Here is a 107,485-nt window from a genome sequence, read left to right on the forward strand (position 1 = left end):
GCACCGGCTGTCCACGGTGCGCGATGCCGATCTGGTGGTGGCGCTGGCGGCAGGGCGGGCGGAGGAATCCGGCACTCATGCGGGATTGCTGGAGCGGGGCGGGCTGTATGCCCGGCTGGTGCGGAGCCAGAGTTTGCTGAATGCGTGAGCGGGGCGTGGAGGGCGAGCTGCTCCCCGGGGCGGGCTGCTTGCGGGGGATACGCTGCGTTCGGGACAAGCTGCGTTCGGAACAAGCTGCGTTCGGTACAAGCTGCGTTCGGGGCATGCTGCTTTCGGCGGCGGGACTGGTGGTTGCGGCCGGGCACTGGCAGTGGCGAAAGGTTTTGTGGCGGGTCAGTTGAACGACAGGCCGCCGGACAGTGCGACGGTCTGGCCGGTCATGTAGGCGTTGCCGATCAGCATCAGCACGACCTGGGCGACTTCGTCAGGCGTGCCGAAACGACCGAGCGGGATGCGGGATGGGGAGGTAGCGAGGCCGGATCTGAGCATGTCGGTTTCGATCAGTGAGGGGGCGACGGCGTTGACGGTGATGCCGTGCTGGACGAGGCGGGCGGCGTAGCCTCGGGTTAGGCCCTCGAGGCCGGCCTTGGAGGCGTTGTAGTGCAGGCCGACGCCGCCGGCGCCGCGCGCCGCGCCGGAGGAGATGTTGACGATGCGGCCCCAGGCTTGCGCGCGCATGTGTGGCAGGGCGGCCTGGGTGCAGAGGAAGGCGGATTTCAGGTTGACCGCGATGGTTTGATCGAAGTCCCGCTCGGTCAGGTCGTCGAGGCCGCGGATCAGGGCGATGCCGGCATTGTTGACCAGGATGTCGATCGGGCCGACTTGTTCGGTGACGGTGGCGAGCATTTTGGCGACGGCGGCGACATCGGATACGTCGGCGGCCACGGCGATTGACTTTAGGCCGATGGCGGTGATTGCGGCGGCGACGCTGAGGGCTTCCTCGGCGCGCTGGCGGTAGTTGACCGCGACGGCCGCGCCGGCTGCACCGAGGGCCAGGGCGATGGCGGCGCCGATGCCCCTGGACCCGCCGGTGACCAGGGCGACGCGACCGCTGAGGTTCGGCGACATGGGTGGACTCCGTTCGGCTGGAAGCGCGGTGGTCAGGGCACGGCTTGATCGGGCTGCCGGTCCGACCGTTTCGGGTCGGGCTGGCGCGGGCCGTAGGTCTTGAAGCGCTCTTGAGCATCCAGCATCTGCTGTTCGGTCAACAGCCTGGGGGTTCCCGCCGACAGCGCCAAAAGATACTGCCGGCATAACGTTTCCAGCAGCACGGCCTGGGAGAGTGCGTGTTGCGGTGTTCGGCCGCAGACGATCATGCCGTGATTGGCCAGCAGGCAGGCGCTGCGTCCGGCGATCGCCCGGGCGGCATGGTCGGCCAGCGCCTGCGTGCCGAATGTTACGTAGGGGGCGCACCTCACCTGGTCGCCGCCGAACTGCACGACCAAGTAATGAAAAGCCGGCAGTGCAGACCCCAGGCAGGCCAGCGCGGTGCAGGCATCGGCGTGGCTATGCAGGATGAACGCGGCCTCGGGGCAGGCCGCGTAGACCGAAGCGTGCATCGCCCATTCGCTGGATGGCACGGCCTGGTCCTGTGCCACACCCTGCATCGTGACCGCCACCAGATCGGTGGCAGCCAGCGATTCGGGGTCTCCGCCGGACGGAGTGATCAGCATCCCCGGTTCGGTTCGCGCGCTGATATTGCCGGCGCTGCCGACGATCAGGCCGCGCGCCGCGGCCGCCTTGTAAAGCCAGGCGACCTGGTCGCGCATCAGATCAGGAACACGCCCTTGCCGTCGGATTGCTGGTCGAACAGCTTGTAGGCTTCCTCGGCCTGATCCAGCTTCCAGCGGTGGGTGAACAGGCGGTCCGGGTCGACCTTGCGCTCGACGCAGAAATCGGCGCACTCGGCCTGGATGATGTTGGAGAAGGTCCACGACGCCAGCAAGGTCAACTGGCGGCGCAGCAGATGCGGGCTGACATCGATATGGACGTCGCCGCCTTCGCCGACGAAGCACATGGTGCCCCACACCTTGGTGGCGCGGATGGCATTCAAGCGGGCCTCGGCGTTGGAGGAGGTATCCAGGGTGAGGTCGGCGTAGCGGCCGCCGGTGAGGTCCTTGATCGCCTCGACCGGGTCGTTGGAGCCGGGATCGACCACGTCGTCGGCGCCGAATTGTTTGGCGCGTTCCAGGCGCTGGGGGTTGATGTCGAGCGCGATCACCCGAGCGCCCATGGCCTTGGCGAATTGGGTGCCGGCGAGACCGACCGGGCCCTGGCCGAAGATCGCGATGGTATCGCGTCCCGAGATGTTCATCCGGCGTAAGGCGCCGTAGGCGGTGCCGGAGCCGCAGGCGATGGCGGCGCCGGCGGAGAAGCTGAGTTCCTCGCGCAGTGGCACCAGGGTGTTGGCCGGCACCAGCAGGTATTTGGCGTGGCCGCCATGGGCGTTGTTGCCGTAGACCTTGACCGGAACGTTTTGGCAGAGTTGCTGCCAGCCGGAGCGGCAATGGCCGCACTGGGTGCAGCCCTGGTAGTGGTGCACCATCACGCGTTGACCGACCTTTGCCTCCGTCGGCAGCACGTCCGGGCCGATCGCGGCGACCACGCCGCACGGTTCGTGGCCGGCGATGGTGGGGTTCGGGTTGGGGGGCAGACCGGTGGCGTTGCGCGGCTGGGTCTTCGGCCGGCGGTATTGGTGCAGGTCGGAGCCGCACATGCCGGAGGCTTTCATCTCCACCACCACCTCGCCCGGGCCGGGCGTGGGGTCGGGGAATGTCATCAGGTCCAGTCCGCGTTCGCCGGTGAACACAACGCCTTGCATAGATTCCTCCCGTCGATTGCGTTGCGGCAGTCTAGGGCGTTTCGGGCTGGCGCGAAACCGGTGGGGAGCGGATGCGGCTGGCTGCTTGTGTCGATTCGGAGGGGCTCGGGTCATTTCGCCGCGACCGCGATTGGGGCATCGGCGTCGCGGCGCGGTTTGACGCCGGATGAGGTTCGGAGGCGGAATGTCGCACCGTGCGGATCGATCAGTGGCTGCGCGGATGACGCGACGGCGGGGACGTCCCTCGGTTCGGGCAGCGGGCAATTCGGGGGGCGGGCAATTCGGGCAGCGGGCAATTCGGGCAGCGGGCAATTCGGGAGGAAACAAAGTGGATTCACGCAGGCATTTCATGACGCAGGCGGCCGTGGCCGGCATCGTCTTTTGCGGCTGCGGCTTGTCCGTTGCGGCGCATGGGCAGCAGGCCGAACCGGGCCAGGCCGAACCGGGCCAGGGTGGGACGGGCCAGGGTGGGACGGGCCAGGGTGGGACGCGGCGGGGTCGGCCGGCTCGGCTTCCGGTCACGGTGGACGGCAGACGGGTCAAGACGATCGACGTGCATTCGCATTGCCTGTTCCGCGAGGCCGCCGACCTGCTGGGCGAGCAGGGCGCCAAGGCGCTGGTGCCGCCGATCGATAATGCCACCGAGGCGTATCTGGTGATCGAGCAGCGGCTGAAGGCGATGGATGGCCAAGCGATCGACATGGAGGTGCTGTCGATCAATCCGTTCTGGTACGAAAAGGATCGCGATCTGGGCGAGAAGATCGTCACGATCCAGAACGAGAAGCTGGCGCAACTGGTGGCATCGAAGCCGGACCGCTTCGCCGCGTTCGCGTCGCTGACGCTGCAGGACCCGGCGCTGGCGGTTAGCCAGCTCGAAACGGCGATGACCAAGCAGGGGTTGAAGGGCGCGGCGATCGGCGACCAGGTGGCCGGCGATGAGTTCTCCAACCCGAAATTCGACCCGGTCTGGCGCAAGGCGGAGGAGCTTGGCGCCGTGCTGTTCATCCACCCGGAGGGCGTGCCGGAGTTGAACAAGCGGTGGAAGGGCAACGGCTGGCTGGCGAACACGATCGGCAATCCGCTGGCGACCACGATCGCGCTGCAGCACCTGATCTTCGACGGATCGCTGGACAAGTTTCCCGGCCTGAAGGTGTTGGCGGCCCATGGCGGCGGGTATCTTGGGTCCTATGCGCCGCGATCGGACCATGCCTGCACGGTGGCGCCGCAATTCTGTGATCCGAACATCAAGCTTAAGAAGCAGCCGACGGCGTATCTGGAGCAGATCTATTTCGATTCGCTGGTGTTCACGCCGGAAGCGCTGCGCCATCTCGCCGCGCAGGTCGGGACCAGCCAGATCATGTTGGGCAGCGACTATCCGTATATCTGGGAATTGCATCCGGTGGATCCGATCTTCGAGACCGCCTCGTTCAGCGACCAGGAGAGAGCGGCGATCCTGGGCGGCAACGCGGCGAAGCTGTTGGCGATGAAGCGGGCGACGTAGCGCGAGAGCCGGTATTGGCGCCGGCGATCCGGTCATTGGCCCGTGGCATCGACGCCACGTTTGGCCGATGCCAGAGTCCGGGGCGCGGATCGCTGGAGGGATCGAAAGTTGATGGCTACGCCTGGGCTTGTTTGCGCGGTCCTGCCTTGAGCACTGAATCGACGGGCGCGCTGCTGCGTTCGATGCCGCTGTGGCCGCTGACCTCGACGCTGGCGGTGCAGACTTTGGCGACAATGGCGCTGTATTCGGTGCCGACGGTGGCGCCGGAGGTGGCTCGCGACCTTGGGGTGAACGGCACGCTGGTCGGCAGCTTCGTGGCGCTGGCGTATGGCGTTGGGATCGTATCGGCGCTGGTCTCGCCTGGCATGGTGCTGAAGTATGGCGGGGTCAGGGCGACCCAGGGGGTGTTGCTGGCGGCGGCGGGGATGCTGGCGCTGGCGGCCTTTGGGTCCGGCGTGACCGGTCTGGCGCTGGCCGGGATCATCCTGGGGCTGGGCTATGGGGCGGCGGCGCCGGCCAGCACTCATTTGCTGGTGCCGCAGACGCCGATGCCGGTGTTCAACCTGGTGATGTCGCTGCGCCAGATCGGGGTGCCGTTCGGCGGGGTGCTGGCGGCGCTGATCCTGCCGAAGCTGGCGCTGGCGATCGGCTGGCGCGGCGCGCTGCTGAGCGAGATGGGACCGATCCTGCTGCTGATGGTACTGATGGAGTTGCCGCGCCGGCGCTGGGATGTGGACCGCGACCCGGCGCGGCGGGTGTTCGGGCGTGCGCTGTGGCAGCCGTTTTCCTTGCTGGCGGAACCGCGGTTCCGGCGGCTGTCGGTTGCGGCTTTCGTATATGCCGGCCTGGCGCTTTGCCTGGTGGCGTTCATGACGGTGCAGTTGACCACCGTTGTCGGGCTGGATCTGGTGCAGGCTGGGGAGATTCTGGCGGCCTATCAGATCGCCGGGTCGGTGAGCCGGCCGATCTGGGGCTGGATCGCCGACCGGTTGCTGACCCCGGCGCAGACCTTGGCGATGCTTGGGGCTGGGATGGCGATCGCCTCGGTGGTGACCGGGCTGTATGGCCCGGGCTGGCCGTTCTGGGTGGTGACGGCAAATGCGGTGCTGGCGGGGGCCACGGCGGGCGGCTACACCGGGGTGGGCTACGCTGAGTATGCGGCGCTGGGAGGGTCGCGCCGAACCGAGGCCACCGGGCTGGGGACGGCGATTTTCTTTGCCGGCGGCATGGCGGCGCCGCCGGTGTTCGGGGCCGCGGTCACCGCGTTTGGCGGCTACCACGGCGCCTATGTGATCGGCGCGGTCTTTGCGCTGGCCGGAGGAGTGTTGCTGGCGTTGCCGACGACGGCGCGGCGGGCGGGTTGAGGCGGCAGAGGCGGGCGGGATTGGCGCGGTCTCAGGGTGTGGCTTCCTGGGAGATTTGACCGCTTGGCTCCCAGTGCTCGTCTCCTCATCGGCCATTCAATGGACTGCTGGGCGGATTCAACACGAAGACACAATGACACGGAAACGTGCAGGACATCTGTCGCATTAGGGGGAAACTGGCAACGGTTGGTGGCTTCCGATTGCCTGGTTGGCGACCGCTCTCAGCCGGCTTGTGCGCCGCCGCGACAATGCCGGCGTTGCAAGCCGATCGAAGGCGCGGCCCTTCACCACACGCCGACGGATCGGCCGTGGGATGAGACGGCACCGAGGTTATGTAACCACGGGCCTCTGGTCAGGCCCGCAGCGGTTCGGGAGGGGGCTCTTGCGGGATCGGGATCGGCGCGGGCGGTTCCTCGATCGGAGAGGGGTCGTCGGGATCGGGGACGGCTGGCGGATCGCCTGGGGGAACCGGCGGATCCGACAGCAGGGCGAACGGAGAACGAAGGGTCAATGGGCGTTCTACTGCAACGGCCGGACGGCATCCTGGGCGGTGCGACCGGCGATCTGCAGCAGGCGGCTGGTCGATTCGAAGGCGTGGTTGATCGCGTCGATGTAGAGATCGCGTTGCACCTCGGCCAGTTCGATAATGTTGTTGCATCGCAATAGATCCTGCGGTTTGTGCGCCGCGTTCTCGAACGAGGTGTCGAGCATTTCCAGCCAGGCGTGCTGCATGTTCTGCAGACCGCGGCCGAAGGTTATGCAGCTTGAGAATAGCGCCTGCACCCGTTCGGCCGAGCGTTCGGAGGCGTCGCGATAGACGTCCATCGCGTTCGCCGCGGAGGCGAGCAGGTGATGGCCGCGGCCGAAGCTGATGTCGGCGGCGCGGCTGCCCAGGCCGGCGGCGGTGCGAACGCCCATCATCATGGCCGCACGGCCCTGCTCGGCTGCCTTGGACGACATGTTGGCGGCGGCGTTGGCGGTCTCGGCGGCGGTTTCGGTCGTGCTGTGACCGGCGGCCATGGCGCGGTCGGCGGCGTGCTGGCCGACTTCGTGGGTTTCATGCATTGCCGCCTTAGTCGAGCGGGCCGCCGTATCGACGGATGTCTGGGTGGACCGGGAGGCGTGGTCGGTAGCCTTCTTCGCGGCCTCGGCGGCCTTCGACGTTTCTGACATGACATATCCTAACGCGGATAGATTGCGGATAGATTCAGGATGGCGCCCGAACAGTCGGTCATGACCGGCCGATCCGCTGCAGGCGACGGGTTATGACGTCGCCCCGCGGACTTGACTAGCGGCGGTCTTGCCGCTTGCCGGACTTGACTTGTACCGGCTTTGTTTGTGGCGCAGGGGCATCATAGCGCGGAAAACCCGTTCGGCGAGAATCACGGAGGCGTTATCTCGGCTCCGTCCGAGAGGGCTCGTTCCGCCTCCGGCCCGGCTTCCGGCGTCGCCATCGGGATCGGGCGCTCGGCCATCTGGCGGAAACCCTCGATTGCGCGGCGCAAGGCGACCGATCGCTGGCTTTCCGGTTCCAGAACGAACAGGACGAGAGAGCGACCGGTTATCTCGTAGGTTTCACCTGTCTGAAAGGATTCGTCGCTGCCGGTGTCGGGATTGTTGGTGTCGAGCAGGCAGCGCCAGAGCTTGCCGCCGACGACCTCGGGCAGGGCGAAGTTGACCACGTCATGATGGGCGTTGAGCACCAGCAGAGCGGTCGCGTCCATCGCCGGGCGCTTGATGCCGCTGGCCTGGGCACGGCCGTCGAGCAACATGCCGAAGCAGCGGGCGTTGCTGTCGCCCCATTGCGCATCCTCGATGTCCTGGCCGGACGGCGATAGCCAGCGCACATCGCGAACGTCGAGGTCCTGATTATATTCGCCGGTGAGGAAGCGGGAGCGGCGCAGGATCGGGAAGGACTGCCGCAGGACGATCACCCGGCGTGCGAACTCGGCCAGTTCGACCTCCTTTTCGCCGAAATTCCAGTTCACCCAACTGATTTCGTTATCCTGGCAGTAGGCGTTGTTGTTGCCGTCCTGGGTGCGGCCAAATTCATCGCCGGCCAGCAGCATCGGGGTGCCCTGGGCCAGCAGCAGGGTGGCCAGCATGTTGCGCTTCTGGCGTTCGCGCAGGGCGACGATCTCGGCGTCGTCGGTCGGGCCCTCGGTGCCGCAGTTCCAGGATTGGTTGTCGGAATGGCCGTCACGGCCGTCCTCGCCGTTGGCGTCGTTGTGTTTTTCGTTGTAGGAGACCAGGTCGTTGAGAGTGAAACCATCGTGGGCGGTGATGAAGTTGACGCTGGCCCAGGACTTGCGGCCGCGATGGGCGAATTCGTCGGCCGAGGCTGACAGCCGGGTCGCCATCGCGGCCTGTTTGCCTGAATCGCCTTTCCAGTAGGATCGCACGGTGTCGCGGAACTTGTCGTTCCATTCCGCCCAGCCGGGTGGGAAGCGGCCGACCTGATAGCCGCCGGGGCCGATGTCCCAGGGTTCGGCGATCAGCTTGGTGGAGGACAGCACGGGGTCCTGCAGGCAGCTTTGCAGGAAGCCGTGCGCTTCGTTGAAGCCATCGTGTTCGCGCGCCAGGATGGTTCCGAGGTCGAAGCGGAAGCCGTCCACGCGCATTTCGGTGGCCCAATAGCGCAGGCTGTCGGTGACCATCTGCACCACCCGAGCATGGCTCATGTTGAGGGTGTTTCCGGTGCCGGTGTCGTTGATGTAGTAGCGCGGCTGGTCGGCGATCAGCCGGTAGTAGGACAGGTTGTCGATGCCGCGGAATGACAAAGTGGGGCCGTTTTCATTGCCCTCGGCGGTATGGTTGTAGACCACGTCGAGGATGACCTCGAGGCCGGCGTCGTGCAGGCGGGCGACCATTTCCTTGAATTCGGAAAACACGAAGTCGGGGACGGCGGAATAGCGCGGATCGGGGGCGAAGAAGCCGATCGAGTTGTAGCCCCAGTAGTTGGTCAGGCCCTTGTCCAGCAGGTAGCTGTCATTGGCGAAGGTGTGGATCGGCAGCAGTTCGACCGAGGTGACGCCGAGCGACTTGATGTAGTCCACGACTTCCTTGCGGCCGAGGCCGGCGTAGGTGCCGCGCAGGTGCTCCGGCACCGCGGGGTGCATCTTGGTGTAGCCGCGGACATGGGTTTCATAGACGATGGTGCGGTCCCAGGGCACCGAGGGGGCGCGCTCGCGGCCCCAAGTGAAGGCCGGATCGATGACCCGGGATTTCGGCATGAAGCGGGCGCTGTCGCGGTCGTCGAAGGTGGTATCCTCCTTGCCCATGGTGTAGCCGAACACTGCGGGGTTCCATTCCAGGCTACCGACATGGGCCTTGGCATAGGGGTCGAGGACCAGCTTGTTGGGGTTGAAGCGATGGCCGGCGTCGGGTTCGTAGGGGCCATGCACGCGGTAGCCATAGGTGGTGCCGGGACGGGCGTCGGGCAGGTAGCCGTGCCAGACCTCGTTGGTGTATTCCGGCAGTTCGATCCGCTCGAGTTCATTGGCGCCGGTGTTGTCGAACAGGCAGAGTTCGACTTTCGTGGCGTTGGCAGAGAACAGCGAGAAATTGACCCCCAGTCCATCCCAGTTGGCGCCGAGCGGATAGGGTGAGCCTTCGCTGACGCGCGACTTCAGGATGGTAGGTGGCATCGGGACCTCTTGCTTCGTTGGGCAAAAAAAGGGGGGCTCGTGCCCCCCTTCAGATCGTGCGGTTCGGCGTTACGCTGTCAAGCGGCCGAGCACATAGCCGATCGCCAATGCGACCAGCGATGCGACGATCGGCTGCGCCTTGACCGCGTCGCTGAGTTGCGAGGCGGCCTGCTGCGCCTGGCCGGACGCCTGGTTGTAGACGCCCTGCGCCTGGGTCTTGCCATCGCCGGTCAAGTTGCCGGCGGCTTGCTGCACACGGCCACCAAATTCACGTGCCGTGCCTTCTATGCGATCGTCCATTCCAGCCTCCTACTTCACCGGGAAAGGGGGTAACGCGCCGGGTGAGTTCGGGTTGCAGAGCACAAAGCGGAAGGTGGTGCGGCGGAAAGCTGATATGGAGGGCGGATGCAAGATTTTGATCCGCGATCAGCGACGTTCGAGGCCGGGAGCCTGGCCGGCGATCTGGCGGCCCAGGGCTACGCGACGCGACCGCTGCTGGCAGCCGATACGTGCCGGGCGCTGGCGGCGCTGTATGATGACGACGCTCGGTTCCGCAAGCGCGTGGTGATGGAGCAGCACGCTTACGGTGCCGGGGAGTACAAGTATTTCGGTTACGCCTTGCCGGACACCGTGGCGGCGCTGCGCGCGGCGCTGTATCCGCCGTTGGCGGCGGTGGCGAACGAGTGGCGCGGGCTGTTGGGGCAGGCCGAACGGTTTCCCGACTCGCTGGACGAGTTCCTGGCGGTCTGCCATGCGGCCGGGCAGACCCGTCCGACGCCGCTGTTGCTGCGCTATGGCGTGGGCGGGTTCAATTGCCTGCACCAGGACATTTACGGCGAGCGGGTGTTTCCGTTGCAGGTGACAGTGCTGTTGAGCGAGCCAGGGGCCGATTTCAGCGGCGGCGAGTTCATCATGGTGGAACAGCGTCCTCGGGCGCAGTCGCGGCCGATGGTGGTGCCGCTGCGGCAGGGTGAGGCGGTGATTTTCCCGGTGCATCACCGGCCGGGCGTTGGCGTTCGGGGGCCGTATCGGTTGACCATGCGGCACGGTGTCAGCCGGGTTCACTCCGGGCGGCGGCACACGCTGGGGCTGATTTTTCATGACGCGGCGTGAACGGGGGGCGTGAGCGGGACGGCGAGCGCCGGAACGGCGCGGTGGCCAATCGTTGTGCCCACCGCGGTGTTGCGTCACGGGCGCATCACCCGCACCAAGCCAAAGCCGAAGCCGAGCTGACCGGGGCTGAATGCGTAACCGGCTCCATTACTAGCCATTCCACATCTCATAGGACCGCTTGATTAAACACCTTAAAGGTGTATTTTGATGCATGGCGGAGAAGCGAAAACCGACCTATGACCTCGAAGCCTTCAAAACGGCAGCGCCGCGAATGCGCGTTACAGTCGTAGCTACGCGGACTGCCGCGGCTCTTGGTTTTGCGCGGGCCGATATCGTGGCGGCGGTTCAGACCATGCGGCGAACGCACTTCTACAAATCCATGACTTCCTACGGGGACCATCGGATTTGGCAGGACACGTATCACGTCCCTTCGCCGGTCGGGACACTCTATGTCAAATTCACGGCTGATGCCGTGACGGAGTTTGCCCTGCTGTCGTTCAAGGAGAAAGACAATGACTAACCCTGTCGATCCGAATACGGGAGCCTCGCTGCATCGGGATGTCCGGCCCCTAACCATCACCTATCAGGGCGAAAGCATCACCGTGGATATGCCGGGCTGGTACGGCGATCAGCCGGATGAAGGCGTTTTCGATCCTGATGATATGAAGGTTTCCGATCGTGCGTTGAACAGGCTCAAGGCCCGTACCGAAGGATTGCTTGAACCGGCAGATATTCGGCGCATTCGCAAGAAGCTGGGCCTCACGCAAGCCAAGGCAGGCGAGGTCATCGGTGGCGGACCACGAGCGTTTCAAAAGTATGAGTCAGGCGATGCCCTTCCCAGCCGCGCGATCAGCAGCGCGCTGGTTCTGCTCGATCACGACCCGAACGCATTAAAGGTGCTGGAAGCCCGTGCTGCAGTGACACCAGCACGCCGTCACCACGCCGTGCCGCAGGCTTGATAATCTATATCTGACGGGCCGCATCGGGCGGCGGCCATGCCGCTTTGGATCACCGACTACAACAGCAACCGGCCTCATTCCGCCCTAAGTGGCAGACCGCCGCTGACGTGTCTTGCAGCCCCTCGTGCTCAGACGATGACCACATCTACCGACACATCCGATACCGAGCCCGGCTTCGTCGGCATGGCCGGGGTCAAGCCTCGCGAAGCGACCGCCAAAGGCGGCTTGGGCTTGACGCTGGTCGCGTCGGCGCAAGCACAATCCCTCATCGGAGGAGACAACGTCCTTGGCAATGACACCTAGCTCTTTGTTTGAGCAAGCAACTTTATCAGCCTGGCTTTCCGGTCAGGCTGATGTTGCTCTGGGATTGAGGGTTTGCTTGGCGTCCTGTTGGATCATGTCGGCGGCTTTTTCGGCAATCATGATGGTCGGAGCGTTGGTGTTGCCGGCGACGATCACCGGCATGATCGAGGCGTCGACGACGCGCAGGCCGGCGATCCCATGCACGCTGAGGCGTGGATCGACCACCGCCATCGGTCCCTGCCCCATGGCGCAGGTGCCGACCGGGTGCAGGTTGGAGACGCCGCGTTGGCGCACGTCCCGGGCGATCTCCTCATCGGACTCGGTGGCAGTGCCGGGGGCGGTTTCCTCGACGATGAGGTGTTTTAGCACGTTGCTGCCGGCGATGCCGCGGGCGATGCGGACACCGGCGATCATCACCCGCATGTCGCTATCGTCGCGCAGGAAGTTGAAGCGGATTTCGGGGGCCGCCAGCGGGTCGGGGTTGCGCAGCCTGACAGTGCCGCGACCCTGCGGCGCTAGATGCACCGGGCTGATCGAAATGCCGGGAAACGGGTGGGAGACGATCCCGCTGGCGGTGCGGTCGATCGTGCTCCAGGCCGAGATGTTGAACTGCAGGTCGGGCCGCTCGAGACGCGCGTCGCTGCGCACCATCGCGCCGACATACATGCCGTTGCCCGACATCGGTCCGGAGCGCAGGAACACGTAGCGGGCGCCGGCGGCCAGGCGGTGCGACAGGCTGTAATGCAGCGCGTTCAGCGACAGGTTGCGCGAGATCCGGTAGGTGCAGAAGGTGTTGAAATGGTCCTGCAGATTGGCGCCGACGCCGGGCATGTCGCGCACCACTTCGATGCCCATGTCGGCGAGATGGCTGGCGGGGCCGAGGCCAGAAAGTTGCAGCAACTGCGGTGATCCGTAGGCGCCGCCCGACACGATCACTTCGCGGCCGGCATGGGCAACCTGTGGGCCGGCTTGGGTGCGGAATTCGAGGCCGGTCGCCCTGCTGCCCTGAAATAGCACCCTGGTGGCGTGGGCGTTGGTGATGATGGTCAGGTTGGGGCGGGGCTTGGCCATCCGCAGGTAGGCCGCGGCGGTGCTCCAGCGGCGGCGGTCCTTGGTGGTGGTCTGGTAATAGCCGCAGCCTTCCTGTTTGGCGCCGTTGAAGTCGGGATTGAATGGGATGCCGGCCTGCTGGCAGGCGGTCAGCAGCAGCTTGGCGATTTCCCATTCGTAGGGCTGGTTGGAGACCCGCAGCGGTCCGCCCGAGCCGTGGTAGTCGTCGGCGCCGCGTTCGTTGTCCTCGGCCTTGCGGAAGTAGGGCAGGACCGAATCGTAGTCCCAGCCTTGGTTGCCGAGCTGGCGCCACTGGTCGTAGTCGGCGGCGTTGCCGCGCATGTAGATCATGCCGTTGATCGAGCTGGTGCCGCCCAGCACCTTGCCGCGCGGCTGGTACATGGTGCGGCCGTTCAATTGCTGTTCCGGTTCGGACTCGAACTTCCAGTTCACCCTGGGGTCGACGAAGGTCTTGGCGTAACCCATCGGGACATGGATCCAGGGATTGGTGTCCTTGCCGCCGGCCTCCAGCAGCAGCACTCGGTGGCGGCCGGATTCGGTCAGCCGTGCGGCGAGCACGCAGCCGGCGGAGCCGGCGCCGGTGACGATGTAGTCGTAGGTATCGGCCACGCGTGGTCTCCCGTAGGTTTCGGTAAAGTTTACGCGGCCAGCGGGGGAGCGCCAGTTGGCGCGGTGCCAGGTGGGGCTGTGCCAAGTGGGGCTGTGCCAGGTGGGGCTGTGCCAGGTGAAGCGGTGCCAGCTTGGGTGTCCTGCAGCAGCATTGCCGCGGCCTTTTCGCCGATCATGATGCTGGGGGCGTTGGTGTTGCCGGCCACTACCGACGGCATGATCGAGGCGTCGGCCACGCGCAGGCCGGCGATGCCGTGCACCCGCAGTCTGGGGTCGACCACCGAGTTGGTGCCGGTGCCCATGGCGCAGGTGCTGCTGGGGTGGTGATTGGAGATGCCGGTCTGGCGCACGAAGCTTTCGATCTCGGCATCGGATGTGACCAGCGGGCCGGGGGCGATCTCGGCCGCTACGTAGTCGCGCAGCGCCGGCTGTTCCGCGATACGGCGCGCCAGCCGGATGCCGGTGGTGACCGCGCGCATGTCGTATTCGGTGCGCAGGAAGTCGAACAGGATGACGGGCGGTGCCAGCGGATCGGGGCTGGCGAGCCGCACGGTGCCTCGGCCGTCGGGTTTCAGGTGCACCGGGCTGAGGGTGAAGCCTGGGAAGCGGTGCGGGATGACGCGGTCCTTGGTGCGTTCCAGGGTGCTCCATTCCAGCAGGTTGATCTGCAGGTCGGGGCGTTCCAGGCGTGGATCGGAGCGGGTGAACAGGCCGGCGTGGATGCCGTTGCTGGCCATCGGGCCGGAGCGGAACAGGCCGTAGCGGATGGCCGCGGCGATCTTGCGCGGCCAGGAGTTCTCCAGGTCGTTCAGGGTGATCGGGCGGGTGCAGCGCCAGCTCATGTAGGTGTTGAAATGATCGTGCAGGTTGGCGCCGACGGCGGGCAGGTCGTGCAGCACCGGGATGCCGGTATCCTGCAGGTGCTGGGCCGGGCCGAGGCCGGACAGCATCAGCAGTTGCGGCGAGCCGTAGGTGCCGCCGCAGACGACGACCTCGAGCCGCGCGGTGGCGGATTGTGGGCCGGCGGGGGAGACATACTCGATACCGGTGGCGCGGGCGCCGGCCAGGGTGATTTTGGTGGCGTGGGCGGCGGTGCGGATGGTCAGGTTGGGGCGGGAGCGGGCGGGGTCGAGGTAGGCCTTGGCGGTGCTCCAGCGGCGGCGGTTGGCGGTGGTGGTCTGATAATAGCCGCAGCCTTCCTGTTGGGCGCCGTTGAAGTCGGGGTTGCGGGGGATGCCGGCTTGCTCGCACGCCGCCAGCACGGCCTCGGAGAGTTCGAAGCGGTAGGGCTGGTCGGAGACGTTCAGCGGGCCGCCGGTGCCGTGATACTCGCTGGCGCCGCGGGCCTGGTTCTGCGCCTTGCGGAAGTACGGCAGCACGGAGTCCCAGTCCCAGCCGACGCAGCCGCGCTGGCGCCATTCGTCGTAATCGGCGTGATTGCCGCGGATGTAGACCATGCCGTTGATCGAGCTGGTGCCGCCCAGGGTCTTGCCGCGCGGCAGATAGAGCCGGCGGTTGCCGAGTTGGGGCTGCGGCGCGCTTTCGAACTTCCAGTTGACCGTGGGGTTGGTGAAGGTCTTGGTGAAACCGAGCGGGATGTGGATCCAGGGATTGCGGTCGGGCGGACCGGCTTCCAGCAGCAGCACGGTGTGGCGTCCGGATTCCGATAGTCGGGAGGCGATCACGGCGCCGGCCGATCCGGCTCCGGCGACGATGAAGTCATAGGTTTCCTGTGGCATGTTTCCTGGTGTCCCCTGCGGCGGGCATTTTGGTTCGGGGGGTGAGCTTGCTGCAAGGGTTGGGTCGGTTGCGGCGGTTTCGTCGCGGCGCGTTTGCTGCCGTTGCAAGATGCAGCCGACCCAGGGGTATGCTTGGAATTTGGTCAGGGGATGGCTAGAGTTTCTGTCGCCTTCCCATAATTTGAGCGACTATGGTGAGAAAACCGCGACAATCGGGCCCGCTTGTGGGACGTGGCAAGAATGCCATTCCCCGTTCCGATGATTTTGCTAACGCTAAGATTATCGGCCCGGATCCGGAAGGCGGTTTTATCGGCGACAATGCTGCAGGCCTTACAGACGAAGAGAGGCTTAACTTTTTCATCACCACAGTTGATGAGAAGCTGCGGAAGCTGGGCAGCGAAATGAACGAACTTGCGCAGCGGCTCAGAACGCCGGCGCCCCGGTAGTTGGTATTACCCTGCTTTGGCGCAATATGGAAAATAGCCAGGCAAATCGACGATCTGCGTTCGCTGCGGACCAAGAACGTGGAGGCGTTCAGCCTTATTCACGAACGCCTACGCGCAATCGAAGATCGTTTGCTGAAGATCGAGAGCGGGCAGAACTCCCTTATCAGCGATGCGAAGGCCGCAGCAGGGGCTGCCGCCACGATGGTGGCGACGGCCGCATTGACCGAAACGGTGACGCGTCTCACGCGGATCGAAGAGGACCTTAAGCGCAGCGACCGGCCGCGCCTGACGGATAGATAGCCGGAGCATAATCCAGCGAAACACGCTGATGATGTGGTACTGACCAGGTATGGCTCTCCGGGGAAAGCAGTCCGCTGGCACAACCCGTGCAACATGGTCGGCGAAGCAGCGAAAAGGGAGCGCGGCGAGAATGCCAAGCAAACGATCACTCGGGTTAGGCCGGCGTTCTGTCCTGGCCGGCGCTGGAGTTGCCGCCGGTAGCGGGGCAATAACCGGGTTTCCGACGATCTGGGCGCAGAACATCAAGAACATCACACTGCGCCAGTTCGGCACCGGCGTTTCGAACCTGAATGCGGTGGCGGTGAAGGTGAAGCAGGATCTGGGCTTCACGCTGACCATGACGGCTCTGGACACCGACGCGGTGACGCAGAAGGCGGTCACTCAGCCGAGATCCTACGACATTGCCGACATCGAGTATTTCGCCATCAAGAAAGTATTCCCGACCGGCGTGATGCAGCCGATGGACGCGAACAAGATCAAGCTGGTGGACCAGATCGTGCCGATCTTCACCAAGGGTCGGCTGACGCCGGACACGCCGCCTGGACAGGGCACCACGCCGTATTCGGTTGGTTACGTGGACGGGCCGACCGGCAAGAGCTTCGCCAAGGGGCGGACCGAGTGGATGACGCTGATTCCAACCATCTACAACGCCGACACGTTGGGCATCCGGCCCGACCTGGTGGGGCGCCCGATCAAGAACTGGAAGGACCTGGTCGATCCGGCGTTCCGGGACAAGACGTCGATCATGAACATTCCATCGATCGGCATCATGGACGCGGCGATGATCATGGAATCGCTCGGTCGGCTGAAATACGCCGACAAGGGCAACATGACGCGGCCGGAGATCGACAAGACGGTGGCGTTCCTGATCGAGACCAAGAAGGCCGGGCAGTTCCGTGCGTTCTGGAAAAGCTTCGACGAGAGCGTGAACCTGATGGCGTCGGGCGAGGTGGTGATCCAGTCGATGTGGTCGCCGGCGGTGGCGGCGGTGAGGTCGAAGGGCATCGCCTGCAAATACCAGCCGCTGGCTGAGGGCTACCGCGCCTGGGCTGGCGGGCTTGGCATGGCGAAGCATCTGAGCGGGCTGGAGCTGGACGCCGCGTATGAATACATCAACTGGTATCTGTCCGGCTGGGTCGGCGCCTATCTGAACCGGCAGGGCTATTACAGCGCGGTGCTGGAGACGGCGAAGCAGCACATGACGGCGGACGAGTGGCGCTACTGGATGGAGGGCAAGCCGGCGCAGAAGGACATCCTGAGCCCGGAAGGCAAGGTGATGGAAAAAGCCGGCGCGGTGCGCGATGGCGGGTCGTTCACCGAACGCATGAGCCGGATCGCGTGCTGGAATTCGGTGATGGACCAGGACCGCTACATGGTCCAGAAATGGAACGAGTTCATCGCCGCCTAACAGGGATCTTCGGCGGAACCATCGCGGTCAGGTGGCCGGACGGATTAGGCAGCGTGATGGGCGGGCGTGCGATGGCCCCAGAGGTGATGATCAGGCTGGGCTGTCCGGGCAGCGGCCCCGGGCGCCGGGGGTATCAGATCGGCACCAGCCGCAGGCAGCCGGCGCGACGGCCGGCGTCGAACAGGAACGCCATCAATTGGCCGGCCACCGGAAAGCCGCTGGTGCGGGTCACCGATGTGAGGCCCCATAGGTCCTGCACTGCGTCGGCCGCGCCCATCAGCACCGGATCGCCTTCGGTCAACAGCATGATCGGCAGTTCGCGGTTGTAGCGGGCGATGACCTTCATGGTGTGGAAGCCGTCCTGCTCGTGCCCGTCGACGGATCCGATCACCGCCATCGGACGGTGTTCGCGCAGCACCTGGGCCAGATCGGTTCCGGCTGAAACGACTTCCATTCCGAGGTCGAGAAAGTCGCAAACCGGTGCGAGGCAGGCGATGGTCGCCGGATCGTCGCTGACCACCACGACGACACCCGGCCGAGCGCTAGTCATCATCTCGACGACGTTTACATCCAAAGACAAATTCCCCGGGGCGAGCATGTTCATGACTTCTGCCTTGTTCGAGCGGACCCGGCGTTTGGCTGGGCGGACGATCACATTCTGGTGAATATGTTAACGACCCGCTAGCCTGTCCAGGAGTAGTTCCGCGTCGAATCTCGGCATTTTGCCGTGAATCATCGTTAATTTCGCCGGATCATAGTCGATTTGACAACAGTTGTCATCACGGAGCGACCGCCTCGTCGGGTAGGGTCCCCCAGAATTGCTCGCGGCGGAGAAACCCGCGGTAAGATCCGGCCTGCACGTTGCACCAGTCCGAGGCGGCCGCGCAGGAGCGGATGCGGCCGATCACCCCCGGCTTCAGGATGGCGACGGACTTTGCGGTGTCGCTGGTCTCTGAGCGCAGCGTGGCGTCGGCTTTTTGCACGATGAAACTGCGCCGCCCCATCAGGGTGGCTCCGTGCACCCAGCCTTGGATGCCATCGGCATCGCGCACCCAGCGCCAGACGTCGAACTCGCGCTCGATTTCCACCGGCAGGTCGCGCCGCTTGTAGACCCAGTCGATGCGGTAGCGGGTGCCGGGGCCGGCGCGCATGTTGACGTCATCGGAGCGCAGTGATGCGAAGCGCGGCAGTTTCGTCGCGACGGCGTCGGGTTTCTCGGGATCAGGCGGTTTATCGGGTACCGCGGTCTTGGTCTCGGCGGACGGTTGCGGCTGCGGCTGCGGAACTGGCACTGGGGTGGCGGGCGGAGCGGGTGGCGCGGCTTTGGCCGCGGGTGTGCCGGTTGGGTGATGCGGATGCAGCGGTCCGTGCGGCGCCACCACCGGCGGTTTGGTCGCCGCGGTTTCGGCCGCGGTATGGACCGGTTTGCGCGGCGCGGCAGTTGGTGGTTTCACCGCTGGTTCGCGCGCCGGCGGCTGGTGCTGGGGACCGGATGGCAGCCGCAGCGTGCCGGACGTCGGCGGCTGTGCCGAGGCTTGGCTGATGCCGCAGCAGAAATCTCGCCCCGCGCCGGTTTGAGCGCCGACGCCCCAGGTGCCGGTCGTGGTGATCACCGACGCCAGCGCCAACACAACCCGAGCGGGATAACGCATTCACTCTCCCTGCCAAGCACGGCCGAATCGAGTCAAGCGTAACCATCCACCCAGGGTCAGATCGTGATCACGGTCGCGGTGCCGACGGCGGACAGGAAGGTGGCGACCCCGGCCACCTCGACTTGGGGCAACAGCAGCGATGGGTCGATCGCCTCGGCGCGCAGGCCGGCCTCGCAGACGATCATGCGCACGCCGATCTGGGCGCAGGCGTCGCGCAGCGTGTCCAATCCGGCGACGCCATTGGCTTCGATGCGGGCATCGCGGTCGGCATCGCGCAATGCCGTCCAATCGCGACACAGCGCCAGGCAGCCCCGATTGGTGGCGAACAGCACGACGTGGCGACCGAGCGCGGCGGCGGCGGAGGCGACGACGAAGGCGTAATGTGCCCGGTCGTGCGATCCGGACAGCAGCAGCACGCCGAGCGTAGCAGCCGGCGCGCCACCAGCCGGCCCGCCATCAGCCGCCCCGCCATCAGCCGGCATGGGTGGATCCATCCGGGGTGCGGTGCGCGGTCAGGTCCTTGATGGTCGCATGCGGGCCGCACAGGGCGCAGGATGGGTCCGGCCGCAGCTTGATGTCGCGGAACCTGGCCGACAGCGCGTCCCAGACCAGCAGGCGGCCGGATAGCGTGTCGCCGATGCCGAGGATTTCCTTCAGCACCTCGGTGGCCTGCAGCGTGCCCATCACGCCGGTGACCACGCCCAGCACACCGGCCTCGCTGCAGGTCGGCACGGTGCCGGGTGCCGGTGGTTCGGCGTATAGGCAGCGGTAGCACGGTCCGCCGGCATGCGGCTTGAACACCGAGAGCTGACCCTCGAAGCGCAGCACGGCGGCCGACACCAGGGTGCGTTTCGCCAGCACGCAGGCATCGGCGACCAGGAAGCGGGTGGCGAAGTTGTCGGTGCCGTCGCAGACGACGTCGTAGCGGCCGATAAGGTCCAGCGCGTTGTCGGCGGACAGGCGGGCGGCGTGGGCCTCGACCTTCAGATCGGGATTGATGGCGTGGGCCGCCTGGGTTGCCGAGGCGACCTTGGGCGTGCCGATGCGGTCGGTGGTATGGGCGATCTGTCGCTGCAGGTTGGACAGGTCGACCACGTCGTCGTCGATCACGCCTATGGTGCCGATGCCAGCGGCGGCCAAGTATAGCATCAACGGCGAGCCCAGGCCGCCGGCGCCGACCACCAGCACGCGTGCCGCCTTTAGTTTGGCCTGGCCGGTGCCGCCGACCTCCCGCAGCAGGATGTGGCGGGAGAAGCGTTGGATTTCGTCTTCGCTGAAATCGAGGTCCATGGTGCAGATGATAGGATGGCGAGACGGCGGATGACAGGGGACTGTGAGAGGAACACGCAGCCGATGACGCAACCCAGCCAGACCGGAACCAGCGAGACCGAACCGAGCCACGCCGAACCGAGCCACGCCGAACCGAGCCACGCCGAACCTAGACACAGCGAACTCAGCCATGCCGGGGACGCGGCGTTGGTGCTGTTTTCCGGTGGACAGGATTCCGCCACCTGCCTGGCCTGGGCGCTGGCGCGCTACGGTTCGGTGGAAACCGTCGGCTTTCGCTATGGCCAGCGCCATGCGGTGGAACTGGCGTGCCGCGAGCCGATCCGCTCGGCTCTGGCATCGCCCGGGCTGGGACCCGATCACCTGGTGGACCTGACGGCGACGATTGCCGGGCTGGGGCAGACCGCGATGACCGCGGATGTGGCGATCGAGATGGACCAGGGCGGCCTGCCGAACACGTTCGTGCCCGGGCGCAACCTGCTGTTCCTGACCTGCGCCGCCGCGATCGCCTACCGCCGTGGGCTGCGCCGCATCGTCGCCGGGGTCTGCGAGACCGACTATTCGGGCTATCCGGACTGCCGCGACGACACGGTGAAGGCGATGCAGCTTGCGTTGAACCTGGGCATGCAGCGGCGCTTCGTGCTGGAGACCCCGTTGATGTGGCGCGACAAGGCGGCGACCTGGGCGCTGGCGTTCGAACTGGGCGGCGATGCGCTGGTGGGGGTCATTCGCGAAAGCAGCCATACCTGCTATCTGGGCGATCGCTCCAATCGCCACGAATGGGGCTTCGGATGCGGGACCTGCCCGGCCTGTCTGCTGCGTGCCCAGGGCTGGCAGCGGTGGATGGCGGATGGCGGACACTGATCGGTGGCCTGGCGTGGATCTAGCTGACGGGAGATTTCGATGAAGACAGTTCTGGCCGCTGCCCTGCTGGCCTCGGGTGTTGCGGTGTTCAGTGCATGGGCGGTGTCGGCTGCCTGGGCGGCCGAGGAGATCACGATCCACACCGCGACCGCCGGGGAGTTGGCCGACACCTGCGCCGCCAACCCCAGGGAGCCGGCGGCGGACGCCCGGCTCAACTTCTGTCGCGGCTTTGCCCAGGGTGCGATCGACGTCGAGATGCACCATGCCGGGGAGCACAAACTGTTCTGTTTTCCGCACCCGTCACCGTCGCGGGCCGAGACGATGAGCCAGTTCGTGAGTTGGGTGCGGGCGATGCCCGATCGTAGCTCGATGCCGTCCGATGAGGGACTGTTCAAGTTCCTGGGCGAGCGGTTTCCGTGCAAGTAGGGCGGGTCAGAGAGGCGCGAGACGTCGCGTTTCGTTTAAGTAGCCGATTCACGAGCGGAATCGTGGACGTCGCGCGTTTCAGGCTGCTCTGCGATCGGATAGGGGCATGACCGGCACCGTCGCGGTCACCTTCGACCTGCGTGCGCCGCATCGGGCTATCGTCGCCGAGGCGCTGGGGGACATGGGTCGGCCGGTGTGGCTCAGCGACCTTGACGATGCGGGGCGGGCCTCGGCGCTGCGCGAGGCTGCCGCCATCCTGGCGCGCGATACCGGCAAGGATCTGCGGCCGGGCGAGGCGGGGCAGATCCGGTCGGCGCGGCTGGTGCAGTTCATCACCGCGGGCATCGACTTCGTGCCGCTGCATGCGCTTCCCGCCGGCATCGCGGTGGCCGGCAATGGCGGGGCGTATGCCGAACCGATGGCGGAGCACGGGCTGGCGATGGTATTGGCTGCCAGCAAACGGCTGCTGATCGAACAGGCCGCGCTGGGCCGGGGCGAGTTCAACCAGTTCACTCGCAACCGCACGCTGGCGGGGCAAGTCTGCGGCATACTGGGGTTCGGCGGCATCGGGGTCGCCACCGCGCGGATGATGCGGGCGGTGGGGATGCGGATCCACGCAATCAATCGCCGCGGCCAGTCCGACGACGCGACCGACTGGATCGGATCGGTGGCGGATCTGGATATGCTGCTGCGGGCGGCCGACGTGCTGGTCATCAGCACGCCGTTGACGCCGGCGACCAAGGACCTGATCGGGGCGCGCGAACTGGGGCTGATGAAGCCGGACGCCATTCTGGTCAACCTGGCGCGCGGCGAGATCATCCAGCAGGCGGCGCTATTTGCGCATCTGCGGGCGCATCCAGAGTTCTGGGCCTGCATCGATGCCTGGTGGACCGAACCGGTGCGGCACGGCGCGTTCCGCATGGATCATCCGTTTCTGTCGCTGCCGAACGTGATCGGGTCGCCGCATAATTCCGCCTCGGTTCCGGGCATGACCGAGATCGCGCTGCGCCGGGCGGTGGCAAATATCCGCCGCGCCCTGGCAGGGGAGACGCCGCGTTATGTGCTGAGGCCGGAGCAGCGGATGACTTAGCAGGCGGCGCTACAGCACGGCGATCGCTTCGATTTCGATCAGGTATTCCGGCGCTGCCAGCGACGCCACGCCGATCAGCGTATGGGGCGGCATTTTCGGGCCGAAGAACTCGGTGCGGATCGGCCCGTAATCGGCGCGGTAGCGCATGTCGGTGATGTAGGTGGTGACCTTGACGACGTTGGCGAGGGTACCGCCGCCGGCCTCGATCTGCGACTTCAGCGCCGCGAGCGCGGCGTGCGCCTGGGCCTTGAAGTCGCCGGGATGGGCGCAGCCGCCGTTGGCGTCGTAATCGACCTGGCCGGCGATGAATACCAAGGTCCGCGCGTCCTCGGCCGTGAGCGCCTGGGCATAGATCGGCGGGTCGTAGACGCCCGGGGCGGCATAGGGGGAGAGTTTCGGCATTGGGTGCTCCTGGTTTGCATGATCGCGTCGTGCGAGGTCCCGGCGGCAGGTGAAGGCGATCAGGCTCGGTTGGTTGCCGCCAGGGCGCCGTCCGCCAGGTCTTGCGGGGTGTCGGCGCGGATGTCGCTGAGATGGGTTTCCGGGCCGCACCATACCGCGAACGCGGTGATCAGCGACAGCAGGATGACGTAAAGGGCGACGCCCCAGGGGGCGCCGGCCATCCAGCTTACCAGCAACGCGGCGATGAACGGCGATGGACCGCCGGCGATGATCGAGCCGAGTTCGCGGGCGAAGGCGAAGCCGCTGTAGCGCAGCCGCGGGCCGAACAGCTCGGCGAAATAGGCCGCCTGCGGGCCGAACATGGCGGCGCTGCCGATGCCCATGACCAGGATGAAGGCGAGGCAGATCAGCGTCGGGTTTAGGGTCTGGGTCATCACGAAGAACGGGAAGGCGAAGGCGGCGGAGAACAGCGCGCCGCCGATGTAGACCGGGCGGCGGCCGACTTTGTCGGACAGCCAGGAGAACAGCACGATGCCGAAGATCTCGGCGACGTTGCCCAGCATGACGCCGGTGATCGCCACCTCACGCGACATGTGCAGGGTGTTGATGACGTAGCTGAGGCCGAACACCGGGAACAGGTAGCCCAGTCCGTTTTCCGCCAGGCGGGCGCCGACCACGACGAAGAAGTTGCGCGGGTGGCGGCGCAGCGCCTCGATCGCCGGGGCACGCAGCGGCGGGCGCCTGGCGCTGGCCTCGGCGAACACCGGGGTTTCGGCGACGCGGGAGCGGACATAGACGCCGAGCCCGAGCAGCAGCAGGGAGACCAGGAAGGGGATGCGCCAGCCCCAGGTGAGCAGGTCCTGCTTGGACATCATGGTGACCAGGTAGAACACGCCGGCGGCGAGCAGATTGCCGGCGGTGACGCCGAGCGGGGCGAAGCTGCCGTAGAGTCCGCGCTGTCCCTTGGGGGCGAATTCCACCGCCATGATGACGGCCCCGCCGTATTCGGCACCGGCGCCGAAGCCCTGCAGCAGGCGCAGCAGCAACAACAGCACCGGAGCCCACAGGCCGATCGTGGCGTAGGTCGGCAGCAGGCCGATCAGAAAGGTGCCGCCGCCGACCAGCAGCAAGGTTGCCACCAGCATCGGCTTGCGGCCCATGCGGTCGCCGAAATGGCCGAAGAACAGGCCGCCGAACGGGCGCGCCAGGAAGCCGACCGCGAAGGTCGCGAACGCCGCCAGTGTTCCGACGGTGGCGTCGTATTTCGGGAAGAACAGTTCGCCGAACACCAGCGCCGAGGCGGTGCCGTAGATGAAGAAATCGTACCACTCCAGCGCCGAACCGATGGCGGCGGCCAGCATGACGTGGCGCAGATTGGTCGGGGATACGGCGCGTGCCGCCTGGGGCATTGGTTTCCTCCGGTTATTGGCCGGCCGCTCTTGGGCGCTGGCAGCTTGGATCGTTGCGCTCGAAGTCCCGGCGTGGCCGGTCCGGATCCATGGTTGTAGCCGATGGCTGGCTGTCGCTGCAAAAACTGGGCGGCCGGGAATGCCTGGGGTTTAGCGCGAGGCGGCGTCGATGTCGCCGATGGCTGCGGGATAACAGCGCTGCCGGGTCGCCTCGAAGGCGGCGTGGCGCTGGCGCAGGTCAGCCAGGTCGCCCTGGTTGGCGATCTCGCGCTCTGCGTCGGCCAGCACCAGGTCGGCGTGACGGCGCAGCGTAGCTACTCGGGCCGGGGCCTGCTCACAACCGGTCACCGCGGTCAGCACTTCCAGCATTCGCAGCAGCACCGCGGCGCTGTTGGCGGCGTTCTGGCGGATCATATGGAACATGCTGTCCACCAGGCCGTCGTAATCGACCGCCGGGATGATCAGCACGACCCGGCCGCGGCGCAGCGATATGCCGGAGGCGAGGTGGACCGGCGCGATGTCGCATAGCGCGGCGCCCAATCGATCCAGCACGGCGATCGCGGTATGCGGGTCGTTGATTCCCGGCGACAGGGCTCGGACGGCGACCTCGACGAGCTGGCGGATGGCAAACTCCAGATCGGCCGAACTCACCCGGGCGGGTCCCAGGGCCGTGGCGGCGCGGATCGCGGCGCCGGCGCCGTCGACCGGCGGGGTCATCCGCGCGATCGGCGCGCCGGGGAAGACATAGTCGCCGGGCCGCACCAACAGTCGCAGCGTGGTTCCCCGCTGCGCTGCCCAGTCAGCCAGTCCTTCGGGGTGCAGTTGTTGAAGGTAGCCGCGCCGTTCATCGACGACCGGTACCGCGTCGTCCCAAATGTCGGGGATTGATGCCTGCGGTTGCGGGTGGTCGAAGGTCAGTCGCTGGATCGCCGAACGGACGTCGTCACTGACCAGTTCTATGACCGTGTCGACGTTGATGCGCCCGGCCATGTGGCCGACGAAGAATACCAGGGTGCCGACGCAGACGAACGCCAGCAGGATGCTGACGCTGAGCGATACGTGCGGGACGAATGCGCCTTCATTTTCGGTCCGCACGCTTCGCAGCACCATCAGCGCGTAGCTGAAGGTGGCGAGAAAGGCGCCCAGGGTGAATTGGTTGCCGCGGTCTCGGGTGAAATTGCGCAGCAGCCGTGGCCCCATCTGACCGGCGGCGAGCGAGAGGGCGGCGATGGTGATGGAGAACACCGTGCCGGCGACGCCGATGGTTGACGAGGCCACGGCGCCGAGCAGGGTTCGCGCGCCGGTGCCTCCGCCGTTGTACAGCCAGGGGCTTTGGATCAGCCAGGCCGGCACCATGCCGCTGCGGTCAAGGTCGATCAGGCCAACCGCGAGCAGGATGCCGGCGACGACCATGGCGGCTGGCAACAGCCAGAACTTTTCGCCGATGTCGCTGAGCAGTTTGCGGAGATGTGCTTGCACCAGGCATCCAATCAGCGGCGCTCGGATGGCGCGCTACAGGTCGGCGTTCCAGATCGCGCGGAGGCCAGGCCGGCCCGGCTTGCCAGGATGGTAACCGACGTCATGCTGCGTCACGCCTATCAGCAAGATCAGGAGTCGTTCAATGCGGCGATCACCCGCTTCCTTGACCTACCGATGATGATCCTCAATGCCGCGCCGTCGCCGACCCATCACTTCGCGCTCGCCGGCGTGGTGCCGCGCGGTCTGACAGGCGGCATCCTGACAGCTCGGCCCGGCGGCGCTGTCGGCCGGCGAGACGCGGCTGAGTAATGCTCCGGCTGGCGCTGTTGGCGTTGGTGCCGGTGGCGCCGGTGCTGCATTACGGGCTGGGGGCGACGCCGATCTGGGTGTTCGTGACCGGAGCGGTGGGCGTGGGCGTGCTGGCCGATTGGATCCGTGCGGCGACCGAGCAGCTTGCCAAGCATACCGGATCGGCGGTGGGCGGGCTGCTGTCGGTCAGCCTGGGCAGCGTGGCGGAGTTGCTGCTGGCGCTGTTCGTCCTGGCGCAGGGTCAGGCGGACGTGGTGCACGCCCAGATCACTGGATCGATCATCGGCACTAGCCTGCTGGGGCTCGGGCTGGCGATCGTGGTCGGCGGCGCGACGCGTGAGCGGCAGACGTTCAAGCGGGAACGGGCCGGGCTGCTGTCGAGCCTGCTGATCCTGGTGGTGATCGCGCTGCTGCTGCCCGCGGTGTTCGACTTCACCGCGCGCCGCGTCACTCATAGCGGCGATGTCGGGGTCAGCGAGGAGTGGTTGAGCCTGGCGGTGTCCGGCGTGCTGCTGGTGCTGTACTGCGCCAACCTGGCCTATACGCTGGTGACGCACCGCGACGTTTTTGCCAGCGGCGAGGAGCCCGATGCTGGCGACGCCTGGGGGCTGTGGCGGTGCATGGCGGTATTGGCGTTGGCGACCGTCGCGGCGGCGCTGGAAAGCGAACTGATCTCGGGCTCGCTGGTCGAGGCTGCGCGCACCTTGCGGCTGTCGCCGACCTTCGTGGGCGTGATCGTGCTGGCGCTGGTCGGGACCATCGCCGATCTGTTTTCGGCGGTGTGGTTCGCGCGTCAGGACCGGATGGGGCTGGTGATGAGCATCTGCATCGGTTCGGCGATCCAGATGGCGCTGGTGGTGGCGCCGCTGCTGGTGATCCTGTCCTGGCTGATCGGCACGCCGATGACGCTGGTGTTCAAGGACCCGCTGGACCTGTTCGCGATCGCTGGCGGCGCGTTCATCGTCAACGCGATTGCCGGGGATGGTGAAACGACGTGGTTCGAGGGTGTGCTGCTGATTGGCGTGTATGTCGTGCTTGGGGTGGCGTTCTTTTTCGTGTGATGAGAAACCACTCGGCGTCGCGGCGCTGCCCTACTTGGCCCCGACCAGTCGCACGAAGGCCTCAAGCTGCGCCGCCTCGAGGTCGGACACGGCGACGTAGGTCAGGCCGCCCATGCGCCAGCGGACGATATTGAAGCCATCGCGGGTTTGCAGTTTCGGCGCGGCGTCGGAGGTATCGTCGGAGACCAAGGCAAACAGGTTGATGACGTGCTTGTCGCGGCGGTAGACCATCGCGGCGGCGCGGTGGCCATCGACATAATCCAGCCGGCCGCCGAGCAGCGGAAAGCCTTGCGCGGCCAGTTGCTTGACCACCGGCGACAGGTCGAGCCGCGCCGACAGCCAGGGCTTGACGGTGTGCTGATCGCTGGTTGCGACGTCGCTTAGATGATCCGCCATCATCGACCGCAGGTGATCGGCAAGGACGTCCGCAAGCAGCGGATCTGGCGGCGGGGTGGTTTTGGTCAGCGCGAGCGTGAGTGCGACGCCGGCGAGGCCTCCGGCCATCGTCGCGCCGGCCAGGCGGATGCTTGGCAGTTGCGAGCGAAACGACTTCCGGGTGGGCGGCGGTGGGGCTTCGCGTGGCAGTGCGGAGGCGATCCGCATCGCCAGCGCCGGGGACGCGCGATGGGACGGCAGGTTGGTGCGCAGCACCGAACGCAGTGCCCGGGTCGCCTCCAGTTCGGCAAGGCAGGTCGGGCAGCGGGCGATGTGACGGCCGAGCAGGAAGCCTTGGAACGGGCCGGCCTGGCGATCCGCATAGGCCGGCAGCAGCCGTTTGGCGCGGTCGTGATTCATGATTTCTTCTCGTGGTCGGTCCAGGCCTTGCGCAGTGCCAGCCTGGCGCGGGACAGCCGCGACATCACGGTGCCGGGGGGGACGTCGGTGACGGCGGCGATGTCCTTGTAGGACAATTCCTCGAGCTCACGCAGGATCAGCACCTCACGGTATTCGGCTGGCAGTTGAGCCATCAGGGCGGCGAGGGTTTCGCTGTCGATGCGGTCGAGCAGCATGGCCTCGGGGCTGGGGCCGGGATCGGTCCAGTCGAGGTCGGGCGGGGCTGGCTGAAACAGTTGGCGGGAAGAACGGTTATCCTTCAGCCAATCCAGGAAGCTGTTGCGCACGATGGTCAGCAGCCAGACCCGGAAGTTGTCGCCACGAAAGGCGTCAAGATAGCGGAACGCACGCAGGTAGGCGTCCTGCACGACGTCCTCGGCGTCGGCGGTGTTGCCGGTGAGCCAGCGTGCGAGGCGGAACGCGGCGTCCAGATGCGGCATCGCCAGCAGGTCGAATCGTCGGGTTCGGGCATCTGTCGCCAATGGCTTCATCCCGCGCTGGGCGGTGACGGCGAGCGCCGCCGCAACGAGCATCCTACCGCGTCCGGCGCGGCTTTATTCCCGCCGGCAAATTTTTTTCGGTGTGGGGAATAGCGGGTGGCGCGCTGCGGTAAGGCGGTCGGATCGATCATTCAGGTCGGGCCATGATGGAGCGCGAGCATGAGCACCGAGCAACACGATACTCCGGCGGCCGGCGTGGACCGGCGCGGCTTGCTGAAATGCATGAGCTGGGCCGGCGCGGCCATGGTGTGGACCGTGGCCGGCGGCATCCCGCGGTCGCAACCGGCCGGGCTTGGCCGCGCCGAGGCGGCCGAGACCGGCTTCTGTTTCGCCCAGGTCAGCGATAGTCACCTGGGCTTCGACCGGCCGGTGAACCGCGATGTCATCGGCACCTTCCGCAGCGCGCTGGGCCAGGTGACGGCGATGGAGGAACAGCCAGCGTTGCTGATCCATACCGGCGATCTGACGCATCTTTCCACACCGGAACAGTTCGACACCGGCGCGCAGTTGCTGGGCGCCACCGGGCTGGCGATCCACACCGTGCCGGGCGAGCACGACGTCCTGGAGGACAATGGCAGGAGCTACCTGAACCATTATGGAAAGGGCACGCAAGGCGATGGCTGGCACAGCTTCGACGCGGGTGGGGTGCATTTCATCGGTCTGGTCAACGTGGTCAACCTGCAGGGCAATGGTCTGGGCGATCTGGGTCCGGCGCAGCTTGAGTGGCTGGGCAAGGATGTGATGGGGCTGTCCTCCAGCACTCCGATCGTGCTGTTCGCACATGTTCCGCTGTGGATCGTCTATCAGGATTGGGGCTGGGGCACCAAGGACGGTGCCCAGGCGCTGTCCTACCTGAAGCGGTTCGGGTCGGTGACGGTGCTGAACGGGCACATCCACCAGGTGATGCAGAAGGTGGAGGGGCATGTGGCGTTCCACACCGCTCGCTCCACGGCATTTCCGCAGGGTGTGCCGGGGGTGGCGAAAGGTCCCGGGCCGGTTCCGGTCGCGGCGGGTGATCTGCGCAAGGTGCTGGGCACCGCGAGGATCAGCCTGGTGTCGTCGGCCTCGCCGTTGGCCATCGTCGATACGCCGCTGGCTGGTTGAAGCAGGAGGCTGTCATGCGTGCAATGGTCCGAGGCGGCGTTCTGTTGGCCTGCCTGATCGTACCGGCGGCTGCCCAATCGCGCGGAGCGGCCGGGGTAACGATCGACAACTTCACGTTCGGTCCGGAGAAGCTGACGGTGGACAAGGGCACCGCGGTGACCTGGACCAACCAGGACGACATCCCGCATCAAATCGTTCTGAGTACGATCGGGGTGCGGTCGAAGGCGCTGGACACCGATCAGTCGTTTGCATATCGGTTCGATAGGATTGGAACGTTCGCCTATGTCTGCGGGCTGCATCCGCAGATGCATGGCGAGATCGTGGTGAAGTAGGCTGTTGGGCCAAGCCCCCGCCCTGGGAGGCCAGTGCGGGGGTGGCCAGTGCGGGGGTGGCCGGTGCGGGGGTGGCCGGTGCGGAGCGGCCAGTGCGGGGGTGGCCGGTGCGGGGGTGGCCGGTGCGGAGCGGCCAGTGTGGGGCGGTCACGGTCTGGCGCGCGGGGTCGGCCGATTCTATCCGGTCCAGGCCACCGGCAGTTCCGTCAGGCCGCGCAGCACGAAGCTGGGGCGCCATTTCGGGTGGTCGGGGTCGGTCAGGCGCAGATCCGGCAGCCGGCGCAGGATGGTTTCGAATACCACCGCCGCCTCGATCCGCGCCAGTTGGGCGCCGAGGCAGAAATGGATGCCGCCGCCGAAGGACAGCGGGCGGAGGTCCTTGCGGGTGATGTCGAAGTGTTCGGGATCGTCGAACACCGCCGGGTCTCGGTTGACGCCGCCGACCAGCGCCACGACAATATCGTTACGGGCCAGCGCGACGCCGCCCAGTTCGACCGGTTCGGATGCGGTACGGCCGACCCCCTGAACCGGGGATTCGAAGCGCAGTACCTCCTCGATGGCATTCGTCACAAGGGTGGGATCATCGCGCAGGATGCGCCACTGTTCGGGATGGCGCAGCAGGGAATAAAAGCCGTTGCCGATCAGGTTGACGGTGGTTTCGTGGCCGGCACCGAACAGCAGGCTGACATTGGCGCGCAGTTCGGCAGTGGTGAGCCGGTCTCCGGCTTCCTCGGCCTGCACCAGTTGGGTGATCAGGTCGTCTTGCGGGTCGCGCCGGCGCTGTTCGAACAGGGCCTCAAAATAGGCGCTGGATTCGACGCTGCCGGCGTTGGCGCGGTCGAGTTCGGCCCGCGTGGGTGGGGTCGGATTGAGCAGGGCGCCGCCGGAGCTGGACCCGGTGACGAAGCGCTGGCGGTCGGCCTCGGGGATGCCCAGCAGTTCGCAGATGACCAGCACCGGCAGCGGGAACGCCAGGTCGCGGACCAGGTCCATGCCGCCGCGTTCGGCGACCTTGTCGACCAGGCGGTCGGTCAGTTGCTGGATGCTGTCGCGCAGCGCCTCGATCCGGCGAGCGGTGAACGCCTTGGTGACCAGGCCGCGCAGGCGAGTGTGGTCGGGCGGATCGCGCATCAGCATCATGTGGGTGAGTTCGACGACGGCGGGTTCGGCCATCGCGGTCGGGCCGAAGCGGCGCTGCATCGCCTCGGGGTCGTGATAGCCGCGTCCGAAGCGCCTGTCGCGCAGCAGGGTGACGGTATCCTCGTAGCGGGTGAGGAACCAGCGACCGAGCGGGGCCTTGAACACCGGGGCGGTGGCGCGCAGGTGGCGGAACACCGGGTATGGATCGGCGAGGAAGGCCGGATCGCGAAAATCGAACGGTTGCGGAGCGGCGGCTGACATTGACTGTTTCCCGAGTTTGCGCGGCAGCACGATTATCTTATCACAAACGCTAGGGCCCGGCATTTCCCGTCGCCGCTGCCCGGGCTTGATCCGCGCACCGGGGCGGCAATCTTGAGGATCGATCGCCCTGCTCGGCCCGCGGGTCGCGTGTGTGACCCATTGCATCGGAGCAGCCCTTGCCCAATCCCGCGCCGACCGGCATCAACCCGCCGATGACCAATCAAACACCGAAACTGCGCATTCGCGGCCTTTACAAACGGTTCGGCGCCAAGCGCGTGCTGGACGGGGTTGATCTCGAGGTGCCGCAGGGGACGTCGCTGGTGGTGATCGGCGGGTCCGGGTCGGGCAAGTCGGTGCTGCTGAAATGCGTGCTTGGCCTAATCGAGCCGGATGACGGGGTGATCGAGATCGACGGGCGCGACATCCTGAAGCTGCCGCGTGGCGAACGCGAGGTGATCCGCGCCAAGATCGGCATGCTGTTCCAGAACGGCGCGCTGTTCGACAGCCTGCCGGTATGGGAGAACGTCGCCTTCGGCCTGATTGCCCGCCATAACACGACGCGCGTCGAGGCTCGGGCTCGCGCCGAGGACTTTCTGGGCCAGGTCGGGCTGGGCGCCGGTGTCGGCGATCTGTCGCCGGCGGAGCTGTCGGGCGGCATGCAGAAGCGTGTCGCATTGGCGCGCGCGATCGCCTCGCAGCCGGACATCATGTTCTTCGATGAGCCGACCACCGGGCTGGACCCGATCATGGGCGCGGTGATCGATGGGCTGGTGGTGGACTGTGTGAAGCGGCTTGGCAGCACGGCGATCGCGATCACCCACGACATGGCGAGCGCGCGGCGGATCGGCGACCAGGCGGCGATGCTGCTGAACGGGCGCATCATCTGGGCCGGCCCGGCGCAGCGGCTGATGGATAGTGGCAATGCCGAGGTCGATCAGTTCACCCATGGCCGGCGTGACGGGCCGATCCAGATGGAGCTGCGGCGCTGATCCGAGCGGCGTTTTTGATCATCGCCGGTGTGCTGCTGCCGGCCGCGCCCTGGGCCGCCTTTGGGGCCGCGCCCGGAACCGACGCGCCGACCCAGTTGGTCGGCCTGTTCCTGCAAGGCTGCCTGCGGTTCGCTGGCCATCCGGCGGCGCTGCGCGAGTGGGCGCACGGCAATGGGCTGTCGGCGCTGCCGGAACAGGGTCGGGCGGCTTTCCTGCACGGCGCGCCAGGGCAGGCGTTCGACGCGTCGGTGGCGGGGACCAAGCTGGTGCTGGTGTCCTCGGACGACGGCATCTGCTCCACGGTCACCGACCAGGCGACGGGGAAGCCGCTGATCGATGCGCTGGAGGATGGGCTGCGCCAGGCTGGGCTGCGGTTCCGTCTGGTGATCGAGCGCGACGATCAGGTGGTCAGCGCGATCCACGACCGCGAGTATCTGGCGGCCGAGGGAAGCCATGGCTGGCGGATCCTGTTGGCGGTGGTCAAGGGCGATCGCGGCGGCGAGGCAATGTTGACGGCGGCGCCGGAGTAGGAGGCCTCGTCGTGCGGCTGGCAGGCGAGCGTGGTATCTGCCACCTTGGGCGCCGGATCGTTTACGGGGAAACCAAGGAGCGTCCATGACTGAAACCTCTCAGCCGAACCGCACCGACTCGGACGCGGTCGCCCCCGTCCGGTTCCTTGCCGGGGTCAAGATCGTCGATCTGACGCAATTCGAGGCGGGTCCGTCTTGCACCGAGGCGCTGGCGTGGCTGGGTGCCGATGTGGTCAAGATCGAGAACCCGAAGATGGGCGACCCTGGGCGGCGGCTGCGGCCTGGGCAGCCGGACAGCGATCCGTATTACTTCCATGTGTTCAATGCCAACAAGCGCTCGATGACGGTCAACCTGAAGTCGCCGAAAGGGCTGGCGCTGGTGAAGGACATGCTGGCCAATGCCGATGTCTGCATCGAGAACTTCGCGCCCGGTGCGATCGAGCGGCTGGGTCTGGGCTATGACGTGGTGCGCGGGCTGAATCCGTCGATCATCTACGCCCAGGTGAAGGGCTTCGGCGAGGGTAGTCCATACGAAAAGAACCTGGCGTTCGACATGATCGCGCAAGCCTGTGGGGGCACCTTCAGCGTCACCGGCGAGGCCGACGGACCGCCGACCCGGCCCGGCATGTCGTTGGGCGATACCGGCACCGGGATGACCATGGCGATCACCATCCTGGGCGCGCTGTATCAACGCCGGCAGTCCGGGCAGGGCTGCCGGCTGCAGGTGGCGATGCAGGACGCGATCATGCACTACATGCGGATAAACTTCGCGACCCAGGGGCTGACCGGGGCCGCGGCGAGGCGCGGTGGCAGCAAGGTCCCCGGTATCAGCAACGCGCCGATGGGGCTGTATCCGTGCGCTCCGGGTGGGCCGAACGACTACATTTATATCATGACCAGCCGAGCCAATCCGGATCATTGGGACCGGTTGTTGAAGGTGGTCGGGCGGGAGGACCTGATCGGTGATGACCGCTACGCGTCGCCGGCGGACCGGGTGCTGCGCGAGGCCGAGGTTGATGCGATCATTGCCGGCTGGACGCGGACCCACGACAAGCACGACGCGATGCGCGCGGTGGGGGAGGCGGGGATTCCGGCCGGGGCGGTGCTGGACACCATGGGATTGCAGAACGACCAGAGTTTCGAGGATCGCGGCATCATGCAGGTGATGCGTCATCCGCTGCACCGCGATTTCAAGATGCCGGGTTGGCCGGTGCGCATCGACGGCAAGCCGCCGGCGCTGACTGCGTCCCCGGTGCTGGGTGAGCACACCGAGGCGGTGCTGGACGAATGGCTGGGATTGAACGCCGAGGCGGTCGCGGTCCTGCGGACGGAGGGGGCGGTCTAGCCATGGTTGGTCGGGTGGCGTGCTAGGCTGACCGGCGCAGGAGGATCGCATGGCACCACGGCTGACCCGTGAGGAGTTCCATGCCTGGGCGGAAGGGCAGACCGGTCGATACGAACGCGTGGCCGGTGAGCCGGTGGCGATTTCGCCGGAGCGGGTCCAGCATGTTCGGATCAAGAGCCGAGTCTGAGCCGCGCTGGATCGTGCGGTCCGCGATGCCGACCTGGATTGCGAAGCGCTAGGCGATGGGGTGACGATCGAGGTGGATGAGGAGACCGATTACCAGCCCGACGCAGTGGTGAATTGCGGTCCGCGTCTGTCGCCCGATGCCACTGCGGCGAGCAATCCGGTGGTCGTGGTCGAGGTGCTGTCGCCATCGACGCAGTCGGTGGACAGTAGCGACAGGCTGGCCGACTATTTTCGGGTTGTGTCGATCCAACATTATCTGGTCGTGCGCGTCCGGCGACAGGAGATCATCCATCATTGGCGATCAGGCGACGAGATCGTTTCTCGGGCGATCAATCTTGGCATGATCCGGCTGGATCCGCCCGGCGTCTCGCTGGATGTAGGCGAGATTTATGGCGGGGAGGCAAGCCCGTTATCGACGCGATGAGCGCGGGCCGATGCCGGGAGGGTCTGTCCGGTTTTGCGAAGCTTTGTTCCAGCGCGTCCCGGTCGGCGTGCAGCAGGTCATCTAGACTGACCGGGCAGATTGGTGGCTGTTGGGCGCCCACTACGCCATCGATCAGCGCGCCGGCGAGCTGTTTCACTGCCCGGATATACAGCGCCGCGAGATCGATCGATCGACGCATCGATGGTGCGAAGCGTTGCTGTGCGTCGGATTGGAACGAGATGATTTCCTCGCGCCAGTGAGAAGCGGCCGGAGATGCAGGACAACCTTGCAGTTTCAGCAGATGAACCAGCATCACACGCAAGTAACTCCGAACGGCGTTGAGTTCGGACAAACCCACGTCCTCGATCTCCTGGACAACGTGGTCCCAGTCCAGGTCGTTCACCCGTTCTCCGCGCGCGAGGCGGCGCAGCAAGGCCGCCTGGTGCCGGGACCAGGCAAAGATATCAGTTTCATAAAGACCATCCGGCATTGGTGGCGGATAGCCCATTCGTCGCCTTCATGCCAGCTTTACGCCGGCGAGCCTCTTGCCGGTTCGGAGAGATGATGGTGACCTTGGGTCACGCAGCAAGCCACGGGGAAACGCCGATGCCCACCGCGACCACGTTCCGCGTCGACACCCGCGTCTGGCTGGAGCGGAACTGTCCGCCGGCGATGCGCAGCTTCATGCCGGAGGACGAGCAGGTGGCCGGCGGCAAGCAGGCGCACTACGTGCGGCCGGAGCAGAAGCAGTGGCTCGATCGCATGGCGGCGGTTGGCTGGACCGCGCCGACCTGGCCCAGGCAATACGGCGGCGGCGGCCTGTCGAACGACGAAGCGCTGATCCTGGAAGAGGAAATGCAGCAACTGGGCTGTCGTCCGCCGCTGCGCGGCATGGGGCTGTCGATGCTGGGGCCGGTGCTGCTGGAATACGGCACCGAAGAACAGCGTCAGGCTCATATTCCGCCGATCATCCTCGGCGAGATCCGCTGGTGCCAGGGCTACAGCGAGCCCGAGGCCGGATCGGACCTGGCCAGCCTGCGCACGCGGGCGGTGCTGCAGGGCGAGCATTTCCTGGTCAACGGCCACAAGATCTGGACTTCGAACGCGCACCGATCGGATTGGATCTTCTGTCTGGTGCGCACCGATCCGACGGCTAAAAAGCATGACGGCATCAGCTTCCTGCTGATCGACATGGACGATCCCGGGGTCCGGGCGCGGCCGATCCGGCTGATCAGCGGCGCCTCGGTCTTTTGTGAAACCTTCCTGGAAAACGTTCGCGTGCCGGCGGGCAACCTGGTGGGCCAGTTGAACAAGGGCTGGACCATCGCCAAGCGGCTGCTGGAGCACGAACGCAAGGGCATCGGCGGCATCTCGGCGCGCAACGCGGCCAGGTTCGAGATTCCGCTGGAGGCGGTGGCCAAGCAATTCGCCGGCGAGGCGGAGGGCAAGATCGCCGACCCGATCCTGCGCGACCGTGTTGCCGCCTATGCGATGGACGCGCACGCCTTTCAATTGACTCGCCGTCGCGCCGCCGAGGAAGCCGAGTCCGGGGCGCCCCCGGGCCCGCTGTCGGCGATGTTCAAGCTGCAGGGCACCGAACTGAACAAGCGGCGCTATGAAATGCTGCTCGAGGCCGAAGGCTTCCAGGGCCTGGGCTGGGAGGGTGAAGGTTTCAGTAGCGACGAACTTCGTTTCACTCGAGAATGGCTGCGCTCCAAGGCCAATTCGATCGAAGGCGGAACATCCGAGGTGCAGTTGAACATCATTGCCAAGCGCGTGCTTGGGCTGCCGGACTAGGATGGTGAACGCGATCGACTGACGCAAAGGCTTAGTGATGCCCCTGATCTTGTCTGAGGAAGCCCGGCTGGTGCGTGACACCGCGCTGGATTTCTTTCGTCAGCGCAGCCCGGTCACCGCGCTGCGCAAATTGCGTGACAGCAACGATCCGGACGGCTTCTCACGCGATCTGTGGCGGCAGATGGCGGAACTCGGCTGGACCGGCTTCCTGGTCGGCGAGGACGACGGCGGATCGGGGTTCGGCATGACCGGACTGGCGCAGGTGATGGAGGCCTCGGGCCGCTGCCTGGCCGCGACGCCATTGATGTCCACTGCTGTCGTGGGCGCGTCGTTGCTGGCGCTGGCGGGTTCGGAGCGGCAAAAGGCCGCCTATTTGCAGCCGTTGCTGGCGGGTGAGCACATCGTGGCGCTGGCGCTGGAGGAAACCAGCCGCCATGCGCCGGACCGGATCGCGCTGAGCGCCGAACCCGACGGCGCCGGCTATCGGCTGAACGGGGAAAAGCGCTTCGTGCTGGATGGCCACGTCGCCGACACGTTGATCGTAGCGGCGCATACCGGGGGCGGCGTCACGCTGTTCCTGGTTCCTGGCGCGGCCGCCATACGCACCAGGCTGATCATGGTGGACAGCCGCAATGCCGCGCGCATCCGGCTGGATAACGTGACGGTGGGGGCGGAGGCCGTGCTGGGGCGGGTCGATGGCGGCGGCGGTGTGCTGGACCTGACGCTGGAGCGTGCTCGCGCCGGGCTCGCCGCCGAGATGTTGGGCAGCGCGCAAGAGGCGTTCGACCGTTCGGTGCAATACCTGAAGGATCGCCAGCAGTTCGGTGTGGCGATCGGCAGCTTCCAGGCGCTGAAGCACCGCGCCGCGCAAATGTTCTGTGAGGTCGAAATGACCCGTTCGGCGGTGCTTGCCGCGGTGGCCTCGCTGGATCAGAACGGCAATGATACCGCGGCGCTGGCCAGCCTGGCGAAGTGCAAGGCCAACGAGACGCTGTTTCTTTGCAGCAACGAAGCCGTGCAGATGCATGGCGGCATCGGCATGACGGACGAGCACGAAATCGGCTTTTTCCTCAAGCGCAGCCGGGTTGCCCAAGCCAGCTTCGGGGATACGCGATTCTGCCGCGACCGTTACGCCAGGTTGTCGGGATATTAGCGTGCGCTGGGTTTCGTGAGCTTCGGTACGCTCTTGGTGCTCAAGCCTTCTTCTTGCAGCAGCTGCTTGTCGGTCTGCTCGAGATCGCGGTTGGCGCGTTTCTGTTGGGCGGCTTGTGGCTGCACGCCGGCGGCTTTTTCCCTTGGGGCCACTTGGCTGGGTGTCGGCTGGTAGCTGAACCCATTGGCGCGGTTGCCGTTCTCTGCCGGACTTTGCGCCACGGCCGGGATGGCTGAACAGAGCAGCGCGGCGAGCAGGATCAGGAGAGTCAAAGCTATGACCGCCCTGCCGGTGCGCGGTTCAGACTGAGCGGCGTATCGATCGCCGGCTCGCTTCACTTTTCCCGCAACACGCAATGGCCGACCAGAACGCCGATCGGGAACGAGGCCAAGGTCCACGCTGTCAGGATGTCGGCGGCGTCCTTGGAGACCGTGTGCAACGCGAAGATTCCGGCCGCCGCCGCTACGGTCAGGCTGAGCATCGCGACCAGCCTGAGTGGTTCGACAGCCTTGCTTTGATTAAGTCGTTTCACATCCATCGATAGACTCCGATACCCGGAAATCAATGCGACGGGCCCGGCGCGGTGTTGTCGGCGGGCGGCGCGGCGGAGTTGGTGGGTTGGGTCGACGTACCGGGGTTGGTGTCCGCACCGTTTGTCGTAGCGGGACCGTTGGGCGTGGTGGAGTTGGGCATGGTCGTGTCGGTGTCGGCCACCGGACCTGAGGTGACGTTCAACGCCTGCAAGGTCGGCACGTCTAACTGGCCGCTCGACCCCAGGTTATGGTCTTGCTGGAACGACCGTACTGCACTTTCGGTGCCCGAGCCGAAAATTCCATCGACGTGACCATGCTTGTAATAGCCGCTGGAATGCAGTTTTGCCTGCACCTTCTTGACCATCTCCGGTGAGACGGTGGGTTGGGTCGCCGCCATTGAGGCTTTCGGCGCTTCGCTCGGCGCTTTGCTGGTGGTGTTGCGGTCCATCATGCTCGAAATGTGCGAACATCCACCCAGCCCGGCCAGCACGCCGACCGCTATCCCGTAACGCCTTATGTTCATCGCTTGCTCCCGAACTCCGTTGCGGGCCGAAGCGAGTGAGCGGCGGTTTGGTTCCCAATAACAGCGGTAGCGAAACAGAGAGCAGGCGGTTTCAATCGAGCTTGGTCGCGATATCGCGGAACAATCGCGCCGGCAGGTCGCCGCCCATAACGCCTCGCATCGGGGCGTTGTCGTCGTTGCCGAGCCAGATGCCGATCAGCCGGCCCTTGGTCGAGCCGATGAACCAGGCGTCGCGGAAATCCTGCGTCGTACCGGTCTTGCCGGCGACAAGCTGGTTCGGGATCGCGGCGGCTCTTCCGGTGCCGCGGGTTACCACGGCGGCCAGCATGCGGGCCATCATCGCGGCTTGGGCGGGATCTATCACTCGTTCGGGCTGATGGGGGGTACGCTCCAGCCCAAATGGCACGACGCGGTTGCCGCCGTTGAAGAACGGCGCGTAGGCGGCGGTCAGTTCCAGCAGCCCGACCTCGCCGGTGCCCAGCGCCAGCGACGCGTTCTTTGGCAACGGGTCGCTGATGCCAAGCTGGGCGGCGGTGGCGGCAACCGCCTTGGGTCCGCCGCAGCGCAGCAACAGGCGCACCGCGGCGGTGTTGATCGACTGCGCCAGGGCTTCCTGCAGGGTGATCTCGCCCAGATAGCGGTGCTCGAAGTTGACTGGGGTCCAGGGGCCGATGCGCAGCGGCGCATCCAGCACTTTGTCGTCGGCGGTGAGGCCGGCGCGCAGCGCGGTCAGCCAGACGAACGGCTTGAACGTAGACCCCGGCTGGCGGCGGGCCAGCACGGCTCGGTTGAACGGGCTGTCGCGGAAATTGCGGCCGCCGACCATCGCGCGGACCGCGCCGTTGGCGGCGTCCAGCACCACCACGGCGCCTTGGCCGACGTTGTCGGTGGCGCCGGCATCGGCCAGCAGCGCGGCGAGCCGGGTCTCGGCCACCCGTTGATCGTGACTGTCCAGGGTGGTGCGCAGTTCGGCGTCGGCATCGGGGGCGAGCAGCGCCTGGGATTGGCCGGCGACCCAATCGGCGAACCAGCCGGGCGCGCCTGGGCTGGGCGGGAACTCGATCCGTTCCGCCGCGGTCCGCGCCTGCTGTTCGGTGATCGCGCCGGAGGCCGCCATCGCGGCCAGCACTTGCTTGCCCCTGGCCAGCGCCGCGGCGGGATTGACCCGTGGGTTGAAGCGGGAGGGGGCGCGCGGCAACCCGGCGAGCACGGCGGCTTGGGGCAGGGTCAGCCGGCGTGCCGAAACGCCGAAATAGATCCGCGCCGCGGCATCCATGCCCCAGGCGCCGGATCCGAGATAGACCCGGTTCAGGTAGATCTCGAGGATCTCCTGCTTGCTGAAGTGGCGCTCCAGCCACAGCGTCAGCAACAGTTCCTGCACCTTGCGCTTGGTGGTGCGGGCGTTGCTGAGGAACAGCGTCTTGGCGACCTGCTGGGTCAGGGTGGAGCCGCCCTGGACCACTCGTTCGGCGGTGAGGTTGACCCAGGCGGCGCGCAGCAGGCCGATCGGATCGATGCCGGGGTGGTGCCAGAAGCGGCGGTCCTCGACCGCGACGATGGCGGCCGGCAGCCAGGGGGAGAACGCCCTGAGGTGCAGCGGCTCGCCGACCAGGTCGCCGAAGGTGGCGATGACGTGGCCGGATCGGTCCTGCAGGGTCAGGCTGGGACGGCGCACGGCGTCCAGCGCCGATTCCGGGCGCGGCAGGTCGCGGGCGAACCACAGCACGGTCACTGCTGCCGCCAGGGTCAGCCAGACCGAGGCGATGAAGCCCCAGCGCAGCAGCCAGGTCAGGGTGCGGCGCCGGGTGGAGGCTGGGGCGGCCGGTGCGGACGGGGGGATCGGTTTGCGTCGGTTGGCCGCCGGTGGTGGCGGGTGGAAGCGGGGAACGGTGGGAGCGGGGCGCGCCATCCCGGCGGTCTGTAGCAGATCGCCGGCGCCCGGGCCGGGCTTCTTGCGGTGCGGCGCATGGTTGCTGCGGATTGTGGCGGTTCTGCGATAGCATCCGGCGGACCGAACCCGAACGGACAGAGGAGAGCGTGAATGAAGGGCCTGTTTCTCGATGCGGTGGACGACCTTGCCGGGGTGTTCCATCGCGTGGTTCGGCCGGGCGACCCGGCGATGGATGTGCTGGAGCGCGGCGAGATCGCGCCCGAGGAATTGGCCGGTCTGGTCGCCGGCTATGATTTCATTTTTGACGACCACACTCAGTTGCCGACCGAGGCGATGCGCGGCTGTCGTGGGCTGAAGCATGTGATCTTCCTGGGCACTGGGGCGCGCAGCTACATGCATCCCGAGCAGTTGGCCGAGCTTGGGATCGGGGTGCACATCATCAAGGGCTATGGGGATACCGCGGTGGCGGAGCACAGCATTGCGCTGATGTGGGCCGCGGCCAGGGGGCTGGCGCGGATGGACGGCGGCATGCGGGCGGGTAATTGGATCCGCACCGAGGGCATGGAACTGACCGGCAAGACGCTGGGGCTGGTGGGTTTTGGCGGCATTGCGGCCGAGGTGGCGCGGATTGCCTCGGGGTCGGGCATGCGGGTGCTGGCTTGGAACCGGTCGGCGAAGTCGGCGCCGGGGGTCAGTTTTGTCGAGTTGGACACGCTGCTGGGGGAGAGCCAGGTGCTGTCGCTGCACTTGTTGCTGAATGACGAGACTCGCGGGTTCCTGGATGCCGGGCGGCTGGGCAAGATGCGGCCAGGGGCGATCCTGGTGAACACCGCGCGGGCTGCCCTGGTGGATGAGGCGGCGATGATGGCGGCGCTGCGGAGCGGGCATTTGCGGCACGCGGCGCTGGATGTGTTCGAGACCGAACCGTTGCCGGCCGGGCATCCGCTGACCAAGCTGGCGAACGTGACGCTGTCGGCGCATAGCGGGTTCCGCACGCCGGAGGCGAGCGACAAGCTGATTCGGATGGCGCTGGATATTGCTTGCGGGTTGTGAGGGGGTGCGTGGCTCTGGTCGGGTTGGTGGGGCGGCGTTAGAACGGCGCGGTGCCCGCCTGGCGGAATGGTAGACGCAGCGGACTTAAAATCCGCAGTTGGAAACGACGTACCGGTTCGAGTCCGGTGGTGGGCATAATCTTTTCAATAACTTAATCCAGACGTTGCTTCTCGGTTTGGTTTCTTCAATGGGCGGTCGAGTTTCTTCACTCGGCTGTCATGGATACCGTGCTCGCCGGCTTACTAAAGCCACGTGCCAAATAACTCATTTCTTGCGGTGAGAGCTTTCCAGCATCGAGCATTTATCCAGCAAGCCCAGATGAACATGAAGGCATAATACAAAACGGTTGCTAAATCGACCTCAACCGCCAGCCAAACGCTCCACCGCAGTTGCAGGAAATCGCGAGGTTGCACCGATAGCTGGGAGACTATTAAGCGGATTTGGCCAAAGAACTGCTGCAACAAATATATCAGTAGCCCTGTTGCAATAATCAGAACGACGATCTGATAGCTGGGCACGTCAGAAATTGGTCGCGGATGAAAGGGTTTCATATCCAGACTCCGTTGAGAGTTCAGCTACGGGCGACATTGACTTCCCTAGTCCGACTGAAACAGCCGCCGTCCCTTCGCGGTTTGGAGACATTCGGCATAAGTATCGAGGATGTCCTTTCGGTCGATCGTAGCGGCAAGCGTACCACCGCCAAGTCGCTTGCCGTCCGCGTGAACGACATGAAGGAACAGCTTATAGGCAATCTGTTCCTGTGTGTTTTCGCCAGAGTGGATAATTGATTGATCGGCCATTGCGCACCTTTCGAGATGTAAACCGCGCCGTCTAGCGCATCTGCTCGATTCGGATCACGCGAATTCGTGCGTCTCATTCAAGGGTTGTTTTCGGCGTGGCCGCACTGGAGGCCAAATGAGCTATCAGCCGGAGTTCTATAGCTCGAAACCGTGGCGGGCGTTTCGCCGCCGGTTTCTGTTGGCGCATCCAATGTGCAGCGTGGACGGCTGCGGACAGGCCGCGACCTATCTCGATCATGTCGAGGCGCGGCGCGCTGGCGGACACGATTTCGGCCACGTTCAAAGGCTGTGCCCGTCACACCATGCGGCCAAGACGGTGGCCTCAGATCGCGGCTTTGGCCGTGCGCCGATCGCTGACTACAAGCCGCAGGTTCGCGGCTGCGCTGTCAATGGAACGCCAAACGCGCCGGATCACCCGTTGAACCAAGCACGTTGACCCAGTAGTCCGCATCCAGCAAACAAGAGCTAGCCTCGCCGCGCAACAGCCTCTTCTATGGCATTTTTGACGTGGCTTAGATAAGCACTGCTGAATGAAGTCAAGGCTTGCTGGTTCCCGCTAGCGGTGCGAAAGACAAGAGCAACCTTTAGCCCGGAAGCAATCGCCATGATGGTGATGAATGTTCCGACCATCATGCCAAACCCTTCAATCGAGCCAGATGTCGCCAGAGCAATGGTGACCCCGGCGCACACTACCGCAAAGAATATGCCGCCGGGGTTGGGCCGAACAATGTTGACGCTGCCAATGCCGTTGATGGGGTATGAAGACGAACCAGCTCTAACTAGAGTCTTGGAAACCGAGATTTTGTCGTCTCTAAAAATCATTTCGTCGTTGTCAATCGTAGCACTCATAATCACACCCCTTAGAATAGGTGCGTTCTATAGCCGGTAAGGATTAAAAATTTGCTAACCGGAAGTGCGTTCATTCCGCGAAAAGGGAGGCAGTTGCAGGACGGCAAATATATTCGACCTTAAAAGACCCAATGAGTCGCATTGCTGAGGCCAAAGTGGAAACGTGTACCGCAGGAACTAGTGGCGTGCAGTTCCCCCGTTTCATTCCTCCTCCTCCTGCTCCTCTTTTGAAACGTATTGATAATACTGCGGAACTTTGCTCCATCTACCTCGCTGTAGGTTCAGCCTGGGCTCGGCAATGGCGGTAGCAACGGCCTCCAAAATATCCAATACGAGGCTAACATTGCCGTGCAACTTCTCGATGTCTGCCGACAGGCCATGCTGCGTGACCCACTGCGTTCCGAACCAAGAAAAGCGATTCCAGCGTTCCGACAAGTGATCGCGCTTATGGGCTCGAAGTCTCTTGAACAGTCTGTCGCCAGTGTTTTTCCCGGCTTGGCCGACGTAGACTAAATCATAATTTGCGTATAAAGCATATATTCCTCTTTGATCTCTGAAGTCGATTGGTTTTGCCGATTTGGTCCTGCTTACGGCTCCCAAAAGCGTTCCAGGAACTCTTGGTCTTCCCCAAAATACCTTGTCACTGTGCCAGTGAAGGCCATACGCTTTGATCATTCGAACTCCTTGCAGACGCCGAGTTTTTTAGCGATTGTCCAGTTGGATTATTTATAGACAACCCTATTTTCGCCTCTGAATTGCGGTCAATTTAACGGCTAGGACGGCAATCTGAAAATCGGCTCGTCCCCAGTGAGCTCGTCGATGAACGTCGGCGGACGATCCGCATAACCGGTGTAGAGATGGGCGTTGCGTTGCACCAGAAAGCGATTGTAATGCCGCTCAACCATCGCGCTCGACGTCCCCAGCCAGTCGGCAATATGGGCGACGCTCAGACCCTTCTGGATCGGCACAGTCGCAAAGTAGTGTCGGAATGAATACGCCACGCGAGGCTCACCGGTCATCGGATCGGTCAGAGCGTTGGCTTGTTCCAAGACCTGTTGCAGACCAGCGCGAAACACCGGCATTTCGCCCAAACAGCAAATCCTGCGTCTCACTGAGACGCGAGGTCCCGGGATTGCGGAGACCTCGCGTCGTCCGACATTCTAAGAATCGATCATTCGCAATTGACCATTCGACCTCTTGCCACGGTCGGCAGTGGCTTGCCGCCGCTAAGATATAAGCATATGTTGATGTGTCGATGGTCCCGCGCGAGCGGGTGAAAAGGGAACGCCGTGCGTCCCGGCTGGACCGCTGGTCCGGGGGCAAGTCGGTGGCTGCCCCCGCAACTGTCAGCGGCGAGATGCCGGTCCGTCCGCCCCTCGGGGCGGGTCACTGAGCCTTCAGGTTCGGGAAGATAGGATCGGAGCAACCGGGCGGGCTGCCCGGGCGCCGTGAGCCAGGAGACCTGCCGTCGTCGATCAAGCCATGCCGCCGGGCGGGGTGCACCGGAGGCCGGAGACAGACATGTCCGCGATTTCCGGCGGCGTTCGCCGCTATTCTTGCCCTGACTCAGGGTCCATCCGCAGCGAGCGGAGGCCGGCATGACGATCGCAAGCAATCTTGGGTTCCCGCGCATCGGCCATCGCCGTGAACTGAAATTCGCGCTGGAGCGGTTTTGGTCGGGCGAGATCGACGCGGCCGGGCTAGACGATGCCGCGCGGTCCCTGCGCAGCCGGCACTGGAAGCTGCAGGCGGGGCACGGCATGGGGCACGTTCCGTCCGGCGATTTCTCGTTGTACGACCAGGTGCTGGATACCGCCTGCATGCTGGGTGCGGTGCCCCCGGGCTATGGATGGCGCGAGGGCCCGGTCTCGCTGGCGAGCTATTTCGCCCTGGCGCGGGGGTCGCGCGGCACTGCGGCGGAACAGGCGGCCGGCATCGCGCCCGGCCTGCCGGCGCTGGAAATGACCAAGTGGTTCGATACCAACTACCATTATCTGGTGCCTCGGCTGAGCGCGGATGATCGTTTCGTGCTGACCGAGAACCGGCCGCTGCAGCAATTCCGCGAGGCGCTGGCACTGTCGATCCGGACCCGGCCGGTGCTGCTGGGTCCGGTCAGCCTGCTGATGCTGAGCAAGACGACGGACGGCTCCGATCCGCTGGATCTGCTGGACCGGATGCTGCCGGTCTATGCCGAGGTGTTGAGCGGGCTGGCGGCGGCGAATGCCAGTTGGATGCAGATCGACGAACCGGTGCTGGCGCTCGATTTGTCGGCCAAGGCCCGCGCGGCGTTCGGGCTGGCGTACGACACGCTGCGGCGGGGGCCGGCGCCGGATATTCTGCTGGCGAGCTATTTCGGTCCGCTGGGGGACAATCTGGCGACCGCGGCGGCGCTGCCGGTGGCTGGGCTGCATGTCGATCTGGTGCGTGGGGCGGCGGAACTGGAGTCGGTTCTAGAGGCGGTGCCGGCCGAACGCTGGCTTTCGCTGGGCGTGGTGGATGGGCGCAACATCTGGCGCAGCGATCTGCGGGCGGCGTTGGGGGTGCTGCGGACGGTCGCCTCGGCGCGGGGCAATCGGCGGCTGATGGTGGCGCCGTCGTGCAGCCTGCTGCATGTGCCGGTGGATCTGCGACAGGAAACCGGGATGCGACAGGAAACCGGGCTGGGCGCCGAGGTGACGGATTGGCTCGCGTTCGCCGAACAGAAGCTCGACGAGGTGGCGGCGCTGGGTCGCGGTCTGGACGAGGGGGATGCGGCGATCGCTGGGCAGTTGGCGGCCAGCGATGCCGCGGTGCGGTCGCGCCGGACAAGCGTGGCGGTACACCGGGACGCGGTGCAGGCGCGGATGGCGGGGCTGACACCCGGGATGGAGCAGCGGGACAATCCATATGCGACGCGGCGGGCGGCGCAGCAGGCGCGGCTGCGGCTGCCTCGGTTCCCGACCACCACGATCGGTTCGTTCCCGCAGACCGCGGAGGTGCGCCGGGCTCGGGCGTCGCTGGGGCGCGGCGAGTTGAGTTCGGCGGCCTATGACGGCCTGATCGAGGGCTGGATCGACGACGCGGTGCGCTGGCAGGAGGCGATCGGGCTGGACGTGCTGGTGCACGGCGAGTTCGAGCGCAACGACATGGTGAAGTATTTCGCAGAGCAGCTCGATGGGTTTGGCTTCACTCGGCATGGCTGGGTGCAGTCGTACGGCAGCCGGTGCGTGGCGCCGCCGATCATCTGGGGCGACGTGGCGCGGCCTCGGGCGATGACGGTGCGCTGGTCGGGCTATGCGCAATCGCGGACGCAGGCGCCGATGAAGGGCATGCTGACCGGGCCGGTGACGCTGCTGCAATGGTCGTTCGTGCGCGACGACGTGCCGCGGGCGACGGTGTGCCGGCAGATCGCGCTGGCGATCCGCGACGAGGTGGTGGACCTGGAGGCGGCCGGCATCGGCGTCATCCAGGTCGATGAGCCGGCGTTCCGCGAGGGGTTACCGCTGCGCAGGGAGTCTTGGGCGGATTATCTGGGCTGGGCGGCGGCGTGCTTCCGGCTGGCGACCAGTGGGGTGCGGGATGACACCAGTATCCACACCCATATGTGCTACTCGGAATTCAACGACATCATGGCGGCGATCGCGGAGATGGACGCCGACGCGATCTCGATCGAGACCACGCGCAGCCGGATGGAGTTGTTGGATGCGTTCGCCCGGCGGGGGGCCGGGGCGGCGGGGTATCCGGCGGAGATCGGGCCGGGGGTGTGGGATATCCACAGTCCTCGGGTTCCGGACGTTGGCGAGATGACCGAGTTGCTTGGGCTGGCGCGCGAGCGGCTGGATGACTGGCAGATCTGGGTCAATCCGGACTGCGGGCTGAAGACGCGAAACTGGGAAGAGGTGAGGCCGGCGCTGGAGAATCTGGTGGCGGCGGCGCGGGTGCTGCGCGGGGTGGCCGGGTCTTGAGCTAAACGCCCGCGGTTGCCCACGTCATGGCTGGGGGCCCCTGATCGCGGGTGCTGACGTTGGCGTTGGCTCTGTGCAGGCAGCGGTGCATCGCTGTTTGCGGAGGCTCGGTTGCCTGGAGTGACCGGGACCGATGCGATCGGTGAGAAGATTGGGAAACGCAGATGCACGCGGATAGGCGCTGATGAACGCCGATGCATCGAGGTGTCCCGCGGCTGTGCTAGACCCGCGCCGATGGTTGAAGACTCGGATGAGAGGCCGCGGAATGCACCCGTCGAGGCGGTTCGCCGAGCGTTGATGGCCGCCTTTGGATCGGCCCGGGCGGATACGGTCCGCCCGGTGACCGGCGGCGCTTCCGGTGCGTTGCCGTTTCGGGTCGAGATCGATAAGCGGCGTTACCTGGTCCGGCTGGAGGGTCCGGCAAGTCCGTTGCGGAACCCACACCAATATGTCTCGATGCGCATCGCGGCGGAGGCCGGGATTGCCCCCAGGCTGCACTATGCCGACGCGGCGGAAGGTGTCGCGGTGATGGATTTTATCGAGCAGCGGCCGCTGGGTGGCTATCCGGGGGGACGCCGCGCGCTGGCGCGCGCGTTGGGCGAAATGCTGGGTTGCCTGCAGGCAACGCCGCCATTTCCGCGGTTCGTCGAATACCCCGACATCGTCGCCCGGTTGTGGGCGCATGTGTGCCGCACCGGTCTGTTCGCGCCCGGGGTGCTAGACGCCCATACGGACCGGCTTGCGCGCACCCGCGAGACCTACGTCTGGGATCCGGCGGGATCTGTTTCCAGCCACAACGATCTGGTGCCGCGCAACATTCTGTTCGACGGCGAACGACTGTGGCTGATCGACTGGGAGTCGGCCTACCGCAACGATCCCGCGGTTGACGCGGCGATCATGTTGGACAATTTCGCTGCCTCACCCGAGTTGGAGTGCGTGCTGTTGCAGGCTTGGCTTGGCCGCGCACCGGATGATGCGCTTCGCGCGCGGCTTGTGCTGGTACGCACGCTGACGCGGTTGTATTATGCCGGGGTGCTGCTGAGCGCGGCGGCGGCGGCATCGGGGGCGGCGGCGGACGCCGACCTGTCGGTGCCGACCCGGGCGGCGTTGCGACGGGCAATCCGCGACGGGCGGCTGACGCCGGGCGCACCCGAGACGAAGCGCATTCTGGGCCAGATGTTTCTCGCGTCGTTTCTCGCGGGTGGCGTACCGCCGGGTCTCGATGCCGCGGTGTAATCGTTGCGTGACACGATCTGTGTCGCGGTCAGCCAGTCCGATCGGTGGCGGACGATCCGGTCTGGTTGGCCAGCAGTGCGGTCACCCGCAGCGCCGAGGCAAGCGGGCGGTGCGGTTGCCTGGCCGCATCCACCGCCGCGACCAGGGCAGCCAGGGTCTGGCCGCGGCGTTGTGCGATCCGTCGCAGCTCGGTCCAGAATTCCGCCTCCAGCGCGACGCTGGTGCGGTGTCCGGCGAGGGAGAAACTGTGTTTGACCAGAACGCTCAGGATCATCCTTCAGGCCTGCGGTCGGACCATTGGGGGTCTCGGTTCTGGCGTTGGATATCGTGGCCTTCCAGGTGTGAGGCCGGCGAACCTCCTGCTAACCATGACCCTCCAGCAGGCGCGGCAGCACTAGCGTGATCTCCGGCACGAAGGCGATCAGCAGGACGGCCAGGACCAGCACGACGGCGTAGGGGATCATGGTTCGTGCGGCGCTTTCGATATCGGCGCCGGCGACCGCGGCGGACACGTAGAACCCCACCCCGATCGGCGGGATGAACGCGCCGACCCCCATCGCCAGGATCAGGACGATGCCGTACTGCACCGCATCGACCCCCATATGCACCGCGATCGGCAGCAGCAGCGGTGCCAGGATGATCAGCGCTGGCAACCCCTCCAGCAGCGATCCGATCACGATCAGCAGCACCACCGAACCGGCCATGAACGCCCAACTGCCGCCGCCCATCGCGCCCAGCAGCACGACCAGCGCCTGCGGCAGGTTGGCCGCCGTCAGCACCCAGGCGAAGGCCGACGCCGAGGCCAGGACGAACAGCACCATGCCGGCCGAATTGGCACACTCGCCGGCGATGCCCGCCAGGGTGCGGAGCGGCATGGCTCGGTAGATCAGCGCCGACAGCACCACGCCGTAGACCACCGCCAGCGAGGACGCCTCGGTCGGGGTGGCGATGCCGAACTTGATACCGAGCACCATCGCCACCGGCATGATCAGCGGCAGGATCGCGCCGGGGATGGCGCGCAGGCGGCCGCCCTCAACCGGCAGATCGTCGCGGCGGGAGCTGCGGCGGGCCAGCAGGTAGATCAGCGTCATCAGGCAGAGCGCGATCACCACGGCGGGCAGGATTCCGGCGATGAACAGCGTCCCGATCGAGATCGGCGTCACCGATCCCAGCACCAGCATGGCGATGCTGGGCGGGATGGTCTCGCCCATCGCGGCGGAGGCCGCCAGCACCGCGGCGCCTTCGGACTCGCGATAGCCCTGCCGCTTCAGCTCGCGCCGCACCACCGGCCCGACCGCGGCGACGTCGGCAACCTTGGAGCCGGACACGCCGCTGACCAGGAAGATCGTCACCACCACGACCTGTAGCAAGCCGCCGCGGACGCGGCCGATGATCGCCATGGCGAAGCGCACCAGCCGCAGGCTGATGCCGCCTCGTTCCATGATCAGTCCGGCGAAGATGAAGAACGGCAGCGCCAGCAGGATGAAGTTGCCGGTGCCATCGACCATCGCCTGCGGCACGGCGACGAGCGGCGCGGTATCCGTCAGGTCGAGGTAGCTCAGCGTGGCGAACAGCATGCCGAAACTGACTGGCATGCCGAGCAGGATGGCGCCGAAGAACAGCAGGATCATGCCGGTCAGCGCCGATCCGGGATTGTCGGCGAAGGCCGGCGCGCCGGCCTCGAGCACGGTCAACGCGGTGCCGATCGCCATCGCTGCGCCGGTCAGGGCGACCATGCGCCAGGAGTAGCCGACCACCAGGCGGTCGAGCGCGAACAGCGCGATCAGCAGCAGTCCGACGGTAACCGGCAAGGTGATCCAGCCGGTGCTGATCTGCAGGATGGGGGTGACGTTGTCCCAGCTCGCCGTCAGCAGCGCGATCGACTGCCAGGCCGTCGTCGCCGTGACGATCAGCACCAGCCACTCGATCGCCGCGCACACCGCCTGGCGCATCGTCTGGTTGAGCCGGTCGGTGACCAGCCGGATCGCGGTGTGATGCGCGCCGCGATAGGCCGCCGCGCCGCCGATGAAGGCGATGATCGACAGTGCCAGCCGCGAGGCCTCGTCGCTCCACAGCGGGCCGTGACCGATGGTGCCGCGGCCGATGATGCTGACCAGCACGACGGCCAGTTCGACCAGCAGCGCGATGGCGGCGGTGATGGTGGCGAGCCGGCCGAGGCCATGCATGACGCGTGAAAGAACTCGGGCGGCGCCCCCGGCCGCGATGGGAGGGCTCGCGGCGGCGGAGGTGGCGGCGTTCATGCGTTGCCGGTCTGCTTCATGATGCTGTCCAGCAGTGCGGGGCCGACGATCGGCCGGAACTGCTGGCAGACCGGTTTCAGCGCGGCGGCGTAGGCGGCTTTGTCCGGTTCGGCGACGGTGCAGCCCTGGGTTTTCAGGAATGCGGTCGCCTCGATGGTTTTCTGCGCCATCATGGTGCGCCAGGGCGGTGTGGCGGCCAGCGCGGCGTCTCGGATCGCCTTTTGGTATGGCGGGTCCAGTCTGTCCATGGTCCGCTTGCTGGCCATGATGGCGCCGGGATTGTAGGCGAAGTTGGTCAGCGTGATGTGCTTGGCGACTTCATAGAACTTGCTGGCGACCAGGGAGATCAGCGGCACCTCCAATGCGTCCACCGCGTGCTGTGACAGCGCCAGATAAATCTCCGATTGGTCGATCACCTGGGGGGCGGCATCGAGGGTCTTGTAGGTGGCGGCGTAGATCGCGCCGGGCTGGATGCGGACCTTGCTGCCGGCGATGTCTTTCGGTTCGGGGACCGGCTTGGTGGCGTGGGTGACCGGGCGCCATCCCCAATGGCCCCAGCACAGTCCGTAGATGCCCTTGGCCGGAAACAGGTCGAACAATTGTTGACCGACCGGGCCGTCCAGCACGGTTTCGGCTTGCTCGCTGGTCTTGAAGATGTAGGGCAGATCGAGCACCGCGACCGTCGGGTAGATCGTCTCGATGAAGCCGGTGGTGTGGCACACCAGGTCGATCGTGCCGGTCTGCATGCCGGTCAACGCGTTGGCCTGGCTGCCGAGCTGGCCTGCGCCGTAGACTTTGATGTCCACCGCGCCGCCGGTGCGCTTCCGCACGTCGGCGGCGAAGTCGTTGAGCATGCCGTAGATCGGATGGGACGACACGTCGGCCATCGTCATCTTCAGGTGATGCACCGGTGCCTCGCCCAGCGCGTGGCGCGCCACCAGTGGCGCAGCGATCGCGGCGGCGCCTCCCGCCATTGCAAATCCGCCGAGACGCCTGCGCCCGATCGTCGTCATGAACCGACATCCTCCTGCGTTCGGCCTGTTCCAGCCGATGCGCCGGACAGTGATGTTTCGGCGGCATAGCGTCAACGTTGAGACGGGGAAGCCACAACGGCTGGTGACGCCTGAATGGGGGCCTCGTCAGCCCTTGCGCCGGATGGCGACGTCACCCACAGTGCAGCGTAACGATGGGAAGAACGTCAATGATCAGAATGGGCTGCGCGGCGGCGGTCTTGCTCGCCGGATTGTCGGTGCCGGGATGGGCGCAGAAGGCGACGGTGGGCGTGACCGCCAGCGCGATCAAAATCGGCCAGAGCGCGCCGTTCAGCGGTCCGGCGAGTGCCTATGGGCAGATCTCCACCGCCGAATCCGACTATTTCAAGATGATCAACGACCAAGGTGGCATCAATGGCCGCAAGATCGAACTGATCGCGGTCGATGACGGCTACAGCCCGCCGAAGACGATCGAGGTGGTGCGCCGGCTGATCGAGGAGGACCAGGTGGCGATCCTGTTCCAGACCATCGGCACCGCGCCGAACGCGGCGATCCGCAGGTATGTCAATCAGAAGAAGGTGCCCGACATCTGGCTTGGGTCCGGCGCGTCGATGTTCGTCATCGATCCCAAGCTGTACCCGTGGAGCATTCCGTTCCAGCCAAGTTACCGTCTGGAGGGAGAGATGTATGGCAAGTATATCCTGCGGCACAAGCCGGATGCGAAGATTGCCATCCTGTACCAGGACGACGACCTCGGGCGAGACTATGTGAACGGGTTGAAGGACGGGTTGGGCGACAAATACGCCAAGATGGTGGTCAAGACGTTGTCGTACGAGATCACCGACCCGACGATCGATTCGCAGATCCTGCAGCTGCAGTCCTCGGGTGCCGACCTGCTGTATGATGCCAGCACGCCGAAATTCGCCGCGATGTCGATCCGCAAGGTGTCCGATATCGGCTGGCACCCGCTGCATATCATCGATTCCAACGGCGCGTTGGTGAACCCGGCGCTGGTGTCGGCCGGGCTGGACAAGTCGGTCGGGGTGATTACCGCGCAGTATCTGAAGGACCCGACCGACCCGGGTTGGGCGGATGATGCCGGGATGAAGCAGTTTCAGGCCTGGCGGGCGAAATACGCGCCCGAGAGCGACGCGGCCAATCCGGTTTGGGCGTATGGCTACACCATGGCTCAGGCGCTGGTTCTGGTGCTCCAGCGGGCCGGCGACGACCTGTCACGGGCGAACATCATGAAGGCGGCGACCAGCTTGCCGGACACCACCAGGCTGCCGATGGTGCTGCCGGGGATTACGATCAGCACAAGCCCGACCGACTATCGGCCGATGAAGAGCATGCGGCTGAGCCAGTTCGACGGGAAGATGTATCGGTTGCTGCCGCAGTAGATGCCGGTCTCACCTTGGTGGATGCCGGCCCGGTGGATGTCGGTCTGTGGCCCCGTGGATGTCGGCCGGTGGCCCCCGTGGATGTCGGCCTGTGGGATGCCGGCCCCGTGGATGCGGCCCTGGCGGTGGAATCACGATGCTGGGCGAGGCATGGCGCCATTGGCGGCGCATTGACCAGCATTTTCAGGCTGGACCGGCCGGCGGCCAATGATGGCGTTGTTTTGTCGCATGATTCAAGCGCCTTGCACGTTCCGCGTAGCGCGATCATGCTCAGTACTGAGGTGTCGCGGTGCTAGGATGTCATTGCCGGTGCGGGCTGTGCGGTCCACGACCTGGTGCGGCTCGCCCGCAGTCGGGCCGGGTCGCCGGCGTGATCGCCCCGGGGCATGACCGCGCAGGTCTAGGAGGTTCGGGATGGTCAGTCAGTTTCCCATGATGCGGTTGCGCCGGCTGCGGAGCAGCCAAGTGATGCGGGACCTGCTGGCCGAAAACACCGTCTCGGTGAACGACCTGATCTACCCTATCTTCGTCGAGGAGGAGCTTGACGACTTCGCGCCGGTGGACTCGATGCCGGGCATTTTCCGTATCCCGGAGCGCAAGCTGGACGCCGCGATGAAGGAGATCGCCGCGGCCGGCATCAAGGCGGTGATGACGTTCGGGGTCAGTCACCGCAAGGATGCGACCGGCAGCGATGCGTGGAACCGGGATGGCTTGCTGGCGCGGATGATCAAGCGGGCGAAGGACGCCGCGCCGGGGGTGATGCTGATCTCGGATACGTGTTTCTGCGAATACACCTCGCACGGCCATTGCGGCGTGATCCATGGCGGCGAGGTGGATAACGACCACACCATCGAGAACCTCGGCAAGCAGTCGGTGGTCGCCGCCGAGGCCGGAGCCGACATGATCGCGCCGTCGTCGATGATGGACGGTCAGGTGGCGGCGATCCGTGCGGCGCTCGACGGCAACGGCTTCGGCAACATTCCGATCATGGCGTATTCCTCCAAGTTCGCCTCGGCGTTCTATGGGCCGTTCCGGGCAGCGGCGGGCTGCGACCTGGAGGGTGATCGCAAGGCGTATCAGATGAACCCGATGAACGGGCGCGAGGCGCTGCGCGAATCCGACGCCGACGAGGCCGAGGGCGCCGACATGCTGATGGTGAAGCCGGCGATGCCGTATCTGGATGTACTGACTCAGATCCGTCAGCGTAGCTTGTTGCCGCTGGCCGCCTACCAGGTCAGCGGGGAGTACGCGATGATCAAATTCGCCGCGCTGGCCGGCGCGATCGATGAGCACCGGACGGTGCGCGAGAGCCTTGGCGCGATCAAGCGCGCCGGCGCCGACCTGATTCTGAGCTACTTTGCGCTGGACATCGCTCGGCGCGGGTTTTGAGGCGTTCGGCGCGGTGGCCGTCGAGGCGGATAATGGGTCAGCCGTTTGACGTCGGTATGAGGTGGGCAACCAACGACCACAACAGCATGGCCAGGACGATGCCGATCACCACGATCATCATGCGCCAGCGCTGGCGCTGGGTATCGTTGGTATCGGCTTGCTGTCGCTTGGTCGGATCGATGTCGGCCATGGTCCAAATGTCTCGATTCTGGCGGTTATCACCTTCGGACGCGGGACGCCATAGTGGTGCGCGGCGGCGCGAAGACGTCGGCCGCAGGGTGAGGCTGCTGCCCGCGCCGGTGATGAGGCGCGCGCGTGCGGTGTCGGTGCATCCGTTAAGCATCGGCCGCCGTATAGGTTAGGATTTGCGATCTCAGGGCTCGCCGCATGCCGAACAACCCGCCGCCGCGCACCGCGCCGTCCGCCGCCGATGACACGGCGGGGCTGTTGCTGCGCTGCGCCGGCGGCGACCGGGCGGCCTTCCGGGTGCTGTATGATCGCTGGGGCGGGCGTCTGCATGGCATAGCGCTGCGGATCACCCGGCAGACCGGACTCGCTGCCGACGCGACGCAGGATGCGTTCGTGCAGGTATGGCAGCAGGCATCCCGGTTCGACCCGGCGCGGGGCAGTGCCGAAGCCTTTCTGATCAGCCTGGTCCGTTACCGAGCGCTGGATATCGTGCGCCGGCGGGCACGCGAGATCCCGGGCTATGAACCGGACGAGCAGTCCGACGACACGCCCGACGCGCTGGCCCGGTTGGTGGGCAGTGCCGAGGGCGCGGCGTTGCGCCGTTGCCTGGGTCTGCTTGACGCCGATCGGCAGCGGCTGGTGGTGATGGCGTTCGTCGAAGGCCTGTCGCACAGCGAATTGGCGGAAAAGCTGTCGGTGCCGCTGGGGACCGTGAAGTCCTGGATTCGCCGCAGCCTGCTGTCGCTGCGGGAGTGTCTGGCGACATGAGTGACGCAGCGGATCGCGATCTGATTGCCGCTGAACATGTGCTGGGTACGCTGGAAGGCGAGGAGGCACGCGCGGCCGAACAATTGCTGGCTACCGATGCGACGTTTGCCGCCGCGGTGCGCCGTTGGGAAGAACGGCTGATGCCGCTGGCTGCCTGCGCTCCGCCGGTCGCGCCTCCGGCGGGGCTGTGGGACCGCATCGACGTTGCCACGGCGTCGGGTGGGGCGAGTGCCGTGCCGGTGGGGGTTGCGACGACGCCGGCAACCGTGGCGGCGTCGTCGGCGGTGGGGGCGACATCCCCGGCGGCCGAGATGGGCACTAAGACTGCGCCGCCAGCCGCCGGGGCAGCATCTGCGATGGCAGCAGCGGCGGCGGACGTGGTGCCGCTTGGGCTGCGGCGTCGGCTGCGGGTCTGGCAGGCGAGCACCGGTGCCGCGCTGGCGATCGCCGCTTCGCTGGCGGCGGTCGTGGTGCATCGCTCGCCGCCTCGGGTTGCGGTGCTGGCACCGATGACGGACGGCGTCCCGGTATTGTTGGCGACGACGCGGTCGAACGGAGTGACCAGCATCCAGCCGGACGGGACGATCACGGTGCCCGGCGATCATGACCTGGAGCTTTGGGCGTTGGGCGCCGGGGAGACGCGACCCCGCTCGCTCGGGGTGTTGCCGGCGTCGGGTCGGCAGTTGGCTGTTGCGCTGCCGGCCGGCACGCAGTTGCTGGTGAGCCTCGAACCGCGCGGCGGTTCTCCGACCGGGCAGCCGACCGGGCCGGTGTTGTACGGCGGCCAGTTGACGGCGTTGGAGTGAAGGTTGGCGCATTCCGGCTGGCGATCGGTTGGGTTGCCTTGATGCGGCCGGCAACACGGCTGGCCGGCCTGAGGCGGGACATGGCACGGATGGATCAGGGGGTGGCCATGGCAAGTATGGATCAGCGAAGAACCATGACACGGATGGATCCAGGGCCGGCCATAATATGGATTAATCCGCATTGGCATTGAAACGGATCGATCCGGCGCAGCGATGGCGACGTGGTCTGTTCTTGATAGGAAATATATCCGGCTGGTTATGGCGCCTGGCGACGAGGCCGGTCTTGGCACGAAGCGATGTCGGCGACGGGGGTGGTTGAGACGCCGCCTTGCGGCGGCGTCTCGGACAGGCGTTAGCCGGGAAGCAATACGTGATCCACAACCTGGATCACGCCGTTGGATTGATTGACGTCGGAGATGGTGATGTCGGCGACGTCGCCCTTCTGGTCCTTCACGCTGAGGTTGTTGGAACCGTTCATCATGACGAACAGCTTGCCGCCTTCCACTGTGGTCAGCGTCGCCATGCCGTTGCCGGCAAGGATCATCGAGCGCAGCTTGGTCGTCGTGTAGTCGCCTGGCACCACGTGGTAGGTCAGGATCTTGGTCAGCATCGCCTTGTTCTCGGGCTTGACGAGGGTCGCAACGGTGCCTTTTGGCAGCGCGTCGAACGCCTCGTTGGTCGGCGCGAACACGGTGAACGGACCCTTGCCGCTTAGCGTATCCACCAGGCCGGCGGCCTTCACCGCGGCGACGAGCGTCGTGTGATCGGCGGAATTGACCGCGTTGGCGACGATGGTCTTGCTTGGGAACATCGACTGGCCGCCTACGCGGACGGTCGGTTCCGACATCGACTGCGCGAACACGGGGGCGGACGCCGTCAGCAGGACGGCGGTAAGCAGGGCAGCGGTCTTCATGGTGCGAACTCCTCGCTGGTTTGGGCGGCCGTGACCGGTCGCTGATAGACTTTCGTGCGAAGCCGGCCGATCGGATGCATTGGCCTGGAGGTTTTTTTGCAACGGTCCAGCGGTGCGAGGCGGGCGCGCGCCGCGATGCGGCGGCCGGCGCCGGCCAGGGCACGGCGCCTGGGCGAGCGACGGGTATGCGTCGCCGGACAAGCCGGTGACCGGAGAATTGTATCCGGTGACGATCCGTTACGGATACGGGGAGATCTGGTCGCGGCCGAGGCTGGAGCATCGGCAACGGGCCGTGGTCGCGGTTGTCGCCTTCAGCGCGCTGCGTCTGGCCGGACAGGCGGCGAAGTTCGGCCGATCGGCGCTGAATGTCGGCTTGACCCGGACGCCGGTGGTCGAGGCGATCATGCCGACCGCGCCATTGACCGGATTTCCACCCGCATTGAACGCGCTGAGCGCGATCGGCGCCTAACATGAACGCGATCCGTTACGGCGGCCGCCGCCTGGGCGTGCTGGCATCATCCGGCAACAGCATGGCGGAGACCGAGGCGCATGGCATGCCGTCGACATGTCACCGGGTTCGGCCGCCTGCTGCGTTCAACGACCATTGCCAACGGCCCTTCGCGGCGCACATAAAGGCTGCGATGATGCGACGTCCCCCACACGCGCCCGGAACATCAACTGGGCGGCCTCGGGCCTACGCGCCGGACCCGGCCGCGCCTGCGGGTCGGGGTTGCGACATGCCGGGCTGTTCCGAGGCCGGTGAGTACCGAGCGCCGAAGTCGCGGTCCAGCCTGAACGAGTACCATTGGTTCTGTCTGGAACATGTCCGCGCCTACAACGCCGGCTGGGATTTCTACAAGGGCATGTCGCCGGCCGAGGTCGAGGCGCAGTTGCGTGCCGACACGTCCTGGCAGCGGCCGACCTGGCCGATCGGCAGCTTGGGCCACACGGCCTGGGACGAGGACGTGCTGAAGGACCCGCTGCACATCCTGGCAGCGGCGCGGATGAAGACCCAGAAGCGGCCGGACCCGCATCAGGCACCGGCGGAGCTGCGCGAGCCGCTGGCGACGCTGGGGCTGTCGTGGCCGACCACGCTGGATGCGGTGAAGAGTCGCTACAAGGAATTGGCCAAGCGTCATCACCCTGACGCCAACGGCGGCAGCCGTGATGCCGAGGAACGCCTGAAGACGATCAATCTTGCCTATGCGGCGGTGCGCTCCAGGCTTGGCTCCGAGGCCAGGGTCGCGGCCACCGGATAGGCCGACCACCGTCGGCCTCGCGCGGCCCTTGCGCGCCGCGCCGTCAACGCTAGACTTTCTGCCAATTGCAACAGGAAATGCTGGACTATGAACACGGCTGTCGATATCGCCCCACCCCGCCCGACGTCCGAGATCAACCTGCCCGACACCAAAGTGTCGGCGCGGCCGATTTTTGATCTTGATGTTGACATGGAGGTGCCTGCGTTCTCGGTGCGCACCGAACACGTGCCGGAGCTCGACACGTCGTATCGGTTTGACCGGGAAACCACGATGGCGATCCTGGCCGGCTTTGCCTACAACCGCCGGGTGATGATCCAGGGCTACCACGGCACCGGCAAATCGACCCATATCGAACAGGTGGCGGCGCGACTGAACTGGCCCTGCATCCGCGTCAACCTCGACAGCCACATCAGCCGCATCGACCTGATCGGCAAGGACGCGATCGTGCTGAAGGACGGCAAGCAGATCACCGAGTTCCGCGAGGGCATCCTGCCGTGGGCGCTGCAGCACGCCTGCGCGCTGGTGTTCGATGAATACGACGCCGGGCGGCCGGACGTGATGTTCGTGATCCAGCGCGTGCTGGAGGTCGAGGGCAAGCTGACCCTGCTGGATCAGAACCGGGTGATCCGGCCGCACCCGTCGTTCCGGCTGTTCTCGACGGCGAACACGGTGGGGTTGGGCGACACCACCGGGCTGTATCACGGCACCCAGCAGATCAATCAGGGACAGATGGATCGCTGGAATATCGTTGCTACCTTGAACTACCTGCCGCACGCCATGGAAACCGGCATCGTGATGGCAAAGATGGGCATCGATGGTGCCAAGGACAGCGCCACCAGGAAGCGCATCGAGAGCATGGTGGCGCTGGCCGACCTGACCCGGGCTGGGTTCATCAACGGGGATATCTCGACCGTGATGTCGCCTCGGACAGTGATCACCTGGGCCGAGAACGCGCGCATCTTCGGCGACGTGGGCTTCGCCTTCCGGGTGACGTTCATGAACAAATGTGATGAAGCGGAACGTTCCACTGTCGGCGAGTACTATCAGCGCTGTTTCAACGAGGACATCCCGACCGGTGGCTTCACCACTCGGAAGTTCGCATAAGCGGGGTCTGGCATGAGCGGGAGCACGAAGGACAACGCCCGGGCCGAGGATTTCAAGCGTGCCACGGCGGGTGTGCTGCGCGCGATCGCTGAGCAGCCGGATGTGCAGGTGGCATTCCAGCCCGGACCGTCCGGCGTGTCGGGCAAGCGGGCGCGGCTGCCGCTGCCGACGCGCGCCTTGCCGGCCGCCGAGATGGCGAAGCTGCGCGGCCAGTCGGACGCGATCGCGCTGCGGCTGCGCCACCACGATGACGGCTTGCACGCCCAGCGGATGCCGACGCGGCGGGAGGCGAAGGACGCCTATGACGCGTTGGAGCAGGTGCGGGTGGAGGTGGTCGGCTCGCGCTTCATGAACGGCGTCAGCGCCAACCTGCGTGCCAAGTTGGCCGAGGAATGCGAGTCCGAAGGCTATGACCGGATGACCCGCAAGGACCAGTTGCCGATCGACAAGGCGCTGGCACTGTTGGCGCGCGAGCGGTTGTCGGGCGACGCCGGGCCCGAGGCGGCTCGGCGGGTGCTGGATCTTTGGCGCGACACGCTGAGCGATTCGGCCGATCAGGCGTTGGCGGAAATGATGACGGCGCAGCAAGACCAGGGGGCCTTCGCGCGGGCGTCTCGCCGGCTGTTGGCGGCGCTGGACCTGGCCGAGGCTGAGGTCGATGTGGACCCCGATGATAACTCCGAGGACGGCGAGGACGGCGGCGAGCAGTCCGGGTCGCAGGACAACTCTCAGGACGGCGAGGGCCAGTCGGAGTCGGAGCAGGATTCGATGCTGGGGGCCCAGCCTGAGGAGATGGAAGGCGAAGCCGCCGACGATGATGGGTCGGAGTCCGAGGAAGAGGCGGCGGTGGCCGAGGGCGACGATCGCCCGGGCGGTCCGCAGCCGCGGCGGGAGCGCCCCAATCCGGACAGCGATGCGACCTATCGCGCCTACACGCGGCAATTCGACGAAGAGGTCGATGCCGAGGACCTGTGTGACGCGGATGAACTCGCCAGGTTGCGGCAGCAACTGGATCAACAGTTGCAGCATCTGCAGGGGGTGATCTCCAAGCTGGCCAACCGGCTGCAGCGCCGGTTGCTGGCGCAGCAGACCCGATCGTGGGAATTCGACCTCGACGAGGGCATGCTGGATGCCGGGCGGTTGGCCAGGGTGGTGATCAATCCGCTGCTGGCGCTGTCGTATAAGCGCGAGCTGGATATGGAATTCCGTGACACCGTGGTGACGCTGCTGATCGACAACTCGGGGTCGATGCGCGGGCGGCCGATCACGGTGGCGGCGATGTGCGGGGATATCCTGGCACGCACGCTGGAGCGCTGCGCGGTGAAGGTGGAAGTGCTGGGCTTTACCACGCGGGCGTGGAAGGGCGGGCAGAGCCGGGAGAAATGGGTGCAGGACAGCAAGCCGCGGAACCCCGGACGGCTGAACGACCTGCGCCACATCATCTACAAGGCGGCGGATCAGCCATGGCGGCGGGCGCGCAAGAACCTCGGGCTGATGCTGCGCGAGGGGCTGCTGAAGGAGAACATCGACGGCGAAGCGCTGCTGTGGGCCTACCGTCGGCTGCTGGTGCGGCCGGAGCACCGGCGCATCCTGATGGTGATTTCCGACGGTGCGCCGGTGGATGATTCGACGCTGTCGGTGAACCCCGGGAATTACCTAGAGAAGCATCTGCGCGAGGTGATCCGCGATATCGAAAACCGCGACCAGGTGGAATTGATCGCCATCGGCATCGGCCATGACGTGACGCGGTATTACCGCCGAGCGGTGACGATCGTCGATGCCGAGGAACTGGGCGGCACGATGATGAAGAAGCTGACCGAACTGTTCGACGAGGATATGGACGCGGCTTGGGTGCGCGCGGCCGGTGAGCGGGCGGCGATCGTGGTCTGAGCGGCTCGGCGTGCTGATTGCTCTTGACATCCGGGGTTGAATGGGCGATATGCACGTCGTCACCAGGGATGTTGCCCGAGACGCTTGGATGCTCTTTCGCTACTTGGGCGACCCCGGCTTGAATGGGATGGCGTCGTTTAAATTGGATTTTGCAAGCATGATCGGAGTACTGCCAAAGCCTGGAGGATTTGCTGAAGCGCCAGCGACTTGGTTGCCGTATGTGCGGGAGGGTCTGCCGCTTCGGGTGGTGGATGATGCCCTGGCTGATGGACGCATTTCACTGGCTGAGCTCGACCGGTTGGCGCTGCCGCGCAAGACGTTGGCGCATCGGCGTGGTCTGGGGTCGCTGACCGCCGAACAATCCGATCGGTTGAGCCGCCTGTTGCGTATCATTGAGGACGCGGAGACGACATTCGGCGATCGAAGCAAAGCTCATGCCTGGCTGCGTCGGCCGACGGCGTTGCTGGACGGCGAGGCTCCATTGGATCGCCTCGACACCGATATCGGCACCCGGCAGGTCGAGGCGATCCTGTGGCGGATCGCGCACGGACTCGGTGCCTGATGCTGGCGTGGCGGCTTTGCCGCCGCGCGTATGCGGATCTCAGCGGCGAAGGCGCCCGTCGGTTTGGCGGGCGATGGAACAGCGCGGGGCGGCCGCTCGTCTATCTGGCGGAGCACCCCGCGCTGGCCGCTTTGGAGATGCGGGTTCACCTCGATCTGCCGTTCGAGCTTCTGCCGGTGGATTACGTGCTGATGCAAGTCGTGGTGCCAGATAATCCCGACAGAGTGTTCGCTAGCGCCGCGGACCGCGTCGAAACGGGCGATATGTGGCTGACGGAAGCGCAGTCGTGTGCCCTGCTTGTCCCGTCGGTACTGGTGCCGCACTCCTGGAACGTGTTGCTCAATCCACGTCATCCCGATGCCGGCCAGGCCGCGGTGCACACGATCGAGGCGTTCGGCTTCGACCCAAGGCTGTGGCGGCCATTGGCCGGCGAGGGTTAGCGGGCGGGGGTATTGGCTTTCAGGAACGCCACCACCCGGTCACGCTGCTGGCCCAGGTGGTCGGGGCCGCGCCAGTCTTTCAGCACCTCCACCCCCGGCAACAAGGCAGCCAGTTCGGCGCTGGTCGCCGCCGGATGTGGGGTGTCGGTGCCGGGCAGCAGGAAGGTGGGGACCGGACAGCGGCGGACAAAGTCCTGATCGACGCAGAACACGAACGGGTGGTCCCACATGTTGTGGCCAAATCCGGCCAGCACGTCGGACTTCAGGTCCGGGCGGGCGCCCATTTGCTCCTTGGTCCACTCGGCGTGGCTGTCGGGGAAATATTCGGGATGGTCTGGATGCAGGCCGATCGGGTTCTGCAACACCGCCGAGGCCACGCGTTGCGGCGCGGTTTGCACTGCCTTCAGGCAGAAACTGCCGCCGATGCAGCCGCCGAGCACGTGGAATTTCTCGAACCCGAGATGGTCCATCAGCGCCATGTGGTCGGCGGCGTAGGTGTGCCAGCCGTGGTCCGCCTCGATGGCGGCGACCGAGGCGCCGGCGTTGCGCTGGTCCATCGCCACCGCGGTGAAGCCGGCCGAAGGCAGCGCCTGGGTCCAGTCGACCCAGGGGCGCGCGGGGCCGGCGGCGGGCGCGGGCCACATCTCCATGCGCGAGCGCAGGCCGCCGGGGGCGAACAGCAGCACCGGGAAGCCGGCTCCGAAGGTCTGGTAATGGATTTCGCCATCGGGGCGCCGCAGTGTCGGCATTGCGTTCCTCCTGAGTTTTGCCAGCCAAGCTGACTCCGGCGCCGGATCGGCGCAAGCTCAGCCGAGCAGACGTTTTGCGTCGGCCGCGTCGGCGGCGATCTGGGCTTTCAGCGCGTCGAGGCCGGAAAACTTCGTCTCGGCGCGGATATAGGCGTGCAGCGCGACGGTGATGTCGGTGCCATAGATGTCGGCGTCGAAGTCGAACAGATTGACCTCCAGCCGGCTTTCGGTGCCGGCATTGACCGTGGGGCGGCGGCCGATGTTGCAGACGCCCTTGACCGTGCTGCCGTCGGCCAGACGGGTGGTGACGGCATAGACCCCCCTCGCCGGCTCCAGGTGGCGGCCGAGCGGCACGTTGGCGGTGGGGAAGCCGATGGTGCGGCCGCGTTGATCGCCGTGGCTGACGATGCCTCGGATCGCCCATGGACGGCCGAGTTCAGCCGTCGCCGGTTCCGGATAGCCGTCTTGCAGCGCTCGGCGAATGCGGGATGACGACAAGGGTCCCTGGGCATCGGTGACCGGAGGCACCAGCGTCAGTCCCATGCCGAGGGTCTCCGCTCGCTTGGCCAGGAAGAAGGTGTTGCCGCCGCGGCGGTGGCCGAAGGCGAAGTCCTGGCCGGATACCAGATGGCGGGCGCCGAACCCGTGATGCAGGACCTGGCCGACGAAATCGTCGGCGGTCATCAGGCTGAACTGATGGTTGAACGGCAGTTCGTAGAGCAGGTCGACACCGAGCGCGGCCAGTGCGTCGGCGCGTTCGGCGGACAGGGTCAGGCGGAACGGCGGATCATCGGGACGGAACAGCTCGCGCGGGTGCGGCTCGAAGGTGAGCACCGCGAGGGGGGCGTCGGGACGGGCGGCGTGGGCGGCCCGGATGACGCTGGCGTGGCCGCGATGGACGCCGTCGAAGTTGCCCAGCGCGACGGTGGCGCCGCGGGCATCTTCTGGCACGTCGCGCCAATCGGTAAAGATCCGCATCAGGGACGCGAGGGCACCAGGACACAGGCTTCGCCGTCGATCACCACGTTCTCCTTCACCATGCAGGTGGTGCGCAGGGTGGCGCTTTTCCGCGGCAGGTTCAAATCGGTGATCCGCACCGTGGCGGTGACCGTCTGCCCGATCCTCACCGGCGCGTGGAAGGTCAGCGACTGACTGAGGTAGATCGTGCCGGGGCCGGGCAACCGGGTGCCGAGCAGCGCCGAGATCAAGCCGGCGGACAACATGCCGTGCGCGACGCGTGCGCCAAAGCGGGATCGGCGGGCGACTTCTTCATCGAGGTGGACGGGGTTGGTATCCAGACTGACGGCCGCGTACATCGTTACGTCGGCGTCGGTGATGGTCTTGGATAGAGTCTCGGTCTGGCCGATGTACAGGTCGTCAAACCTATAGAAGCTGGACATTCTGGCGATCCCGGTTTGTTGTGCTGCCTCGGCAACTCATGACCCGTGCCGAAAGCAGCCGGGCGTCCCGGCGTTGCATGCGCACACAGTATTGATCCGAAACCGAGAGGGAATCATGCCGGCAACGCAAATTGGCTGCTCCGAGGACTTGCTGGCGGAGCTTTCAGCCTGGGTAAGAATGGAGACCCCGACGACCGATGCGGCGGCGGTGAACCGGCTGATGGACGTGGCCGAGGGGGAACTGGCCCGCGCCGGAGCCGCGATCACGCGGATTCCGGGACGCGACGGTTACGGCGACACCCTGATCGCGTGCACGCCGGCGGCGGCCAAATCCGACGCGGAGAAACCGATCCTGGTGGCCGGGCACCTCGACACGGTGTGGTCACACGGCACGTTGGCCTCGATGCCCTACGCGGTGAACGGTGCCAAGGCGCACGGTCCGGGGATCTACGACATGAAGGCCGGCAGTTTCCTGGCATTCCATGCGGTGCGGTCGATCCTGCTGCAGGGCATTCGGACGCCTCGGCCGATCGTGCTTTTGCTGACGCCGGACGAGGAAGTCGGCAGCCCGACCAGCCGCTGGCTGATCGAGCGGGAAGCGGCGCAGGCGGCGACGGTGCTGATCCCGGAGCCGGCCGGTGCGAGCGGGGCGTGCGTGACTGCCAGGAAGGGCGTCGGACGGTTCACCATGCGGGTGGAGGGCCGCGGGTCGCATGCCGGCGGTGCATTCGAGGATGGTGCCTCGGCGATCGTCGAGCTGTCGCACCAGATCATCGGACTGCATCGGATGGTGGACATCGAGCGCGGGATCACGCTGAACGCCGCTCCGATCTGGGGCGGGTCGAGGCCCAACGTGATCGCCCCCGATGCCGGCTGTGAGATCGACCTGCGGGTGAACTCGGCGGCGGATGGGGTGGCGATGGAGCAGCGGTTGTTGGGATTGGCGGCGAAGACGCCCGGCTGTCGGGTGATCGTCGAGGGCGGGATGAACCGGCCGCCCTACACCGAAAGCGCGGCGATCGGCTCGCTTTACGCCCATGCCCAAGGGATTGCCCAGCAGGTTGGGCTGGCGCTGCCGAAGCAGCATCGCGGCGGCGGGTCGGACGGCAATTTCTCAGCCGCGCTGGGCATCCCGACGCTGGACGGGCTGGGCTGTCCGGGGGCCGGCGCGCATGCCAGCCACGAGCATATCCTGTGGGGCCATCTGGCGCAGCGGGCGGCGCTGATGGCGGGGTTGCTGGAGACGCTGGACTGACCGTGGCGGATCGTCGGGGGCCGGGCGGGATGATCAACCGCCGAGCAGGTGTTGCGCGGCCAGTTGCACGCAGCGTTCGAACACCGACAGGTCGCGCCAGCGATCCTGGTCGTCGCGCACCAGGGCGCCCCCGGAGTCGCTGATGGCGGCCTCGATCATCAGGTTGTCGAACAGACCGAACTGTTCCACCAGCAATCCGTCGGCATCGCGCCAGGTTCCGTCCGGCTGCTGGCGTGCGCCGACCAAGGATCGGGTGCGGTCGAGCAGGTCGGCCGACACCGTGGCGTAGCCGAACAGTTTCAGGCCGAGACCGCGGGCAAATCCGACCTCGTATACCGTGCCGACGTCGGCGCTGGGTCCGCGGAATGGGGTCAGGTTGGCGACGATCGCGACACAGCTTCTGATATGGGCCTCGTTACGCAACGCGATGCGCTGCCATTCGGGGAGGCAATCCCAGTCGGGCGGCTGATCGGGCAGGTCATCGAGCGGCGACACGCCGACCAGGTGAAAGCCGGCGCAGATCGCTTTCTTCCGCTGCGCCCAGTCGAACGGATCGGGCAGGAAGACGTCGGGGCCGGCGAGATACACCCTGGTCATGACGGTTCGCCCGGCAGGGTTTTGGTCCGGTCAGTTTGCCAGCGCGGCGACGCCGGGCAAGGTCTTGCCCTCGAGCCATTCCAGGAAGGCGCCTCCGGCGGTGGAGACGTAGGTCAGTTGGTCAATCACGCCGGCCTGGCGCAGCGCCGCAACCGTGTCGCCGCCGCCGGCCACGCTGCACAGTCCGTTTTTGGTGGCTGCGGCGACGGCGCGGGCCAGGGCGATCGTGGCGGCGTCGAACGGCGGAGTTTCGAACGCGCCCAGCGGGCCGTTCCAGATCAGAGTCCGTAGTGACGGCAGTCGCTGGATCAAGTCCGCCACCGAGGCCGGGCCGACGTCGAGGATCATCGAATTGCCGGGGACCGCGTCGGCGGGCACCACCTCGGTCGGCGGATCCGGCTCGAACGTGCGGGCGACGACGGCATCGGTGGGCAGCCACACCCGGCAGCCGGCGTCGCGCGCCTTGGCGAGGATGTCGAGCGCGGTCTGGTGCATGTCGGCCTCCTGCAGGGATTTGCCGACGCGCTTGCCCTGCGCGGCCAGGAAGGTATTGGCCATGGCTCCGCCGATGATCAGCAGATCGACCTTGGCGACCAGATTGCCGAGCAGTTCCAGCTTGGTTGACACCTTGGCGCCCCCGACGATGGCCGCCACCGGACGCTCCGGCTTGCCCAAGGCGGCATCGAGTGCCTGCAGTTCGGCTTGCATCAAGCGCCCGGCATAGGACGGTAACAGGTGCGCCACGCCCTCGGTGCTGGCGTGGGCGCGGTGGGCGGCGGAGAACGCGTCGTTGACGAAGATTTCCGCCAGCTTCGCCAGGCCCGCGGCGAAGGCGGGGTCGTTGGTTTCCTCGCCGGCGTGGAAGCGGGTGTTTTCCAGCACTAACACGGCTCCTGGCGCCAGCAGTCCGACGGCCTGTTCGGCGGCGACGCCGGTGCAATCCTCGACGAAGCGGACGCGCTGGCCGAGGACCTCGGCGAGCGCGGCGGCGATCGGGGCGAGTGACATTTCCTTGACGCGCTTGCCTTTCGGGCGGTCGAAATGGCTGCAGATAATGACTTTCGCGCCTTTGCCCGACAGTTCGCGAATGGTGGGCGACAGGCGCTCGATGCGGGTCAGATCGGTGATCTTGCCGTCGCGCAGGGGCACGTTGAGGTCGGCGCGCAGCAGGACCCGCTTGCCGGCGACGTCGAGGTTGTCGAGGGTGCGGAAGGGCATGGTTGAGCTTCCTGCGTCAGACGCAAACAAGGTTTATGGGGCGTTGTGCCAGGCGGCATTTCGAAGCGGCGTTTTCGCCTGAGGCCGTGGTCCCCAGGGGACTTTGTCCAGGGGAAATTTGTCCAGGGAATTTGTCCAGGGGCGTTTTCCCGATGTCGCTCCCGATGTTAGGCGGCCCGAGGCACAACGCCCTGGATCAGAACAAGATCAGCCCACGACCACGCGCGGACCAGTCTTAAAGGCTGCCGAAAAGGGCGGCGGTGTCGGCCATGCGGTTGGAGAAGCCCCATTCGTTGTCGTACCAGCCCATGACCCGCGCCAGCGCGCCGTCAACCACTGCGGTCTGGGTGGCGTCGAAGCTGCAGGAGGCGGGGTTGTGATTGAAGTCGACGCTGACCAGCGGTGCCGTGTTGTAATCGAGGATTCCGGCCAGTTCGCCCTTCGAGGCGTCCTGCATGGCGGCGTTGATCTCCTCCTTGCTGGCCTGGTGCGACAGATTGACGTCGAGTGAGACCAAGGAGACGTTGGGGGTGGGGACGCGGATGGCGGTACCATCCAGCTTGCCCTTCAGTTCCGGCAGCACCAGCCCGACGGCGCGGGCAGCGCCGGTCGAGGTCGGGATCGTGGAAACCGCCGCCGCGCGGGCCCGATGCAGGTCCTTGTGCAGCGTGTCAACGGTGTTCTGATCACCGGTATAGGCGTGGATGGTCACCATGTAGCCGCGCAGGATGCCGAAGCGCTGATGCAGCACCATTGCCATCGGCGCCAGGCAGTTGGTGGTGCAGGATGCGTTGGACACCACCGTCATGGCCTTGGTCAGCGTCTTGTGGTTGACACCGTAGACGATGGTGGCGTCGACCTCATCGGCGGGGGCGGAGATCAGCACCTTGCGGGCGCCCGCGGTCAGCAGCGCCGAGGCCTTGGCCTTGCTGGCGAAGATGCCGGTACACTCCAGCGCCACATCGACGCCTTTATAGGGCACCTTGGTAGGGTCGCGTTCGGCGGACACTTTCAGCGGACCGTAAACCTTGCCGTTGTGGCGGATGGTGATGGCGTCGCCGGACACCTCGATCTGGCCGGGAAAGCGGCCGTGCACGCTGTCGTAGGCAAACAGATGCGCGTTGGCCTCGACGCTGCCGAGGTCATTGATGGCGACGGGCACCACGTCGTCCCGCCCGCTCTCGATGATGGCGCGCAGCACCAGGCGTCCGATGCGCCCGAATCCGTTGATCGCGACCTTTACCGCCATGACTTGCTCCCGTTCGGTTACCATTTGGTATGTAATATAGCCTTAACGCCACAGTCTCTGAGACAAATCAACGCCAACCGCCCGCACGGCGTGCAGGTTTGACGCGCGTTTTACCCGAGACGGCGGGTCACCGCGGCGACCACGGCATCGGTCGTAATCGCGAAATCCGCATCGCGTCGCGGATGACCGGCGGATGCGGCTGGCCCGGACAGGTCGATGAACGTGCCGTCGGGACCCAGCCACTGGTCCCAGCCGAAGCCTGAGGCGGCCTCGATGCCGACGCGCGGCGCGGCGCCCAGCACGTGGGCGCGATACGCGCTATCCTGCAGGTCGAACTGTTCCCAGCACGGCAGCGACACGACGGCGACGGCGACGCGGGCGGCGGCCAGATGGTCACGAGCGGCCATGGCGATCGCCACTTCCGATCCGGTTGCGATAAGGGTGGCGTGGCGCGGTCCCTCGGCCTCGGCCAGAACGTAGCCACCGCGGGCACAGCGGTTCTCGGTGGCGTCGGTGCGCCCTGTCGGCAGGGTCGGGCGGGGCAGCACCAGCAGGCTGGGACCGTCCGCCCGGCGCAGCGCGAGTTCCCAGCATTCGGCGGCTTCCATGCTGTCGGCCGGCCGATGCACGTGAACATTGGACATCGCACGCAGGTCGGCCAGATGCTCGGCCGGGTGATCGGAGGCACCGTCCCGGCCGATGCCGGCGGCATCGTGGGTCAGCACATATATCACGCGCTGACGCATGATCGCCGCCATCCGCAGCGCCGGGCGCAGCGCGTCGCTGTAGGCGACGCCGGTCGCCACATAGGGGATGATACCGCCGTGCAGCGCCATGCCGTTGGCGGCGGCGGCCATGGCGTGCCCGCGAATGCCGTAGTGGATATGTCGGCCGCCATAGTTGCTTACGGAAATTGGCGCCAAGCCGTTTGTCAGAGTGTCGTTCGCTGCGGTCGAGCCGGCCGACCCGCCGATGAGTTCGGGGGTCGCGGTGACCAGCGTTTCGAGGCAATCGTTGTCTGGGACGCGGCCTGAAGCGCGACCGGCGGGCGGCGGCGAGCGGTCGGCGATGTGGTGCTTCAGATCGGCCATCGCCTCGTGCCAGGTGTCCGGCAGGCGGCCCGAGATCACCCGTTCGAACTCGCCGCGCTGGTTGTGCCGGGCGAGACGCTTCAGCCAGGAACGGCGCGCCGCGGCGCCCCGGCTACCGGCGGCGTGCCAGCGTTGGGACACATCGGCCGGGATAACCCAGGGGCAGTCGTGCGGGCGGTCATGCCAGCGGATGCGCGGTTTACCGCCGGCGGTGGGGGTTCGACCCCGCGTCGATCCCGCGGCCGAGCGTGTTGCCGCTGCATTGGCGGCCAGTGGCGGGGTCGCGGCGCGGCAGGCGACCAACGTGGGTTTTCGCGAGCGCACGGCGAAGGACAGAGCTGCGTTGAGCTGGGCTGGATCATCGCCCTCGACCTGCTTGGTGGCCCAGCCATAGGCAGAGAACCGCTTCAGCACGTCGTCGGAACAGAATAACGCCGGCTCGCCATCGATCGAGCCGCGATTATCGTGATAAAGCACCACCAGCTTGGAGAGGCCAAGGTGGCCCGCGAGTGCGGCGGCCTCGTGGCTGATCCCCGCCATCAGGTCGTCGTCCGAGGCGAACACCCAAGTCCGATGGTCGACCAGCGACTTGCCGAAGCGGGCGGCCATGTTGCGTTCGGCGAGCGCCATCCCGACGGCGGTCGCCAAGCCCTCCCCGCAGGGACCGGAGGCGGTCTCGACCGCCGGATGGCCGGTGTGGCCAGGATAGAGCGCGGCAGCAGGGCCCGTGCGGATGTCATCGATCGACATCGTGTCATGTCCGGTCAGGTGGATCAGCGCGCGCAGCAGAATCGAGTGATGGCCGGCGGACAGCACGAAACGGTCGCGGTCGGGCCAGCGAGGATCGGCCGCGTCGAACTTGTGGAACCGGGTCCAAAGCGCGGTCGCGACATCGGCCATGCCGATTTGGGCCATTCCAGTTTGGGCGGGGCCGATCGGCGGTTCGGGGTGATCCGGCTGCGGTGGTCCGATCGCATCGATCACCAAGGCGCGGATCGCATCCGCCATGCGGCGCGGTGGAGCCATTGGTTCGGCCGAGATTGCGGTTCGGCGGCTCAGGGCGGGATTGTTCGGCGGCAATACGATGGGGACGTCCATGCCGTCTCCTTGACGGAATCTGGTTTTGGCTCGGCGTCATCGCGCCCTGACCCGAATCGGTTACCGTACGGTTGGACCATCCAGTTCGAACGGTTCAGGGGCCGGATCGCGGGGGTGACCTGACCTCCGCCTTGGGCTTGCGGTTGTGCCAAGCTTCCATCAACTGCAGCACCGTCGCCGCGGTCTCTTCGATAGAACGGCGGGTCACGTCGATCGTCGGCCAGCCATGGCTGTTACAGAACCGTCTGGCCCATAGCAGTTCGGACCGCACCGCGTCCTCATCGACGTATTCCGAGGCGTCGGCGCGGATCGGTCCGGTCTGGCTGCCGGCACCGATCAGACGCAGCCGGTGGCGGCGGATGTCGATCAGCGCCTCGGGCGCCAGGGTCAGGCCGATCACCGGGCATCTGATCTCTTCCAGCCCCGGCGGGATCGGCAGGTTGGGGACCAGCGGCACATTGGCCGCCTTGATGCCGCGATTGGCCAGATAGAAGCAGGTCGGTGTCTTCGAGCTGCGCGATACGCCGACCAGGACCACGTCGGCGCCGGCCAGCCCGGGCTGCGCCTGGCCGTCGTCATGCGCCAGCACATAATGCATCGCATCGATGCGGGAAAAGTAATCCGCGTTGAGCACGTATTGGCGCCCGGGCCGCGCCTCGGCCTTCTGGCCGATGACATCCTGCAGGGCTTCGATCACCGGATCGAGGACGTTGACAACCTTGACGTTCAAGCGCCCGCAGGTGGTGTCGAGTTCAAGCCGCAGGGCACGGTCGATCAGGGTGGACAGCACCGGACCGGGTTCGGCCTCGATGCCTTCCAGCACGCGGTGAAGCTGGAAGCGGGTGCGGATCAGGCTCCAGCGGTGATGGATGATCTGCGCCGGTTCGAACTGAACGGTGGTGGCGCGGGCGATGGCATTCAGGGTCTCCCCGGTGGCATCCGACACCAGGTGCAGGTTGATACGCTGTGCTTCAGGAGAGGTGTCCATGGTTCAACCATACAGGGCCGGCGAGCAAGCGGCGAGCGCTATCCAGGATATTGCGCCGGGTTGCCCGCCGAGCCGGGTCGATCCGTAGCGGGCCGGAGTTGTAGCGGGCGGGGCCGCTTGGGCGGCGCTTGGTTTGGCGCGGAGGACGGCTGGCTCGAAGATAACATCAAATATTTGTTAATGTTTTGGGGTCGGGTGGTGCGGTCGAATGGCCGGGGAACGCCGAGATGGGTTTCGGCGGGCTCGGTCGTTTGGACGATCGACTGTAAGTTGCTCAGGCGGAGATGACAACGCGGCGGATTAGTATGTGCGTAGTGTTTCTTGTAGCTCATGACTATGCACCCAGATAAAACTTGCGGATCAGGTCGTTGTCGCTCAGCTCATAGTTTGATCGGCCTGCAAATTCGATGCGACCATGCACTAATATATAGCCGCGGTCGGCGATGCGGATGGCTTGGCTGAAATTCTGCTCCGCCATCAAGACCGCGAGCTGGAAGCTGTCCTTCAGTTCCTTGATCTTGTCGATCGTCCGCGCCACCAACAGGGGCGCCAGTCCAACCGATGGCTCATCGATCAGCAGCAAACGCGGTGCTGACATCAATGCGCGGCCGAGCGCGAGCATCTGTTGCTCGCCACCGCTCATGGACCCGGCGAGTTGTCTGCGTCGTTCGGCCAGACGAGGAAACAGCTCGAAGCAGAACGCCAGGTTTTGCTGGGCCGCGGAGCGCGCCTTCTTGCGGAACGAACCCATCAAGAGGTTCTCGTTGACCGTCAGCCGCGGGAACAAGTGGCGCCCTTCGGGCACAAAGCCGATGCCGAGATCAACGATCGCCTCGGTGGACATCCCGATCAATTCATGCCGGGTTCCATCGATCTCGGCGGCGATAGATCCCGCGGACGGACGGACCATTCCCATCACGCATTTCATCAGGGTGGATTTGCCATTCCCATTGGTGCCCAACAGCGCCACGATCTCACTTTCCGCGACGGACAGGGAAATGCCGTGCAAAATCTTCACCACGCCATATCCTGCATCCAGACCATCGATCGAGAGACTAGCTGCCAAGGTAAGCCGCCACGACGTCGGGCTGGCGTATTACATGGTTCGGCTCGCCGTCAGCGATTTTTCGTCCTGCCACCAAGACGATCAAGCGCTGCGAAAAGGCAAGCACCGCACGCATGATGTGTTCGATCATCATGATGGTGACACCGCGAGCGTTAAGTTTCATCAGCAGGGCAAGGATTTCGTCCACCTCCTGGTGGGACAGTCCGGCCATCGCCTCGTCAGCGATCAGTAGTGTCGGTTCGGAGGCCATCGCCCGCGCCAGTTCGAGCTTTCGCAATTCAATCTGAGTGAGCTCCCCGGGTCTGCGGTCAGCCTTGGCCAACAAGCCGACCATGTCGAGCAGTTCCTCGCATCGTTGGCTTGACCGGAGCGCGGCGCGAGTCGCTTTGCTTCCGGCATAAAGGCTTGGGACAAGCACGTTCTCGGCTAGGGTCATCGTTGGGAAAGGCCGGGGTAACTGAAAGCTGCGTGCCAAGCCCAGCCTGGTCCTTTTATGGGCCGGAAAGCCGCTCAGTTCGACGCCGCGGAAGACAATCTGTCCAGTATCGTGCCGTAGCGTGCCGCACAGGCAGTTCACCAGCGTGGTCTTGCCGGAACCGTTTGGTCCGATCAGTCCAACACGTTCACCTTCGGCAATCTGAAGTTCCACATCCGAAAGAGCGACAAAACCGCCAAACCTTTTTTTCAATCCCTGGACCGTCAGCAATGCTTCGCTCATCGCCCGAACCAACCTAAGATACCGCGAGGCGCAGCGACCACGAATGCCACGAGTAACAAACCTACCAGCAGGAGGGACAATGCCGATGATATTGTGACCACGGCAATCTGCTCCATCACGGCGATCAGAATGGCGCCTATGACGGGGCCGGCCCATGACCCCATTCCGCCGATCAGTGGCATGGCAATCGTATTGACAGCGTAGCTCAGGCTGAAGCCCGACGCGGGATCAATATACGTTACATAATATGGCAACGGCGCGCCCGCCATTCCCATCAAACCGCCCGACAACACCGTCGCGATGAGCTTCAATCGCAGCGTTGGCACCCCGGACGCTTCGGCCGCCAATTCGTCATCGCGAATCGCGGAGAAGCCATATCCCAATCGGGAATGCTCTATGGCCCGTGCAACCGTAACCGACGCCGCGGCCAATATAAGCATGACTATAAACAAATATTGGATGTAATCGCCGCCAAGGATCGGAGAGTGGGTAGGTCGAATGATGTAGGCGCCCCGCGATCCTCCAACGAAATCCCAGTTGGTGATCAGGGTTTGCGCCACGATTGCCATTGCCAGCGTTGCAATCGAGAAAAATGCTCCGCGCAATCGGAGCGTCAAGTAACCCATGGCCAGACCTATGACACCCGAAACCAGCCCGCCCGCCAGCATCATTGCCGGCAATGGCAACAGGGGCATGATTTTGTGCAACATTACGGTCGTGTAGGCACCGAGAGCAAAGAAACCGGCGGTGCCAAAGTTCACGTAACCAGTGTAACCACCAAGGATGTTCCAAGCGGTTGCCAGCGCGATGTATTGCAGCACGACGTATCCAGCAAAAAACACGTAAGCATTGTTGATTTGTTTAACAAATCCAAAGGTCAGCGCGGCCACCACCAAGGCAAGGAGGAGAAACCGAGCATTTTGCACTAGGAGCGTCCAAACAGGCCCGCCGGCCTGATCGCGAGTGTCATGAGCAGGAAGCCAAAAGCCACGGCAGGCGACCAGGATGGCCCGTAAAAGGTTGAGGTCAGGCTTTCCATGATACCCAATATCATCGCCGCCACCACTGTTCCCCCGAAACTCCCAAGACCTCCCATCACGGAGATCGCAAAAATTCGGCCAATGTAGTCGCGAGCGATTGAGGGCTCCACTGGCTGAATTATGATCAGGGTGGCGCCGGCGATCGACGCAGTGGCGATCGAAAGACCAAAGGCAATCCGCTTGATCCGGCCTGGATGCGCCCCCATGAGGCGCAACGCCATTGGATCCTGGGCAACCGCCTGCACCGCTCGACCCAGGAAGGTATAAGACATGAACAATTGCAGCGCGCCAATAAGCGCCCATGACACCAGAAACGGAACGACTAGCCGCAGCGGCAGATCAATGGCACCGAGGTGCAGGCTTGGTCCGATATACGGCGCAACCACCAGCCGGTAATCCACGCCGAACGTCAACACCAAACCAACTTCAATGAGGAATAGGATCCCGAAAAAGAACGCCAAACCGCGAATCGCGGCGTCACCTCTTCGTTCAAAAGCGACGTCATAAACCCAGTAAATGGCCACTCCTAAAAGGTAGAATGGAGGCAACAGAACAATACTTGATAAGATCGGGTCAAAGCCAAACACATTATTGGCGATGAACGCTGTATAGGAACCCAGGACGATAAACCCGGGATGTGCAATGTTGACAACGTCCAGCATACCGAAAGAGATCGAGATCCCGATTGTGACGGCTGCGTAGAAGCCGCCCAGGAGGATTCCGGACACGACGGCGTTGCTTAGGAGGTCGAAAGGAATGTCCATCGCTTCTATTGCATTCGACGCGGGAGGCGCACGGCATCATTTCTTAGCTTCGCTGTAGGGATAGATCAGCGAGCCATTTTTCATTGCTTCAGGGTAGAGCACGACCTCCACTTTTGGGTCCTTGAACTGTTCGACGTCGTTGCTTTTGACGTTCTGGAATTGGACCTCCAGGACGCGGGCCTCGGTCCACTCGCCGTTCGGGCCGAAGGTGATTTCGCCCGCGACGGTGTGGAACGTGTGAGACCTGATGTAGTCGGCCATCTTCTGCTGATCGAGGCTGCCGACACCCTCGACCGCTTGCTGCAGCACCTGCATATCCGCGTAGGCGAAGGGCGGCAGATAGAAGCCCAGCAGATCGACGCCGGCGGCCTGCGACTTGGCCTGATAGCGCTTCAGGAAGTCGAGCGCCTGAGGCGTGGCATAGCTGCTGAACGGCAGCCAGAAGTCGTAGTCGGTGATGCCGTTCAACAGCGGGCCCAACTGGGTCTTGATGGCGGTCGACTGCAAGCCGACCATGCCGCCGCCGAACAGTTTGGTTTTCAAGCCGATTTCGCTGGCCGCCCGGACGATGCCAACGGTGTCAGGCGGATAGGAGGCGACGAACACAAGGTCGGGGCTGGCCGCCTGGATCCCGCGCACGATCGGGGTGTAGTCGTTCATGGTCGGCGGGTAGGTCCGGTCGTAAACGATCTTCAGACCGGCCTGCTTGGCCAGCTCGCGCGCGCCGTCGCTGGCGTTGCGGGCGAACTCGGCGTCGGCGGCGACGATCGCCAGCGTTGCCGGCTTCGGGTTCTGCGCCATGGCCACCGCGAAGAAGCCCTTGGAGAAGCTTTGCTTCGGATGCGGGCCGCCGGTCGGACTGATGGAAAAGTAGTTCGGGTAGTTGAACTCGGTGTTCGCGGCGAGCGCGAGCAGGCCGAGGAAGGTCCGGTTGTGCTGCATGATGACCGGCATCGCCGGGGCGACCATGTTGGTGGCGTAGCCGCTGACCACGAGATCGACTTTGTCCACGTCGAGCAGCTTGGTGTAGATGCCCGGCACGTTGGCCGGATTCGACTGATCATCGTAGTACACCAGCTTGACCGGCCGGCCGAGCAGGCCGCCTTTGGCGTTGGTCTCTTGTTCCCAGATCTGCATCGCCAGTAGCGCCGCCCTGCCGTTCGGCGCCAGGCCTCCGGTCAGTGCCATGCCGAAACCGATGGTGATTGGAGCGGCGGCGCGGGCGTTTGGCATGGCGGCGAGAAGCAGGCCGGCTGCGAGCAAGGCGCCTGGCCAAAATCTCCGGCTGGAGCGTCTCGGCATGATTATGTTTCCTCCCGCTTGATTCTGGCAATTTCTCGACAGGCGTGACACGCTGGAATTGGCGCCGCATTGGGCTTCAGGCCTCGACGATCATGCTTTGGCCTGGAGGCTATATGGCACCGGGGCCGACGGGAAGAGTGGTGGGGCTTGCGGGCAGGTTGTAGGCTGCGTGATGTGGTCCGGCGGTCGAGCCTGCAGGCTATCGCCCGGCTGGGTGGGTCATGACCGGCTGGGACCGGCGCCGAGGTCCACATTGGGGCCGACGCGATGGTGCGGTATAGTGGTCCGGCAAACCCTCGGGAGGCCTAAACCATGCAGAACCTGGACGAATTCACCGTTACCGATGAAACGCTGCGCCAGATGGCGGGCACCGCCAACCCGCGGCTGAAGCAGATCGGCGAGGCGGCGGTCAAGCACATGCACGCGTTCGCCCGAGAGGTGAATCTGACGCCCGAGGAATGGCTGCTGGGGATCCAGTTCCTGACCGAGGTCGGTCAGAAATGCTCGCCGCTGCGCCAGGAGTTCATCCTGCTGTCGGACGTGCTGGGATTGAGTGCGGTGGTCAATGCGCTGCACGACAAGAAGGCGCGCGAACTGGGTTCGCAAAGCTCGCTGCTGGGTCCGTTCTATCGCGAAGGCGTTGCGGTGATGCCGATGGGCAGCCAGATCGTCGAGCAGCCCACCGCCGAGGAAATCGTTGTCTGGGGCAAGGTCACCGACAACGATGGCGCTGCGCTGGCCAACGCGCTGATCCAGATCTGGCAGACCAGCGAACGCGGGCTTTACGATCTGCAAGAGCGCAACGGCGAGTCGATGGACATGCGCGGCAACTTCCTGACTGGCCAGGACGGTGCCTACCACTTCCGTTCGGTGCGGCCGCTGGGCTACTCGATTCCGATGGATGGACCGGTCGGCGAGATGGTGATGATGCAGCATCGTCACGGCATGCGCCCATCGCACATCCATTGCCTGATCGGCGCCGAGGGCTACCGGGAACTGGTGACCGCGCTGTATTTCGGCGATGACCCGAATATCGATTCCGACACCGTGTTCGGTGTGTCGCGGTCGCTGGTGGTGGAGGCGCGCGAGGACCCGGCCTCGCCGGTGCCCGGGCTTCGTTCGGTACACTACGATTTCCGCCTGGCCAAGGCGGCGGCTGGTGACAGCGGCCGGGTCGGCGCCGACCCCACCAAGATGATGAAGGCCGCCGAATAATGCCGCGCCGGATCCTCGACATCTCGTCGCCGCTGAAAGCGGGGATACGCAGCGATCCGCCGCATATGCTGCCGAAGATCGAATACATGGACCACCACCAGACCGCCCCGGCGATGGCCGAGTATATGGGGGTCCGGATCGATCAGTTGCCCGACGGCGAATACGCGGCGGTCGAGACGGCGACGATCAGCACTCACAACGGCACGCACATGGATGCGCCGTATCACTTCTTTTCCAGCATGAATCATGCGCTGAAGCCGGGCGGGGAACCATCGTGGCGGATCGACGACGTGCCGCTGGACTGGTGTTTCCAACGCGGCGTGAAGCTGGACTTCCGCCACCTGCCGGACGGCTATGTCGCCACCGCGGGGGACGTGGAGGCCGAGCTGAAGCGCATCGGTCACGAAATCCGGCCGCTTGATATCGTGGTGGTGAATACTGCGGCTGGGGCGCGCTATGGCGAGGACGATTTCGTCGATACCGGTTGCGGCATGGGCAAGGCGGCGACGCTATGGCTGACCGAACGGGGCGTACGCGTGGTCGGCACCGATGCCTGGAGCTGGGACGCGCCATTTTCGTTCACTCGGGACAGGGTAAGGGCTACCGGCGACGTCGGCCTGATCTGGGAGGGTCATCGCGCCGGGCGGGAGATCGGCTACTTCCAGATGGAAAAGCTCGGCAACCTGGCGACGTTGCCGCCACACGGATTCGATATCGTGTGTTTCCCGGTGAAGGTCCACCGCGCCTCGGCCGGCTGGACCCGCGCCGTGGCGGTGTTCAACGACTGATCCGAGTATCGCGCATCATGGCAGCGCGATACTCGGTCTTGGTTTGAGGTTGCCGATCCACGCGGCGACTCGCCGCCGCTGGCGCGCGCGGTTCAGAACCAGTTGGTTTTGTCGACGATATTGCGGAGCGGGCGGCCTTCGGCGAAGGCCTTGCAGTTGTCCTGGATGATCTGAAACCGCCGGTCGTTCAGATGCGGGCCGTAGCCGGCCATATGAGGGGTCAGCAGCACGTTGGGCATGACCCACAGCGGATGCCCGGGCGGCAGCGGCTCCTGCTCATAGACGTCAAGCGCGGCGCCGGCGATGTGCCTGGCTTCGAGCGCCGCAACCAGGTCGTCGAGCCTGGTCGTCTTGCCGCGTCCGATGTTGATGAAGAACGCGGTCGGCTTCATCAGGCGGAATTTCGTCCGATCGAACAAGCCCTCGGTTGCGGGCGTGTGGGGCACCGTCAGGATGACGAAGTCGGCGCGCGGCAACAGGGCGTCCAGGTCCTGGGGTTGGTGAAGTTCGGCCACATGTTCCGGCCGATCGGTGCGGCGCGCATCTACCGCAATAACCTTGACGCCGAACGCCGACAGCAAGCGCGCGGTCTCGCCGCCGATACCGCCCAGGCCGACGATCAAGGCGACCGAACCGGGAAGCGGGACGACGCCCTGGTCCTCGGGCGGTTTTGCCCAGACGCGGCGGAGCTGTTGGGGGATGAAGACGTGCAGGCCGCGGGCGAAGGCGAGCACGAAGGCGAGGATATGGGCGCTGATGTGGTCATTGTAGATCTCTCGGAAGTTGGTCACGGTCACTGCGCGCGCCACCAGTTCGGGGTAATAGTAGCCGGCGGGCGGGGCGGCCTGCGGCGCCTGCAGCCAGCGCAGCCGCTGGGCCTTGGCCAAAAGTTCCGGCGGCAGCGTGCCGAAGGCGGCATCGGCGGATGGGATCGCCGCGGCGGCAGCTTCCTGGTCCTCGGCGAGCACCAGGTTCATGTCGGGTACGGACCGTGCCAGCCGGTCGGCCCATTGACGGGTAATCGCGGTCTGCGGCGGCAGCATAAGGAAGCTGAAGGTGTTGCTCATGGGTTGGCTCCGCGGCTTGGGTGGTCCACCGGCCGATGGTCGGGCTTAGACTCACGGCACCGGCGACCGGTGGGTTATCGCAGCAATTCGAAAGCGCCGCCGGACGCGGCGACCTGTCGCTCGATAACAACCGACGGGCCCACGCCGACGCTGCTGCGCCACTGACTGTGATTGAGCGACAACCCGGATCGTCATAGGCTTCGGTTCACATTCCCGGATGCTGTCTCCCGATCGTCTCGGGGACGTGACCGGGGTCTGAGATGGACCGAAGAATCGAACGGCGAAGGATGGATTGGATGCCAAGACGGCTGATCACTTCACTCGCGGCGGCCAGCTTGATCTTTGGCTACCAGATCCTGGCGCGGGCGGCTCCTCCGCCCGGCGCCGATCCGGATCTGGCTCCCTGGTTCCGCAGCCTGCACCTGCCGAATACCAATCAATCCTGTTGCGACCAGGCGGATTGCAGGACGGTGCAATACCGCATCATGAACGGTCACTTCCAGGCCTTCATCGGCGGCGAGTTCGCCCGCTGGCAAAACCCGCCGTTCGCCTGGGTCGATGTTCCGGACAACAGCGTGCTGCACCGGCACGACAATCCCACCGGTGAGGGCGTGGCCTGCTGGGCAGGCATGCGGATCATCTGTTTCGTGGAAGGAACCGGGGCCTAAGGGTTACGGTCGCGCGGGTCGTTGACAGGAGCATTGGCCGGCACAACACTTCGCCACATGGTGAAGTTTCAAGGATCGCAACTCGACCGGACATTCGCGGCACTCTGTGACCCGACGCGCCGGGCGATCCTGGCGCGTCTGGAACAGGAGGGCACGGTGTCGATCGGCGAACTCGCGCGGCCCTTCGCGATCAAGCTCCCGGCGGTCATGAAGCATCTCGACGTGCTGGGCACCGCGGGGCTGATAACCCGATCGAAGCACGGCCGCACCGTCGCCGTGCGGCTGGTGACCGGCCCGATGGAGGAGGCGACGACCTGGCTGCGCCGGTATGAACGCTTCTGGTCGGCACGCCTCGACCGGCTCGCTGCCTATGCCGAGGCCGAGCAGGCGAAGGCCGACTTGGCGAGGACCGAGGAGAGTTGACCATGACGAGCCTGACCCTGGTACGGCGGATCGCGGCGCACCCGTCGATCGTGTTCGACGCCCTGACCACGCCTGACGGCATCGCCTGCTGGTGGGGGCCGGACGCCGGGCCGGTGCTGCTTGCCGAAACCGATGTCCGCGTGGGTGGCCGCTTCCGGGTGCGGTTCCGGATGATCGACGATACTGAGCATGAGAGCAGCGGCAGGTATATCGAAGTCGTCAGGCCCAGCCGTCTGGTCATGAGCTGGCGCTGGAGCCACGGCGGCGACGCTGAGGAAGCAGGCGAAGTGTCGCGTGTCGAGATCGACCTACGGCCGGTCGACATGGGCTGCGAGCTTACCTTCACCCATTCGCGTCTGCGGACGGAAGCGTCGCGGGCCAGCCACGAGCAGGGCTGGAACGGCGCGCTGGACAAGCTGGCGCGGCATTTTGCCGGCGCGGTTCCGGGCTGACCGTGCAGCCTGGAAGTCGTGAAACGAGTGCCGAATGGCGCAGCGCCTTGCGCGCTGCGTGGAAACACACACCGGGAGAGTGAGATGATTCCGACCATCACCACTTTTGGCTGGGTTCCTGAGTTTGCCCGCGGCTTTGTCCGCGACCTGCGCCCGCGCTGGGCGTTCGAGGAAGTCGGCCAGTGCTACAGGGTCGACTTGATCAGCGATTCGAAGAGTCCCGAACATCGCCGCTTGCAGCCATTCGGCCAGGTGCCGACCTACCGCGACGACGAGGTGGCGATTTTCGAGTCGGGCGCGATCGTGCTGCGCATCGCCGAACGCGCCGGCAAACTGATCCCGGTGGCAACCGCCCCGCGCATGCGGGCGCTGCAATGGCTGGCGGCGGCGCTCAGCTCCGTCGAGCCGTACGTGATGGCACTTGCGGTCAACGACATATTCGAGGCGGATCGTGAATGGTCCAAAGCGCGCCACGCCAAGGTGGTTGACGACCTGAAGACGCGGCTTACCGATCTCGAGGCCGCGCTGGGCGACAATGTCTGGCTGGATGGGGATGAATTCACCGTTGGCGACCTGATGATGGTCTCGGTGCTGGGCGAGCTGCGCGGCAGCGCCGAACTCGCCTACTTCACGCGACTGGCGGCCTATATCGGTCGGGGGGAAAGCCGGCCCGCGTTCACGAAGGCGATTGCCGACCACATGGCGACCTTCGAGGCGCCCGCGGCAAGCTGATTTGGGTTCGGCCAAAGTGAAAAGGGGAAGCAATGATGACGTATTTCCAGGGCTGCGTGATCACGGCCAGCGCGATGCTTGCCGGCTTCGCGCCGATCCCAGACACCGACCACGCATAGGGAGCTTCGAGATGGCCCCGAAGAAGATCGCGACCTGCCTATGGTTCGGCCATGGTCAGGCTGCCAAAGCGGCGGAATTCTACGCCGCCACGTTTCCCGACAGCGCCGTGCACGCCCGCCATCCGGCGCCCTCGGACTATCCGGACGGCAAGCAGGGTGACGAGTTGACCGTCGAGTTCACCGTGCTGGGCATGCCGTTCCTCGGGCTGAACGGCGGCCCGCAGTTCAAGTTCAACGAGGCGGTCAGTTTCCAGGTCTATACCGAGAGCCAGCAGGAAACCGATCGTTACTGGCACGCGATCGTTAGCAACGGCGGCACGGAATCGCAATGTGGCTGGTGCAAGGACAAGTTCGGCCTGTCCTGGCAGATCGTTCCACGTGCGCTGATGAACGCTGTCACCGATCCCGACCGGGCTGCGGCGAAGCGCGCGATGGAGGCAATGATGGGCATGACGCGGATCGACATCGCCGCGATCGAGCGGGCGCGGGCCGGGAGCGCGGGTGCGTGAGCCTGCAGCTCTTCGGCCACAAGTTTTCGTCCTACACGATGAAGGCGCTGATCGCGCTGTATGAGAATCAGACGCCGTTCGAGTTCCGGATGCTCGGTCCGGATCACCCGGAAAATACGGCGGAGCTGGCCCGGCGCTGGCCGGTCGGCAGGTTCCCGCTGCTGGTCGATGGCGGGACGACGGTGGTCGAGACCAGTGCGATTATCGAGCATCTCGCGGCGTTTCATGCCGGCCCGGTGGCGCTAATCCCGTCCGACGCGAAGCGAGCGGCGCCGGTACGGATGCTCGATCGTGTGTTCGACAGCCATGTGATGGGCCCGGTGCAGGCGATCGTGTTCGATGCGCGCCGTCCCGAAGATGTGCGGGACCGTTACAGCGTCAGCCAGGCGCGAACTTCGCTCGATACGATCTATGCCTGGCTTGACCATGCCCTGGCGGGGCGCCGATGGGCGGACGGTGAGGCGTTCACGCTGGCCGATGCGGCGGCTGCGCCCGCGCTGTTCTATGCCGACTGGGTGCAGCCGATCGGCGAGGATCACCCCACGCTGAGGGCTTACCGCGCCCGTCTGCTGGCGCGCCCTTCGTTTGCCCGCTATATCGAGGACGCGCGTCCCTATCGGCGGTTCTTCCCGCTGGGCGCGCCTGATCGGGATTGAAACAAGCCCGCGGTGCGCGGGGAGGTGCTGACGAGCGCGGTTGTCGGCCCGGGTCGAGAACGGTCTGGCGCCGGCGCGCCCGTGAGCTGATCCGTTGACCGGCGCGGCTGTCGTGACGGGCGTATCGACGAACGCGCCTGGCTGGCACCCCCCTGCTTGGGTCGGCGCCGAGCCGGACTGACACCCGGGATTGCGGTTGGGCACGCGGCTTGCTTGCATTTCGCCGAACCCATCGGCGGAGGCGATCGATGTCGCGAAAACCATTCCATCTTGCCTGGTTCCTGCAGGGTTCCAGCGTTCAGGCCTGGGGCGAGCCATGGACCGGCCATATCGGCACCAGTTGGCAACAGCCGGAGTTGTTCCTGGACCTGGCGCGCAGCCTGGAACGTGCCTGTTTCGACTACATCCTGCTGGAGGATTCATCCTATGTCGGCGAGAGTTTTGGCGGTTCGACCGAACTCTACCTGAAGCACGGAATCGCGGTGCCGCGACAGGATCCGTCGGTGGTTGCAGCGCTGATGACCCAAGTGACGTCGCGCATCGGCATCGTGCCGACGTTCGGCACCTTTGCCTATCCTCCGTATCTGTTGGCCAGGCTGGTGGCTACGCTGGATCAGGTTTCGGCCGGGCGGATCGGCTGGAACATGGTGACGGGCAGTTCGGACTTCGCGGCGATGAACTTTGGCCTGAACGGGATGCCGGAGCACGACCTGCGCTACGACATGGCCGACGAATATATCGACGTGGTGCAGCGGCTCTGGTCGTCATGGCAGCCGGGCGCGATCGTTGCTGACCGGGCATCGGGCACGCTGGTCGATGCCGGCAAGGTCCATGCGGTGAATTACGAAGGGAAATTCTACAAGACCCGAGGCCCGCTGAACTCGGGCCCGGCGCCGCAGGGACGTCCGGTGATCGCTCAGGCCGGCGGGTCGCCGCGCGGGCGCGGTTTCGCCGCGCTGCACGCCGACACCATCGTCGCTCATCCGAAGGGTATCGAGGGGATGAAAACCTACCGCAACGATGTCCGTGCCCGGATGGCGGCGTATGGCCGCGATCCGGATCAGTGCAAGGTGCTGTTCATGGTCGCCCCGATCATCGGCGAGACCGCGGCCGACGCCCTTGAGCGAAAGCGCATCCGCGAGGCTAGGGCGGCGGCGCAGATTCCGCAGCGACTGGCCTTCCTGGGCAAGCTGATGAACATTGATTTCGGCGGGATGGACCTCGATAAGCCGATCGATGAGGAGCTGAGCACCAACGGTCATCAGCAGACCCTGGACCAGTTCAAGAAGATGGCCGCCGGGCGGACGCTGCGCCAGGCGATGAGCGAGCACAACGTCACGGCACTGTCGGTCGAATTGATCGGCACGCCGGCGTCGGTGGCGGCCAGGATGGGGGAAGTGATGGACGAAGTCGGCGGCGACGGCTTCCTGTTCTCGATGCCCAATGTCAGCCGGCGGCTCTTGGCCGAGATCGAGGACGGTCTGGTGCCGGCGCTGCAGGATCGCGGCCTGGTCCGTTCGGCCTACGGACACCAGCAATTCCGCGCCAACCTGCTGGAGTTTTGATACAAGACGCCGCGGCGGCCGGTTTGACCTTGGTCAGCGCGCGACACTGAAGCCGGCCAGTTGGGCATAGCCTTTGACGATGCCGGTGAGTTCGGCCTCGGTCGCCACATCCTCGACGCGGGTGAAGCCAAGTGGGGCGCGGGTCGCGACCAGATCGATGACCCGTTCGGGGCCGCCGGTGCGGTTGGATTGGACGATGGAAGCGGTCGCCGGCAGCCGGTCGGCCTGATAGGCGGCCAGTGCCTCGGTCACCGGGAGGCGGCCCAGCAGGTCGGCCAGGCAGCGTGCATCCAGGATCGCCTGAGACGCACCGTTCGATCCGACGGGATACATCGGGTGGGCGGCGTCGCCGAGCAGGCTGACCCGGGCTTGGGTCCACCACGGCAGCGGGTCGCGGTCGCACATCGGATACTCGAAGATTTCCCCGGTCTGGCGGATCATGCGGCCGACATCGATGAACGGCAGATGCAGCCTTTCCGCCAGATGCTGGAACGACCCGTAATCGCCGAGGCGCGACCAGTTCTCCCGCCGCGGCGGCGGCTGGCCGGCCTCGGCGACCTTGGCGTAGATCACCCAGTTGGTCAGCCTGGTGTCGGCGGTGTTGCCTGGCGCGATCGGGTAGAGCACCAGTTTGGCGACCGCGTCGCCGGCGATCACCATGCTGTCCCCGGCGTCGAATGTCGGCCACTCCACGGCGCCGCGCCACATCTGGATGCCGTTCCAGCGAATGCCGGGGTCGTTGGGATGGAGGCTGGCACGCAGGGTGGAGTGGATGCCGTCGGCACCGATCAGTGCATCCCCCGTTATGTCACGCTGGCTGCCATCTGGCTGCTGGAACCGCGCCACCACGCCATCGGCGTGTTGCGTGTAGCCCACCAGCCGTTGTCCCGAGCATAGCGCGCCGGGGCCGAGCCGTTCGGTGGCGGCCTGCCACAGCATGGCGTGCAGGCGGCCGCGATGGACCGAAAACTGCGGCACGTCGTGGCCGGCGAACAGCCCGCGCGGCTCCGACCAGATCTGCTGTCCCAGGTGGTTGCTGTAGGTCAGTTGCCGGGTGCGGATGGCGATCTGGTCGAGTTGCGGCAGCAGGCCGAGGGCGGCGAGTTCACGGACCGAATGCGGCAGCGCGTTGATGCCGACGCCCATCGGCTTCAGCTCCGCCGCGGCTTCGTTGACCTGGCAGTCGAGGCCCCTCTGGTGCAGCATCAGGGCCAGGGTCAGGCCGCCGATGCCGCCGCCGGCGATGATGATCTGCATGGTCCCGGCTTTCTTGCTTCAGGCCGGGGGCGGCAGGAAATGGACGTTGTACTGCGCGGCGATGCGCACCACCTCGGCCGGATCGGCGACCCGATCGAGGTTCACGAACAGGTCGTATAGCCGGCGCGCCGGCGCCACCCAGAACAGCGCCCTGGCGTCGGTGGTGCCGCGGTTGAAGATGCCGTGTTTGGATCCCATCGGCATGCGCACCAGGTCGCCGGGGCTGGCCTTCAGTTCCTCGCCTTCTAGCCAGAGGTCGAAGTCGCCCTGCAGCACGCGGATGAATTCGTCCTGGTCGGGATGGAAATGCGGCGGCACGAAGGTTCCGGGCGGGAACAGCGTGTCGAAGGCGAACGACGCTTCGGACAACTGCACCGGCTTATAGGTCTGGCCGAGGATGTCCCAAACCACATTGTCGAGGCTGTCGCCGGATCGGGTGATGCCTTGTTGAATGGGCATGGGCTCCCTCCCGCGCTGTCTCCCTGCCAAATGCAAGGAAGGTGGCGTTGTCGCGACTATCGGGCGGCAAAGTCAATGGAGCTGCGCTGGCCGAGTCCACTGGTACGGCGATGTGGGGCGCCGTTCGCAGCGGCCGGCCTATGGGGGCAAGCTCAGAATCGCGGTGGCCTGGCCAAGTGCCCCAGGTCCGGTGTCGGTGGAAGCATCGATGAAGCTGTCGATTTTCAATCCGAGATGCGTTGCCCAGGATGCGATCACGTTGCGCTCTATGAATTGGTTGAGCGGCGGGTTTCCGCCTGCGCGCTGTGTCTGAACCGTGTGTTGGAATATCGGCCAATGCGCCGGTTCGGCAAATTCCAGGAAAGAAAACACGATGCGGCCGCCGGGCCGGACCGCCCGTTGCATCTGTTCCAGGTAGCTGAAACTTTCATGGTGTAGCAGATGGGTGAAGACGCTGAACGCGCAGGCGATATCAATGGACCCGGACGGGACGGGGATGGTCAGTTCGCGGTTCAGGACGAAGCGGAATCCCCGTCGGCATTTCGTTGCTGCATAGTCAAGAAGCGACCGCACCACGTCGGTTCCCGTGTATTCAACAACCATGCCGCTGTCGCTCAGCGCCATCGCGAGCCGTCCGCTGCCGCATCCGAGGTCGAACACGGCAGCGGACGAGGTAAGCCCGGCGTGTTTTAGGATGCCGAGCTCGATTGCACCGATCAGTTCGAAATGACCGCCGACGGCAAGAGACATTGCTTCGTCGATAGGATGGGCCGCGATCAGCGCTGCGACGTGACGCTCATAATCCTCGACAAAATGAAACTCAGCCATGCGGATCAGCGATCATCGATGAGATCGCTTTTTCTGGTGCGAGGGCGGTGCGGTTTGTGAGCTTGGCGTGGCTCGTTCCAGGGCGCTGATTTGATCCAGACCGAACAGCGCCGTGCCAAGCAGAGCCGCCTGGTTGGTGATCACCTTGACCGGCACTTTGCCAAGCAACTCGGCGAAGCGGCCTTTATTGGCGAAAGCCTGCATGAAGCGGCCGCCACTCAGGTGGGACAGTATCCGCGGCGGTATGCCGCCACCGAGATAGATGCCTCCGGTCGCCAGGACTTTCAGCGCCAGGTTGCCGGCTTCGGCGCCAAGGATGGCAACGAAAAGATCGACCGTCGCAGCGCAGAGCGGGTCGGGGGGATGTCGCAACGCCGCCTGCATGATGATCGGCGTGCGATCAGCGGCCGCGGACAAGGTCGCCGCCAGCAGGGCCGATTCCGGTGCGTGGCCGGTCTCGCGCAGGAATTCGTATATATTTGGCAGCCCGCTGCCGGAACAAACCCGCTCGTAGGCGACATGGCCGTGGCGATCGGCGACATGGCGCCACAGCGCGGCCTGGGTCGCGTCGGCCGGGCCGAAGTCGCCATGACCACCCTCGGAGGAACAGGCGATGTATTTGCCGCCGTCCCAAATCAGGAAAGCTTCGCCCAATCCGGTTCCCGGGGCGATCACCGCGATGGGAGCCTGTCGGTCCTCCTGGCCCTGGTTGATGACGTGGACGTCCTCGGGCAGCAGATGCGGCACGGCGTAGGCCACCGCCTTGAGGTCGTTCAGCAGGGTCACGCGTTTCAGGCCGAGTGACTGCTGCATTTCGGCTTCGTCGAGCACCCAGGGCAGGTTGGTGAGACGGGCGTGCCCGTCGATCACCGGACCGGCGACGTCGAAGCAGGCGGCTTCGGCTGGTCGGTCGGTTTGTTTGATGAAGGCGCGGACGACGTCGTCGAGGGTTTTGTAGTCGGCGCTGTGGAACTCGGCCTGGGCGATCGGCTTTCGGGGTCCGGCTTTCGGGTCGTAGAGCGCCAGCAATGTCTTGGTGCCACCGATATCACCGGCGATCAGCATCCGACTGTTCCCTGGTTATCTCGCTGGCTTGGGCGGCGTAGCAGCCGTTTTCTTTCGCCGAGTTTTGTTCCGCGGTCAACGGTGGGTGGTTGGCGTCCCGTAGGGGATCGGACCGATAACGCACCTATCCCACCCTGAAAACCCCAGAAATGGCGCAGTTTCCGGCCTTATTTTGAGTTGCAGAACGATCGACATTGGTGGAGAACCTTGGTGGAAAACCTTCGCCAAGGCAACAGCCCATGCCGATCGAACTGCGTTACCGCACCTATTTCGCCTATCTCGATGTGCCTGTGGACGTGCGGGCGAAGCTGGGGCGGCGGGTATTCCGGCAGACGCTCAAGACCGACAGTCCCTCAATCGCCGGGCGACGGGCCGCTCCGATAGTCGCCCAATGGCTAGCTGCAATCGCCGCAGCAAGGAACCAGCCAAACTCGAATGACGCTAAGTTCTGGCGCGATGCCCTACGCGCGGCAAAGAGCGAGGAACAGCGCACCCTGGTCCTGGAACATATCGAGGCAGCGGCTTGGGAAGTCGGCGTCGTCCACGTCGATCAGGTGGGAGATCCGCCTTCAGCCCACCCCGAGGCGCAACGCTTCTACGCCGAAGCCACTGGGGCGCGGGTGCCGACCACGGAACACTTGGCAGAGTGGCTTGGGTCGCTTCAGATCAAGGACAAGACCGCCGCCATGCGTAAGGCCGCCATCGAGCGCCTGGGGGGCCGTTTTCCTATGGTGCATGACGTGGCTCGCCCCGATGTCCGCCGGTGGGTTACGGCGCTCCTGGAGGGCATGAAGCCGGCGACGGCGCAGCGCATCATCTCGGACTGCCGGGGGTATTGGCGCTATCTCGCGACGATTGAGGTGGTGCCGGAGGACAGCACACCATTCGATCATCTCGGGCTGAAAGCGAAGCGGGTGTCGTGGCAGCAATTCGGGCCGGCTGACGTGGTGAGGCTGCTTGCGGGCGCAGTGGCTCGGGGTGATGGCCTGCTTGCCGATCTGATCCGTCTCGGCATGTATTCCGGCGCGCGCCGGGAGGAGCTTTGCGCGCTGAAGGTTTCGAACGTCGCGACCGATCGCTTCACCATAACAGCGGCCAAAACCGTGGCCGGGGTGCGCAGGGTGCCGATCCACCCCGACTTGCGGGAGACGATGGCCCGACTGGTGGAGGCGTCAAAGGACGGGTTTGTGCTGTCTGGCCTGAAGCCGAACCGGAACGATGACCGCGGCGATGCGCTGGGCAAGCGGTTCACCCGGCTGAAGCAGGACCTGGGGTTCGACGGGTTGCACGTCTTCCACTCCCTACGCGGAACCGTCGTGACAATGCTGGAACACGCTGGCGTGCCGGAAGGCACGGTCCAGGAAATCGTTGGCCATGAGCGTTCAACGCTGACAGGCAACACCTACAGCGGAAAGTCCACCTTCGAGATGCGCCGCGACGCGCTCGCCAAGCTGGCCTATCCGCCGCTGGTCTCGGGCGCCGCTGTAGATGGGGCTGCGGCCGTTTCGTCGCCGGTGCCGTGCGGGCGATCGACGGCGCCATCGAGGGCTTCACGCTGAAGGTTTGGGCGCTAGTGCCCTAACAAATGCAGCAATGCCATGATAAGACTGACTAAAACTGTAACGGCAATGATGACTTTATTAAGCTCACTGACTACATTGACTGCGCTCTTCGCTACAGGCTTTACGATCTGCTCGACCAGAGACAGAAACTCCTTAATTTGCTTAAGCCGCTCGGCTGACGATCGCAACGACAGCGGGGCGGGCTGGTCCAAACTAATCAACTCCCGCACCGTTTTGCACTCGTATTCAAGCGTTCCGATGGCCTCTTCGATGCGCGGAAAATCATATGGATGATTTTTATGGCCGCCCAGGAAGTTGCCGTGGCGGCCGCTGCGGATTTCCTTCTCTAGCAGGGGCTGAAGGGCACGGATCGTGCGAGTTTGATGCTCGGAGTTTGCCAGCAAATCATCGACCAAACGATTGATCTCCTGCCGGCCAGCCGTCGCCTCATCGGGATACCGACCGTGGACAACCACTCCTTCGACGGCCATGCCGCTAAGGCCCGTAAGTATCCCTGTCGCGGTATCCGGTGCCCAGGCATGGGGCACCATTTGCCCTCGCATTAGCCCAGTTGTCCCCAAAGGCTGACCCATGACCGCAATCCCTGGCGCCTGTTCCTCCGGCCTCTGTTCCGTCGGGGCTTTCTTCCGGGTGTTGCGGGGCCTCGGGGCTGCCGGCTCCGTGGGTTGTTTGGTTGTTCTAGGCGGTTTCCCCATGACCAGCTTCCGGGTGTGATGTGGCGTAGTGGCCAAAGTCGCACACCCATAGCCGTCGGCGCCACCCGCCATGACTGGTGCAGTCAAGCGGCGGCAATGCGGACGCTCCGATACCGTAACGACTTCCCATTAGGGCAAATCGGCCGCGTGTGTCAGTCGTGGACCACAATCTCGCAACCGGGCGCCACCCCCCGAAGTCAACTCCCAAAACCACCCCGCCCCATCGACCATCCGCACACGGGCACCGCGAAGCACGGCCGGCCGAGGATGGGCAACGACCATCCGCAACCTTGCCGCGACCATCCGCATTGCAGCAGGGCCAACGTCAGCAACGGCCGCGATCTATTGATTATCAATGACTTGACAGTGATTACCGCCCCCGTCGAACACGGCCAATATAGAGATGGCACCCGCGACAGAGCGACCGTCATCCGCCATGCGATCGAATGCGACAAGCTTCAATTCCAGTGCCGTTGCGTGACATAGGTCTGCGTCCGACGGCGGCGAAAATCAGCAACAGGTTCGTCCCAGCTTGGCCATCGGTTCCGCGAATATCAGCCGCAACCGGGCACCGGCCGGACCATAGCTCCAGCGCCGCGAACCGTGGCCAGACTGGGGATGGATGCTTCGCGGCACCGTGGCTCCAGCACTGCCGTAGTGAAGCGAAGGCGCGCGCGATCATGCGCCAAAGGTGAAGATAAACGCCTGACCGCCCAGCGTGCCGTGGCCAGTGCCGTGCCGTCCGGTTGAGACGAACGTGAATGGTCCGGAGCGGCCATCGCTGCACCGGAATGTGCCTGAGCCTTCCCGCGCGCTGACGTAGACGAAATCTCCGGAGCAGGATGCGCCCAGACTGGAGACCACGGACAGCTTGCCACTACCATCCATGTATCCCGTCGCCGAACCCGTGAAGGTCTCGCTCGCAGCTTGCACCTGCCCTTGCACTGGCACGGTCATGCTGCACGCGGTCAGGCCGAGAGCTAGGACGCACAAGGCTGACAGCCGCACCAGGGATGCTCCAATTTGGTCCTGATCCGAACCTATCTCGAATGGCAACGGCCAAGCAAGCGGCTCCAGCCGCATCGCGACAACGCGCATCACCAGCGAATTCACGAAACTGTGATACCCTTCAACAGACGTACATTCCAAGGTTGGCACAAAAGCTTCCTTTCCCGTCCTAATGAAATTGTCCTTGCGCTTTGGGACGGATTGTCCTACAGGGTTCAGGCGCCATAGGACAGGAGGTTGCCATGATTGTAGGATATGCCCGCACCAGCACGACAGACCAGAAGGCCGGCCTTGCCGCTCAGGAGCGTGATCTAAAGGAAGCTGGAGCCGAGCGGATGTTCAGCGAGCAAGTCTCCAGCGTGGCGCAGCGTGGCGCCTTGGATAGCTGCCTCGGGTTCCTCCGATCGGGCGATGCGTTGATGGTGACAAAGCCAGATCGGCTGGCACGATCCACGGCAGAACTGTTGTCCATCGAAGCCGACCTCACAAAGCGCGGGATTGGGCTGGTGATCCTGAGCATGGGCGGCGAACGATTGGACACCCGCAACCCGACCTCCAAGCTGATGCTGACCATCCTTGCCGGTGTGGCAACCTGGGAGCGTGAGATCATGCTGGAACGCCAGCGCGAGGGTATCGCCAAGGCCAAAGCCGAGGGCAAATACAAGGGCCGCAACCCGACAGTGGCAGTGCAAGCCGACCGTATCCGATCGATGCACGCTGCCGGCATAGGTCCGGCTGCAATCGCCAAGGAATTAGGCGTGGCACGCTCAGGCGTCTATCGGATGCTGGGGTCGAAGGATGCCACTGGGGAAGCCGACGCCGCTTGACCTAATCGACCGCGAACGAAGGCCGCTCATGGATCGTCCAGGGCGGCTTTTTCTTTGCCGTCAGCGTCGAACGCTCATGGCTGCCGAGGGGGTAGGCTCGCAACAGCCAAACGGCGGCGATCTGGCGGGGGGAAGCGCGGGCTTAGGCGTCGCCCCGCCTCACTGATACCGGAGAAACGACGGCGGGCGTAGGACCGTCCCGTGGCCATCTGTGGCAGGGCTTCAATCTATCCGCCGGCTGGGGTGCGGTCGATGCTTGCGCTCCTAATCCGTAGACACCGCTGCGCCGGGCGGTGGCCCAAAGCCGGTCGGGCTTTGCACGTAGCCGCGGGCCGCAAGGCAAGATACGAGGACGCCTCGGCTGATGATCTGACCGCTGGCCCCGGAACCAAAGCCATTGGAGACGAATGCCCTCGACACGTTGGTCCGCGCATCCTGAATGCAGGCGTAGCGATCCTTCAGATATTGGTCATAGGTGCCCTGGGGCTTCGACCATAGCATTACCGGCGGCGGTGGCGGATTGCAGCCCGTCGTCATCAAGAGGCTGCCAAGGGCAATACCGATGAATGCGCGCATACTGGCTACCAACGTTCTGAGTTAGCACAGAATGCCAGGATGATTGACAAACGGCAAGGATCGAATGCGCGCCGAAGTCGGAGCATGATCGTGGCATTGCTGACGACGGGGGTTGGCTCGCAGCACCATCACCGCGGCGATCTGGCAGGGGTAGGACGGGCCTGGGCGTCGCCCAGCCTCACTGCTACCGGAGAAACGGCGCGGGCTGTCGCGCCTTCCTGGGGGCTGTCTGCGGCAGGCTTCAATCACTTGGCAGACGGCATCAACCGACCGCTGCTTGGGGGTGGTGCCGGCGGGCGCTTCATCAGGACGAAGCCCGATCGCTGGAGATGCCGGATCAGCCGCTCGGCAGTGATCCGCGCCATCGCATCGTCTGCCTGATGGATGCGCTTGTGACCTTCATATTGAAGCGCAAAGGCCAGTGCATCGGCGATCTCGATCTCGGTAGCAGGGCGGAGTTCGGTCATGCGGTCAGACTAAGGCAGATCACGCGAACAGATCAAGAACTGCTTGAGGGCTCGGGTGCGGAGTAGCGGGGGCGCCGGGGTAGCCAGGGCGGCTGATCGGCGGGACCGGCTCCGGATCATGCCTTGGACGTGCGGCGGACTGTGCGGCCGTCCCGCAGTCGGCTGGGGTTGAGTTTCCATCGCCGCCGGGTTCGAGTTGCCGATCAGCCGCCGGGTAGAGTTCGAGAGCGGGCGGTGTGTCTCCGCGGTTCGACGGGGGGGGGCGATGGCTTGGCGGGTCCTCTTGCGCGCATGGGCATAGGTTGGGCGGCGAGCGCAAACGATCGCAAAGGCACCGCGGAGCCACCCGCTACAGAGTGGAGCCCCATATCGCGCTTCAGCCGGCTGCGGCGATCCGGGGATGGCGATACTTCGCTGCCAGGGGGTGCGCCGGTCCTGATCGATCGCAGAGTATCATTCTCTCGATGGTGGCGAGGCTCGCTTGCGCTCCGCCGTCGATCGGTCGGGGCGGACTTGAGATGCTGCCGGGGGGGTGTGGTTTTGCCGAAAAGCTCTCCCAAGCTCAGGCCAAAGCCAAGATCAGGCGTAGGTGTAGAGGGGGGGGCGAAGAACCCCTCTACCCTACCCCTTGGATGGCGATATTCTTGCCACCTCATTTCCTAGGGTATCGGTGGCATGGCAAGCCCGTAAGCTATTTATATGACACATATTCCATTTTATTCCGTGCCAGGAACGTCCCAGCTTGGCAAGCTGGCAAATCTGCACACACCGGTAGTCGTTACGCCCGCCCCGGCGGTGCCGAAGCGCGGCCACGGATCACCGTTGCTCGCGGCAAGAGGTGCTCGATTTCGCGGTCATGTGGCTGCGGGTAATGCCGACGATCAGGCGGGGCTCAGGACGGCCTGCGGTTGCTCCGGCAAGGTGCGGGCTCGGGTTCGCGGTGGAGGTGGCTAAGGTCAGCGACCGACGCTCGCGGCCCGGCTGATCCGCGGAGCCGAGATCATCAGACCCCAGAAACGACAACGCCCCAGCATTGCTGCCGGGGCGAAGCGTGTTTTAGAAATGACATTGGAGACTTACACCCGGTTAGCGACGCCGGCGGAGATGATAATAGCCCTTCGATCGAGAATATGCAAATAAATTTTCTGCTTATAGAACAGTATCTTAAGCGCAGACGGCCCGCCCATACCGGCGGCTGATACTCATATAGATGCAGACCGCAAAAGATCGACACTTCAGTGTTTTAATACTGTTCTTGCAATGTCAATCCATTTTATGGCATACCGGGGATGCGCCTGACGGATAGCTCCCTCAGCCGTTTGTTTCGAGAAATGCTTATCAATCTATGGAGACTTACAATGAATTCCGAAGCCATACCTATGCCCGCTCCTGATCCTGCTTCGCCGAGGTGGCGACGGAGTAACGACGCGGCTCCATCTAAGCCAGCCGACGCTCTCGGCATCACCCAACTTCGCGCGAACATTTGGTCAAACGGGTTCCGCTCGGTCGCGGTCTACAACCCCGTCACTGGCGACGATAAATCGGGCAAGCGCCCTGTCGGCAACGATTGGACCGGCCGCGCTCGGCAGAACCCGCCTGAAGCTGCTACCGCACTGGCCAACCTGCGCCACGGCAACACGGGCATCCTCGCTGAAGGGCCGCGCCCCATCGACATCGACATCGACGACACGGCGCGCGCTGCCGAGGCTCGGAGGATCGTCGAGGCGACGATCGGCAAAACGATAGTCCGCACCCGCTCCAACTCGGGGCGATGCATGTTGATCTACCGCGCGGCGGAAGGCCAGCCAGCCAAGCGTTCGATCACTGGCACTCACGGCAAGGTGGAAGTGCTTGGCCTCGGTAATCAGTTCGTGGCCTATGGGAAGCATTACACGGGCGTCAATCTGGAATGGCCTAACGGCGGTCCTGACGTGACACCGCTCGCGGCGCTGCCCTTAGTCTCCGAGGCACAAATCACCGCGCTACTTGCCGCGCTGGCTCCGATCGTCGGAGCCGAGCCGCCAAAAGACGCCTCCCCACCACAACCGGCCGCAGCCGCCGCGCCAAGTTCAACTCGGATCACTGCCGAGCAATTCCAAAGGCAGCCTCACGTCGAAGCCACCGCTCCCGACGGTGAGGTGGTGAACCTCACGATTTGGAAGGCCAAGCACCCTAAGCGGTTTCTGCTGCCGCAAGCCGTGCAACACCACTGCCCGGAGATGATCCTCGGCAAGTCGAAGCCGTCCAAAGATGGGCGCAGCCCGCTGGTGCCCTGCCGATGCCCGAACGAGGGCGCGCACACAATCGAACACTATGACGGCGACACGTCCACCGTGATGTGGGATGCCTGCTCCAGCCAGGACTTTGGCTTCAAATGCCACCACGGGTGCGCCGGGTCCGACCACGACAACCTCGGCTATCTCAAGCAACTGATCGAGCAGGGGCACCTACCGATCAGCGCCCTGACTGATGATCGGTTCCTGATACCGTTGCCAGAAACCTCTGTGAACAAGAGCAAGTGGCTCTTTGGCAGTGACATGCTTTCCAAGCTATACGAGCGCCCCCCTGAGATCATCCCAGGGTTCATCGGCGTCGGCACAATGACTGTCGTGTCTGGTCCGCAAGGGACCGGCAAGAGCGCCCTCCTCAGCACCGCAGCCTTCTGCATGGTCAGCGGGGCGCCGGAGTGCATGGGCTTCCCGGTGCGGCCGGCGCGGGTTGCGATCCTAGCCGGCGAAGGCGCCAATCGCACGATCCACGACTTTGCCGCGAACTGCCTGCTTCACGGCCGCGATATTTCGGAAATCATGAACGCCGGCTTCGGTATCCACAAAGGCTCCCTCCCGATCAACACCCCCGGCGGCAGAGCCGAGTTGCTGGCGTGGCTCGAAGGTTTCAAAGAGAGGTTTGGCGGGTATCCCGACGTGGTGATTATTGACACCGCGCGCAAAAACCTGCGCGGCAGCGTGTCCGACGATGAGCACGTCGGAGAGTATTACGAGACGCTCGAAATTCTCACGGGCATGAGGATATCCACAGTCACTGCCGCCCATACCGCCAAAGGCGGCGGCAGCACCAGCACGAAGGGTTCCAGCGATTGGGAACAGGGCGCTGATTATGTTGTCCACGTCTCCGGCAAGGTGCGCGCGGGCAAGACGAAGGTATTCTTTGAGAAGGTCAAGACCGGCAATGATGGTCACTCCTTCGAGGTGACGTATGAATACCCGGACGTTCCCGGCGTCGGGACCACGCCGGTTCCCGTGCTTCTCACGTCCACACCGTTCAATGCTGCATCCGGTGCTGATCCCCAGGATGATGCTGCCCAACAGTCCGGCGCTGAAGTCGGGGTCTGGGTTGCCGAAGCCAAACGCATCCTCGACAACCGGGTGGGTCTGGACATGGCGGCAACCGAGTTGGCCGAGGCGGTCATGGCGGCAACCATGCCGGATCTGGAGCAGGACAAAGAGCGAGAGAAATACACCAAGGTTCGCGATGATACCGTCCGGAAGCGCCTAGTTCGTGCGTTCCGCCGCGACAAGGCTTTGCACCCCTACGTGGCGGACTGGACGAAGGGCGGCGACCCTTCGAGCTTCCACAACCCCGTCGGCCCCCGCCGCGCCCGAGGCGAGGTGAAGAAATGTTGCCGTCGCAAGCTGCCACGCCCCAACCACCCCGGCACGGGAGCGGTCCAATGACCGCACTTCCCGTTGCCTGCCGTGTTTCGCCGCGCGCTGACACCAGCGAGCCATCCAACCCCATCTGGTTCCAGTCCGGCGTGTGGGTCGTGACCAGCGATGGCTTGCGCGCGCCTGGAACCTCGGTCAGCGCCGGCGCCCTGGGCATGAAGGATCGGCCCGGTGTCCTGTCTTGGCCCCGGCGTCTTGCGCGAAGCCACGGCAATTCGTCCGACTTCATGGCGGCATTCCGGGTGGCGTGCGCCCTCCACCGTGTCAACGTCACCGCCGCCGAATTAGACGCCGCTGAGGCCGCGACACAGTGCGCCGGACCTCCAGCGCCCGCCGTCGCTTTGAACCCGTCAGCGCCCTGTCAGAAGGTCGCGGCGACCATGGTAAACCAGAAGCAGAAGAAGCCCACCGGACCACCGGCACCGGCAGCCTGGGCGCTGTTGCCCAGCGGCGACATGACGAACGGCAAGGCCACGATCGCGGCGGATCGGCTATCGTCGCCCGAGGTGCTGGCCGAAGTGTTCGCGTCGGAGCCGATGGGGCTGGACGGCTTTCTGGCGCTCTGGCCGGCCGGGGCAGGATACCCCGCTGAAGTGAAGGCGGCGCGCAAGTCCGTCCGCGTCTGGCACTTCAAGACGTTCCACCGGAAGCTCGCGTGATGCAGTAGCGCTTAGTCACCTGAACCTCACGCCACCCCCAGGCAGCGGATAACGGAAGCGGGTTACTACCCTCGACGAAGAGCCGCTGATAGGCTGGCGCGATGAGATGCTCGGTCTGCGGCGGCAGTGAGTTTGTGGTCAATCCCGTGATTTGGGATGATCTCGCTGCGGCGTGGCAACTGTCTCCGAATGAGCGTGCTTACGTGGATCGCCAACAGGGAAAGGCTTGCACGGGATGCAGTGCCAATTTGCGCTCAATCGTGCTGGCCGATGCGCTTCGCGACGCCTTCGCGACCACCTTGTTGTTGCGGGATTTCGTCGCGTCGGATGCCGCAGGTTTTGACCTGCTTGAGATCAATGAGGCGGGGACGCTTGGTCCGATCTTGAAGCAGATGCCGCATCACACCCTTGCGGAACATCCCGCTATTGACATGCACAAGATATCCTACCCGGACGACAGCTTCGATGTCGCCGTCCACTCCGACACGCTCGAACACGTGGAACACCCGATCCGCGCGCTGGAAGAATGCCGTCGGGTGCTGCGTCCTGGAGGTTCGCTATGCTTCACGGTTCCGACGATCGTCGGGCGGCTGACCCGGACCCGCGCCGGGTTGGCGAAAAGCTGGCACGGCTGGCCGAGTGAAACCGGCGACGATTATCTTGTCCATACCGAGTTTGGCGCCGATATGTGGACGTTCGTGTTGAGCGCCGGTTTTTCAGCCCTAAAGATTTTCAGCGTATCATTTCCCGACGCCATCGCCATCAGCGCACGGAAATAGCTACCGCACCGTCGTGCATCTCAGTCGTTGCGATGCGCCGTAGCCAAGGACGGCACCACACCGGCTGTTGGAGAAACGCCACACAGGCCGGCCAAAAGGTTGTCGGAGAGAAGCAAGCCCTTCGCCCGATCGCCCAGCGCTGTCCAGATGGGCAGATCCCCTGCCCGTTCGGCCATAGTGTTCGCTGCGAGCCTGGGCACAGGCTCCGAGGTAGGAAGAGATGGCGGCGTGAACCTCGGATATAGCAGCATCAAGCCGAGCCGCAGCAACCTGCACGGGCGACAAGGTAAGATCGTCCGCGAGGCCAACCTCGGCGCACCATTGCGACCAAGTAACCGCCCCTGCTTCTCCCGCCTCTACGCGTCGCCGCGCTTCGGCAAGCTGAAGCCCGCCGCTGGTCTCGAAATCGCGGGCCTTGGATAGCCGAGCCTTGATCTGCCGGGCCAGCGTTTCGAGCGTGTCCGCGGTCATGGTCAATCGGCCGTGTGCTGACTGGCGAGCGTCGGAGCCGGCGGGTCGATCGGAGCCTGCGACAACATGCCAGCGGTCACACCGTCGGACAGCAGCAACGCGAGAGCTTGTTGAGGCGCACCGTCGAACCGCGCGTTCGACACCTTGGGATTGCTTTGCCGGTAGGTCGCATTGGCTGCCGAACACGCGCCGATGTAAGTGTTCAATGCTGCGATATAGCTGGCAGTCGCGGCGTCGAGGGCAGCGGCAGCGGTTTGGACTGGTGAAGACACGTTCGGGGTTCCTTCTGCTTGAGTTGAGGTTTAGTTCGCGGCCTGGGCATTGGCTGCCCACCGGCCCGCGTCCTCGGTGAGGAACGAATTGATCCCACCGCCGGTGACGGCCGCAGTGCCGGTGATCTGAAGCAGGCCAATGAAGCGTCGGGCGACTGGGAGCACGCCCACAGACAGAGGCAACCGGCAAACGAAAAGGATCGCGCCAGCGGGGATCGGGGTCGAACCCGTCACGAACTGAGGCGTATACATCAGCACTTGGCTGGTCGTGGTGCTAATCGCGGCCGAGGTGTCTGAGGCCAGGGCGAACTGCAACGTGCCGGCTGATCCACCGGTGATGATCGGCGAGTTCGCCACGATTACCAAAGAGAGCCTTGGAATGTCGAAGCCAACGTCGCCCCAGGTGTCGATCTGTGAGCCGATCAGGGTTGTGCCTGTGCCAGAAACGACCGAAATGCCGGCCGCGATCTGAAGCGAACTGTCGATTATCATGGTAGGTCTCCTGTTGAGGTTGGGGTTGGTAGGGTGGTGGTCTCGCGAACCGGTAGGCCGATGCGCTTGAGGTAGGATCGGTGTTCGACGGCTTGCTGCCGCATGACCTGCTCGGTCTCTGCCTTGGCGCGCTCGACGGTCTCGATGCGCTTGCCGCTGCTGATCTCGCGGATGAAACCAGACGGATCGCGGTATTGCCCCGGCGGGAGCGCATTGCCCTCGGCATCGAGGTAGAGGGCTGCTATCGCTGCGGCTTCCTTGGCTGCTGTCGCCTTCCGGTGTGCCGCCATCCAGATGTCGTGCTTGCGCCGGCCAGCCGCTTCAGCTTCAGCATGACGGCGCCGTTCGAGTGTTCCGGCTTCTTCAGCAGCGGCGGCCGCGGCCAATTCGGGGTTGGGTGCGGAGGCTTGTTTCAGGGCCTCAATCTCTGCCCGGAGTTCGGCTATCTCTTTTCGCAATTCGGCTGTGCTGTGCATTGGTATTCTCCTCAGTAGCGGCGGGTGCCGTAGTTCATGGGATTGCTGCGCCAGGCGTTGGCGAAAGCACGGATGACGGTCGCGTTGTTGCCTAGCCCGGTGCTGTTCAACACGGCTTTGAGTTCAGCCGAACCGTAGGTGCGGATCGCCGATTGCGCGTCCGCCAGCATCGTCCGATCCTTGGCGAACATCGTCTGAGCTTCGGCAGCCCATGCGGCCGATTGGCGATCGATCGCCGCGGCGTTCATCTGCTGGTGCAGCGTCTCCAGCTTGGCCGTCTGATCCTGATTGAGCTTCAGGTCCGCGATGACGGGTGCGACGGCTGCCGCATCTGGGTGACTGTGATCGATCCAATCGGCGGGGGAAGCTTCAGCAGCCTTGGCGCCGGCGGCGGCCTCTGCCTCACGATCCGCGGCCGTTTTGCCATCCGGTCCAGGTGCGTATTTACCCAGACCAAAAGCCCGGTCCATTGCATCAGCCTTGGCGTCGAGCGTCTGCTCATCGACCTTGGCCACTGGTGCCGGCTGGGCGACTGGTGCGGGTGCGGCCGGCGCGGGCTTCGCTGCCGGTATGGCGCGGGCCGCATCGGTGTTGATCGGTAGGTCTGGGAACAGCGTTGCTGCCGCGGTCATCTGCGGGTCCATGGTCATCTCAAACCTCATACTTGCTGCGGTGTGGTGGACGGGGGCGCCGGCCGAGCGGGTGTTCGGCCATCTTCTTGACCAGGGCTTCACGATCCACTTGCGCGCGCGCTTGGAGCGTCGCCTTGGGGATGCACTTGCCGTCGAGTTCCAAATCCCAGTTGGCCGCAAGGTCGTCGCGGTCGCGGCACTCCGGCATCTGCGCCAGGATGGCTTGCCGAACCTCGATCCTTCCGAGCAACCGGCAGCCCGCGTCGAGTGCTTCGGCCGGCGGAAACTTCGCTGCCTTTACCGCGACGTCGAACCTGCGGGTCCCAGCGAAGGCCACCACAAAGGCTTGTTCCCCCGTGTCGAGTTGTCGGGCGTTCATGGCGCCACCAGTTCAGCTTTTCGGCGCTGACGTGCTGCCGTTGGCTGCGGCCGGTGGACGATGATGCGCGAACAACGCAGGGTCGGGTTTGCCACGGCGGCGGCTTCGCGGACGGCCGCAGTGACGATAACGCCATTGATCCGGACCACAGGTTCCGGCGCTTGGCTCCGGCGACGTTCAAGCGTGCTCATGGTGCCACCGCTTTCTTCTTGGGCGGGCGCCCGCGCTCCGGCCGCGTCGAACGGACAATCGTAATCAGGATCGGTTGCTCGGCTTGCTCCCGCTCCAAGGCTTCGGCAACGAGGCGTTCGCGGGCGGCTTGGATGCGAGTGGCCAGCGTGACCGGTTCGACGGGGTTGCCGTCCAGGTCCAGCATCCACTTGGCAGCGAACGCCAGCTTGGCGTCGCCATCAGGCATCGCCCTTACGATGGCGCCCTGGACCTCCGGCGTGGAGATCATCTCCAGACCGATGCTGACTGCCATCCGCTCGGGCCAGCCGGCGGTGATCGCAGCCGACACTGGCGAACCGCTCGCGACGTAGGCATCGACGAACGCTTGGCGGGCGGTCTCGGAATTGGGGTCAGGCGTCTTCATGGCCGCGCCTATGCCGCTTCCGCTTCCGCAGTCGCTTCGGCGTTTTCTTTCTCAATCCGGGCGATCGTCCGACCCAGGTTCGCATACGCGTGGCGGATCAGCCCCTCGATGTGAGCCTTGTGGAGAAGCGCCCGCGCGGTCGGGCCGGCGTAGCCAGCTTGGATCGCTGCGGCCGTCGGCAGGACGCCATGAGCCAGATTGGTCACGAACGCCGCTTCGCGGTCGCTCAACTCCACAACGATCGAAGTCTTCAGGGTCATTCTGGTAATCCTTTCAACAACTAAGCCATTTGAAACGCCCCACCATCGCGCGTATGCGAAATGATAGTTACAACGAGTGTTATAACTACGCTCGCGTTTGATAATTGTCCAGTGAAATCTAGACCGTCTAGCCGGAATTTTCGGCTCAGGTTTTTTGTGCCTGAGGGTTACGGCTGCATGTTGAAGGACCGCATCGACCCCGCGCATGATGGCCCGAACCGCCCAGCTACCGGCCGGGACAGGAGCAAGGAGCACCAGGGCATCAGGAAGCGCCGAACGGGGAAACCTAAGCCGCGGCTCCCAACGATCTCCGGCCAATGACCACGGCGCCGCGCGACGGTCGGCGGGTGCGGCTATGGCTCCGCGACGGCGGCGACTTCGTTGGCTATTACACCGGTCGCTGGCGGGGATGGATCGACTACAGCGATCCGCACCCGCTGATCCGTGGCGACATCCGCTTCCTCGGGTGGGAGCCGGTGGATCAGGATGGACAGGACGACGTTCTGGTCCAGCGGGCAAAGCCGAGCGGCGGCCCGGCTGCCGTGACCGTTGTCCCGCCAGAGATGCTGGTGGTGCCGGTGGTCGCTCAGGAGCCGGAGAAGCCAGCGGTCGCGGTCAAGATCATCCGGCGCGTAGTGACTGCCCGCAAGCCAAGGCTCCGGCGGTCGGGGGTCGCAGCGCGCCGGCTGACACTTGACGGGGATCAAGAAGACGCGACCCGACCGGGGCAGCGTCCGCCAAAACCTTGGTGGAAAACCTTGGTGGAAGGGCGAAGTTATCCACCGGCTAAGTCACTGATAAGACTGGGCTTTGTTGCGTTGGCGTCCCGTAGGGGATTCGAACCCCTGTTGGTGCCGTGAGAGGGCACTGTCCTGGGCCTCTAGACGAACGGGACATCGGCCGGGTCAGGTGTCTAGCCCGGAACCCCCGCGACCTCAAGGGTTACCGCGCCAGCGAAATCCGCCCCGCCACCGCCCCGGTCGCCGGATCGATCAGCACCACCCGGTCCACCCCACCGCCCGCCAGTTGCACCGCCAGCCGGTCTCGCACCGCGGCGATCCCGGCAATGTGGGTTCCCGTCGGTTCATCCAGCACCGCCGCGACCGAGGCCGACAATGCCGCAACGGGCGCGGTCGGCGCCGATACCCGGCGGAAAACCGCGATCAGCAGCGTCAGCGTCCCGGCCACGATCAGCACGCCCATGACGATGGTCGCGATCTTCAACGCCCGCATGCGGTCTCCCATTCGACGCCGATCCGGGTTATCGCACTTCGACATGGCAGCCAACAGCGAGCCTCCGCCGCTTGCGGAACAAACGGTGCCCGGACCGATCCGCATCACCGCCAAGCCCGAGCAGGCTGGTCAGCGGGTCGACCGTTTCCTCGCCGAGACGCTGGGCACGATCTCGCGTTCCCGGGTCAAGACGCTGATCGATGGTGGGCGGCTGTGCAATGAAGCCGGCTTGATCACCCAGCCGGCCGAACCGGTGCGCGCCGGGGGCACCTATATCCTCGACCTGCCGGCGGCGGTTTCGGCGACGCCGGCGCCGCAATCGATCCCGTTCCCGATCCTCTACGAGGACGCCGATCTGATCGTGCTCGACAAACCCGCTGGGCTGGTGGTCCATCCGGCGCCGGGCAACCTCGATGGAACCCTGGTCAACGCACTGCTCGCCCATTGCGGGTCCGGCCTGACCGGGATCGGCGCGGAACGCCGTCCCGGCATCGTGCACCGGTTGGACAAGGACACCTCGGGCGTGATGGTGGTGGCCAAGACCCAGCTCGCCAGCGACACGCTGACCGCGGCGTTCGCCAGGCGCGACCTCCAGCGCAGCTACATCGCCCTGGTCTGGGGGCTGCCGCGGCCGCCAAGCGGGCAGATCGAGGGCGCGATCGGCCGCGACAAACGTGACCGCAAACGGATGGCGGTGACCGATCATGGCGGCAAGTTCGCGCTGACCCACTACCGGACGACGCGGGCCTGGCAGGCCAGCCTGGCGCTGCTGGAATGCCGGCTGGCGACCGGACGGACCCATCAAATACGCGTGCATTTTGCCAGCAAGGGGCACCCCTTGGTTGGCGATCCCTTGTATCTGCGCCGCCTACCGGCCGCCGCCAGGAGCGTGGCACAGCCGCTTCTTGGCCGGCTACTGGACTTCCCCCGGCAGGCATTGCACGCCACCACCCTGGGCTTCACGCACCCGCGATCCGGCCGCGCAATGCTGTTCGAAGCCGCCTTGCCGGCCGATTTGCGGGCTCTTGTGAACGATATCGAGGCGCAATTAAGCGGCCGGTAACAGGAGCTTAACCTTGACAGGACTAATTCGGTCCTGTATACCCAATTTTGTCAACGCGGCGGGATGACCGCATTGGTCGGGAACGTTCGGAACGCCGCTGCCGATTGGGGCGTGTCTCCGGGACGTGTAATCCCTCCCCTGCATCCCAAGTGACTTCGGTCACATTCATGCTGTGATCTTGCGCCAGCTTTGGGCAAACATCCGGCTTGACGAAAGGAGCCTTGAACCGTGGCCTCTGCCGTCCTCAATGTTGCCCCAGAGGGCAATCTGTCGCGGTATCTCCAGGAGATCCGCAAGTTCCCAATGCTGACCCCGGAGGAAGAACTCTCGCTCGCCCACCGCTGGCGGGATAGTGAGGATATGGAGGCGGCACACAAGCTTGTCACCTCCCATCTTCGGCTCGTGGCAAAGATCGCCATGGGTTATCGCGGCTACGGCCTGCCGGTCGGTGAGCTGATCAGCGAAGGCAATGTCGGGATGATGCAGGCGGTGAAACGCTTCGATCCCGATCGCGGCTTCCGTCTCGCCACCTACGCCATGTGGTGGATCAGGGCGGCGATCCAGGAGTACATCCTGCATTCGTGGTCGCTGGTTAAGATGGGCACCACCGCCGCGCAGAAGAAGCTGTTCTTCAATCTGCGTCGGCTGAAGGGCCAGATGCAGGCGATCGACGACGGTGATTTGCAGCCCGAACAGGTCGCCAAGATTGCCCGCGTGCTGGACGTCCCGGAACAGGACGTGGTCAGCATGAACCGCCGGCTCGCCGCACCCGATCACAGCCTGAATGCGCCAGTGCGCCAGGACAGCGAAGGCGAGTGGCAGGATTGGTTGGTCGACGAGTCGGAAACTCAGGAAAGTTCGATCGCCGACCGCGAGGAGTTGACTGGCCGCAAGGCGTTGCTGACCGGTGCGTTGAAATCACTGAACGAGCGGGAACGCCACATCCTGATCGAGCGGCGCTTGAAGGATAACCCGACCACGCTGGAAGACCTCTCGCAGCAATACAACATCTCACGCGAGCGGGTGCGTCAGATCGAAGTTCGGGCGTTCGAGAAGCTGCAAAAGGCGATGAAGGCGCAGATCGCCGAACGTCGCCTGAATTCCAGCAACCGGGTCGGCGCTCTGGCGTCGGAACCGTCCTGACCTGCCACCCCACGGTGATGGCCAGGCAAATGGCCCGGCTATCTCGCGCAGCATCAGTGGCGCTAACCGCGCCAAACCCGGATTATCGGGAGCTGATTACGGAAGCCGGTGAAGCTAACGGCTTTCGTCTTCCTCCAGTCCCCATTCGGCAACCAGCGCCTGGCGCTTTGCAAGCAAGGTGGAACGCCGGGATCGAAGCCGATAATCGTCCGCGGCTTTAAGTCCCAGCGGCAGGATTTGGGTCACTAGCCAGGCTGCGGCGGCCGCCAGCCAGGAACGCAAGATGGTGTGCCAGTCCGCCAGATAGCCCATGCAGCCATCGATCCCGGCGCATCGATACCACGAATTCACCAACGGGCGCACGCATGCCGCGGCCTGGAACAACAAGATGGCTCGGGCGACGCCACAACCCGGCGTCCGGTCCAGCACCAAAGCCAGCAACCCTGGCAGCAGCAGCAGCGTCGCGGGCAGCGCGATATCCGGCGACAGCGCGATCAGCGCGCCCGCGGCCAGCCCGAGCAACAGCACGAGCAGACCGCTCATGCCGCGGCCGAGCTTCGATCCGCTGCTGATCACAGCAGAACCGACATCATCATCAGGATGAACGCCGACAATCCGATGCCACCGGCAATCGCCCGGCCAAACCGCTCGGCGTCGGCAAACCGCGCCTGATCCTGATGGTCGATCGCGGCCACCTCGGCGTCGATACCGGCGACCTCGTTCACCGCCAGTTGCGCCCCGGCGCTATCCAGCACCCAGGAGGCTCGGTCCTCGACCAGCTCAAGCAGCCGCGCCAAAGATCCCGCCTGGGTCAGCAGGTCCAGCCGCGCCTGCATCGCTTCGCGACGAGGCTTGTTGCGCCAGCGCCTCAGGTCGGGCTGCAGCCGAACCGCCACCCACTTGGCCAGCGTGGGCATCGGCGCGGGGTGGTAACGCACCTGCATCTCTTGCAGCAGAGCCAGTTCGGCGCGGCGGAACGACTCCGCATCCTTGGCGCTCGCCAAGGCGTTGACCTGAACCTCGATCTTTCGATCCGCCCGGGCAGCGATGAAGGCCGAGATGTGCAGATCGACCAGGCTGTCTTCATCGCGTTCGCCGGCATTTTCGAAAAATCGCATGAGATCCGGCATGGTCGCGACCCATGCCGTGGACATCCTCGGCGACCGGCACGGCAATTGCGGATTCAGCGTATAG

120 protein-coding genes, 2 tRNA genes and 1 riboswitch (2 of these 123 only partly in view) are annotated in these 107,485 nt (G+C 65.2%); of the genes, 55 read left to right on the forward strand and 67 right to left on the reverse strand.

What is annotated here, in order from left to right; translation table 11 throughout:
* On the forward strand, positions 1-148 hold the 3' portion of the coding sequence (locus tag ACQY4T_RS06305) for an ABC transporter ATP-binding protein (RefSeq protein ID WP_428539009.1). Its footprint begins 1,604 nt before the window's first position; the window shows 148 of its 1,752 coding nt (coding positions 1,605-1,752); its start codon lies off the left edge, out of view; the stop codon is at positions 146-148.
* Positions 149-333: 185 nt separating this feature from the next.
* Here ACQY4T_RS06305 and ACQY4T_RS06310 read toward each other — a convergent pair whose 3' ends face one another.
* Genes ACQY4T_RS06310 through ACQY4T_RS06320 form a run of 3 tightly spaced genes read right to left on the reverse strand, consistent with a single transcriptional unit; the run spans position 334 to position 2,821 of the window.
* Positions 334-1,068, reverse strand: coding sequence for an SDR family NAD(P)-dependent oxidoreductase (locus tag ACQY4T_RS06310; protein ID WP_428539011.1), 735 nt, complete (start codon positions 1,066-1,068; stop codon positions 334-336).
* 32 nt (positions 1,069-1,100) lie between these two features.
* Positions 1,101-1,769, reverse strand: coding sequence for a class II aldolase/adducin family protein (locus tag ACQY4T_RS06315; RefSeq protein ID WP_428539013.1), 669 nt, complete (start codon positions 1,767-1,769; stop codon positions 1,101-1,103).
* Positions 1,769-2,821 carry a zinc-dependent alcohol dehydrogenase family protein gene (locus ACQY4T_RS06320; protein ID WP_428539015.1) on the reverse strand — a complete coding sequence of 351 codons (1,053 nt, stop codon included), beginning with the start codon at positions 2,819-2,821 and terminating at the stop codon, positions 1,769-1,771. Before ACQY4T_RS06320 ends, ACQY4T_RS06315 begins: the two co-directional genes overlap by 1 nt.
* Positions 2,822-3,170: 349 nt before the next feature.
* Here ACQY4T_RS06320 and ACQY4T_RS06325 point away from each other — a divergent pair, with 349 nt between their 5' ends.
* Complete coding sequence (locus tag ACQY4T_RS06325) at positions 3,171-4,322, forward strand: amidohydrolase family protein (RefSeq protein WP_428539017.1); 1,152 nt, start codon at positions 3,171-3,173, stop codon at positions 4,320-4,322.
* Between the two features lie 146 nt (positions 4,323-4,468).
* Positions 4,469-5,686, forward strand: coding sequence for an MFS transporter (locus ACQY4T_RS06330; RefSeq protein WP_428539019.1), 1,218 nt, complete (start codon positions 4,469-4,471; stop codon positions 5,684-5,686).
* Positions 5,687-6,038: 352 nt separating this feature from the next.
* Here the strand turns inward: ACQY4T_RS06330 and ACQY4T_RS06335 are convergent, their stop codons facing one another.
* From ACQY4T_RS06335 to ACQY4T_RS06350, 4 genes are all read right to left on the reverse strand, one after another.
* Positions 6,039-6,197 carry a hypothetical protein gene (locus ACQY4T_RS06335; protein ID WP_428539021.1) on the reverse strand — a complete coding sequence of 53 codons (159 nt, stop codon included), beginning with the start codon at positions 6,195-6,197 and terminating at the stop codon, positions 6,039-6,041.
* Between the two features lie 8 nt (positions 6,198-6,205).
* On the reverse strand, positions 6,206-6,859 hold the full coding sequence (locus ACQY4T_RS06340; RefSeq protein ID WP_428539023.1) for a phasin family protein: 654 nt from the start codon (positions 6,857-6,859) through the stop codon (positions 6,206-6,208).
* A 209-nt stretch (positions 6,860-7,068) separates the two neighbouring features.
* A complete protein-coding gene (gene glgX / locus ACQY4T_RS06345) occupies positions 7,069-9,333 on the reverse strand; it encodes a glycogen debranching protein GlgX (RefSeq protein ID WP_428539025.1) in 2,265 nt (754 codons plus the stop codon).
* A gap of 69 nt (positions 9,334-9,402) precedes the next feature.
* Positions 9,403-9,633: a CsbD family protein gene (locus ACQY4T_RS06350; protein WP_428539027.1), complete on the reverse strand. Its 231-nt coding sequence runs from the start codon at positions 9,631-9,633 to the stop codon at positions 9,403-9,405.
* A 105-nt stretch (positions 9,634-9,738) separates the two neighbouring features.
* Between ACQY4T_RS06350 and ACQY4T_RS06355 the strand changes: the two genes are divergently transcribed.
* The 4 genes from ACQY4T_RS06355 to ACQY4T_RS06370 all read left to right on the forward strand — a co-directional run bounded on the left by ACQY4T_RS06355 (position 9,739) and on the right by ACQY4T_RS06370 (position 11,708).
* Positions 9,739-10,446, forward strand: coding sequence for a 2OG-Fe(II) oxygenase (locus ACQY4T_RS06355; RefSeq protein ID WP_428539028.1), 708 nt, complete (start codon positions 9,739-9,741; stop codon positions 10,444-10,446).
* A 211-nt stretch (positions 10,447-10,657) separates the two neighbouring features.
* Positions 10,658-10,966, forward strand: coding sequence for a type II toxin-antitoxin system MqsR family toxin (locus ACQY4T_RS06360; RefSeq protein ID WP_428539029.1), 309 nt, complete (start codon positions 10,658-10,660; stop codon positions 10,964-10,966).
* On the forward strand, positions 10,959-11,405 hold the full coding sequence (locus tag ACQY4T_RS06365) for a type II toxin-antitoxin system MqsA family antitoxin (RefSeq protein WP_428539030.1): 447 nt from the start codon (positions 10,959-10,961) through the stop codon (positions 11,403-11,405). Before ACQY4T_RS06360 ends, ACQY4T_RS06365 begins: the two co-directional genes overlap by 8 nt.
* Before the next feature lie 6 nt (positions 11,406-11,411).
* Complete coding sequence (locus ACQY4T_RS06370) at positions 11,412-11,708, forward strand: integrase core domain-containing protein (protein ID WP_428542750.1); 297 nt, start codon at positions 11,412-11,414, stop codon at positions 11,706-11,708.
* Between the two features lie 42 nt (positions 11,709-11,750).
* Here the strand turns inward: ACQY4T_RS06370 and ACQY4T_RS06375 are convergent, their stop codons facing one another.
* Together ACQY4T_RS06375 and ACQY4T_RS06380 are read right to left on the reverse strand one after the other, a co-directional pair.
* A complete protein-coding gene (locus tag ACQY4T_RS06375) occupies positions 11,751-13,388 on the reverse strand; it encodes a GMC family oxidoreductase (RefSeq protein ID WP_428539032.1) in 1,638 nt (545 codons plus the stop codon).
* 29 nt (positions 13,389-13,417) lie between these two features.
* Positions 13,418-15,127 carry a GMC family oxidoreductase gene (locus ACQY4T_RS06380; protein ID WP_428539034.1) on the reverse strand — a complete coding sequence of 570 codons (1,710 nt, stop codon included), beginning with the start codon at positions 15,125-15,127 and terminating at the stop codon, positions 13,418-13,420.
* Between the two features lie 224 nt (positions 15,128-15,351).
* Between ACQY4T_RS06380 and ACQY4T_RS06385 the strand changes: the two genes are divergently transcribed.
* From ACQY4T_RS06385 to ACQY4T_RS06395, 3 genes are all read left to right on the forward strand, one after another.
* Positions 15,352-15,573 (forward strand): hypothetical protein, encoded by a 222-nt coding sequence (locus ACQY4T_RS06385; protein WP_428539036.1) that lies wholly within the window; start codon positions 15,352-15,354, stop codon positions 15,571-15,573.
* Between the two features lie 78 nt (positions 15,574-15,651).
* The gene (locus tag ACQY4T_RS06390; protein ID WP_428539038.1) at positions 15,652-15,873 is read left to right on the forward strand and encodes a hypothetical protein; all 222 of its coding nucleotides are present in this window, start codon (positions 15,652-15,654) and stop codon (positions 15,871-15,873) included.
* A 130-nt stretch (positions 15,874-16,003) separates the two neighbouring features.
* A complete protein-coding gene (locus tag ACQY4T_RS06395) occupies positions 16,004-17,281 on the forward strand; it encodes an ABC transporter substrate-binding protein (RefSeq protein WP_428539040.1) in 1,278 nt (425 codons plus the stop codon).
* A gap of 133 nt (positions 17,282-17,414) precedes the next feature.
* Here the strand turns inward: ACQY4T_RS06395 and ACQY4T_RS06400 are convergent, their stop codons facing one another.
* The 4 genes from ACQY4T_RS06400 to ACQY4T_RS06415 form a co-directional block, all read right to left on the reverse strand.
* Entirely contained in the window at positions 17,415-17,885 is a 471-nt protein-coding gene (locus ACQY4T_RS06400) for a hypothetical protein (RefSeq protein ID WP_428539042.1), read from the reverse strand.
* A 175-nt stretch (positions 17,886-18,060) separates the two neighbouring features.
* Complete coding sequence (locus ACQY4T_RS06405; RefSeq protein WP_428539044.1) at positions 18,061-18,933, reverse strand: SH3 domain-containing protein; 873 nt, start codon at positions 18,931-18,933, stop codon at positions 18,061-18,063.
* Positions 18,934-18,989: 56 nt separating this feature from the next.
* Positions 18,990-19,415, reverse strand: coding sequence for a DsrE family protein (locus tag ACQY4T_RS06410; protein WP_428539046.1), 426 nt, complete (start codon positions 19,413-19,415; stop codon positions 18,990-18,992).
* Positions 19,405-20,223, reverse strand: a complete 819-nt coding sequence (locus ACQY4T_RS06415) for a HesA/MoeB/ThiF family protein (RefSeq protein ID WP_428539048.1) — start codon at positions 20,221-20,223, stop codon at positions 19,405-19,407. Before ACQY4T_RS06415 ends, ACQY4T_RS06410 begins: the two co-directional genes overlap by 11 nt.
* 63 nt (positions 20,224-20,286) lie before the next feature.
* Between ACQY4T_RS06415 and queC the strand changes: the two genes are divergently transcribed.
* The 3 genes from queC (at position 20,287) to ACQY4T_RS06430 (ending at position 22,600) form a co-directional block, all read left to right on the forward strand.
* Complete coding sequence (gene queC, locus ACQY4T_RS06420; protein ID WP_428539050.1) at positions 20,287-21,084, forward strand: 7-cyano-7-deazaguanine synthase QueC; 798 nt, start codon at positions 20,287-20,289, stop codon at positions 21,082-21,084.
* A 39-nt stretch (positions 21,085-21,123) separates the two neighbouring features.
* Positions 21,124-21,510: a Rap1a/Tai family immunity protein gene (locus ACQY4T_RS06425; RefSeq protein ID WP_428539052.1), complete on the forward strand. Its 387-nt coding sequence runs from the start codon at positions 21,124-21,126 to the stop codon at positions 21,508-21,510.
* A 106-nt stretch (positions 21,511-21,616) separates the two neighbouring features.
* Positions 21,617-22,600, forward strand: coding sequence for a 2-hydroxyacid dehydrogenase (locus ACQY4T_RS06430; RefSeq protein WP_428539054.1), 984 nt, complete (start codon positions 21,617-21,619; stop codon positions 22,598-22,600).
* A 9-nt stretch (positions 22,601-22,609) separates the two neighbouring features.
* Here the strand turns inward: ACQY4T_RS06430 and ACQY4T_RS06435 are convergent, their stop codons facing one another.
* The 3 genes from ACQY4T_RS06435 to ACQY4T_RS06445 form a co-directional block, all read right to left on the reverse strand.
* On the reverse strand, positions 22,610-23,002 hold the full coding sequence (locus tag ACQY4T_RS06435) for a RidA family protein (RefSeq protein WP_428539056.1): 393 nt from the start codon (positions 23,000-23,002) through the stop codon (positions 22,610-22,612).
* Between the two features lie 59 nt (positions 23,003-23,061).
* Positions 23,062-24,411, reverse strand: a complete 1,350-nt coding sequence (locus ACQY4T_RS06440; RefSeq protein WP_428539058.1) for an MFS transporter — start codon at positions 24,409-24,411, stop codon at positions 23,062-23,064.
* A 150-nt stretch (positions 24,412-24,561) separates the two neighbouring features.
* Positions 24,562-25,890: a DUF2254 domain-containing protein gene (locus ACQY4T_RS06445; protein ID WP_428539060.1), complete on the reverse strand. Its 1,329-nt coding sequence runs from the start codon at positions 25,888-25,890 to the stop codon at positions 24,562-24,564.
* 87 nt (positions 25,891-25,977) lie between these two features.
* On the opposite strand from ACQY4T_RS06445, the gene ACQY4T_RS06450 reads away from it, so the two are divergent.
* Positions 25,978-26,199 (forward strand): hypothetical protein, encoded by a 222-nt coding sequence (locus ACQY4T_RS06450; protein WP_428539062.1) that lies wholly within the window; start codon positions 25,978-25,980, stop codon positions 26,197-26,199.
* Positions 26,199-27,260 (forward strand): calcium/proton exchanger, encoded by a 1,062-nt coding sequence (gene cax, locus ACQY4T_RS06455; protein ID WP_428539064.1) that lies wholly within the window; start codon positions 26,199-26,201, stop codon positions 27,258-27,260. Before ACQY4T_RS06450 ends, cax begins: the two co-directional genes overlap by 1 nt.
* A 30-nt stretch (positions 27,261-27,290) precedes the next feature.
* On the opposite strand, the gene ACQY4T_RS06460 is transcribed toward cax, so the two are convergent.
* A complete protein-coding gene (locus ACQY4T_RS06460; RefSeq protein WP_428539066.1) occupies positions 27,291-28,055 on the reverse strand; it encodes an anti-sigma factor family protein in 765 nt (254 codons plus the stop codon).
* Positions 28,052-28,627, reverse strand: coding sequence for a sigma-70 family RNA polymerase sigma factor (locus ACQY4T_RS06465; RefSeq protein ID WP_428539068.1), 576 nt, complete (start codon positions 28,625-28,627; stop codon positions 28,052-28,054). Before ACQY4T_RS06465 ends, ACQY4T_RS06460 begins: the two co-directional genes overlap by 4 nt.
* Positions 28,628-28,753: 126 nt before the next feature.
* On the opposite strand from ACQY4T_RS06465, the gene ACQY4T_RS06470 reads away from it, so the two are divergent.
* Positions 28,754-29,698 (forward strand): metallophosphoesterase family protein, encoded by a 945-nt coding sequence (locus ACQY4T_RS06470; RefSeq protein WP_428539070.1) that lies wholly within the window; start codon positions 28,754-28,756, stop codon positions 29,696-29,698.
* Between the two features lie 14 nt (positions 29,699-29,712).
* Positions 29,713-30,030, forward strand: a complete 318-nt coding sequence (locus ACQY4T_RS06475; protein ID WP_428539072.1) for a cupredoxin domain-containing protein — start codon at positions 29,713-29,715, stop codon at positions 30,028-30,030.
* A 177-nt stretch (positions 30,031-30,207) separates the two neighbouring features.
* Here the strand turns inward: ACQY4T_RS06475 and ACQY4T_RS06480 are convergent, their stop codons facing one another.
* Positions 30,208-31,431 carry a cytochrome P450 gene (locus tag ACQY4T_RS06480; protein ID WP_428539074.1) on the reverse strand — a complete coding sequence of 408 codons (1,224 nt, stop codon included), beginning with the start codon at positions 31,429-31,431 and terminating at the stop codon, positions 30,208-30,210.
* A 212-nt stretch (positions 31,432-31,643) separates the two neighbouring features.
* Here ACQY4T_RS06480 and ACQY4T_RS06485 point away from each other — a divergent pair, with 212 nt between their 5' ends.
* The 5 genes from ACQY4T_RS06485 (at position 31,644) to ACQY4T_RS06505 (ending at position 34,905) form a co-directional block, all read left to right on the forward strand.
* Complete coding sequence (locus ACQY4T_RS06485; RefSeq protein WP_428542753.1) at positions 31,644-32,420, forward strand: ABC transporter ATP-binding protein; 777 nt, start codon at positions 31,644-31,646, stop codon at positions 32,418-32,420.
* Between the two features lie 14 nt (positions 32,421-32,434).
* Positions 32,435-32,950: an NMCC_0638 family (lipo)protein gene (locus ACQY4T_RS06490; RefSeq protein WP_428539076.1), complete on the forward strand. Its 516-nt coding sequence runs from the start codon at positions 32,435-32,437 to the stop codon at positions 32,948-32,950.
* Positions 32,951-33,035: 85 nt separating this feature from the next.
* A complete protein-coding gene (locus ACQY4T_RS06495) occupies positions 33,036-34,295 on the forward strand; it encodes a CaiB/BaiF CoA transferase family protein (RefSeq protein WP_428539078.1) in 1,260 nt (419 codons plus the stop codon).
* 49 nt (positions 34,296-34,344) lie between these two features.
* Entirely contained in the window at positions 34,345-34,482 is a 138-nt protein-coding gene (locus ACQY4T_RS06500) for a hypothetical protein (protein ID WP_428539080.1), read from the forward strand.
* 6 nt (positions 34,483-34,488) lie between these two features.
* Complete coding sequence (locus ACQY4T_RS06505) at positions 34,489-34,905, forward strand: Uma2 family endonuclease (protein ID WP_428542756.1); 417 nt, start codon at positions 34,489-34,491, stop codon at positions 34,903-34,905.
* Here ACQY4T_RS06505 and ACQY4T_RS06510 read toward each other — a convergent pair.
* Positions 34,811-35,413: a DUF29 domain-containing protein gene (locus tag ACQY4T_RS06510; RefSeq protein ID WP_428539082.1), complete on the reverse strand. Its 603-nt coding sequence runs from the start codon at positions 35,411-35,413 to the stop codon at positions 34,811-34,813. The genes ACQY4T_RS06505 and ACQY4T_RS06510 overlap by 95 nt on opposite strands.
* Positions 35,414-35,511: 98 nt before the next feature.
* Here ACQY4T_RS06510 and ACQY4T_RS06515 point away from each other — a divergent pair, with 98 nt between their 5' ends.
* Positions 35,512-36,702: an acyl-CoA dehydrogenase family protein gene (locus ACQY4T_RS06515; protein WP_428539084.1), complete on the forward strand. Its 1,191-nt coding sequence runs from the start codon at positions 35,512-35,514 to the stop codon at positions 36,700-36,702.
* Between the two features lie 37 nt (positions 36,703-36,739).
* Positions 36,740-37,855: an acyl-CoA dehydrogenase family protein gene (locus tag ACQY4T_RS06520; RefSeq protein ID WP_428539086.1), complete on the forward strand. Its 1,116-nt coding sequence runs from the start codon at positions 36,740-36,742 to the stop codon at positions 37,853-37,855.
* Here the strand turns inward: ACQY4T_RS06520 and ACQY4T_RS06525 are convergent.
* From ACQY4T_RS06525 to ACQY4T_RS06540, 4 genes are all read right to left on the reverse strand, one after another.
* Entirely contained in the window at positions 37,852-38,127 is a 276-nt protein-coding gene (locus ACQY4T_RS06525; protein WP_428539088.1) for a hypothetical protein, read from the reverse strand. The two genes, ACQY4T_RS06520 and ACQY4T_RS06525, sit on opposite strands and share 4 nt — an antisense overlap.
* Before the next feature lie 62 nt (positions 38,128-38,189).
* Positions 38,190-38,393, reverse strand: a complete 204-nt coding sequence (locus tag ACQY4T_RS06530) for a hypothetical protein (RefSeq protein WP_428539090.1) — start codon at positions 38,391-38,393, stop codon at positions 38,190-38,192.
* A 23-nt stretch (positions 38,394-38,416) separates the two neighbouring features.
* Positions 38,417-38,878: a peptidoglycan-binding domain-containing protein gene (locus ACQY4T_RS06535; RefSeq protein WP_428539092.1), complete on the reverse strand. Its 462-nt coding sequence runs from the start codon at positions 38,876-38,878 to the stop codon at positions 38,417-38,419.
* 124 nt (positions 38,879-39,002) lie between these two features.
* Complete coding sequence (locus ACQY4T_RS06540; RefSeq protein ID WP_428539094.1) at positions 39,003-40,820, reverse strand: transglycosylase domain-containing protein; 1,818 nt, start codon at positions 40,818-40,820, stop codon at positions 39,003-39,005.
* A 132-nt stretch (positions 40,821-40,952) separates the two neighbouring features.
* Here ACQY4T_RS06540 and ACQY4T_RS06545 point away from each other — a divergent pair, with 132 nt between their 5' ends.
* Both ACQY4T_RS06545 and ACQY4T_RS06550 read left to right on the forward strand, forming a co-directional pair.
* A complete protein-coding gene (locus ACQY4T_RS06545) occupies positions 40,953-41,855 on the forward strand; it encodes an NAD(P)-dependent oxidoreductase (protein ID WP_428539096.1) in 903 nt (300 codons plus the stop codon).
* 52 nt (positions 41,856-41,907) lie between these two features.
* A tRNA-Leu gene (locus ACQY4T_RS06550) sits at positions 41,908-41,990 on the forward strand.
* Between the two features lie 107 nt (positions 41,991-42,097).
* Here the strand turns inward: ACQY4T_RS06550 and ACQY4T_RS06555 are convergent.
* The 5 genes from ACQY4T_RS06555 to ACQY4T_RS06575 form a co-directional block, all read right to left on the reverse strand.
* Positions 42,098-42,406 (reverse strand): hypothetical protein, encoded by a 309-nt coding sequence (locus tag ACQY4T_RS06555; protein WP_428539098.1) that lies wholly within the window; start codon positions 42,404-42,406, stop codon positions 42,098-42,100.
* Between the two features lie 45 nt (positions 42,407-42,451).
* Positions 42,452-42,655: a hypothetical protein gene (locus ACQY4T_RS06560; protein WP_428539099.1), complete on the reverse strand. Its 204-nt coding sequence runs from the start codon at positions 42,653-42,655 to the stop codon at positions 42,452-42,454.
* Positions 42,656-43,120: 465 nt separating this feature from the next.
* A complete protein-coding gene (locus ACQY4T_RS06565; RefSeq protein ID WP_428539101.1) occupies positions 43,121-43,504 on the reverse strand; it encodes a DUF6232 family protein in 384 nt (127 codons plus the stop codon).
* Between the two features lie 201 nt (positions 43,505-43,705).
* Positions 43,706-44,179 carry a GIY-YIG nuclease family protein gene (locus ACQY4T_RS06570; RefSeq protein ID WP_428539103.1) on the reverse strand — a complete coding sequence of 158 codons (474 nt, stop codon included), beginning with the start codon at positions 44,177-44,179 and terminating at the stop codon, positions 43,706-43,708.
* Between the two features lie 98 nt (positions 44,180-44,277).
* Positions 44,278-44,595 carry a hypothetical protein gene (locus ACQY4T_RS06575; protein ID WP_428539105.1) on the reverse strand — a complete coding sequence of 106 codons (318 nt, stop codon included), beginning with the start codon at positions 44,593-44,595 and terminating at the stop codon, positions 44,278-44,280.
* Between the two features lie 148 nt (positions 44,596-44,743).
* A riboswitch (cobalamin riboswitch) is annotated at positions 44,744-44,988 on the forward strand.
* Positions 44,989-45,102: 114 nt separating this feature from the next.
* On the opposite strand from ACQY4T_RS06575, the gene metE reads away from it, so the two are divergent.
* Both metE and ACQY4T_RS06585 read left to right on the forward strand, forming a co-directional pair.
* Complete coding sequence (gene metE, locus ACQY4T_RS06580; RefSeq protein ID WP_428539107.1) at positions 45,103-47,448, forward strand: 5-methyltetrahydropteroyltriglutamate--homocysteine S-methyltransferase; 2,346 nt, start codon at positions 45,103-45,105, stop codon at positions 47,446-47,448.
* 297 nt (positions 47,449-47,745) lie between these two features.
* Positions 47,746-48,684, forward strand: coding sequence for a phosphotransferase (locus ACQY4T_RS06585; protein WP_428539109.1), 939 nt, complete (start codon positions 47,746-47,748; stop codon positions 48,682-48,684).
* Positions 48,685-48,712: 28 nt separating this feature from the next.
* Here ACQY4T_RS06585 and ACQY4T_RS06590 read toward each other — a convergent pair whose 3' ends face one another.
* The 3 genes from ACQY4T_RS06590 to ACQY4T_RS06600 all read right to left on the reverse strand — a co-directional run bounded on the left by ACQY4T_RS06590 (position 48,713) and on the right by ACQY4T_RS06600 (position 51,958).
* Positions 48,713-48,958 carry a ribbon-helix-helix domain-containing protein gene (locus ACQY4T_RS06590; protein ID WP_428539111.1) on the reverse strand — a complete coding sequence of 82 codons (246 nt, stop codon included), beginning with the start codon at positions 48,956-48,958 and terminating at the stop codon, positions 48,713-48,715.
* 88 nt (positions 48,959-49,046) lie between these two features.
* Entirely contained in the window at positions 49,047-50,945 is a 1,899-nt protein-coding gene (locus ACQY4T_RS06595) for a TRAP transporter large permease subunit (protein WP_428539113.1), read from the reverse strand.
* Positions 50,942-51,958, reverse strand: coding sequence for a TRAP transporter substrate-binding protein (locus tag ACQY4T_RS06600; protein WP_428539115.1), 1,017 nt, complete (start codon positions 51,956-51,958; stop codon positions 50,942-50,944). Before ACQY4T_RS06600 ends, ACQY4T_RS06595 begins: the two co-directional genes overlap by 4 nt.
* Before the next feature lie 188 nt (positions 51,959-52,146).
* Between ACQY4T_RS06600 and ACQY4T_RS06605 the strand changes: the two genes are divergently transcribed.
* On the forward strand, positions 52,147-53,337 hold the full coding sequence (locus tag ACQY4T_RS06605) for an ABC transporter substrate-binding protein (protein ID WP_428539117.1): 1,191 nt from the start codon (positions 52,147-52,149) through the stop codon (positions 53,335-53,337).
* 414 nt (positions 53,338-53,751) lie between these two features.
* Entirely contained in the window at positions 53,752-54,726 is a 975-nt protein-coding gene (gene hemB / locus ACQY4T_RS06610; RefSeq protein ID WP_428539119.1) for a porphobilinogen synthase, read from the forward strand.
* Between the two features lie 37 nt (positions 54,727-54,763).
* Here the strand turns inward: hemB and ACQY4T_RS06615 are convergent, their stop codons facing one another.
* Positions 54,764-54,916, reverse strand: a complete 153-nt coding sequence (locus tag ACQY4T_RS06615) for a hypothetical protein (RefSeq protein ID WP_428539121.1) — start codon at positions 54,914-54,916, stop codon at positions 54,764-54,766.
* Between the two features lie 197 nt (positions 54,917-55,113).
* On the opposite strand from ACQY4T_RS06615, the gene ACQY4T_RS06620 reads away from it, so the two are divergent.
* Together ACQY4T_RS06620 and ACQY4T_RS06625 are read left to right on the forward strand one after the other, a co-directional pair.
* Positions 55,114-55,683, forward strand: a complete 570-nt coding sequence (locus tag ACQY4T_RS06620; protein WP_428539123.1) for a sigma-70 family RNA polymerase sigma factor — start codon at positions 55,114-55,116, stop codon at positions 55,681-55,683.
* Positions 55,680-56,489 (forward strand): anti-sigma factor, encoded by an 810-nt coding sequence (locus tag ACQY4T_RS06625; protein WP_428539125.1) that lies wholly within the window; start codon positions 55,680-55,682, stop codon positions 56,487-56,489. The genes ACQY4T_RS06620 and ACQY4T_RS06625 overlap by 4 nt, the downstream gene beginning before the upstream one ends.
* 352 nt (positions 56,490-56,841) lie before the next feature.
* Here ACQY4T_RS06625 and ACQY4T_RS06630 read toward each other — a convergent pair whose 3' ends face one another.
* On the reverse strand, positions 56,842-57,402 hold the full coding sequence (locus ACQY4T_RS06630) for a fasciclin domain-containing protein (RefSeq protein ID WP_428539127.1): 561 nt from the start codon (positions 57,400-57,402) through the stop codon (positions 56,842-56,844).
* A gap of 205 nt (positions 57,403-57,607) precedes the next feature.
* On the opposite strand from ACQY4T_RS06630, the gene ACQY4T_RS06635 reads away from it, so the two are divergent.
* From ACQY4T_RS06635 to ACQY4T_RS06660, 6 genes are all read left to right on the forward strand, one after another.
* A complete protein-coding gene (locus ACQY4T_RS06635) occupies positions 57,608-57,871 on the forward strand; it encodes a carboxymuconolactone decarboxylase family protein (RefSeq protein ID WP_428539129.1) in 264 nt (87 codons plus the stop codon).
* Between the two features lie 268 nt (positions 57,872-58,139).
* Positions 58,140-58,661 (forward strand): J domain-containing protein, encoded by a 522-nt coding sequence (locus tag ACQY4T_RS06640; protein ID WP_428539131.1) that lies wholly within the window; start codon positions 58,140-58,142, stop codon positions 58,659-58,661.
* Positions 58,662-58,748: 87 nt separating this feature from the next.
* A complete protein-coding gene (gene cobS, locus ACQY4T_RS06645) occupies positions 58,749-59,765 on the forward strand; it encodes a cobaltochelatase subunit CobS (protein WP_428539133.1) in 1,017 nt (338 codons plus the stop codon).
* 12 nt (positions 59,766-59,777) lie between these two features.
* Positions 59,778-61,655 carry a cobaltochelatase subunit CobT gene (gene cobT, locus ACQY4T_RS06650; protein WP_428539135.1) on the forward strand — a complete coding sequence of 626 codons (1,878 nt, stop codon included), beginning with the start codon at positions 59,778-59,780 and terminating at the stop codon, positions 61,653-61,655.
* Between the two features lie 157 nt (positions 61,656-61,812).
* Complete coding sequence (locus tag ACQY4T_RS06655; protein ID WP_428539137.1) at positions 61,813-62,217, forward strand: antitoxin Xre/MbcA/ParS toxin-binding domain-containing protein; 405 nt, start codon at positions 61,813-61,815, stop codon at positions 62,215-62,217.
* Positions 62,217-62,657: an RES family NAD+ phosphorylase gene (locus tag ACQY4T_RS06660; protein ID WP_428539139.1), complete on the forward strand. Its 441-nt coding sequence runs from the start codon at positions 62,217-62,219 to the stop codon at positions 62,655-62,657. The genes ACQY4T_RS06655 and ACQY4T_RS06660 overlap by 1 nt, the downstream gene beginning before the upstream one ends.
* Here ACQY4T_RS06660 and ACQY4T_RS06665 read toward each other — a convergent pair.
* From ACQY4T_RS06665 to ACQY4T_RS06675, 3 genes are read right to left on the reverse strand one after another with little or no spacing between them, the layout of a single operon-like run.
* On the reverse strand, positions 62,654-63,406 hold the full coding sequence (locus tag ACQY4T_RS06665; RefSeq protein ID WP_428539141.1) for an alpha/beta fold hydrolase: 753 nt from the start codon (positions 63,404-63,406) through the stop codon (positions 62,654-62,656). The genes ACQY4T_RS06660 and ACQY4T_RS06665 overlap by 4 nt on opposite strands.
* 57 nt (positions 63,407-63,463) lie before the next feature.
* Positions 63,464-64,384: a bifunctional riboflavin kinase/FAD synthetase gene (locus ACQY4T_RS06670; RefSeq protein ID WP_428539143.1), complete on the reverse strand. Its 921-nt coding sequence runs from the start codon at positions 64,382-64,384 to the stop codon at positions 63,464-63,466.
* Positions 64,384-64,806, reverse strand: a complete 423-nt coding sequence (locus ACQY4T_RS06675) for a MaoC family dehydratase (RefSeq protein ID WP_428539145.1) — start codon at positions 64,804-64,806, stop codon at positions 64,384-64,386. Before ACQY4T_RS06675 ends, ACQY4T_RS06670 begins: the two co-directional genes overlap by 1 nt.
* Positions 64,807-64,921: 115 nt before the next feature.
* Here ACQY4T_RS06675 and ACQY4T_RS06680 point away from each other — a divergent pair, with 115 nt between their 5' ends.
* On the forward strand, positions 64,922-66,061 hold the full coding sequence (locus ACQY4T_RS06680; RefSeq protein ID WP_428539147.1) for a M20 family metallopeptidase: 1,140 nt from the start codon (positions 64,922-64,924) through the stop codon (positions 66,059-66,061).
* A gap of 33 nt (positions 66,062-66,094) precedes the next feature.
* Here ACQY4T_RS06680 and ACQY4T_RS06685 read toward each other — a convergent pair whose 3' ends face one another.
* The 10 genes from ACQY4T_RS06685 to ACQY4T_RS06730 form a co-directional block, all read right to left on the reverse strand.
* Positions 66,095-66,658, reverse strand: a complete 564-nt coding sequence (locus ACQY4T_RS06685) for a nucleoside 2-deoxyribosyltransferase (protein WP_428539149.1) — start codon at positions 66,656-66,658, stop codon at positions 66,095-66,097.
* Positions 66,659-66,688: 30 nt separating this feature from the next.
* Positions 66,689-67,876: a phosphoglycerate kinase gene (locus ACQY4T_RS06690; RefSeq protein ID WP_428539151.1), complete on the reverse strand. Its 1,188-nt coding sequence runs from the start codon at positions 67,874-67,876 to the stop codon at positions 66,689-66,691.
* A gap of 235 nt (positions 67,877-68,111) precedes the next feature.
* The gene (gap, locus tag ACQY4T_RS06695) at positions 68,112-69,125 is read right to left on the reverse strand and encodes a type I glyceraldehyde-3-phosphate dehydrogenase (RefSeq protein ID WP_428539153.1); all 1,014 of its coding nucleotides are present in this window, start codon (positions 69,123-69,125) and stop codon (positions 68,112-68,114) included.
* Positions 69,126-69,235: 110 nt separating this feature from the next.
* Positions 69,236-71,314: a transketolase-like TK C-terminal-containing protein gene (locus tag ACQY4T_RS06700; protein WP_428539155.1), complete on the reverse strand. Its 2,079-nt coding sequence runs from the start codon at positions 71,312-71,314 to the stop codon at positions 69,236-69,238.
* A gap of 94 nt (positions 71,315-71,408) precedes the next feature.
* Positions 71,409-72,302 carry a pyruvate, water dikinase regulatory protein gene (locus ACQY4T_RS06705; RefSeq protein ID WP_428539157.1) on the reverse strand — a complete coding sequence of 298 codons (894 nt, stop codon included), beginning with the start codon at positions 72,300-72,302 and terminating at the stop codon, positions 71,409-71,411.
* A 334-nt stretch (positions 72,303-72,636) separates the two neighbouring features.
* Positions 72,637-73,320: an ABC transporter ATP-binding protein gene (locus ACQY4T_RS06710; RefSeq protein WP_428539159.1), complete on the reverse strand. Its 684-nt coding sequence runs from the start codon at positions 73,318-73,320 to the stop codon at positions 72,637-72,639.
* A 37-nt stretch (positions 73,321-73,357) separates the two neighbouring features.
* Positions 73,358-74,086 carry an ABC transporter ATP-binding protein gene (locus tag ACQY4T_RS06715; RefSeq protein WP_428539161.1) on the reverse strand — a complete coding sequence of 243 codons (729 nt, stop codon included), beginning with the start codon at positions 74,084-74,086 and terminating at the stop codon, positions 73,358-73,360.
* The gene (locus tag ACQY4T_RS06720; RefSeq protein WP_428539163.1) at positions 74,083-75,012 is read right to left on the reverse strand and encodes a branched-chain amino acid ABC transporter permease; all 930 of its coding nucleotides are present in this window, start codon (positions 75,010-75,012) and stop codon (positions 74,083-74,085) included. The genes ACQY4T_RS06715 and ACQY4T_RS06720 overlap by 4 nt, the downstream gene beginning before the upstream one ends.
* Complete coding sequence (locus ACQY4T_RS06725) at positions 75,012-75,890, reverse strand: branched-chain amino acid ABC transporter permease (RefSeq protein WP_428539165.1); 879 nt, start codon at positions 75,888-75,890, stop codon at positions 75,012-75,014. The genes ACQY4T_RS06720 and ACQY4T_RS06725 overlap by 1 nt, the downstream gene beginning before the upstream one ends.
* A gap of 36 nt (positions 75,891-75,926) precedes the next feature.
* Positions 75,927-77,192, reverse strand: coding sequence for an amino acid ABC transporter substrate-binding protein (locus ACQY4T_RS06730; RefSeq protein WP_428539167.1), 1,266 nt, complete (start codon positions 77,190-77,192; stop codon positions 75,927-75,929).
* Positions 77,193-77,504: 312 nt separating this feature from the next.
* Here ACQY4T_RS06730 and ACQY4T_RS06735 point away from each other — a divergent pair, with 312 nt between their 5' ends.
* Positions 77,505-78,407 (forward strand): dioxygenase, encoded by a 903-nt coding sequence (locus tag ACQY4T_RS06735; protein WP_428539169.1) that lies wholly within the window; start codon positions 77,505-77,507, stop codon positions 78,405-78,407.
* Positions 78,407-79,195: a cyclase family protein gene (locus tag ACQY4T_RS06740; RefSeq protein WP_428539171.1), complete on the forward strand. Its 789-nt coding sequence runs from the start codon at positions 78,407-78,409 to the stop codon at positions 79,193-79,195. The genes ACQY4T_RS06735 and ACQY4T_RS06740 overlap by 1 nt, the downstream gene beginning before the upstream one ends.
* 92 nt (positions 79,196-79,287) lie before the next feature.
* Here ACQY4T_RS06740 and ACQY4T_RS06745 read toward each other — a convergent pair whose 3' ends face one another.
* The gene (locus tag ACQY4T_RS06745; protein ID WP_428539173.1) at positions 79,288-80,262 is read right to left on the reverse strand and encodes a D-2-hydroxyacid dehydrogenase; all 975 of its coding nucleotides are present in this window, start codon (positions 80,260-80,262) and stop codon (positions 79,288-79,290) included.
* 296 nt (positions 80,263-80,558) lie between these two features.
* On the opposite strand from ACQY4T_RS06745, the gene ACQY4T_RS06750 reads away from it, so the two are divergent.
* The 7 genes from ACQY4T_RS06750 (at position 80,559) to ACQY4T_RS06780 (ending at position 85,386) form a co-directional block, all read left to right on the forward strand.
* Positions 80,559-80,930: a hypothetical protein gene (locus ACQY4T_RS06750; RefSeq protein ID WP_428539175.1), complete on the forward strand. Its 372-nt coding sequence runs from the start codon at positions 80,559-80,561 to the stop codon at positions 80,928-80,930.
* A gap of 57 nt (positions 80,931-80,987) precedes the next feature.
* On the forward strand, positions 80,988-81,353 hold the full coding sequence (locus ACQY4T_RS06755; RefSeq protein WP_428539177.1) for an ArsR/SmtB family transcription factor: 366 nt from the start codon (positions 80,988-80,990) through the stop codon (positions 81,351-81,353).
* 2 nt (positions 81,354-81,355) lie between these two features.
* On the forward strand, positions 81,356-81,805 hold the full coding sequence (locus ACQY4T_RS06760; protein WP_428539179.1) for an SRPBCC family protein: 450 nt from the start codon (positions 81,356-81,358) through the stop codon (positions 81,803-81,805).
* A gap of 84 nt (positions 81,806-81,889) precedes the next feature.
* Entirely contained in the window at positions 81,890-82,537 is a 648-nt protein-coding gene (locus tag ACQY4T_RS06765) for a glutathione S-transferase family protein (RefSeq protein WP_428539181.1), read from the forward strand.
* A 130-nt stretch (positions 82,538-82,667) separates the two neighbouring features.
* The gene (locus tag ACQY4T_RS06770) at positions 82,668-83,165 is read left to right on the forward strand and encodes a VOC family protein (RefSeq protein ID WP_428539183.1); all 498 of its coding nucleotides are present in this window, start codon (positions 82,668-82,670) and stop codon (positions 83,163-83,165) included.
* Complete coding sequence (locus tag ACQY4T_RS06775) at positions 83,162-83,821, forward strand: glutathione S-transferase family protein (protein ID WP_428539185.1); 660 nt, start codon at positions 83,162-83,164, stop codon at positions 83,819-83,821. The genes ACQY4T_RS06770 and ACQY4T_RS06775 overlap by 4 nt, the downstream gene beginning before the upstream one ends.
* A 248-nt stretch (positions 83,822-84,069) precedes the next feature.
* Positions 84,070-85,386, forward strand: coding sequence for an NtaA/DmoA family FMN-dependent monooxygenase (locus ACQY4T_RS06780; RefSeq protein ID WP_428539187.1), 1,317 nt, complete (start codon positions 84,070-84,072; stop codon positions 85,384-85,386).
* A gap of 33 nt (positions 85,387-85,419) precedes the next feature.
* Here the strand turns inward: ACQY4T_RS06780 and ACQY4T_RS06785 are convergent, their stop codons facing one another.
* The 4 genes from ACQY4T_RS06785 to glk form a co-directional block, all read right to left on the reverse strand.
* Complete coding sequence (locus ACQY4T_RS06785; protein ID WP_428539189.1) at positions 85,420-86,643, reverse strand: flavin-dependent oxidoreductase; 1,224 nt, start codon at positions 86,641-86,643, stop codon at positions 85,420-85,422.
* Positions 86,644-86,661: 18 nt separating this feature from the next.
* The gene (locus ACQY4T_RS06790; RefSeq protein ID WP_428539191.1) at positions 86,662-87,102 is read right to left on the reverse strand and encodes a cupin domain-containing protein; all 441 of its coding nucleotides are present in this window, start codon (positions 87,100-87,102) and stop codon (positions 86,662-86,664) included.
* Positions 87,103-87,240: 138 nt separating this feature from the next.
* Complete coding sequence (locus ACQY4T_RS06795) at positions 87,241-87,930, reverse strand: class I SAM-dependent methyltransferase (RefSeq protein WP_428539193.1); 690 nt, start codon at positions 87,928-87,930, stop codon at positions 87,241-87,243.
* 12 nt (positions 87,931-87,942) lie between these two features.
* Positions 87,943-88,995: a glucokinase gene (gene glk / locus ACQY4T_RS06800; RefSeq protein ID WP_428539195.1), complete on the reverse strand. Its 1,053-nt coding sequence runs from the start codon at positions 88,993-88,995 to the stop codon at positions 87,943-87,945.
* A gap of 239 nt (positions 88,996-89,234) precedes the next feature.
* On the opposite strand from glk, the gene ACQY4T_RS06805 reads away from it, so the two are divergent.
* A complete protein-coding gene (locus tag ACQY4T_RS06805; RefSeq protein WP_428539197.1) occupies positions 89,235-90,554 on the forward strand; it encodes a tyrosine-type recombinase/integrase in 1,320 nt (439 codons plus the stop codon).
* A gap of 11 nt (positions 90,555-90,565) precedes the next feature.
* On the opposite strand, the gene ACQY4T_RS06810 is transcribed toward ACQY4T_RS06805, so the two are convergent.
* Together ACQY4T_RS06810 and ACQY4T_RS06815 are read right to left on the reverse strand one after the other, a co-directional pair.
* The gene (locus ACQY4T_RS06810; RefSeq protein ID WP_428539199.1) at positions 90,566-91,108 is read right to left on the reverse strand and encodes a hypothetical protein; all 543 of its coding nucleotides are present in this window, start codon (positions 91,106-91,108) and stop codon (positions 90,566-90,568) included.
* 843 nt (positions 91,109-91,951) lie between these two features.
* A complete protein-coding gene (locus ACQY4T_RS06815; protein ID WP_428539201.1) occupies positions 91,952-92,431 on the reverse strand; it encodes a hypothetical protein in 480 nt (159 codons plus the stop codon).
* Between the two features lie 92 nt (positions 92,432-92,523).
* Here ACQY4T_RS06815 and ACQY4T_RS06820 point away from each other — a divergent pair, with 92 nt between their 5' ends.
* On the forward strand, positions 92,524-93,108 hold the full coding sequence (locus ACQY4T_RS06820) for a recombinase family protein (RefSeq protein WP_428539203.1): 585 nt from the start codon (positions 92,524-92,526) through the stop codon (positions 93,106-93,108).
* A 264-nt stretch (positions 93,109-93,372) separates the two neighbouring features.
* On the opposite strand, the gene ACQY4T_RS06825 is transcribed toward ACQY4T_RS06820, so the two are convergent.
* Positions 93,373-93,684, reverse strand: coding sequence for a hypothetical protein (locus ACQY4T_RS06825; RefSeq protein ID WP_428539205.1), 312 nt, complete (start codon positions 93,682-93,684; stop codon positions 93,373-93,375).
* Positions 93,685-93,929: 245 nt separating this feature from the next.
* Positions 93,930-94,151 carry a hypothetical protein gene (locus ACQY4T_RS06830; protein WP_428539207.1) on the reverse strand — a complete coding sequence of 74 codons (222 nt, stop codon included), beginning with the start codon at positions 94,149-94,151 and terminating at the stop codon, positions 93,930-93,932.
* 1,358 nt (positions 94,152-95,509) lie between these two features.
* On the opposite strand from ACQY4T_RS06830, the gene ACQY4T_RS06835 reads away from it, so the two are divergent.
* The 3 genes from ACQY4T_RS06835 to ACQY4T_RS06845 all read left to right on the forward strand — a co-directional run bounded on the left by ACQY4T_RS06835 (position 95,510) and on the right by ACQY4T_RS06845 (position 99,275).
* A complete protein-coding gene (locus tag ACQY4T_RS06835; RefSeq protein ID WP_428539209.1) occupies positions 95,510-97,846 on the forward strand; it encodes an AAA family ATPase in 2,337 nt (778 codons plus the stop codon).
* A complete protein-coding gene (locus ACQY4T_RS06840; protein ID WP_428539211.1) occupies positions 97,843-98,496 on the forward strand; it encodes a hypothetical protein in 654 nt (217 codons plus the stop codon). The genes ACQY4T_RS06835 and ACQY4T_RS06840 overlap by 4 nt, the downstream gene beginning before the upstream one ends.
* A 101-nt stretch (positions 98,497-98,597) precedes the next feature.
* Positions 98,598-99,275, forward strand: coding sequence for a class I SAM-dependent methyltransferase (locus ACQY4T_RS06845; protein ID WP_428539213.1), 678 nt, complete (start codon positions 98,598-98,600; stop codon positions 99,273-99,275).
* 473 nt (positions 99,276-99,748) lie between these two features.
* On the opposite strand, the gene ACQY4T_RS06850 is transcribed toward ACQY4T_RS06845, so the two are convergent.
* From ACQY4T_RS06850 to ACQY4T_RS06890, 9 genes are all read right to left on the reverse strand, one after another.
* On the reverse strand, positions 99,749-99,952 hold the full coding sequence (locus ACQY4T_RS06850; RefSeq protein ID WP_428539216.1) for a hypothetical protein: 204 nt from the start codon (positions 99,950-99,952) through the stop codon (positions 99,749-99,751).
* Between the two features lie 96 nt (positions 99,953-100,048).
* A complete protein-coding gene (locus ACQY4T_RS06855) occupies positions 100,049-100,510 on the reverse strand; it encodes a hypothetical protein (RefSeq protein ID WP_428539219.1) in 462 nt (153 codons plus the stop codon).
* Positions 100,507-100,986, reverse strand: a complete 480-nt coding sequence (locus ACQY4T_RS06860) for a hypothetical protein (RefSeq protein ID WP_428539222.1) — start codon at positions 100,984-100,986, stop codon at positions 100,507-100,509. Before ACQY4T_RS06860 ends, ACQY4T_RS06855 begins: the two co-directional genes overlap by 4 nt.
* An 11-nt stretch (positions 100,987-100,997) precedes the next feature.
* A complete protein-coding gene (locus ACQY4T_RS06865; RefSeq protein ID WP_428539225.1) occupies positions 100,998-101,636 on the reverse strand; it encodes a hypothetical protein in 639 nt (212 codons plus the stop codon).
* A 1-nt stretch (position 101,637) separates the two neighbouring features.
* Positions 101,638-101,997, reverse strand: coding sequence for a hypothetical protein (locus ACQY4T_RS06870; protein WP_428539228.1), 360 nt, complete (start codon positions 101,995-101,997; stop codon positions 101,638-101,640).
* Positions 101,998-102,184: 187 nt separating this feature from the next.
* The gene (locus ACQY4T_RS06875; protein WP_428539231.1) at positions 102,185-102,592 is read right to left on the reverse strand and encodes a hypothetical protein; all 408 of its coding nucleotides are present in this window, start codon (positions 102,590-102,592) and stop codon (positions 102,185-102,187) included.
* A gap of 8 nt (positions 102,593-102,600) precedes the next feature.
* Positions 102,601-102,852 carry a hypothetical protein gene (locus ACQY4T_RS06880; RefSeq protein WP_428539234.1) on the reverse strand — a complete coding sequence of 84 codons (252 nt, stop codon included), beginning with the start codon at positions 102,850-102,852 and terminating at the stop codon, positions 102,601-102,603.
* An 819-nt stretch (positions 102,853-103,671) separates the two neighbouring features.
* Positions 103,672-103,747, reverse strand: a tRNA-Glu gene (locus tag ACQY4T_RS06885).
* Between the two features lie 47 nt (positions 103,748-103,794).
* Positions 103,795-104,097: a hypothetical protein gene (locus ACQY4T_RS06890; RefSeq protein WP_428539237.1), complete on the reverse strand. Its 303-nt coding sequence runs from the start codon at positions 104,095-104,097 to the stop codon at positions 103,795-103,797.
* Between the two features lie 31 nt (positions 104,098-104,128).
* On the opposite strand from ACQY4T_RS06890, the gene ACQY4T_RS06895 reads away from it, so the two are divergent.
* Positions 104,129-105,148: an RluA family pseudouridine synthase gene (locus tag ACQY4T_RS06895; RefSeq protein WP_428539240.1), complete on the forward strand. Its 1,020-nt coding sequence runs from the start codon at positions 104,129-104,131 to the stop codon at positions 105,146-105,148.
* Positions 105,149-105,376: 228 nt separating this feature from the next.
* The gene (gene rpoH, locus ACQY4T_RS06900) at positions 105,377-106,291 is read left to right on the forward strand and encodes an RNA polymerase sigma factor RpoH (protein ID WP_428539243.1); all 915 of its coding nucleotides are present in this window, start codon (positions 105,377-105,379) and stop codon (positions 106,289-106,291) included.
* 114 nt (positions 106,292-106,405) lie between these two features.
* Here the strand turns inward: rpoH and ACQY4T_RS06905 are convergent, their stop codons facing one another.
* A complete protein-coding gene (locus ACQY4T_RS06905) occupies positions 106,406-106,834 on the reverse strand; it encodes a hypothetical protein (protein ID WP_428539246.1) in 429 nt (142 codons plus the stop codon).
* Between the two features lie 29 nt (positions 106,835-106,863).
* On the reverse strand, positions 106,864-107,485 hold the final stretch of the coding sequence (locus ACQY4T_RS06910) for a hypothetical protein (RefSeq protein ID WP_428539249.1). 1,346 nt of this gene lie beyond the right edge of the window; the window shows 622 of its 1,968 coding nt (coding positions 1,347-1,968); its start codon lies beyond the right edge, outside the window; its stop codon occupies positions 106,864-106,866.

It is taken from the genome of Rhodopila sp. (assembly GCF_965277825.1).
In the GTDB taxonomy this organism is placed as follows: Bacteria; Pseudomonadota; Alphaproteobacteria; order Acetobacterales; family Acetobacteraceae; genus Rhodopila.

What these genes read in the sequence shown, in the direction of transcription:
- ACQY4T_RS06875 (WP_428539231.1), bottom strand. Translation starts at nt 102,592, where the DNA reads ATGAAGACGCCTGACCCCAATTCCGAGACCGCCCGCCAAGCGTTCGTC.
- ACQY4T_RS06730 (WP_428539167.1), bottom strand. Translation starts at nt 77,192, where the DNA reads ATGCCGAGACGCTCCAGCCGGAGATTTTGGCCAGGCGCCTTGCTCGCA.
- ACQY4T_RS06310 (WP_428539011.1), bottom strand. Translation starts at nt 1,068, where the DNA reads ATGTCGCCGAACCTCAGCGGTCGCGTCGCCCTGGTCACCGGCGGGTCC.
- ACQY4T_RS06430 (WP_428539054.1), top strand. Translation starts at nt 21,617, where the DNA reads ATGACCGGCACCGTCGCGGTCACCTTCGACCTGCGTGCGCCGCATCGG.
- ACQY4T_RS06625 (WP_428539125.1), top strand. Translation starts at nt 55,680, where the DNA reads ATGAGTGACGCAGCGGATCGCGATCTGATTGCCGCTGAACATGTGCTG.
- hemB (WP_428539119.1), top strand. Translation starts at nt 53,752, where the DNA reads ATGGTCAGTCAGTTTCCCATGATGCGGTTGCGCCGGCTGCGGAGCAGC.
- ACQY4T_RS06440 (WP_428539058.1), bottom strand. Translation starts at nt 24,411, where the DNA reads ATGCCCCAGGCGGCACGCGCCGTATCCCCGACCAATCTGCGCCACGTC.
- gap (WP_428539153.1), bottom strand. Translation starts at nt 69,125, where the DNA reads ATGGCGGTAAAGGTCGCGATCAACGGATTCGGGCGCATCGGACGCCTG.
- ACQY4T_RS06780 (WP_428539187.1), top strand. Translation starts at nt 84,070, where the DNA reads ATGTCGCGAAAACCATTCCATCTTGCCTGGTTCCTGCAGGGTTCCAGC.
- ACQY4T_RS06605 (WP_428539117.1), top strand. Translation starts at nt 52,147, where the DNA reads ATGATCAGAATGGGCTGCGCGGCGGCGGTCTTGCTCGCCGGATTGTCG.
- ACQY4T_RS06825 (WP_428539205.1), bottom strand. Translation starts at nt 93,684, where the DNA reads ATGCGCGCATTCATCGGTATTGCCCTTGGCAGCCTCTTGATGACGACG.
- ACQY4T_RS06530 (WP_428539090.1), bottom strand. Translation starts at nt 38,393, where the DNA reads ATGGATGTGAAACGACTTAATCAAAGCAAGGCTGTCGAACCACTCAGG.
- ACQY4T_RS06380 (WP_428539034.1), bottom strand. Translation starts at nt 15,127, where the DNA reads ATGCCACAGGAAACCTATGACTTCATCGTCGCCGGAGCCGGATCGGCC.
- ACQY4T_RS06855 (WP_428539219.1), bottom strand. Translation starts at nt 100,510, where the DNA reads ATGATAATCGACAGTTCGCTTCAGATCGCGGCCGGCATTTCGGTCGTT.
- ACQY4T_RS06615 (WP_428539121.1), bottom strand. Translation starts at nt 54,916, where the DNA reads ATGGCCGACATCGATCCGACCAAGCGACAGCAAGCCGATACCAACGAT.
- ACQY4T_RS06465 (WP_428539068.1), bottom strand. Translation starts at nt 28,627, where the DNA reads ATGCTCGTTGCGGCGGCGCTCGCCGTCACCGCCCAGCGCGGGATGAAG.
- ACQY4T_RS06725 (WP_428539165.1), bottom strand. Translation starts at nt 75,890, where the DNA reads ATGGACATTCCTTTCGACCTCCTAAGCAACGCCGTCGTGTCCGGAATC.
- ACQY4T_RS06870 (WP_428539228.1), bottom strand. Translation starts at nt 101,997, where the DNA reads ATGAACGCCCGACAACTCGACACGGGGGAACAAGCCTTTGTGGTGGCC.
- ACQY4T_RS06500 (WP_428539080.1), top strand. Translation starts at nt 34,345, where the DNA reads ATGGCACCACGGCTGACCCGTGAGGAGTTCCATGCCTGGGCGGAAGGG.
- ACQY4T_RS06640 (WP_428539131.1), top strand. Translation starts at nt 58,140, where the DNA reads ATGCCGGGCTGTTCCGAGGCCGGTGAGTACCGAGCGCCGAAGTCGCGG.
- ACQY4T_RS06325 (WP_428539017.1), top strand. Translation starts at nt 3,171, where the DNA reads ATGACGCAGGCGGCCGTGGCCGGCATCGTCTTTTGCGGCTGCGGCTTG.
- ACQY4T_RS06735 (WP_428539169.1), top strand. Translation starts at nt 77,505, where the DNA reads ATGCAGAACCTGGACGAATTCACCGTTACCGATGAAACGCTGCGCCAG.
- ACQY4T_RS06400 (WP_428539042.1), bottom strand. Translation starts at nt 17,885, where the DNA reads ATGAACATGCTCGCCCCGGGGAATTTGTCTTTGGATGTAAACGTCGTC.
- glk (WP_428539195.1), bottom strand. Translation starts at nt 88,995, where the DNA reads ATGCTGATCGCCGGTGATATCGGTGGCACCAAGACATTGCTGGCGCTC.
- ACQY4T_RS06395 (WP_428539040.1), top strand. Translation starts at nt 16,004, where the DNA reads ATGCCAAGCAAACGATCACTCGGGTTAGGCCGGCGTTCTGTCCTGGCC.
- ACQY4T_RS06835 (WP_428539209.1), top strand. Translation starts at nt 95,510, where the DNA reads ATGAATTCCGAAGCCATACCTATGCCCGCTCCTGATCCTGCTTCGCCG.
- ACQY4T_RS06655 (WP_428539137.1), top strand. Translation starts at nt 61,813, where the DNA reads ATGATCGGAGTACTGCCAAAGCCTGGAGGATTTGCTGAAGCGCCAGCG.
- ACQY4T_RS06880 (WP_428539234.1), bottom strand. Translation starts at nt 102,852, where the DNA reads ATGACCCTGAAGACTTCGATCGTTGTGGAGTTGAGCGACCGCGAAGCG.
- ACQY4T_RS06570 (WP_428539103.1), bottom strand. Translation starts at nt 44,179, where the DNA reads ATGATCAAAGCGTATGGCCTTCACTGGCACAGTGACAAGGTATTTTGG.
- ACQY4T_RS06360 (WP_428539029.1), top strand. Translation starts at nt 10,658, where the DNA reads ATGGCGGAGAAGCGAAAACCGACCTATGACCTCGAAGCCTTCAAAACG.
- ACQY4T_RS06665 (WP_428539141.1), bottom strand. Translation starts at nt 63,406, where the DNA reads ATGCCGACACTGCGGCGCCCCGATGGCGAAATCCATTACCAGACCTTC.
- metE (WP_428539107.1), top strand. Translation starts at nt 45,103, where the DNA reads ATGACGATCGCAAGCAATCTTGGGTTCCCGCGCATCGGCCATCGCCGT.
- ACQY4T_RS06320 (WP_428539015.1), bottom strand. Translation starts at nt 2,821, where the DNA reads ATGCAAGGCGTTGTGTTCACCGGCGAACGCGGACTGGACCTGATGACA.
- ACQY4T_RS06435 (WP_428539056.1), bottom strand. Translation starts at nt 23,002, where the DNA reads ATGCCGAAACTCTCCCCCTATGCCGCCCCGGGCGTCTACGACCCGCCG.
- ACQY4T_RS06350 (WP_428539027.1), bottom strand. Translation starts at nt 9,633, where the DNA reads ATGGACGATCGCATAGAAGGCACGGCACGTGAATTTGGTGGCCGTGTG.
- ACQY4T_RS06590 (WP_428539111.1), bottom strand. Translation starts at nt 48,958, where the DNA reads ATGATCCTGAGCGTTCTGGTCAAACACAGTTTCTCCCTCGCCGGACAC.
- ACQY4T_RS06750 (WP_428539175.1), top strand. Translation starts at nt 80,559, where the DNA reads ATGCCAAGACGGCTGATCACTTCACTCGCGGCGGCCAGCTTGATCTTT.
- ACQY4T_RS06540 (WP_428539094.1), bottom strand. Translation starts at nt 40,820, where the DNA reads ATGGCGCGCCCCGCTCCCACCGTTCCCCGCTTCCACCCGCCACCACCG.
- ACQY4T_RS06355 (WP_428539028.1), top strand. Translation starts at nt 9,739, where the DNA reads ATGCAAGATTTTGATCCGCGATCAGCGACGTTCGAGGCCGGGAGCCTG.
- ACQY4T_RS06365 (WP_428539030.1), top strand. Translation starts at nt 10,959, where the DNA reads ATGACTAACCCTGTCGATCCGAATACGGGAGCCTCGCTGCATCGGGAT.
- ACQY4T_RS06895 (WP_428539240.1), top strand. Translation starts at nt 104,129, where the DNA reads ATGGCAGCCAACAGCGAGCCTCCGCCGCTTGCGGAACAAACGGTGCCC.
- ACQY4T_RS06595 (WP_428539113.1), bottom strand. Translation starts at nt 50,945, where the DNA reads ATGAACGCCGCCACCTCCGCCGCCGCGAGCCCTCCCATCGCGGCCGGG.
- ACQY4T_RS06630 (WP_428539127.1), bottom strand. Translation starts at nt 57,402, where the DNA reads ATGAAGACCGCTGCCCTGCTTACCGCCGTCCTGCTGACGGCGTCCGCC.
- ACQY4T_RS06745 (WP_428539173.1), bottom strand. Translation starts at nt 80,262, where the DNA reads ATGAGCAACACCTTCAGCTTCCTTATGCTGCCGCCGCAGACCGCGATT.
- ACQY4T_RS06340 (WP_428539023.1), bottom strand. Translation starts at nt 6,859, where the DNA reads ATGTCAGAAACGTCGAAGGCCGCCGAGGCCGCGAAGAAGGCTACCGAC.
- ACQY4T_RS06755 (WP_428539177.1), top strand. Translation starts at nt 80,988, where the DNA reads ATGGTGAAGTTTCAAGGATCGCAACTCGACCGGACATTCGCGGCACTC.
- ACQY4T_RS06660 (WP_428539139.1), top strand. Translation starts at nt 62,217, where the DNA reads ATGCTGGCGTGGCGGCTTTGCCGCCGCGCGTATGCGGATCTCAGCGGC.
- ACQY4T_RS06415 (WP_428539048.1), bottom strand. Translation starts at nt 20,223, where the DNA reads ATGGACCTCGATTTCAGCGAAGACGAAATCCAACGCTTCTCCCGCCAC.
- ACQY4T_RS06555 (WP_428539098.1), bottom strand. Translation starts at nt 42,406, where the DNA reads ATGAAACCCTTTCATCCGCGACCAATTTCTGACGTGCCCAGCTATCAG.
- ACQY4T_RS06685 (WP_428539149.1), bottom strand. Translation starts at nt 66,658, where the DNA reads ATGACCAGGGTGTATCTCGCCGGCCCCGACGTCTTCCTGCCCGATCCG.
- ACQY4T_RS06820 (WP_428539203.1), top strand. Translation starts at nt 92,524, where the DNA reads ATGATTGTAGGATATGCCCGCACCAGCACGACAGACCAGAAGGCCGGC.
- ACQY4T_RS06770 (WP_428539183.1), top strand. Translation starts at nt 82,668, where the DNA reads ATGGCCCCGAAGAAGATCGCGACCTGCCTATGGTTCGGCCATGGTCAG.
- ACQY4T_RS06785 (WP_428539189.1), bottom strand. Translation starts at nt 86,643, where the DNA reads ATGCAGATCATCATCGCCGGCGGCGGCATCGGCGGCCTGACCCTGGCC.
- ACQY4T_RS06450 (WP_428539062.1), top strand. Translation starts at nt 25,978, where the DNA reads ATGGTAACCGACGTCATGCTGCGTCACGCCTATCAGCAAGATCAGGAG.
- glgX (WP_428539025.1), bottom strand. Translation starts at nt 9,333, where the DNA reads ATGCCACCTACCATCCTGAAGTCGCGCGTCAGCGAAGGCTCACCCTAT.
- ACQY4T_RS06845 (WP_428539213.1), top strand. Translation starts at nt 98,598, where the DNA reads ATGAGATGCTCGGTCTGCGGCGGCAGTGAGTTTGTGGTCAATCCCGTG.
- ACQY4T_RS06715 (WP_428539161.1), bottom strand. Translation starts at nt 74,086, where the DNA reads ATGAGCGAAGCATTGCTGACGGTCCAGGGATTGAAAAAAAGGTTTGGC.
- ACQY4T_RS06905 (WP_428539246.1), bottom strand. Translation starts at nt 106,834, where the DNA reads ATGAGCGGTCTGCTCGTGCTGTTGCTCGGGCTGGCCGCGGGCGCGCTG.
- ACQY4T_RS06485 (WP_428542753.1), top strand. Translation starts at nt 31,644, where the DNA reads ATGACCAATCAAACACCGAAACTGCGCATTCGCGGCCTTTACAAACGG.
- ACQY4T_RS06740 (WP_428539171.1), top strand. Translation starts at nt 78,407, where the DNA reads ATGCCGCGCCGGATCCTCGACATCTCGTCGCCGCTGAAAGCGGGGATA.
- ACQY4T_RS06790 (WP_428539191.1), bottom strand. Translation starts at nt 87,102, where the DNA reads ATGCCCATTCAACAAGGCATCACCCGATCCGGCGACAGCCTCGACAAT.
- ACQY4T_RS06805 (WP_428539197.1), top strand. Translation starts at nt 89,235, where the DNA reads ATGCCGATCGAACTGCGTTACCGCACCTATTTCGCCTATCTCGATGTG.
- ACQY4T_RS06315 (WP_428539013.1), bottom strand. Translation starts at nt 1,769, where the DNA reads ATGCGCGACCAGGTCGCCTGGCTTTACAAGGCGGCCGCGGCGCGCGGC.
- ACQY4T_RS06700 (WP_428539155.1), bottom strand. Translation starts at nt 71,314, where the DNA reads ATGGACGTCCCCATCGTATTGCCGCCGAACAATCCCGCCCTGAGCCGC.
- ACQY4T_RS06410 (WP_428539046.1), bottom strand. Translation starts at nt 19,415, where the DNA reads ATGCCGGCTGATGGCGGGGCGGCTGATGGCGGGCCGGCTGGTGGCGCG.
- ACQY4T_RS06830 (WP_428539207.1), bottom strand. Translation starts at nt 94,151, where the DNA reads ATGACCGAACTCCGCCCTGCTACCGAGATCGAGATCGCCGATGCACTG.
- ACQY4T_RS06600 (WP_428539115.1), bottom strand. Translation starts at nt 51,958, where the DNA reads ATGACGACGATCGGGCGCAGGCGTCTCGGCGGATTTGCAATGGCGGGA.
- ACQY4T_RS06460 (WP_428539066.1), bottom strand. Translation starts at nt 28,055, where the DNA reads ATGAATCACGACCGCGCCAAACGGCTGCTGCCGGCCTATGCGGATCGC.
- ACQY4T_RS06765 (WP_428539181.1), top strand. Translation starts at nt 81,890, where the DNA reads ATGATTCCGACCATCACCACTTTTGGCTGGGTTCCTGAGTTTGCCCGC.
- ACQY4T_RS06705 (WP_428539157.1), bottom strand. Translation starts at nt 72,302, where the DNA reads ATGGACACCTCTCCTGAAGCACAGCGTATCAACCTGCACCTGGTGTCG.
- ACQY4T_RS06470 (WP_428539070.1), top strand. Translation starts at nt 28,754, where the DNA reads ATGAGCACCGAGCAACACGATACTCCGGCGGCCGGCGTGGACCGGCGC.
- ACQY4T_RS06565 (WP_428539101.1), bottom strand. Translation starts at nt 43,504, where the DNA reads ATGAGTGCTACGATTGACAACGACGAAATGATTTTTAGAGACGACAAA.
- ACQY4T_RS06560 (WP_428539099.1), bottom strand. Translation starts at nt 42,655, where the DNA reads ATGGCCGATCAATCAATTATCCACTCTGGCGAAAACACACAGGAACAG.
- ACQY4T_RS06515 (WP_428539084.1), top strand. Translation starts at nt 35,512, where the DNA reads ATGCCCACCGCGACCACGTTCCGCGTCGACACCCGCGTCTGGCTGGAG.
- ACQY4T_RS06405 (WP_428539044.1), bottom strand. Translation starts at nt 18,933, where the DNA reads ATGCGTTATCCCGCTCGGGTTGTGTTGGCGCTGGCGTCGGTGATCACC.
- cobT (WP_428539135.1), top strand. Translation starts at nt 59,778, where the DNA reads ATGAGCGGGAGCACGAAGGACAACGCCCGGGCCGAGGATTTCAAGCGT.
- cobS (WP_428539133.1), top strand. Translation starts at nt 58,749, where the DNA reads ATGAACACGGCTGTCGATATCGCCCCACCCCGCCCGACGTCCGAGATC.
- ACQY4T_RS06545 (WP_428539096.1), top strand. Translation starts at nt 40,953, where the DNA reads ATGAAGGGCCTGTTTCTCGATGCGGTGGACGACCTTGCCGGGGTGTTC.
- ACQY4T_RS06890 (WP_428539237.1), bottom strand. Translation starts at nt 104,097, where the DNA reads ATGGGAGACCGCATGCGGGCGTTGAAGATCGCGACCATCGTCATGGGC.
- ACQY4T_RS06810 (WP_428539199.1), bottom strand. Translation starts at nt 91,108, where the DNA reads ATGGTGCCCCATGCCTGGGCACCGGATACCGCGACAGGGATACTTACG.
- ACQY4T_RS06585 (WP_428539109.1), top strand. Translation starts at nt 47,746, where the DNA reads ATGGCCGCCTTTGGATCGGCCCGGGCGGATACGGTCCGCCCGGTGACC.
- ACQY4T_RS06480 (WP_428539074.1), bottom strand. Translation starts at nt 31,431, where the DNA reads ATGTCAGCCGCCGCTCCGCAACCGTTCGATTTTCGCGATCCGGCCTTC.
- cax (WP_428539064.1), top strand. Translation starts at nt 26,199, where the DNA reads ATGCTCCGGCTGGCGCTGTTGGCGTTGGTGCCGGTGGCGCCGGTGCTG.
- ACQY4T_RS06675 (WP_428539145.1), bottom strand. Translation starts at nt 64,806, where the DNA reads ATGTCCAGCTTCTATAGGTTTGACGACCTGTACATCGGCCAGACCGAG.
- ACQY4T_RS06680 (WP_428539147.1), top strand. Translation starts at nt 64,922, where the DNA reads ATGCCGGCAACGCAAATTGGCTGCTCCGAGGACTTGCTGGCGGAGCTT.
- ACQY4T_RS06670 (WP_428539143.1), bottom strand. Translation starts at nt 64,384, where the DNA reads ATGCGGATCTTTACCGATTGGCGCGACGTGCCAGAAGATGCCCGCGGC.
- ACQY4T_RS06425 (WP_428539052.1), top strand. Translation starts at nt 21,124, where the DNA reads ATGAAGACAGTTCTGGCCGCTGCCCTGCTGGCCTCGGGTGTTGCGGTG.
- ACQY4T_RS06760 (WP_428539179.1), top strand. Translation starts at nt 81,356, where the DNA reads ATGACGAGCCTGACCCTGGTACGGCGGATCGCGGCGCACCCGTCGATC.
- ACQY4T_RS06795 (WP_428539193.1), bottom strand. Translation starts at nt 87,930, where the DNA reads ATGGCTGAGTTTCATTTTGTCGAGGATTATGAGCGTCACGTCGCAGCG.
- ACQY4T_RS06495 (WP_428539078.1), top strand. Translation starts at nt 33,036, where the DNA reads ATGACTGAAACCTCTCAGCCGAACCGCACCGACTCGGACGCGGTCGCC.
- ACQY4T_RS06690 (WP_428539151.1), bottom strand. Translation starts at nt 67,876, where the DNA reads ATGCCCTTCCGCACCCTCGACAACCTCGACGTCGCCGGCAAGCGGGTC.
- ACQY4T_RS06865 (WP_428539225.1), bottom strand. Translation starts at nt 101,636, where the DNA reads ATGACCATGGACCCGCAGATGACCGCGGCAGCAACGCTGTTCCCAGAC.
- ACQY4T_RS06520 (WP_428539086.1), top strand. Translation starts at nt 36,740, where the DNA reads ATGCCCCTGATCTTGTCTGAGGAAGCCCGGCTGGTGCGTGACACCGCG.
- queC (WP_428539050.1), top strand. Translation starts at nt 20,287, where the DNA reads ATGACGCAACCCAGCCAGACCGGAACCAGCGAGACCGAACCGAGCCAC.
- ACQY4T_RS06510 (WP_428539082.1), bottom strand. Translation starts at nt 35,413, where the DNA reads ATGGGCTATCCGCCACCAATGCCGGATGGTCTTTATGAAACTGATATC.
- ACQY4T_RS06860 (WP_428539222.1), bottom strand. Translation starts at nt 100,986, where the DNA reads ATGCACAGCACAGCCGAATTGCGAAAAGAGATAGCCGAACTCCGGGCA.
- ACQY4T_RS06475 (WP_428539072.1), top strand. Translation starts at nt 29,713, where the DNA reads ATGCGTGCAATGGTCCGAGGCGGCGTTCTGTTGGCCTGCCTGATCGTA.
- ACQY4T_RS06620 (WP_428539123.1), top strand. Translation starts at nt 55,114, where the DNA reads ATGCCGAACAACCCGCCGCCGCGCACCGCGCCGTCCGCCGCCGATGAC.
- ACQY4T_RS06840 (WP_428539211.1), top strand. Translation starts at nt 97,843, where the DNA reads ATGACCGCACTTCCCGTTGCCTGCCGTGTTTCGCCGCGCGCTGACACC.